Source organism: Kribbella sp. NPDC051587, from assembly GCF_044453945.1.
Taxonomy (GTDB): domain Bacteria; phylum Actinomycetota; class Actinomycetes; order Propionibacteriales; family Kribbellaceae; genus Kribbella.
On record NZ_JBITDE010000009.1, the window covers coordinates 113,315 to 223,855 of the forward strand.

Below are 110,541 nucleotides of genomic sequence, written 5' to 3' on the forward strand. Positions count from 1 at the left end.
GTGCCCGGCGCGTGGTCCAGCCACCGCCCACGGGGGCGCCGGGGTCCCAGTTGGGCGGTGAGCGCGTCCGCGGGCAGCCGCAGAATGCCCTCGAGCGCTGCCACTGCGAGAAGAGAAGCGGGGCGTTCGGGCCGGCTGCGGCCCCGGCGCCAGTACGCGAGCGTGGTCTGGCTGACCATGATTCCCTGCTCCGCGAGCCGCGCCTGGATCTCCTCCAGGCGCAGCCCACTGGCCTCGATCGCCAGATGCAAGGCGGCAGAGAACGGCCCAGTGCGCAGTACCTGGGCCAGTTCCCTGCCGACGATCCGCTCTCCCATAGGCGAGAGTATCCACCTTCGGCCGCCTGCCGTTGAGAGCTCAGGCACCGTGGGAACGTTCCTAGGAAGCGGACAGCGTCACGTCGTCGACGACGAAGCTGGTCTGCAGCGACTGGTCCTCGACCCCGTTGAACTTCAGCGTCGCGGTCTGCCCGGCGAACTGCTTCACGTCGATCACCTTCTCGACGTACCCACCGGCCTTGTCGAGGTTCGAGTACGACGCCAGTGTGCTGCTGCCCAGCGTCACCGCGACCTTGTCGTAGGCGACGTTCTCGGTCTCGGCGGTGTCGATGTGCAGCCAGAACCGCAGCGTCACCGTCGCGCAACCGGCGGGGATGGTCAGCGACTGGGACGCGTAGTCGGTGTGGCTGACGCCCTGGCCACCGAGCCACGCGTACCGGGTGCCGCCGTGCGCGGCCTGGTCCGGCCAACTGCCGATGACGTTGGTGTTCGCGGTCCACGGCGTACTGCCGTTCTCGAAGCCGGTGTTGCCGACGACCTGCGCCGCCGTGCAGCCGCCGGATCCACCGATCGTCCAGGTGAAGGTGGCCTGGCCGGTCCTGCCCGCCGAGTCGGTGACGGTCACCGTCACGTTGTAGGTGTTCTGAGTTGTCGGCGAGCCAGTGATCTTGCCCGTGCTCGAGTCGAGGGACAGCCCGGCCGGCAGGCCCGAGGCGCTCCAGCTGTACGGCGAGGTACCGCCGGACGCCTGCAACTGGAGATTCGCCGTACCGCCGACGGCCGTGGACTGGTTGCCAGGGTTGGTCACGGCCGGGCCCGACGGGGTGCCGCCACCGATGAAGGCGGTGTAGAGCAGCACGTTCGGCGAGCCGGAGTTGATACCGGTCAGCTTGCCCGTGGTGCCGTTGTTGACGAGCGCGTCGCGGACCTGTTGAGGAGTCGCGTTCGGGTTGGCTCCCAGGTAGAGGGCGATCGCGCCGGCGGTGTGCGGCGAGGCCATCGACGTACCGGTCATGGTCGCCGTACCGGTGTTGCTGCTGTAGGAGGCGGAGACGATGTTGGTGCCGGGGGCCCAGATGTCCAGGCACGAGCCGTAGTTGGACGGGCCGGTGCCGGTGTAGCGGGCATCCGCGATCGTGCTGTTGCCGACCGTGATGGCCGCCGGCACCTTCTGCGGGCTGAAGTAGCACGAGTCGTCGTTGTTGTTGCCCGCCGCCTGCACGAACTGGACGCCGGACGCGATGAGCGCCTTGACCGCGTTGTCCAGCGAGTCGCTGTTGCACCGGCCGCCGCACCCGACGCTGTAGTTGGCCACGGCCGGCTTGACCGCGTTGGCCTTGATCCAGTTCATCCCGGCCAGGATGTCGTCGTCCTCGCCGTTGCCCTGGCAGTTCAGGATCCGGACGGACACGACGTTCGCCTTCTTGGCGACGCCGTAGGTGGTGCCTACCGCCGTACCGGCGACATGGGTGCCGTGGCCGTGACAGTCGGCCGGGTTGCTGTCGTTGTCCACGAAGTCGGTGCCCTGTTTCACCCGGCCGGTGAACTCCTGGTGGTTCGCGTTGATGCCGGTGTCGAGGATGTAGACCGTGACGCCCTGCCCGGGGTTGGCCGGGTAGGTGTAGGACTTGCTCAGCGGCAGGTCGCGCTGGTCGATCCGGTCGTCACCCCAGTTCGGCGGGTTGTTCTGGGTGTCGGCGATCGTCATGGTCTGTACCTGCTCGACATAGGCGACCGACGGGTCCGCCGCCAGCCGCCGTGCCTGCGAGTCGGTCATCGTGGCCGAGTAGCCGCCGAGTACCTGGTCGTAGACGTAGCCGACGGAACCGCCGAACCTGCCGGCCAGACCGTCGGCGCGGGTCCGGACGGCCGCCGGCGCCACGATGCCCGCGGGGGCGTCCTTCAACGCCACGATGTACTTGCCCGCGACCGCGGTGGGCGAGCCCGCGTTGCGGACCACTCCCTCGGCCGCCTGGGCGGTGGGCGCCGCGACGGCGACGACGCCGATCGTCACGGCTGCTGCGACGAGCGCACGCGCTGTTGTCTTCCTCATGCCTGGTTCTCCTCTGGGGGCGGGTCTTACCAGGCCAGCAGACTAAGAACCGCACGATCCCGAACAACAGACCCGCCAACACCTCCCGGCCAACTGCTGTTCCAATACTGTTTTTTGACTATCGAAGCCAGCCGTTGTGACCCGTCACAAAAGCCTTCGGGAATCTTTGCCTCCGGCCCCAAAGCGCTCGAACGACCTCGAACGGAACAATCGGAATCGTTCCCCGCCCCACCCGAAAGGTGTCTTCGCGTGCGAAAGTTATCCCTGGTTCTGAAAGCGGCCCTGGCCGCTACTCTGCTCGGTCTGCTGGCCGCACAGCCGGCCTGGACCGCCACGGCGACCTCGTCCTCGACCCTCGCCACCCCGCGGTACTACGAGCAGACCGGCCCGCATCAGGTCACCAAGGTCGCCGGTGGCCCCGACCACACGCTGTACTACCCGTCCGACCTCGCCTCGGACCCGGCCAAGCACCCGGTGATCCTGTGGGGCAACGGCACCGGTGCGACCGTCAGCCAGTACGACGAAGTGCTGAAGCACTGGGCCTCCTGGGGTTTCGTGGTCGCCGCCGCGAACACCGGTCAATCCGGCTCCGGTCAGGAGATGCTTGCCGGAGGCAAGTTCCTGGTCGCCGAGAACAGCCGCTCCGGCAGCCTCTTCCAGGGCAAGATCGACACCGCGAACATCGGTGCGGCCGGCCATTCGCAAGGCGGCGGCGGCACGATCGCGGCCGCCGCCGACCCGATGGTCAAGGTCAGCTCGCCGGTCGAGCCGGGCCCGCAGGGTTCGGTCCCGGCGATGCGGGGGCCGAGTCTGTTCATCGCCGGCCAACTCGACTACATCGTGCCGTCGGTCTACGTTCGCGGCCGGTACGCGTCGGCGACCGCGCACCCGGCCTTCTTCGCCGAACTGAAGGGCTCGGACCACTTCTTCCCGGGCGACACCCGCAAGCGCCTGATCGGCGTCGAGACCGCGTGGTTCTGCTACTGGCTCGCGGGTGACCAGCAGGCCAAGGCCGTCTTCTTCGGCCCGCGTTCGTCGGCCGAGCTGTTCAACGACGCCGGCTGGTCGTCGGTCGACCGCAACGCCAAGGCCGACGCGGTCAGCTGAACGACGTACCACCACCGCCACCGCGCGGGCCGCACACTCACCAGAGTGCGGCCCGCGCTGGACGTTCGCACCATCCGGCCGCGACCATGTCGGTAAGGAGGCACGCGATGCGACGAGCGAGCCAAGAGGTCAGCCGGCTCCTGCGCACCGGCCCGTTCGAGGCCGCGCTCGACTCGGCGATCACCGCCAACGGAATGTCGCTGGAGGACCTGCGGCTCCGGCTGGCCGCCAAGGGCGTGACGGTCAGCCGGACGGCGCTGTCGTACTGGCGACGCGGCCGCAGCCGGCCCGAGCGTGGCGAGTCGCTCGAGGCCGTGGCCCGGATCGAGGAGATCCTGGAGCTGCCCCCGACGTCGCTGCTGGCGCTGCTGGGTGCCCGCCGTCCGCGCGGCCGCTGGATCGATCATCCGCCCGGAACCCTGGCCCGGTGGAAGCTGTGGCCGTCCTCCGAACCGTTGCTGAAGGCCCTCGACGCACCGCCCGACGGGCAGCTCGCCTTCTTGCACACCAGCGATCTGCTCGTCGTCAACGAGGGACCCGGGGCTCGGCGCCAGCGCGTCCGGCTGGTCGCCGAGGCTCGCGCCGAGCGGGTCGACCGCTGCCTGGTCTACCACGAGATGGACGACCCGCAGCACCTCGTTCCCGAGCTGACCGGCGTGACGTTCGGTCGCCGCGGGCGGGTCCGCTGCGATCTGGAGAACCGCCAGTTCGTCGCCGAGTTCCTCTTCGACCGTCCACTCGAGACCGGCGAGCACGCGGTCATCGAGTACGAACTCATGCTCCCGGTCAGCCAGCCGATGGACAACTTCTACCGCCACTTCACGCGGCCGGGCGGTCTGTACACGCTGCAACTGCGGTTCCCGGGCCGGCGACCCGCCTGGGTACGCCGCTACGATCGCGCCACGCCCAGCAGCCCCGAACGGCACATCCACGACCTCTGGCTCAGCGAAGCCGGTACGACGGCGCTCGCCGTACCGGATGTCCGTCCGGGCACCGTCGGCGTTCGCTGGGTCTGGTAATCCGCGTAAAACTGTGACCGGAAAGGCCCTCTGACCTGCCCGAACGCGGCGGCCTCCGATTGTGACCGGTCACGAAACACTTTCTCACCTCCCGGCGTCCAGGCGTCGCTAGCGTCCTCCTATTCCCGCCCCCTAGGAGGTAGCAATGCGCGCTCTGCGTAGAGCGGTACCACTGTTGGCCGCCGCGGCAGCCACTGCCTTGCTGATGCCGCACGCGTCAGCAGCCGAGCCGGAAGGCGTCGTCGACCACTCGGCCCGCCAGCCGGTGGCCGGCGTCTACCTGGTGAAGCTGAAGGACACGTCCCTCAAACAGCGCGACGAGGCAACGATCGGCTCCGCCGCCTCGACCCTCGCCAGCCGGTACGGCGGCAACGTCACCAACGTGTTCAGCACCGTCATGCACGGTTTCGTCGTCAAGAGCCTGAGCGACAAGCAGGCCCGCCGGCTCGCCGCCGACCCGGCCGTCGCGTCCGTCGTCCAGTCCGGCACCGCGCACGCCGCCGACACTCAGAACGACCCGCCCAACTGGGGTCTGGACCGCATCGACCAGCGCGATCTCCCGCTCGACAAGAAGTACACCTACCCCAACGACGGCGCCGGGGTGAACGTCTACATCGTCGACACCGGCATCCGCTACTCCCACCAGGAGTTCGAGGGCCGCGCGAAGTTCGGCGCCGACTTCGTCCAGCCCTCGACCAATGGCGAGGACTGCGACTCGGTCAAGAGTCACGGCACGCACGTCTCCGGCATCGTCGGCGGCAAGACCCGCGGCGTCGCCAAGAAGGCCACGCTGTGGGCGGTGCGGATCCTGAACTGCCAGTCCACCGGGCAGGACACCGACATCGTCACGGCCGCCGAGTGGATCGCGAAGAACGCGAAGAAGCCGGCCGTGGTCAACATGAGCGTGTACGCCGACAACCCCTCGATCGGCGTCGACGCGATCAAGAACGCGATCGCGACCTCCGGCGTCCAGTGGGCGCTGATCACTGGGAACAACGGCGGCAACGCCTGCGACTACGGTCCCGGCAGCCGCGTGGACACCGGCGTCCGGACCGCCAACGCGACCAGCTCGGACCAGCGGGCCGGTGACTCCAACGACGGGCCGTGCACCGACCTGTTCGCTCCCGGTTCGAACATCAACTCCTCGATCAACACCTCCAACTCGTCGTACGGGAACCTGTCCGGTACGTCGATGGCCGCGCCGCACGTCGCCGGGGCGATGGCGCTGCGCCTGGCCCAGGAGCCGAACGCGACGCCGGCCCAGCTGAAGTCGTGGGTGCTCGACAACGCGACCACCGGGAAGATGACCAACATCCGCTCCGGCACCCCGAACAAGCTGCTGTACATCCCCAACGGCTCGACTCCGCCGCCCACCGGCGACTTCAGCGTGACCGCCGATCCGGCCGCCGGCACGGTGCAGGCCGGGCAGTCGGTGTCAACAACCATCAAGACCGCCGCGAGGACGGCCGCGGGACCGGTCACCGGAGGGCGCGCCGGTGTGGGCTCCGGTCCCGCGGTCGTCGGCGGTACGCCGACCACCGTCGCGGCGTACCCGTTCATGATCTCGATGCGCCGCGAGGGCTCACCGTTCCCCGGACAGCAGTCCTGCAGCGCCAGCCTGATGGGTCCGCACACGGTCCTGCTCGCCGCGCACTGCCTGGTGGAGAAGCCGGGACACAAGTGGTTCGTGTACGGCGCGACCAACCTCAACGACACCGGCTTCGTCGCCGAGATCAAGTCGTCCTGGGTGCACCCCAAGCACGTCAACTACGAGGGTGGGTACGACGTCGCCGTCGTCCAACTGGATCGCGACGTACCGGTCCCGGCCGGCATGACCTACCCGACGATCGCGACCGACACGAGCAACGAGGCCGTCGGCACCAGTGGTCTGGTGCTCGGCTGGGGCAAGACCGCCCAGAACACCTACAGCGAAGTGTTGCGCAAGGCAACCATTCCGGTGGCGCCGGACAGCGGCTGCAACGAGCGCTACACCGGCACCTACAAGCCGGCCCTGATGCTCTGCACCGGCTTCTCCGACGGACACCTCGGCACCTGCCCCGGTGATTCGGGCGGACCGTTCCTCGTCGGCAACACCATCGTCGGCGTCTTCTCCTGGATGGACAACGCCTGCAACTGGTACTCGGTCTACGCCCGGGTGTCGACGTACAAGACCGAACTGCTCGAGCAGCTCGGCCAGACCGGCCCGCCGCCGGCCGGCGACATCAGTCTCTCGGCGAGCGGGCTGCCGAGCGGCGCGACCGCGAGCTTCAGCCCGGCCAAGGTGAACGTCGGCGGATCGTCGCAGCTCACCATCGCCACGTCGGCCTCCACCCCGGCCGGCGACTACACCGTGACCGTCACCGCGACCAAGGGCACGGCCACCCAGCAGGCGACGTACAAGCTGACCGTCACCGGGGGCGGTACCAGCACCCTCAAGATCGTCAACCCGAACCAGCAGACCTCCAAGAAGGGCATCGCGGTCAGTCTGCAGATCTCGGCCAGCGGCGGCTCGGGTGGTTACACCTACTCCGCCAATGGGATACCAGACGGCCTGTCCATCAACCAGTCCACCGGACTGATCAGCGGCACCCCGACCACGGCGGCGACCTACCACCCCACAGTCAAGGTCACCGACAGCAGCGGGGCCTCCACCACAGCCACCTTCTACTGGTTCGTCTTCCCGTACTGATCCACCACATCGACCCGAAAGGACACCTGATGAGCTCTCTCAACAAACGGCTGTTCCTGCTGGCCGCCGGCGCGGCCGTCGTCCTCGGCGTACAGCCTGGCGCTGCTGACGCTGCCGGGCTCGGCGACGGCACCACCGCGGGTTCGCCCGTCGCCGCGGCACGGCCCAGCGCCGGCCCGGCCGCGCACCCACGGTTCCAGGCCCCGAATTCCCGCCAGTACTACATCACAGCATCCTGCCGAGGCTGGGAAAGCCAGATCCGCGATGGTGCCTCCACCTGGATCGGCCTCACCGAAACCACCGGCAGCGGCACTCCGGTCTCCTGCCAGAACGGCTATGTCGACTCCTGCAACGCGGGCTCGCGCATCATCGGCTGCAACTGGGGCTCCGGGCAACGAATCACTCTCGCCATGAACCTCGCCCCCAATCCACCGCTGCTGGCAGCCCACGAGTTCGGCCACGACTGGTACGGCCACAGCTCGTCGGGCTGTCAAGACTGGAACAGCGTCGCCGGCATCATGAAGACGCTGAACTGCTGACCTGACACACCGCATAACGTCCCAGGCGCGGGAATCACCGTGCCTGGGACGTTACGTGTCGTTCAGGAAGACAACCGGCCATCCCCGCCACCTGCCGTACTCCGAAAGCCCACGGCTGCGACGATCGCGCCGAGAACGGCAAGGCCGGCGATGAAGGCGAAGGCACTGTGGAAGGCGTGCACGCCGTTGCTCGCCACCAGGACGGTCGAAACCGTGGCGACACCGGCGGCGCCGCCGAGCTCGCGCATGGTTTCGACCAGACCGGAGGCAAGGCCCGAGTCCGCGCTCGAAACTCCCGACAACGCGCCGATCTGCAGCGCAGGTCCACAGAACCCGAAACCAACTCCGGCGAGAAGAAAAGCCGGCAGCAGGTCGATGGCATAGGTCGAGTGGGTTGGGACTCTGGTCAGCCACAGGGCTCCGGTGGTGACGACCACGAGGCCGATGACCAGCATCGGCCGGACGCCGATCTTGGCGACCAGGCGGGCGCCGGTCATGGACGCCAGTACGACGGTGACGGTTGTCGCCAACCAGTACAGACCCGTCCTGATCGGGGTGTAGCCGAGCACCTGCTGCATCAGCAGCGAGCCGACGAAGATGAAGGCGAGCAGCACGCAGAACGCGAGGAAAGCGGTCAGGTTGGCGACCACGAGACGGCGGTTCCGCAGCGTCGAGGCAGGTACCAGAGGAGCGGCTGACCGCGCCTCGATCCGCACGAACAGCACCAGCAACAGGACCGACCCCGCAGCCATCAGCAGGCTCGATCCGGCGAACCAGCCCTGGCTCGCGGCGTGATGAAGGGCGTAGACGGCGAGCAAGAGCCCCATGGTCACCGTCGTCGCTCCCGCGAGGTCGAGCCGGGTACGGGCGCGGGCGACCTCGTCGCGGGTGAGGAACACCGCGGCGGCCACGATGCAGCCCAGACCGATCGGGACATTGATGAAGAACGACCAGCGCCAGCCCGGGCCGCCGGCCAGCAGACCTCCAGCCACGACTCCGACCGAACCGGCCGCCCCGCCGACGGCACCGAAGATACCGAGGGCGCGATCCCGCTCCGGGCCCTCGGCGAAGGTCACCGCCACCAGCGCCAGGGCCGCCGGAGCGGTCAGGGCAGCGCCGAACCCCTGAAGAGCGCGGGCCGCGATCAGGAACCCAGCCTGACCGGCAGCACCGGCCAGCGCGGAGCCGAGCGTGAAGACGGTCAGGCCGGTGAGAAACATCCGCCGGCGACCCAGGTGATCGGCCAGCCGCCCACCGACGAGCAGGAACCCGCCAAGGAGCAGTCCGTAGACGACCACGACCCACTGCACCGTACTGCGGCCGACGCCCAGGTCACGCTGGATCGACGGCAGCCCCACGTTCACGATCGCGGTGTCCAACCCGACCATCGCCATCGCGGCGCAGGCCACCGCCAGCACGAGTCGCCGTCGGATTCGGTCCACTCGCGAGGCCGTCGTACCGGCTCGATTGTCGTCCAGCTCGAGCTGCGTCATCGCTCTTCCCTTCGTCGGTCGGTTTGCCCACCGACGAACAACGGGATCCCGTGATCGACATCGCGGCGATAAATTTTTGACTGCCGGGCCGCACGGGGTGAATGCCCTGGTCAGAGCTGGGTCAGCCGGGCCGCCAGGAAGCTCCGTTCGGCCTCGGTCGGCGCGAGCCGGAGGGCCTGTTCGTACGCCGCTTTCGCCTCGGCGACCCGGCCTGCGCGGCGCAACAGATCTGCCCGCGTGGCGGGCAGCAGGTAGTACTTGTCGAGGCGACCGCTCCGGGCGAGATCGTCGACCAGGGCCAGGCCGGCCGGGACGCCATCGGCCATCGCGACCGCCACGGCACGGTTGAGGTCCACCACCGGGGATGGTGCGAGGGTCGTCAGTTCGTCGTACAGGGTGACGATGCGGCGCCAGTTGGTGCCGGCGGTGTCCGGCGCCGTGGCGTGGCAGGCGGCGATGGCGGCCTGGATCTGGTACGGCCCGACGCTTCGTTGGGCCAGCGCGCGGTCGAGCGTGGCCAGCCCATCGTCGATCAGGGCGCGATCCCAGCGGGATCGGTCCTGATGTTCCAAGGTGATCAGGACGCCGTCGTGGGTTCGGGCCGCGCGACGGGCCTCGTGCAGCAGCATCAGGGCCAGCAGGCCGTGCGGCTCTGCCTCCCGAGGCATCAGCCGGGTCAGCATCCGGCCCAGTTGGATCGCCTCGGCGGTCAACGATCGGCTCTCGTCCTGCGCCCCGAACCCTTCGTTGAAGATCAGATAGATCACGGCGAGAACGGCCGCCAGCCGCTGCGGCAGCAGGTCGGCCGACGGAACGCGGTACGGGATGCCGGCCTCGGCGATCTTGCGTTTCGCGCGGACCAGGCGCTGGGCCATCGTGGTCTCGGCGGTGATGAACCCGCGCGCGATCTCGGCCGTGCTTAGGCCGGCCAGCGTGCGCAAGGTGAGGGCGACCCGCGCCTCGAACGGCAGGGCCGGATGGCAGCAAGTGAAGATCAGCCGGAGCCGCTCATCGGCGATGCTGTCTGGTCCCTCCGGATCCTGGTCCAGCACTGCCAGTTGCCGGAGTTTCGCCCGGCCAACGGCATCTCGGCGCAAGCGGTCGGTGGCCCGGTGCCGCGCAGTGGTGGTGAGCCAGGCGCCAGGCCGGTCGGGGATGCCGTCGCGCGGCCAGGTCGTCAGGGCGGCGGCGAACGCGTCCTGGGTGCAGTCCTCGGCCAGATCCCAGTCCCCGACCAGGCCGATCAGGGTGGCGACCACCTGACCCCACTCGTTCCGGTACGCCGCGGTCACGGCGGCGTGGACGGCACTGGCCGAGGCGCTCATTCCCAGATCGGGCGAATCTCGATGCTGCCCCACCGGGAGTACGGGTGCCCGGCCGCGATCGCGATCGCCTCGTCAAGGTTGGCGCACTCCACCACCACGAGTCCGCCGACGAAGTCCTTGGTCTCGGCGAACGGCCCGTCCGACACCAGCATCTCGTCATCGCGGACCCGGACCGTGGTGGCGTCGACCACCGGTCGCAACCGGGCGCCGAACAACCGGCTGCCCTTGCGCTCCAGATTCGCCAGCCAGGCCTGGTGGACCGGGTCGGCCTCGATCTCCTCGTTGCTGGGAGAGGCCGACTCGTCGTCGCAGATGAGCAGGACGTACTTCATACGCCGGAGTCTCGCACAGGCCGTTCCCGTTCGCAGCGGAGCTGCTCGCCGTTCTGGACGAACAGCACGGCAGGGTCCTCGAACCACAGTTCGGTGCTGGTCTCCCGAGCGCCGAAGCGGTCCCCGGAGATCAGCTGGAATCGCAACGGCGGCTGTCCGGGGAAGGTCACGAGGAGCTCCGTGCCGGTCCAGGTCACGTCGAAGGTCACGCTCCCGCGCAACCGATAGGCGCCGGCCCGGCCGGCCATCACGCTGCCGCTCGGCACGACTCGCTCCTCGATCTCGAGCGGGTAGTCCTTCCACCCGTACGCCGCCGCGATGCGGCCGAACACCTTGTGGACAAGCCAGTCGCCGTTGGCGCCGTTCGTCATCACCGCCGCGCCCTGACCGGTTTCCCGGGAGGCGAGCAGGTGGCAGTTGAATCCCTCGTTCCCGCCGCTGTGCCCGAAGACGCGTCCGTCGGGCGTCAGGAAGAAGCCGAGTCCGATGGCGTGAAGTCCGCCGAGGCGTGGGGTGGAAGGCAGTTGCGGAGTGAGTGCCTCCCGCGCGAGTTCCGGCGAGAGCAGCGCGCCGGCGACTCCGTCGTACGAGTGTTTGATGGCTTGGGCGAAGGCGAGCAGGTCAGTGGGGGTTGTCCAGAGACCTGCGGCGGCCAGCTCGGGGTAGCTGTGCCAGCGGCAGGCGATGGGGCGGCCTAGATCGTCGTGCGCGACAGCCGCCTGGGCGTGACGGTCCACGGGGAGCGGATGGGCGTAGTCGCTGTCGGCCATCCCGAGCGGACCCAGGACAAGCTCCTGCAGCAGTTGGCGAAACGGTGTGCCGGTGACGTCCTCCAGGAGTTGCTGTACGACGAGGGTGCCGCCCCCGGCGTACCGGAACTGGGTGCCGGGCACCGTGTCGACCCGTACGCCGTGGGTGTTCGCCGGTGGTACGCCGTCGAGGATCTGCCGCACGGTCGGTAGCGTCACGCCGTACGGATAACCGGGGAAACTGGCCACCGTGAGCCCGGCGCTGTGGCTGACCAGTTGGCGCAGGGTGACGGTGGGCTGCCAACCACCCACAGGCGGGATCTGCCATGACTTGAGCCGGGTGTTCACGTCCTCGTCGAGACCGAGGAGACCCCGATCGACCAGCCGCAGCGCCGCTACCGCAGTGACGGGCTTGCTGATCGACGCAGCCTGGAACAAGGTCCGGTCCGTGACCGCGTCAGCACGACCAGCTTCCACCACACCAGCGGATCCACGCTCGGCGATTTCACCGCCGTCGAGCACCGCCCAGCTGATCCCGGGGACCTGGAACTGCCTGAGATCCGCCTCGAAGTCTTCCTGCACTGCGATCCCCACTCCGTTGCGCTGCGGCCGGATCATCGGAGGTTACCCCGATGACAGGTCTGGCCCGTGATCACGCTCAGGCGTGACCGCTGCCGCCCCAGGAGTTTGGTCATGATTCGTCGTCTGCTCGACCCACATCGACTTCCACGGCGACGTCTTCATGAAGGCCTCCGACTTCACCCTGAACTCCTCAGACGTCGGCGCCACTCCCAATTCCGACTACAAGAAGCTCTGGGCCAACCTGACCCTGAACTAGCAACCGCGTCCTCGACGAAACTGCCCTAGTGGCTCGGCGAGGCGCTAGCATCCGACGACATGTCGGCGGCACGGAAGCGCGCGGGGTGGGTCTTAGCGCTGGTTCTGACCGTCCTCGTGGTCGTGGTGCTGGTACGACGGCATGATCCGGGCTACGAATCGCCGGCGGGTCCGGTGAGCCGGGCCGGTGGTGAGCCGCTGGAGTTCCGGCGGGTGCTGGCGGCTGCGGACCACGCGTGCGAGCCGACGCGGCCGCCGACCGGGCCGGACGTCCGTTGCGATCTCGCGGGGACGCAGTACACGCTCGGAGCGCGGGCGGTGCCCACCAGTGCCTGGCACGGGGTGAAGGTCAGCTTCGAGGGCCCGAAGCGGTGGGTGGTCGACCTGGAGCTGAGCGACGCAGGGGTTGCGGCATTCCGGAAGCTCGCCGCCGAACTGGCCGCGACCGATCCACCACGCGACCGGCTGGCGATCCTCGTCGACGACCGGATCGTCACGGTCCGAACCGTCGGACAGCTCCTGCAGGGCGGCGACGTCTGGATCGACCGCGGTTTCACCGAGAAGCAGGCCGGGCAGTTGGTCGACGAGATCGTCAACTGAACAGCCGTCGGCCTTTGCGACGGGTTACCGAGCGACGTGCTTGTTGAGTACGTCGGTCAGTTGCCGCTCGGTGTCGTGGCCGACCTTCTCGAAGACCAGCTTCGCCAGCGGGCTCGCGACCTTGGCCGCACCGTTGAACTCGATGTGGTTGGTGTAGGTGATGCTCGACCCGCTGCCGTCGGGAGTGACGTCGATGGTCTCCGTCGAGGTGGCGGTCTCGTTGCGGCCGACCAGTACGACGCGGTCACCGGTCTGCTCCTCGAGGGTGTAGGTCAACTCGGTCGTGATGCCGGCGATCTTCGACACGTTGTGCCACGTCGACCCGACCCGCACCGGACCACTGTCCGTGCGGGTGCAGCTCTCGGTGCCGGGGTCCCACTCCTCGGCATGACCGAAGTCAGCGAGATAGGGGACGACGACATCGGGCGCCGGAACGACGGTGAACGTACGCGAGACAGTGGGCACGAGGAGCACCTTCCTGATCGGGTGAAGTCTGCCCCCGGTCCCCTCCCCGGCCACTTCCTACGCATCCGGAGGCAGCTTCGACCGGGAGGAGACCAGTCGCACGGTCAGGGCGAATCCGATGCCGATGGCAAGCATTGTGAGAACACCGCGAGGCCAGAAGATGTGGCTGTCGCGAAACGACCAGCCGGCCGCGATCAGGATGATGCCGGCTGGCGCTGCGCGGACGCCGTACCGGGTGAGGAGCGCGACGGTCATCGCGGCGGATGCGAGCAGGAAGCCGTAGACCCCGATCCGTCCGAACGCGTCGCCCCCGGCGAACAGCGGCTGGATCGCCGCACCGAAGTCGGTGAAAGCACCGTTGCGGGCGACGGTGCCTGCCGCGTAACCGGCGACGAGGTCGAGGCCGGTGTAGAAGACCGCGTAGGTGAACGCGCCGACCCAGGCCACTACGGTCGCGACACCGGCGAGGCTTCGTTCGGGTCGCCGCCACAGCGGGACGATGAACCCCAGTGCGAGCAGCGGAAAGATCGGCAGTAGGTAGACGTGCAACTGCTGCCAGGACCGCGCGGTCTCCCTGGTCAGAAAGTGAGGATGAATGAGTCCAGCGACGGCCAGGGCGACAGGTGCCGCGGTCACCAGCACGACGAGCCGCCACGATTTCATCAGGCCAAGCTATGCCCGGCGCATCGCCCTCACCAGCGTTGCTGCCTTACGGCGACGTTACCGAGAGATGCGACCTGTCCGGGCGGCCGCGGACGCCGAATTCTCGCTAGGAACTGCCCATGTTCCTGTCGCCGCCGAACCCCCAGTGCTGACCTGGATGGCGACCGGCGCGGTAGCTGTCGAAGGAGAACCAGTACGCCTGAGCCATCGACGGTCACCACGACCAGGCCAAGCCCAGCAACGGCACGGTGCTGAACTTCGCGCTGAACCTGGAGTACCTGGAAGCCGAGCTCTGCCTGCGCGGTGCGGGCTACGACCTGCCGGCGACCGAAGACCACCAAGGGCGGCTTCTTTCCGCCGGCGTCAACGGCACCATCAACACCAGCGGCGCCAACGGCCGGTCCTAGGATTCGCACCGATCTGAACCGAGGTCGGCTCCGAATCCCTGGCTGTTGCCGCTTCCTGCGACAGCGTTGCATCAGGAGGCCGCCGATGACCAGCACCGTCTCTGTCGCCGATCGTTCACGCCGCGTGGTGGCGGCGCTGTCGCGGCGCGAATGGGTGTCGATCGGCGGGATGGCGGCGTTCGTCGCCGCCCTGCACCTCATCGGCTGGGGCCTGCTGCTGCTCGTGATCGAGCCCCGGCACTACGAACTGGGGAGCGCGGGGGTGTTCGGTGTCGGGCTTGGCGTGACCGCTTACACCCTGGGGATGCGGCACGCGTTCGACGCCGACCACATCGCCGCGATCGACAACACCACCCGCAAGCTGATGGCCGACGGGCAGCGGCCGGTGTCGGTCGGTTTCTGGTTCTCTCTGGGACATTCCTCGATCGTCTTCGGGCTGTGTTTTCTGCTCGGCGCCGGAGTCAAGGCGCTGGCCGGCCAGGTCGAGAACGACTCCTCCGCGCTGCAGCAGGCGACCGGGGTGATCGGCACCGTCGTCTCGGGTGTCTTCCTCTACGTCATCGCGATCATCAATCTGGTGATCCTGGTCGGGATCGTGAAGGTGTTCCGCCGGATGCGCGGCGGTGAGCTGGACGAGGCCGCGCTCGAGGAGCAGCTGAACAAGCGCGGCTTCCTGAACCGGATCCTGGCGGGCGCCACCAAGGCGGTCCGGAAACCTTGGCAGATGTACCCGATCGGCCTGCTCTTCGGTCTCGGATTCGACACGGCGACCGAGGTCAGTCTGCTGGTGCTGGCCGGTGGCGCCGCGGCCTTCAGCCTGCCCTGGTACGCCGTCCTGACGCTGCCGATCCTGTTCGCCGCCGGGATGAGCCTGCTCGACACGATCGACGGCTGTTTCATGAACTTCGCCTACGGATGGGCGTTCTCGAAGCCGGTCCGGAAGGTGTACTACAACCTCACGATCACCGGCCTGTCCGTCGCGGTCGCGCTGGTGATCGGCACCATCGAGCTGATCTCGATCCTGACCGACAAGATCGGCATCACCACCGGACCGCTGGCCGGTATCGCCGGGGTCGATCTGAACTACGTCGGCTACGGCATCGTCGCGCTGTTCGTCGTCACCTGGCTGCTCGCGCTCGCTGTCTGGAAGTACGGCCGGATCGAGCAGAAGTGGACCGCACGTCTCGACACCACCGAGTGAGCTCGTCGCGTCAGGACTGGTCGACCTTGGTGTAGAAGGCCAGGAGGGTTTCTGCGAGGCGTTCGGGTGCTTCCATGGCGACGAAGTGGCCGATGCCGTCGAGCCGCACCGAGGTGACGTCCGCGGCGACCTGGGCGAAGGTGTTCGGAGTGAAGTCGCCCGACGAGCCCCCGACCGCGAGAACGGGCAGGTCGAGCTTGCGGGTGGCGAGTTCCTTGATCTGTTCGCCCTCCGACAGCAACGAGCGGTACAGGCCGGTGGCTCCGGCCCAGGCGGCCAGCCGCTGATAGGTACGCACGAGTTCGGCGATGTCCTCGCTGGTGAACGCATCCGGCGTGCCGTTCATGGTGGGGATCGCATAGTCGGCGAGGAAAGCGTGCTCGCGCCCGCGCAGAAGCATGTCGGCGATGCCCGGTGCGGCGAGAACGCCGAGGTGCCAGGCGCCGCCATGGGTGACGTCGCCCAGCATCTCGACTCCGAATCCGGGCAGTCCGGTCTCGATGCCGGTGAGGCTCTTGACGAGTTCGGGATGGGTCGCGGCGACGCGGTAGGTGGTGGCTCCGGCGACATCCTGGCCGCTCAGATGGACGGGGCCTACGCCGAGGGTCCGAATGAACTCGCTCACGTCCGCGGCAGCGATCGAGCTGTCGTGGGCTGGTCCCGCGGTCGCGGAGTCCCCGAAGCCACGCAGGTCGACGGCGAAGACGCGATGCGTCGGACTGAGCAAGGGGATGAGCTTGTGGAAGACCCACCAGGTCTCCGGGAAGCCGTGGACCAGGACGACGGGCGTCCCTTCAGCGCCGGCCGAGACGTAGTGCAACTGGGTTCCGTTCACGCTCATGACGCTGTGGGTGATGCCGGGCACGGTGGCGCCGGACGGTGTGACGGGCACACTGAGCTCCTCGAATGGACAACATTGTTGTCGTTCACGATAGACAACAATGTTGTCGTTGTCTAGGCTTAACGCATGTCTCGTTCCGGTGCCGATCTGGCCCTGTTGATGCTCGGCGGTTTTCGCTCCCTGGTCGACGCGGCCACGCTGGAACTGGCCGCCCGTGGCTACGAGGACGTGCGGCCACTCCACGACTTCGCGCTGCGAGCCATCGCCGCCGGCGCCGACAGCGCCTCCGAGCTGGGCCGGCGGATGGCGGTGACCAAGCAGGCGGCGGCCAGGACGGTCGCAGTGCTCGAGGAGCGGGGCTACGTCGAACGGAAGGTGGATCCGGCTGATGCCCGCCGGATGCGCCTGGAGGTCTCGGAGCGCGGGTCAACCTTGCTGCGCGAGGGTGAGCAGATTTTCGACGAGCTGCGGAACCGGTGGCAGCGGCAGATCGGCGCCGCGAAGCTCGCGGAGCTCGAGTCGCTCCTGACGGAGCTGGTCGGAGCTCAGCCCGTCCGCTTCGACACTCCGGGCTGGCTGGCGCGAGATCTCGGAGAGCGTCTCTAGGCGTCCACCCGCTGCTGCCCTTGCGGACCCGTACGGTCTTGGTCGTTCGGATCGAACGGCTCTTCTGGAGTTGACGGAGTTGGCTGGCTGCGGTCACTGGCTGATGAGCTCGAGTGGGTGACGGCGCACTCCATGCGGAAGTCGACAGCGACAATTCCTGAGGAGGCTGGGCAGACGCCGCGGCAGGTCGCGGACCAGCTCGGCCATGCCCAGACCTCCACCACGGTGGATGATTACTTCGGCCGCCGACAGCGGAACCCGGAGACCGCTCAGCACTTTGAAGCGGCGATGAGAGCCATGCACGGGCATGGCCGCGAACCAGCGGCATTCGTCGGGTGGTCCGGCGCAAAACCTTGAGTAGTGCGCGCCTATATTGCCTGATCAAAGAGCCGACGAGGGGACTCGAGCCCCTGACCACCGCCTTACCCGGACGGGTCTGGCGATGTGTTGTGTCAGTACCCGAAGCTTGCCGCTGACCTGCGCACTCTCCAACGCAGAGTGCGAGCAGGCAACACTCCGAACGCCGCCGCGATCTTCGGCGTACCGGGCTTTCAGAACCGAGCCTCTGATCGGCGTTCCGCGGGTGTTCGCAGTGGCGGCGGGTGAACCGAGTTCGGTGCTTGCGTTGGCCGAGCTCCCTTCAGTTCCGGAGGGGCACAACCCCTTGTGCGCACGGTCCGTAGGGAGTTAGCTGAGCGCCCGCGTGGGGCACTAGTTCCCCTGCCCATCCCCGCCCGGATCTCGACAGGAGAATCACCTCATGTTCGCCATCATCGCCGCAGTGATCTTCGGACTGGCCCTCATCCTCGACTGGGCCAACGCCACGGTCAGCGATGCGTTCACCCCGCAGACCCTCCTGATGGCCGGCCTGCTCTGCATCGCCCTGCACCTGGCCGGCATCGGCGCCTCCGCCAAGTGGGGACGTCGCCGGTGACCTTCAAGTAGTCGGCGCGACGACGAGGTTCGGCACACCCTCTATCACCGAGTTGAGCCAAAACTTCGGCTGCGTCACCAGCATGACGACTCCGAGGAAGACTGCTTGGCCGCCCAGCTGAGTGACCCGGGGGGTGAGGGTGATCGTGGTGCCGTGCGCCTTGATGATCGCTCGTACGATCGACAGCCCCAGCCCGGACCCGCCGCTGCTGCGGGTCCGGCTCGAGTCCAGGCTGATGCTCAAAGGCGCTCCGGACCAGTCGCGGGGATCGCCGTCGAGGTCATGTCGCGGACCTCAACTCTGCGTGCGGATGAGGCGGTGGCCGAGCGGCGATGGGATGGTGCCAAACCTATTACCGGACCGCTCCGGCTGTAGCCAGCTACGAAGCGGACAGAACTCTCCTGCCTGTGGAACACAAGCCGGCCCGTGGATCCCCGTTTTTCAGGGAAAGGGACACGGGCCGACCTTCACAGAAGACCGCTCCGCCAATCGCTCAGCAAGCCACGATCGGATCGATCCACGTCAACGGTTAAGAAAATTCTTCCCTATTTTGATCACTCGTACCAATGGCGGCGTCAGAAGCAAGACGAACGCAACCACTCCTAGTAGTACATCAGCAGCAATTACCACCCCGTTCGCACCGGATGGCAACGTGCCAAACGTGACCAGGAACGCAGCCATCAACACGACGCCTATTACCAATGAAATCTTCTCTGAGCGAGTTGGAAACCCGTCCATGCTGTCACTCAATTCTAGTGCTCCAGGATGTAGTCGACGGTCCCCGCTACGGTTCCCACAGCTTTTCCGAGCTGGCTGCCTATCGCGTACCCGATGCCCGCTCCGGCAAGCGCGCCCCCCACGGCTCCGGGTCCTGTTTCGGACAGAAGAACGCCGCCGGCGATACCACCGGGGATTGCGCCGACAAGCCCGCCGTAGTTGTCGTACAGATCGGCGTAGCGGTTGACATTATCACCAAGGTCATCTACATCGTCGTAGCCAGTCGGGTCGATAGCATTACGCGGGTTTCCGCCGACGTAGGCGTAGCGGCTGGCTGCGTCGGGGCGGAGGAATTGGCTGAGTTGGTCTTGGGCTGTCCAGTTGGCGGTGGTGGTGTCGTGGTAGCGGACGCCGTGTTTGAGCCAGCCGGTTTGCTCGTCGAGCAGGCCCTGGGCGTAGCGCAGCGGATTGGTCGCTGCGGAGGTGCCGGTGGCAGCGGTCTGCTGACCGTAAGGGTCATAGGTGTAAGTGGCGGTCACCGCACCGGAACCGTTGACCAGGCCGACGGGTGATCCTTGGTTGTCGAGGGTGTAGTAGTCGACACCGCTACCAGTCGTCAGGGCAATGGGCGCACCGGACGGGTCGGTGTCCAGGTAGCTGGTCTGGCCGTTCTTGGTGAACGACTCCATCGTCGGCACCCCGTTACGGTCACCACGTCCGTACACATACGACGTACTCGCGGTGCCGGTGGTCGTGGAAACCAGCTCGTTCTGGTCACCGCCGGCCCAGGTGTAGTTCGTCACGGTCGAGTTCTTCGTCCGGGTCACGGTCTGACCGGCGTCGTTGTAGGTCAGCGTGCCCTGGTTCGGGTCACTGGTGCGGTTACCCGACGCATCGTGGGTGTAACCGGCAGACGAGATCTCGTTGCCGGTGTTGTAGGTCAGCGTCTGGCTCGTGGCGCCGTCGACCTTCGCGGTCAACCGGTTGCTGGCCTTGTCGTAGGTGTAGGCGTAGGAGTGGCCGTTGTAGTTCGACACCGCAGTCAGCCGGTTGGAGGTGTCGTAGGTGTAGTCCGACCGGGCACTGGTCAGGTTGTTCGTCGAGTACTTGATCAGACCCGTGTCGGTCGACGCGGACGCGGACGGGCAGGCCTGGCCGGAGACGTACGGGGAGTAGCAGAAGCCGGTGTCGTAGACCTTGGTCGCGTCGTTCGATGCCCGAGACGTCCACGTCCGCGAGATGCGGCCGGACTTGTCGAAGCTTGTCTTTGTGTGGGCGGCGAAGGTCGTGTGGGCGGTGTTGGTGTTGAACCAGGTGTCGGTGCGTTTGCCGTTGTCGTCGTAGCCGAACACGGTCTTCTGGCCGTTCGGCGGGGTCATCTCGACGACCTGGTTCGCCTTGTCGTACACATAATTGGTGGTGCCGCGGGCGTCGGTCTTCGACGTCAGGTTTCCGGCCTTGTCGTACCCGTAGCCGAGCGTCCCGCCACCGGCCGACGAGGTGCGCGAGGTGACGCGGTTCTGGGCGTCGTAGGTCCAGGTCGTGGTCCCGGAGGCGTCGGTGCGGGTGGTGACGTTGCCGGCGCGGTCGTAGGTGAACGCGACGTCCGGTGTGCCGTCGGAGTACTGGATCGTCTTGACGCGGTCGGCGCGGTCGTAGGCGTAGATCGTGCGCAGACCACGCCCGTCACGCACCGAGTGCAGGCGGCCGAAGCCGTCGTAGTCGACACCGATCACGGCCAGGCCGGACGTGGTCGGTGGAGTGATGCTGGTGATCTGGTGGTCGGCGTTGCGGCCGTAACTGGTGACGTTGTTGCGCGGGTCCGTGGAGGTGTCCAGGGTCCCGTCGGGGTTGTAGGTCACCGTCGAGGTCGACGTGGCCGACGAGTTCGCCGAGGTCAGCTGGTTCCCGGCGCCGTCGTAGGTCATGAGGGAGTCGTTGCCCTGGCTGTCCTTGCCGCCCGACGGCAGGTACTTCGACGCGCCGGTGTTCGCGTAGGCCGCGGTCGACTTCGCGCCCATCGCCGACGTGACATCGGTCAGCGACTCGCCGCCGTTCACGGCACTGTTGTGCCCGAACGTCGTCACCGCACCCGCGCCGTTGGTCGACGTCGCGGTGTCGTTGAACGGCGTGAACGTCTTCGACCGCACCCGGTTCAACGGGTCCACGGCCTTCGTCACGAGTTCTTGCGCGTTCAGCGTGTAATAGGTCTGTGCGCCATCGGCGGGGTTGGTCGCGGTGTTGTTCGGGTCCGCGACATACGTCTCACCCGAGGAGTAGTAGGTGAACCGGGTCGCCGCACCACCGTCTTGGGTGACCTTCTTGACCCGGTGCGAACCGTCGTACTGAAACGCGGTCTGCTTACCCTCACCGTTGGTGACCGTGACCAGATCACCGCTGGTCGCGTCGTAGCCGAACGAGGTGGGCTTGTCGGTCGGGTCGCTGATCTTGGTCAGCTTCCCGTTCGTGTAGGTGTATTCGACATCGCGCGGGGTGCCGTCGTCACCAGCCTGAGCGATCGTGACCACGTTGCCCGACCACGTGAAGTTCGCGGTCTTCGCACCCGCACCGCCCCGCGTCGAGACCACCTGGGACAGCTTGCCCGAGGTGTAGGTGAAGGTCGCGGTCTGGCCGTTGCGGTCTTTCACCGACGACAGGGTCCCTGCCGTGTTGAACGTCGAGACCGTGTTGCTCGAGTGATCGGTCACCGTCCAGCCAGTGCTGGTTTTGACCATCGCGACCTTGAATCCGGCCGGCGGCGTGTACGTCGTCGACGTGGCCGGCTGGAACAAGCCCTCACGGCCCTCGGGCGCCAGGTATAGCACCGAGTTGTCGCTGTTCACGATCAGTTTTGTGTCCTGGCCGACGCGCATTGCCCACCCGGCGCCGGCAGCACCCGACGGCAGCGCCGCACCCGAGACCAGCCGCAGACTGTTGAACACCAGCCCCAACTGCAGATCGTTTTGAATCCCCGGCAACGACAGGTCTGACGTCGTCACCAACAGGTTCCCGGTCGCGACATCGACCGAGGCGGACACCTTGTCCGAGATCGAGAAGGGCACTCGCGTCGCCGATGGCCGCGCCCCGGTGAACTGCGCGGTCTGTACTGCAGACACCGCAGCCTGCGCCGGCGCCATCACCAACCCTGTGCACAACAACACTAACGCCGTACCCGCCGCCGTACCGGCAACGCGCAGGCGTAATCGCCCCACAGACATGCAGAACCCCCAGCAAAAGAAGACCCACTCAAAGCCTCACTGCTGAAGCCGAGCAGAGACCCCACACTCACACGACAGCCACCCACCGGTCTACCGGTCTTGACCGAAAACCAGTTGCAGCAACCTGCAACTTTGTCGATGCCACACGCTGGTCATCGTGTACTGGGCACCGCGACTCGCGGCAGAGAGTTGAAAACCATCTCGGCCAGATCTCCACGACCGAGGTCGCTTCGGATCAGGTCTCGTTGCTGCCCCGCAGCGGGCTACCGCCATCACCGACCAGAAGCGCCGTGGCCTTAACGCCGAAGACATCCAGGACCTCCTGTGGTGACGCCGACGTCCGCACCGTCATGATCTACATCGACGACGACGGCCGCAGCGAACGCGTCTCCGCCATCACCGACGACCTCGGCCGCGTCATGCGCGCCGTTCCCCGCCATCTACGGCGAGCAACTTGACCGCATCGCCCTCGCTGCATGAGATGAACGAGAACATGGAATGGTCAGCAACCTGCTCGTCACAGCCGCGCATCAGCTTGATACTCCCGACCAGTACTGATCGTCGGTGTAGTAGTGAGGCCATTGCACCGTTTGTGCTCCGTAGGAGTTCCAGGCCCTGCGGCCACGTCTTGGGCGACGTCGCGCAGCCTTGCGGTTGGTGTCTTGGGAGTAGCGCTTGAGGATGGCGAAGGCGCGGTCGCTGTCGAGGTCGAAGCGTTCCATGAGGATGCCCATGGCTTGGCCGACGATTTTGCGGGCGTCGACGGCCCGGGCCATCGTCTGCTCGTGCCGGGCGGAGGCGAGGGCGACTGAGGCGTGCCGGGCGAGGATGTGCGCGATCGCCTCGTCGTCGGTGCCGAAGCTGTCGGGTGTCTGGTTGAAGAGGGACAAGACGCCGGTGGTGCGGTTACCGATGACCATAGGTACGTGCAGAACCGTGCCTATGCCGAGTTCGAGGGCCTTGCCGCGCCAGTCCGGCCACTCTGCATCAGCCGCTGCCTCGTCGAAATCCTCACCCGCGCCCGCTGGCACATGATCCGCCAAGTCCGCGAAGAAGGCTCTAGCTGGAGCCAGGTCGGCACCGCCCTCAGCGTCAGCAAACAAGCCGCCTACGACTTCTACCAACGCAACCTTGACTAGCAAGACGCTTCCTCCGACAACAGGACCCCCCGCTCCCGAGCAGCCCAGGGCCCCAAGCAAACCGACTGGCGGAGTTCGCGGGCGGCTCGGCCGACTCGGGAATCAGATGGTGGCCGATAGCAATAAGTTCTGCTCGTCGCCGGTGCGGGGATCGGCCGGCGGAGCCTTCGCAATGGTCGGTGCCGGGGTTAGAGTGCTCGTCGAACGCGGACGGGAGGTGTGATGACGGGATCGGGATCTGTGCCGCTGGATCGTGAGTTGCGCCGGTTGTTACGGCACGGAACGTTCGCCGAGGTCCTCGACCACGCGCTCGTCGTGCGCGGGCTGAGCTTGGAGCGCGTGCAACATCACCTTGCCGATCGCGGGGTCAGCGTCAGCCGAGCGGCGCTCAGCTACTGGCGGCACGGGCGGAGCCGGCCGGAGCGGGCCGAGTCCCTGCGGGCGGTCCGCGTTCTCGAAGAGGTTTTCGGCTTGCCGCCGGAGACCCTGGTGACGATTCTCGGGTCGCCGCGCCCTCGCGGGCGGGCGGCGGAGCCGGGGGCGGTCGACCGGCGGCGGTTGTGGCCGGCGCACAGCCCGTTGATCGCAGCGATGCACGCTCCCCCGGACGGGCAGTTGACGTTCCTGGACGTGCACGAGCACGTGCTGGTGGACGAGCGGCGCCGGCTGAGCGCCGTACGGACCAGACTGGTGGTCGAGGCGACCGCCGACTGGGTCGACCGGTGCGTGGTCTATCTCTGGAGCGAGGAGCCGACCAGGACGGAGCTGACCGGAATGCGGTACTGCCGGCTCGGCCGGAGCCGCTCCGACACCGGATCCGGCGCCACGGTGGCCGAACTGATGCTCGATCAGCGGCTGGCCGCGGGCGAGCGGTCGGTGCTGGAGTACGAGGCGCTGTTTCCGTCCGGCCCGGAGCTGACGTTCTACCACCGCCGCTTCACCCGGCCGAATCGCCAGTACGTGCTGCAGATCGAGTTCGTCGGGGAGGTCCCGGCGCAGTGTGTGCCGTATCGTCAGCGCACTCTCGAAGGCCCACGACAGCTCGACCAGCCGTTGTGGATCGGGGCGTCCGACACCGCGCACCTGGTGCGGACCGACATCCAGCCCGGCATCGTCGGACTGGTCTGGGAATGGGACTGACCGGTGGGCGCCGCGGCACCCACCGGTCAGCCGGTCAGCTCACGAACCAGCTGAACTGACGCTTACCGACAACACCGTTGGTGTCGGTCGCCGTCGCGGTCGTGTTGTAGATCTGACCGGACGTGGTCGGCGTCCCGGTGACCAGGCCGGAGGTGGGGTTGATCGACAGGCCGGTCGGTAGACCGGTGGCCGTCCAGCGGTAACTACCGGTTCCGCCGCTCGCCTGCAACTGCAGGTTGACCGGCCGGCCGCGCTGCACGAACTGCCAGCCCGGGTCCTTGACCGTGACAGTGCCGCTCGGCGGACCGGACTGCACGGTCAGGGTGAAGGTGGCGTCGCGGCTGGTGGTCGCGCTCTTGCCCGTGAGCTTCACGGTGTAGGTGCCGGCCGGCGTCGAGGCGTTCGTCGCGATGGTCAGCTTGGACGAGCCGCCCGCGTTCACCGACGACGGGTCGAAGGTCGCCGTCGCACCGGACGGCAAACCGCTGGCGGACAACGCGATGTCGCCGGCCGCGGGGCCGCCCGGCAGCTGCGCCTTGACCAGATCGGCGTACGTCGTCACCCGCGAGTACACGCCGTAGGTGTTGCAGGCGTTGGACATCCAGGAGAAGAAGCCGACGATTTGGCTGCCCTCGAGGTACGGGCTGCCGCTGTCACCGACACAGACGCCCTTGTGACCGTCCGCGTACCCGGTGCAGAGCATCGAGCCGTCCGACTTCCAGGTCCCGCTCAGGTCCTGCTGCTGCGCGCACGCCGAGTCCTCGGCGACCGGGAACTCCGCCGTCCGCAAGGTGTCGGAGTACGTGCTGGAGCTGGTCTTGCCCCAGCCGATACCGCGGCCCATGGTGCCCGGCGCGTTCACGCTGGTGTCGGTCGCGATCGTTGGGTAGACCATCCCGGCCGGAACCGGTACGTCGCGGTCGAGCGTGATCACGGCGACGTCGTGGCCGGTCCGCCAGCTGGTGTAATCGGGATGTGTCCAGGTCGACTTGATGTTGGCCCGGAAGCCGTCCTCGTTGAGGTTCGTCGCTCCGTAGATGAACCACTTCTCACCGCCGTTCTCCAGCAGGCAGTGGGCTGCGCCGACCACGGTGTGCGGACCGACCAGCGCCATACTGCAGGACTGCTTGCCGGGGAAGGCGCTGCCTTCACGACGCATCGAGATCATGAACGGGTACTTGTCGACCGTTGTCGTCTCACCACCGACGACGGACGGATGCGCGCCGCTGCCGGCCCGCAGCGCGGCCGTGGTCTTCACGGTGGCCATCGTGGACTGTCCGGCCGCCACCGTGGCCGAGCTCGGGTCGACGCTCAGTGAGAAGTCACCCTGCCCGGACCCGTTGACGGTCAGCGCGACCGTCGCGGTGTGACTCGTCTCGCTGGACTTGCCGGTGACGGTCACGGAGGTGGTGCCCGGCGACGCCGTGCTCGCCGCGGTGAGAGTCAGCATCGAGGAGTTCCCGGCGGTCACCGAGCTGGGTTCGAAGCTCGCGGTCACCCCGGACGGCAGGCCACTCGCGGTCAGTGCGACAGTCTGCGCCGAACCCTTCGTCACCTTGGTGGTGATCGTGGTCGTCACCGTCTTACCCGGGTCCACGCTGACCGATGACGGGTCGGCGGCGATCGAGAAGTCGTTGGCGGCCGGCGGGGTCGCGCCGTTGATCAACGGGTCGGCGAGGTTGTCGCCCTGCGGCGTACCCCAACCGGTGCACAGGTCGTACCCGGTTCCGGCGCTGTAGGTCCCGTTGCTGCCGCTGGTCACGTCGTGGAAGGTCGACGAGTACTGCGAGGACTTGGCGATCGCGTAGATGGTCGGGTTCATCCCACCCAGGTTCGCCTTGCCGCCGGCCTTGGCCTTCTGATTGACCATCGCGACGTACCCGGCCCACAACGGCGACGACAAGCTGGTGCCGCCGACGTCCTGCCAGCCGCCGTTCATGTACACCGACAGCGCGCCGGCGCCGTAGTCGGCGTCGAGCGCGACGTCGGGCACCGACCGGTACTTGTTGGTCCCGGTCTGCCAGCCCGGCCGGTCGTAGATGATCGAGTACGCACCACCGGAGCGGGTGTTGCCGCTGCCGCCCTGGTTCCAGCACGACTCCGACTGCCAGGTACCGGCGCTGTCACTGGTCTTCAGCTGCGTACCACCGACGCCCGTGAACAGCGGGTCGCTCGGCGGGTAGTCGGCCTGGATGGTCGAGTTGTCACCGTTGTACCCACAACCGGTCGCACCCCAGTCACCCGAGGCCGACAGCATCGTGACGCCCTGCGCGGCCATCTGCGTGTACGAGTCGTGCGACGGCGCGATCGGGTCCGCCTCGCACTTCTCGCCGAGCAGCCACGAGCCGGACAGGATGGTGATCGCGTTGTCCGACGCGATCTTGGCCATCTGGTCAACCCAGGCCTTGTCGGAGTTGGGCGACTCGTAGACGATCTGGGCGGCCTTCGGGGCGGTCGCCGCGACGGCCTCGATGTCGAGCGTGACCTCCAGCTGGTTCGATCCAGGACTCGGTACGCCGCCGGAGACCGGCGCCACCGTCGGCTTGACCGCGGGCTGGCCGAAGTACTTTGTCCAGGCGTCGATGTCGGACTGCTTGAACGCGTCGAACTCGATCAGGCCGACGGTCTGTCCACTGCCGTCGTACGCGCCGGACAGGTTCTTCATGCTGTACGCCGTGCGGAACTGCGCGGGCGTGTACCCACCGGCGGGACCCGCCGGACCGGCCGGTGCGGCCGCGCGATGCGCGGTCGGGCGGCTGTCCAGCCCGACCACGCGCCGGACGACGGTCGACAGGCTCGCCGGGATCGTCGGTACGGCGTCGTTCGCGACGAACTGGTTGCCCTTGGCATCAGAGTACCTGCCGACCGTCGTACCGAACGCGGCCTTGACCTGCTTCGGTGTCCCGACTGCGTCGACGATCTGCCGGTTGCCGGACAGGCCGGTGACGCGCAGTCCTTCGGCCCGCAGGAAAGCCACGGTCGCATCCACGTCGGACTGCCGCGGACCGAACCGCTCGTTGTACTCCTGGCTGGTCAGGAAGTGCCGGTACTGCGGGGACGCCGGGTCGCTCACCGACTTGACGAAAGCATTCAGGCCGGCCTCGTCGTGCGGTCGCAGCGCGACCGCTACCTCCAACTGCCGGTCGGCCGGCACCGCACCCAGCCTGTGGGCGCCGTGCGGTGCGGGCTCGCCGAGGGGAACGCGATCGGTCCGTGCGACAGCTGGACCGGTGACCACTGTCGCGGCGGCGACCGCGGCGGTGAGCGTTGTCGCGAGAATTCTCGCGACGGGGCGGGATCGGGACATGATTCCTCCAGTGAGAAAGGATTCCATCGGCCGAAAATGTAACTCCGCGGTACGCCCCCGAAAGCGTTGAGTGAATGTTCGAAGACATCAACAGACATCGTCCCGAAATCTCTGTCCACGCAGGTCAAACGGCAAGTCCCGTCACAGTTGTCAACAGAACTAGGTGTTGATCACAGCATCGGCCGCGGACCTGTTCGCACCGGTGTTCGCCGCAGTCGGTAGACCTACTCAGATAGTTCAATTGTCAATGTGATCAGGAGTGATCACCAACCAGTGCCTAGGGAAGAGTTCAGTCAACCAGCCGCGCTGGAGCGGTCTGCCGGGACGGGCAGGTGCGGTTGTGGTCACGCAACGGCAAGGACTTCACCACGAGGTTTCCCGAGATCCAGGCCGCACTGGAGCGCCAGGTCGACATCGACCACGTGTTGGACGACGAGCTGATGGTCATGGTCAGCGGCCGATCGAGTTTCGGCGCGCTACAACTGCGCAACAGCAGCAGCGTTTGGACAGTTGGGCGTCCTCGAGCTATCAGAGCGGCTGTGCAACAAGTGTTCGTTGCAGGTTGGTGCAAAATGATGGACAGTCACCGATTTGATGTGAGGGAATCACAGTCCGTAGTTTGTCATGAAGGGGGATCTGTGAGGCGCGAAGTGTTGACGGGTGCGGTGGCGGTGAGTTTGTTGGCCGGTCTATTGCCGGTCACACCTGCTGGTGCTGCTGATGCGGCTGGTATCGGCGTGGTGAGTGGGCGTGTAGCTGCCGGGGTTGACGAGTCGGTGGTCGCGCACGGCATGGTTAAGACCACGAGTGGGAAGAGCGCGGCGAGCGTGCCTGTGGTGCTGTATGCGTGGCCGGGCAACGACGTCACGGAAAAGATGCAAGTTGGTGATGAGGCGACGCTGCAGCAGCTCTCGGAAACGACCGCGGGAGCCGATGGTTCGTTCCAGCTGAAGTTGACCGATTTGTCGGCGCTGGCGCCGGTGACGGGTCCGGACGGGATCGTGAACTTCGAGATCGTGGCAGGCGAGGGCGAGTCGGCGGTGCCGTTCGGGTTCCCTCGCAAGGTGTCGACGGTGGCGGGGAAGAAGACGCTGATTGACGCGGTGGCCGACCCGAGCGCGGCGGGTCAGCCGGAGGCGCCGCCGTTGCTGTCGATCGATCTCGCGGCCGGTAAGATTGTCGACAAGACACCGGTCGAGACCGCGGTCGTGGACGGGGAGCCGCTGGCCGAAGGCGACGAAGGTTTCGTTAAGGGCTGCACTGTGACGCTGGTTGAGAGCTACGGCGCGCGGTGGACGTTCATCGGCGTGCACTACAACGACACGACCAAGGTGACCACCGATTTCGGGTATGTGCGGGATGCGACCAGTGAACTCGGGGTTGGGTTGTCGGCCACTGGCAAGCAAGGTTCGTTCAAGGCCTCCGGCACGATGGCCCGGTCCACGAACGGCTCGATCAACTTCGACACTGTCGGGGATTTCCAGGATCGCTACCGGAAGACCCAGTTCAGGTACGGCAAGTACAGGGTGATCTGTACCCGTCCTGGGGGAATCCCGGTTCCCTACTACGAGGCCAGGGCCACGGCTTGGGTCGCCGCATCGGACTCCTGGAAACCCAAGGGATCGCCCAAGATTGACTACGCCAACAACTGTGCCAAGCAGCAGGCGAACGTCACCGTGACCATGGCGAATACGCGGGCGGTGACGTTCAGCAACGGCGTGACCATTGGTGCCGAGATCGGGATCGAGCTGTCTTCGCGCACCGGCTACTCCAGAACCTCCACCGTCGCCTACAGGTTCAACGCCTCCGGACGACAACTGTGCGGGACTACCGGTGCACCCGGAGACGAAGCCCCGACCACTCTGCTCGCTGCCATAGTCTTCTGATCCATGCCCAGAAATCTGATAGCCGTCGCCATAGCGACAGCTGCCGTCGCAGCCGGCTGTTCCGGGCACCCCAGCCCGGAACAGCCGGCCACCGATGGCCCCATGCGGTTGACCGGCGACGAGCTAATCGTCTGCATGCCACTAAAAGGCAGTAAAGGTCACTACACCTTTGCTATGACAGCACTCAACAATCGAGGCGACCGGCCGCTGCGCGTCACTGCCGTGACACCGGTCAACCCACGTAATTTACGACTCACCGATATCGATATCACTTTCAGTGAGGACGGATTGTTCGGCAACTCCACGCAGTGGCCGCCGGATTCGGCCACCAACCCGCGAAACTCCGCAAGCTGGAAAGCACGGAAGCCCGCCACCGAGGTCGACATCCCAACCGATCCGCCGGAGGGTGTTTACAACCTGCTGGTTCACGTGGTGTCGGACCCCGGCACTCGCGATGCTTCGCTCGACGCTCTCGACGTCGACTACACCGTCAACGGCAAGCGCTATCGGACCCGCACCACCATCAGCCTTCGGCTCAAACCCGCATGCTGACTACCGCGCACAGGACGAGAACACTCAGTGTGCTGAGTGTTCTCGTCGTTCTCACCCTGGCAGTGGCGTGCTGCCCAGGCGAGGTGACCAGCAGCACCGCCAGTGACCCGGTTGTCAGCACGACATCTGCCCGCGACACCGCGGCGTCACAGGACATCTCGGTAGCGCTCGCTGTGGCCGCGACTGCGGTCATCGTCAACCACTCCGCCCCGGCCGGCAGCTTGTTCGGCGCCCAATCCTGCGCCGCCACGCTGGTCAGCTCCATCGAACTGGTCACTGCCGCGCACTGCGTCCGCACCCGCCGTCCGGCCTCATTGGATGTGGTCATCGGCGCCGACAACCTGTGTAGCACCGCACCCATCACGGGCGAACGAATACAGATCTCCGCGATCCACATCGACCCCGACCCCCGGCTGGATCGAGCGACACTCACCACCCTGCACCCCGCAACCACACCCCCGATCCTGACTAAGCCGGTCCCTACTCAGCCTGCCGCGACCGGCGACCTGGTCGCGGTTGGCTGGGGCCGCGACACCCGCGTCGGGCCCTCGCCTTGCCGCAAACGCGCCGTGCCTCTCGTCTCAGCCACTCCTGCGGCATGCCGCAGGGCCCAAGTAGCCAACCCGAACCGGTGGCATCCTGCGCAACTATGCGCTACCGCCGCACCAGGCGCGACGCGTAACACCTGCACCGGCGATTCCGGTGGACCTGTCATTGCCACCAAACCCGGCACCCCGCCAGAGCTCGTTGCTATCACCATATGGGGGATAGGCTGCGCCCCCGATCAAGTCGGCTTCTACAGCCCAGCCTCGGGAAACTGAACCACTCCACCGTACTTCTCTTTCAGTTAGAAGCTTGGTTCCGAAATGGGCGGTGAGACAGGTCGGCGCCGTGCCAATTCAAAGAGTTCCAATATTCGACTGCACTATTGTTGACCACCGGCGACTCCGACCCGTGATCCGCAGCATTAAAGACACCTGGACCCTCTATACCCGGCCGAGCCAGTCACCGTCGCGCTCGACCGCGTCGAGTTGGTCGCCGCCCGTCAGCACCCCGACGTCGGCACGTTCACCTGGGACCCGGTCGCCTCCATCCGCCTGCCGCACTGACCCCTATAACCGCCGGGCAGCCATATCCGCCCGAACCTCCTGGGTACTACATGGACTCCAACGGTGGCCGCTCCCAGCACGACGCGCCTATTGCCGGTCTCCGGCGTACTCCGGTCGCTCCCCCTGTGCAGACGACTTCGAACATTCGTGCAAACGACTTCGAACATCGACAGCGCCGTCCAGACCCGGGAGATGCGGGCCCTGCCAGCCAGTGATAACGGGCAACTCAGGTGAGTGGCCCGACCGGGCGTGTCGACGGCGATTCAGGCGTGATTACGACGGCTCGATCCCGCACACCTTCTGCTTCGCTAGGGGTAATGGCGGTTATCACTGGGAGACCGCCGTTGAAGCCTGGCGTTGCCGGGACGGCCAAATCCTTGCGTAGGCCCGCACGGCTCTAATGGTCCGCGGGCCCCACGCGGTGGCGGGGCCCGCAGCTATCAGCCTTCACGAGGAAGGCTTGACTTCATCATTCAGGCAGCTCGGTTTCGCCGTAGGAAGGTGGCGACAAGAACTCCGACGCCTGCTCCGATCAACGGCAGCATGAAGTGGGCCGCTACGACATCCGTGAGTAGCAGGACCAGCCCGGTCACGATCATGACCGAACCTAGCGCGATACCCGTCATGTTCGTCTTGGTGCTCGTTACCACCGTGTGTCCTCCGTCAGTCGGTCGGCCAGTCGTACTTGTCGGGCCCGTCGTAAGGATGGGGTGATCCTCCTTCATTGCACCAATCAGTAGCCCAGATGCCGTACCAATAACCTCCGAGCGCACCGGCCCAGGGTCCTCCGACATACCCCCACGCTGCACCGGCACCCGCTCCAACCAAGCCACCGAAGTAGTCGCAGCCGGTGGCTAGTCCGGTCGGATCGATCCTGTTGATGGTGTTGCTGTCCGCGTAGGCGTAGCGACTGGCGGAGTCGGGGTTCATGATCTGGCTGAGCGGATCCTGAGCCGTCCAGTTGGCGGTTGCGGTGTCGTGGAAGCGGACGCCATGCTTGATCCAGCCCGTCTGCTCGTCGAGCAAACCTTGGGTGTAGCGCAGCGGGTTGGTGGCTGAGGAAGTTCCGGTGGCGGCGGTTTGCTGGCCGGCCGGGTCGTAGGTATAGGTGGCAGTCACGGCACCGGCGGAGTTGGTGAGGCCAACCGGGGAGCCCTGGTTATCGAGGGCGTAGTAGTCGACCCCACTACCCCGTGGTGAGCGCGATCGGTGACCCGGACGGGTCCGTATCGAGATAGCTGGTCTGGCCGTTCCTGGTAAACGACTCCATCGTCGGTACACCGTTGCGATCGGCGCGTCCGTAAACGTACGACTTGCTCGCGCTGCCGGTGCTTGTAGAGACGAGCTCGTTCTGATCACCGCCGGCCCAGACGTAGTTCGTGACGGCGGAGTTCTTGGTGCGGGTCACGGTTTGCCCGGAAGCGTTGTAGGTCAGAGCGCCCTGGTTCGGGTCGCCCACCCGGCCCCCGCCGAACCCGACGGCAACGCCGCACTCGAGACCAGCCGCAGACTGTTGAACACCAGCCCCAACTGCAGATCATTCTGAATCCCCGGCAACGACAGGTCCGACGTAGTGACCAGCAGGTTCCCGGTCGCGACATCGACCGACGCGGACACCTTGTCCGAGATCGAGAAGGGCACTCGCGTCGCCGATGGTCGCGCCCCGGTGAACTGCGCGGTCTGTACTGCAGACACCGCAGCTTGCGCTGGCGCCATCACCAACCCTGTGCACAACAACAGCAACGCCGTACCCGCCGCCGTACCGGCAACGCGCAGGCGTGATCGCCCCACAGACATGCAAAACCCCCAGCAAAAGAAGACCCGCTCAAAGCCTCACTGCTGAAGCCGAGCAGAGACCCCACACTCACACGCCAATCCTTGACGGGTCTACCGGTCCTGACCGAAAACCAGCTGCAGGAACATGCAACTTTCCGGCTCTCCTCTGCATACCCAGCGGTAACAGCCGTTATCACTGGGGCGTCGGGTCGAGGCGTAGTTCGGTCTCGTCTGTCCAGCGGGCGATGACTGAGAGGACTCCGAGCATCTCCAGTGCTTCCTGCTCAGGCCACTCTTCGTTGCTGTGGGCGGCAACGTTCCGGATGCCGGCGAATGCGCCCTGCGCAGTGAGGTGTAGCCCGTCCTGGCGCGATCGCCAGGTGTCGCTGGTGGGGTCACCGGGAAAGTGCAGGCGGGGCCGACCAGGCGCGGTCCGCGGGGCGAAGACCTCTTGGACCAGGTCGCGGTCTGCCAAAGTGCTGCCGGCCTTCTGAGCGATGTGGGCCGACAGGGAGGTTGCCGCGGCTCCAGCGGCCACACGGAAGTTTCCCGTTCCCCACAGGGGCTCAGCAGCCGACCAGACATGGGGATGGAACTGATCGGCGCCGACAGCAGGGGCGTCGGGCGCCAGGTTCTTCTTCACCAGCTTCGCATCTCGAGCAACTCCCACAGCCACTTGAGCCACCTGACGATACGCAGCGGCCTGGTAGTCCAGCCTGGTCGATACAGAGCTCGGTAGCGCCACTTCAAGCGCCTTTGCGATCTTCAGGAAGGTCGGGAGTTCGCCGTAGTACTTGCTCACCAGAGCATCGCCGGACAGCTCCGGACCCTCGGCCCACGGATCCGCGGGGACGCCCGTAACCGCGTCGCAAGTGCGGTGGAAAGCCAGGATCCGCTCGACCATCCACTCGTAGTTCATTCGGCGCACGATAGTCCGCACGCGGACACCCCGTCAGCTGGGCGCCGGCGCAACCAGGTCGCGGGCGTAAACAGTCAGCGCACGCCGGAGCGGACCCGGGGCACTGACCACTCACCGCAGAGGATCTGCCGCTCACCAGGCGAAAATCGGGCCCCCACGGGGCGTGGGTTGAATTCCAAACGGTCTGGCCCCCATATGAGAGGCGAGCACCCCGCTGCAGGGGTCCGGAACTCTCAGCAAGTGCTCAGGTTTCTTACACGCTGTCTTGCCACGCTTCGAAGGTCGAACCGACGCCAGCCAGGCGGGCGGGGTCGATGGAGGACACCGCGACTGCAGACGTGGGGTTGTTCGATGTCGTGGCCGACGGGCCACCGTGTCCGGAGTTTGTCTGGAAGAGATGTCACAGTCCGGCCTGGTCGGCACCCCTATTTGTTCATGCGCGCCGTACCGAGTCCGACACGGCCGACGTCCCACCTGGATCCAGGCCGGCGAGAAAGGTCTGGGCTCGACGCGACGTTAGCTATCGGGCCGGTGCAAGCTGCCTGTCAGTGGCTCGATCAAGCGCCGCTGGCTGTACCCGGAGCGTCGAGGAAATCTCGGAGCTCGCTGTCACAGATGGCCCGATTTTCAGGCCTTCTTGAAGTAGGACCCACTAGGTGGGGCGACCCGTTGCGACCGGGCCGCCCCGCTGAACGAACCGATTCGGATGCACACCAGAACAGGAGCGTTCCCCATGAGCGTATGCACGACAACCGCCGGCGGACCACCGCCGCGCTACGACCAGGCCGTCCTGGTCATCACCGCCCTGACGTATGCCGCGATCATCGTTCTTGCCCTGACGGGCCACGAGCTCGTCGCCGGGCTGATCGTCGCCACCTGGCGGATCACCGCCCGCGTTCTTCGGTATCGCGGCCGCAAGCGCACGTAGCCCGCCAAGCGAACGCTCTACAAAGTTTGACGATGTTCCGATCGTGGGCTAGCTGTACTGCCTAGGCAGTACAGTTAGCGCCGTGACTGCGGTGGCCTGTGTCGACGGGAATACGACGGTCGGGCCTTGCAGTGCTGGCTCATCCGACGAGGAGCACCCGGTTGCTCGAGGCATCGACGACAGCAACGACGAGAGCTGATTCGCGCAGAATCAGTCTGGTCTCTTCGAGTGTCCGATCGGTCATCCACCAGGCAGAGGCGAACAGCTTCATCAAGCCGGCCAGTTGGTGTTCATCGACCGTGTGGCGGATGTGGATGTTCGCATCGGTGTTCATGCCCACCGCGCGAGCGTACAAGCCCCCAAGCTGAACTGCGTCAGCGATTCGCGAGGCTGCGAATGAGAGGATGAGGGTGTGAGCTCATCGGATGATCCGACGGCTGTCGTGGGGCGGCGGGTCCTGCAGGGGATGCTGGACCGGGTCCTGGAGATGATCGGCGGGGTGGTCGTGGCTGTCCTGGCGGTTGTGGTGCTGCACCGGCTCGGGGCCACTCCGCGAACGACGATCCGCGGCGCCGGAGTGGGCTTGATCGCCACCATGATGGTGCTGTCGCTGGGCAACGAGCTGCTGCTCGCCCGGCGCTGCGGCGTCACTGTCGGGATGGAGGTGTTCGGCCTCCGGCTGGTCACCTTGGCCGGCGAACGTCCGTCCTGGAAGGCCGTGATCATTCGGTACCTGCTCTGGCAGGTGGACGGGTTGTTCTTCGCGGTGATCGGGATCGTCATGATGGTCTGCACGCCGCGCCACCAGCGGCTGGGGGATCTCGTCGCGGGCACCCTGGTGGTTCGTTCGCGGCGGTCACTCGACCAGGCGGTTCTCCCACGCCCAGATGGCGAGCTGGGTGCGGTTCCGCAGTCCGAGCTTGCGTTGCGCGCTGGCGAGGTGCGACTTGACGGTGGACAGCGACAGTCGTAGATCCACCGTGATCTCGCTGTTGGTGAGTCCGCGGGCGAGAGCTCGCAGTACGTCGGTCTCCCGGTCCGTCAGCGGTACGTCGGTCCGCGCCGGGCGACCTGCTCCGCGGGTGAAGTGGGCGATCAGCCGCGTCGTGACCGACGGGGAGACCAGGGACTCGCCGTCGGCGGCCGCCCGTACGGCCTCGATCAGTAGCCGCGGCCCGGCGTCCTTGACGAGAAAGCCGCAGGCGCCGGCCTGCAGCGCGGCGTACACGTTCTCGTCGACGTCGTACGTCGTCACGACCACCACCCGGAGCGGATCCGGGACTCCCGGTCCAGCCAGCAGCCTGGTGGCCTGCAGCCCGTCGATGAGCGGCATCCGGATGTCCATCAGTACGACGTCCGGGCGGAGCTCGCGGGACAGGCGGACCGCCTCCTCGCCGTCGCCGGCCTCCGCCACGATCTCCAGGCCCGGTTCGCCCTCAAGGATCAGCCGGAAGCCGGTACGCACCATCGCCTGGTCGTCGGCCAGCAGAATCCGGGTCATGGCTGCAGATCTCCCCAGCTCGACGTCGACGGCAGTGGCATCCGGGCGCTGACCAGCCAGCGGTCGCCATCCGCACGCCCGGCGACCAACGTACCGCCTACCGCCTGGACCCGCTCGGTCATCCCGACCAGGCCGTAGCCGCCTTCGCGCCGCGACCGATGCGGGGCGACGTTGCGGATCTCCAGGACGAGTGTCGCGGTGAACCCCTTGCGTTCGACGGTCGCCTCGACCTCGATCGTCGTACCGCGCGGGGCGTGCCGGCGAGCGTTGGTCACGCTCTCCAGAACGACCCGGTGCGCCACCGGTACCAACGTGGCCGGGATCTCGGCCTCGGCCACGCGGTCGCCGACCCGCAGCCGGACGTCGCCACGGTCGCCGCAGGCGTCGCGCAGCGCGTCGTGCAGTACGTCGTGGGGGTCACTCTCCCTGTCCGACGGCGTACGCAGCATGCCGACCAGACGCCGCATGGCTGTCATTGCCTCGCCACCCGCCCGCTCGATCTCCTGGAGGACCGGCGCGTCCGAACCCGGCCGGCTGCGGGCCCGGACCTGCGCACCCTGGGCGAGCACCACGATCCCGCTGATGTGGTGGGCAACGAAATCGTGCAGCTCCTGGGCGAGCGCCACCCGCTCGTGCTCGCGGACAGCCTCCAGCTCGGCGGTACGGCGGCGGTCGGTGTCGCGCAGGACCAGTCCTATCCCGACGGCGGCCCCCCACGCCACGGCCGCCCCGATCGCCGCCAGCGACCACGGTCCCTCGAGCCCGAAGCGCAGCGGGAACGCGGCGACGCAGGCGCAAGCGGCGAGCAGCGTGGCCGGCAGTGCCCGCGACAGAGAGGACCGGCGCAGCAGGCTCCCGGTGAGCAGGCAGATTCCGGTTGTCTCGGCGAACGCCGGCTGCGCCCACACCTGGGAGCCGACCCGCACGGAGACCCAGGTCATCAGGCTGACCACCAGCGACGCGACGGCGACCAGCGAGAGGATCAGGATTCCCCGCGCGAAGCGCCGCCGCAGAAGCGCCATCGTGGCGACCCCGAGCCCGAGGGCCGGCGTCAGCGGAATCAGCAAGCTGGTCCACGGGCCGGGCGCTGCCCGGGGCCGGCTCAGCAGGGCGACCAGATCGGCGACGTAGAGCAGCGCAAGAACGATGACCTCGGCAACCAGTGCCGACCGGCGGGCTCCGGTGGTTCGGGTGGTCATGGCCACCAGCATGCCCGTTGGACGTGTGCACAACCTCCACCGGCCGGCCACAAAGTGCCCCGGCCAAAAGTACGAGGCACCGGCCCGCATCGGGCCGGATGGCGGATTCGGCCCGCGTGAGCACCGCCATAGCGTCGAGACGAATCCGCCCCATCTCTGCTACGGATTCGACCCGCCCGGTCGGCAGCAGCCGGCCTCGTCCACGGAGCGAACAGTGCACTGGTACGTCGAAGTTCTCAAGAAGTACGCGGTCTTCCGGGGCCGCGCCCGCCGCAAGGAGTACTGGCTCTACACCCTCGTCAACCTCGTGGTCTCGATCGTCCTCGCGATCGTCGACCGCCTGCTCGGCACCGACGGCCGGATCGACCTGATCAGCGGTGTCTACGGCCTGCTCGTGCTGGTGCCGACGCTCGCCGTCACCGTCCGGCGGCTGCACGACACCGATCGCAGTGGTTGGTGGATCCTGCTCAACCTGTTCCCCGTCGTCGGCTGGCTCGTCGTCCTCGTCTTCAACGTCATGGACGGTACGCCGGGACCGAACCGGCACGGTGCCGACCCCAAGAGTCCGGAGCGTTCCGCTTCGGCAGTTCCCCACGTCTGACGCCCAACGAAGAGGGAAACATATGCACATCTGGAAGATCGGCACCGCGACCGCCGCCGCGGCCTCGCTGGTGGTCGCCGCCGCACCACTCGTCATGGCGGACACCGGGGCCGCCGCGCCGCCGGACACCGCGAAGTACACCGGCCAAACGCTTGCCTGGGGCAAGTGCACCTTCAAGTCGACCGGACCCGCGGTGGTCTGTGCGTCGATGACCGTTCCGCGGGACTGGGCCGACCCCGCCGCGGGCTCAGACCTTCAGGTCTACGTCAGCAAGGTCGCCGCGACCGGAGCGAAGGACGACTACCAGGGCATCATCGTGACCAATCCCGGTGGGCCGGGCGGCCAGGGAACCTCGCTGGCGGCATCGATCGCGCAGCTTGAGCCGTCGCTGAACCAGCGGTACGACGTACTCGGCATGGATCCGCGTGGAACCGGCCAGTCCGGCGCCACCGGGTCGGCCGGCACCGGGCTCACCTGTCCGGTGCCCATCGACCGGCTGCCCACCGGTCCGCTGGATGCTCGTGACCGATCGCGTGCGTCCGTCCGGGAGCACCAGAAGACGCCGCGAGCGGTCGCGGAGGCGTGCCAGAGTCTCGCGGTGACGCCGTACATCACCACCTGGCAGACCGCCCACGACATGGACCTGCTGCGCCGGCTGTCGAAGGCCGACAAGCTGAACTATCTCGGGTACTCCTACGGCACATGGCTCGGCGCGAAGTACACCTCGTTGTTCCCGGCAACCACCGGCCGAGTCGTGCTGGACTCCAGTGTCGACTGGCAGGGCAGGCTGCAGGCGGACTTCGAGGACTTCCCCCGGATGGGCCAGCGCCAGACCGACCAGGTCTTTCTGCCCTGGCTGACCAGGGTTGCCCCGGAGATCGTCGGGACCACGACCGCGGCAGCGAAGCAAGCTGTCGAACGTGCCCGGGCGAATGCCGCGGCGGCCGGTCTGGACGGTGACTCGGTCGACTCGCTGTTCGCCGGGAACGGCAGTCAGATCCGCTGGGTGCTGGTTCTGATCGTCCTGCAGACCCTGCTCGCCGACGACGAGACGGACCGCGCGCGGACAGCGGCGCACCTGTCCAAGCCCATCCGGACTCAGCTCGACGAGATCGCGAAGGACCGTTTCGGTGTCCCGGCCGCGAAGGTGACGCCGAAGCTCTTGGTCGCCAAGAAGCTCGGCCTGCCGGAGCTGGCGGTCGACTACGCCAATGCGCCGCTGACCCGGTACGCCGTCGCCTGCGGAGACCAGCCGACGAAGTCCACGAACTGGTACAAGGCGCTCAGTGATTTCCAGGGCCCGAGGTATCCGATCTTCGGATGGCAGTACGGCCTCAACGAGGTCTGCGGACCGTGGACCGACGAGCCCCGCCAGCACCTGCCCAACCTCCCGGCCTCGGTGCGGTCCAAGGTCCTGGTCGTGCAGGGCGAGTTCGACCCGCAGACGTCGTACGAACAGGCGATGTCCGCGGTCAAGAAGGCTCCTGGCGTCAACGTCCTGCGCGTCGACGACGCCGCCTTCCACGGCCAGTACGCCATCCAGGGCAACCCGTGTGTCGACGGAATCGTCAACAGCTACTTCCTGAACGGCGCCGTGCCGCGGAACTCGAACTGCTCATCGGTCCCGTTGCTGGGGGAGGACTCGGTCCATCCGGTCAAGGGTCCGGTCGACGACTACCTCGGCGGACACCGCTCCCCGGCCGCCAAGCCGTTGCTGACAACGCTCGACGACACCCTCCGCCGCCTGGTCGGCGACCAACTGTCGACCGTCAACTCCCAGCGGTAGCACCACAGCCGTCAGAGGGCGCGGACTTCCACCGTCCGCGCCCTCACGTGCTCTTGTTCCTTAGCCCGGCTCGCCAACCGGGAGGGCGCTGAGTGGTCCGCTGGTCCAGGGCAGTCGGCACGCACCCCGGGATTAACCGTCCGCCCTAACGGTCCTATATTACTGACGGGTTTGACCCATCTTGGTCGCTGAGAGCAACGAATCAGAGCTTAGAGCAACCGTTGCTCTTGGCTACCGGGCCTGGACCCCGTCAGATCAGACCGGGTGGTGTGTGGAACCTCGAAGGAGCACGTCATGGACTATCACTCGGGCCTGAACATTGTGATCGGCCTGTACGTCGAGATCAGCTCTCGGTGCAGTGGCTACGGTCATTGGGGTCACGGTCTGCTCGGTCTCTTCAACTGATCCAAGCCTGGGCCGGTCACCGAGCCCAGGCGTCGAGCGGCCAGCCGACGGTTTGAACACCCGTGGCCTGTTGAAGGCCGGACCGGTCCGGCTGGTCGGTCGCCATCCGTGGAAGACGCTCCTGAGTGCGTTCGACACGGCGTGGTGACATCCCACATTCCCCGGGCGCCCACCCGGGTTCACCGATCCGGGACCGATGTGCGGGGCCTTCGGTTCCGGGTCGGCGATGCGCGACCCGGTCAGTGCGCGAGGGTCGCCCGGGGAGTGTCCGCCCGTTTGCCCGGCTGCGGCCGACCGGCCGCGTCGTACCCTCAGAGACGGAGACGAACGTGTTCGACAAGCTGTTCATCCGGAATGCCATCGGGCGTAGTGCCGAAAGCAATGTGGACCGGCGGAAGTTCCTGCGCGCTGCAGGCGTCGTCGGTGCCGGAGCGGGACTGGCCGGAGGTGGTCTGCTCACCAGCGGACTGCTGAACCCGGACGAGGCCGAAGCCGCTGCCACTGGTGGGCCCAGCGATGGCGCAGTTCTCAACTTTGCGCTCAACCTCGAGTACCTGGAGGCTGAGTTCTATCTCCGGGCGGTGCGTGGCTACGGGCTGTCCGCGGTCGACGTGCACGGTAAGGGACGAGCCGGCGGGGTCCGCGGCGGTCGCAAGGTGCGGTTCCAGTCGAAGGTCGTGCGTTCGTACGCCGAGGAGATCGCGGCCGACGAGCTCGCGCACGTCAAGTTCCTGCGCAAGGCGCTCGGTACGGCGGCCGTGGCGCGGCCGTCGATCGACATCGACGCGGCCTTCACTGCTGCTGCCACGGCGGCGAAGCTGATCAAGCCGGGGCAGAAGTTCGATGCCTATGCCAACGAGAACAACTTCCTGCTGGCTGCCTACGTCTTCGAGGACGTCGGTGTCACGGCGTACAAGGGAGCCGCACCGTTGATCTCCAACAAGACCTATCTGGAGGCGGCGGCCGGCATTCTGGCGGTCGAGGCTTACCACGCCGCGAACATCCGTACGACGCTGGTGTCGCGCGGTCTCGAGGCGCCGTCGGTCGCGATCTCCAACGCTCGTGACAGCCTGGATGGTAAGTCGGACCTCGACCAGGGCACGTCGTACCGGGGGTGCACGAACATCGTGCCCACCGACGCCAACGGGATCGCGTTCAGCCGCGGTGCCGATCAGGTCCTCAACGTGGTCTACCTGACCCCAAAGAAGGCCACGAAGGGCGGGTTCTTCCCGGCCGGCGTGAACGGCGCGATCAACACAAGCCGCGCCAACTGAACAAGCGATAGCCCAGTACTACTTGGCAGACCTCCGGAGCGCGGAACCCGTCCGCGCTCCGGAGGGTCATGGGTGGGTGGAACAAAGTCTGCAGCACCGATCTCTTGGTGCGACAGCTCCGAAGACTGGGCATTGAGTTCGTCGATCGAAGGGCAAGAGTGTGTATGCACCGGCGCCGTTGAGGCGGCAGTTGAACCGGTCCGGGCTGTTGCTGCTCGGACCGGCGTTCGTTGCGGCGGTCGCCTACGTCGATCCGGGGAACTTCGCGACCAACATCGCGGCCGGTGCGACCTACGGCTACCTGCTGTGCTGGGTGGTCGTCGGAGCGAACCTGATGGCCGTGCTGGTGCAGTATCTGGCGGCCAAGGCGAGTATCGCGACCGGACTGACGCTGCCGCAGCTGTGCCGCGAGCACTTCAAGCGGTCCACGTCGACCGGGCTGTGGGCCCAAGCCGAACTGGTGGCGGTCGCGACCGACCTGGCCGAGGTGGTCGGCGGTGCGATCGCGCTGAACCTGCTCTTCGGTATTCCGTTGCTGCTGGGCGGTGTGATCACCGGTGTGGTCTCGTTCGGGTTGCTGATCTACCAGTCCAAGCGGGGGCAGCGGCCGTTCGAGGCTGCGATCATCGGGCTGCTGGCCGTCGTTCTGGTCGGTTTCGTGGTCTCCACGATCAACTCCGAGCCCTCGGCCTCCGGTGTGCTCGGCGGCCTGGTCCCGCGGCTGGACGGCACGCAGTCACTGGTACTGGCGGCCGGCATGCTCGGCGCCACCGTCATGCCGCATGCGATCTGGCTGCACGGCGCACTGGTCACAGACCGGCACTGGAAGTCGATTCGCTCGACCGCGGGCAAGCAGCGGGTGCTGCGCGCCACCCGCACCGACGTGGCCATCGCCATGGCACTGGCCGGCGCGGTCAACCTGGCCATGGTCGTTCTGGCCGCCGCTGCGCTCAACGGCTCGGGTGCCGACTCGCTGGACGCTGCTCACGTAGCAATCGGTGACCGGCTCGGTCACTTCTCCGCACTGCTGTTCGCACTCGCCCTGCTGGCCAGCGGCTTCGCCTCCTCATCGGTCGGCACCTACGCCGGCTCGGTCATCCTGGACGGCTTCTGGAAGCGCAAGGTCTCACTGTCACTGCGCCGCCTCATCACTCTCGTCCCGGCGCTCGCCATCCTGGCCATCGGCATCGACCCCAGCCGGGCGCTGGTGGTCTCCCAGGTCGTGCTGAGCTTCGGCATCCCGTGCGCCCTGTGGCCACTGGTCCGTCTCACGGCGTCGAAGCGGATCATGGGGGAGCTGGTGAATCGCCGGCACACCACGTTTCTGGCGTGTGTGGTGGCCGCGGCCGTGACGGGACTGAACGTCGTACTGATCTTGCTCACGCTGCGAGGCTGACGGTCCAACCTAGCTACCAACACAGCGGAGCGGCCCAGTCTCCCCAGGGAGGCCGGGCCGCTCCGCTATCAATGCAGCTTTTAGTAGGTGATGGCGGCAACTACCTTGGACGGGTCTTGCAGGAACGGTGCGACGGCCTTCAGGACGTCGGCCTTGGGGATGCCGACCTCGGTGGAGCCGGCGTAGACGCCGCCTTCGGCTTTCAGGCCGAGCAGGTTGCCGACCACGGCGGCGTGCCGGGCCTCGACGCCGAAGATGCCGGCCGCGGCCTGGAGGATCATCTTGTCCTTCACGAAACCGGCGGCACCGAGGTAGGCGCCGACGCCTTTGTTCTCGAAGACGTGCGCGGTGGTGAGGTAGCTCTTGCGTGACTCGAAGGCGCCACCGAAGTCGACGGCCGGCGCGCCGACCGGCGTACCGCCGAGCTTCTGGATGGTGGCGGTGATCGTTGCGACGTGCGACGCCTCGTCGGCACCGATCTGCATCAGGTACTGCTTCTCCTTGCCGGAGACGAGATTCGCCTTGTTGCCCTGGCGGTAGAACTCGGCCTCGAGGTACTCCAGTGTCAACGCGTAGTTCAGGACCTCGATGTCGCTGGTGAAGTCCTTGGCCGCGGCCAGGTGGAAGCCGTGGTTGAGCGCTCCGATGGCGGCGCCTGCCTCGACGTGCGAGGAGTTGCCGTGGATCAGATCGCGAATGGTGTCAGTCATGTCCTGCTCCTTACTTCGCGAGGAACGGCATGGCGGCCTTCAGGACTGGCGCCATCCCCAGGTGGGCCTCGATCGGTGCCGGGAACGGATTCCCGCCAGTGATCTGGGCGATGATCGCGGCATGCCGGGATTCCACGCCGGCGATGGACGCCGCCGCGGCCAGGATGGCGACGTCCTTCACCAGCGGCACCTGACCGTGGTAGGCCTTCACACCGAGCTCCTCGAAGACACCCGCGGTCTTCAGGAACGACGCTCGGCTGGCGAACGTGCCGTCGGGGAACTTCACCTTCGGTGCCGCGACCGGCGTACCGCCGAGGTCCTTGATCGTCGTACGGACCGCGGTGACGTGGTTCGCCTCGTGCTGCTGGATCGGGTCGACGAGTTCGAGCTCACGGCCCTTGAGCAGCTTGGCTTTCAGCCCGGCGGTGTAAAACGCGGACTCCAGGTACTCCAGGGTCAGCGCGTAGTTCAGGATGTCGAGATCGCTCTTGGCCGCCGAACCACTGACCGCGCGATCGGCGTGACCGAAGGCGATCGGATCACCGATGCGCGATGCGACGTACGTGGCTCCGACGCCGATCAGAGCCGCGTTGCGCAGGAAGCTGCGCCGGCTGTGCTCGTCGGCGAACTCGAGGACCGGGCGGCCCCCGAAAATCGACTTGATACCCATGACTCTCCTTGGTGCTTCAGTAGGGGTGCATCAGGGTCGTTCCGGATCCAGGGGATATCGCCTCCTCAACCGGCGCGCGCCTGGACGACGATGCGCTGGTAATGGGCTGTGATGGGGTTACAGGCGAACAAGGTGATCACCTTGTCGCCCGGCTGAGTGGGCCGGCGCAGCACGAACTTCACATAGTCGGCCTGCGGCACGATGGTGGTCTTGAAGACCTTGTACGTCGTGCTCTTCGCGCCGACCGTGACCTTGATCGGGTCACCGGGGCGGAGCCGGTCCAGGTACAGGAACGGCTTGTCGTTCGTACTGCGATGGCCGCTGATCACGGAGTTGCCGGGACTACCTGGCAACGGCGTACCGGGCCAATGACCGACGCCGTGCACGAGTGCTGCCTCGTCGACCCCGTTGTTCAGCTCGGCATCGAGCTTGAGCCGTGGGATCACGAGGCGGCCGAGGCGCAACTGCTCGCCAGGCTTGGCCTTGATCGCCTCGATCGGTACGCCGGCCGCCGGGCTTCCTTCACCCGGTGCGAACTGCGGTTCGACCGGCTCGCCGCTGCGCAGCTGATCCAGCATCCGATTCACGAGTGCGTCCGGCTCAGCTAGCGCCGTTTCCGGTGCATTCTCGGGCTGAGCGCTCGCGACTGGTGGCGACGTCCCGGTCGCCGTGTCCTTGCCATCGGGGCCGAAGACAACCACTCCTACCGCGACCACCGCCGCGAATCCCACACTTGCTGCCAGCCATCGATACAACGGCTTCCAGGACTTCATACCACCGACCATCTCCTCATGAGGCGGGGTAGCGCTGTGAAGAGGTTCGGAGGCACCAGCTACCCGGATGGGCGCCCCAGCACCACTGCTCGCACGTCGGTCCGACCGATCCGAAAGCCTCCGGGCACCGAATCATTGGTCGGAACCCATGGATGGGGTGAGTCATGTTCGGCATCGGGCCGCTCGAACTGGTCGTGATCGCGATCGTCGCTGTCCTCGTCTTCGGCCCTGACCGGCTGCCGGAGTTTGCCCGGACAGCGAAGCATGTGCTGAGCCAGGTCCGGAGGATGGTCAGCAATGCGCAGAGCGATCTGCGGGACGAGCTGGGCCCGGAGTTCGCCGATCTTGAGCTACAGGACCTGAACCCGCGGAATTTCGTTCGGAAGCACTTGCTTGAGACCGGCGATGACAAGCTCGAGGCGGAAGCTGCTGGCGGAGATTCGACCCCGAAGCGCCTGCCCGTCGGCCAGAAGCCGCCGGTCGATCTCGAGTCGACGTGAGCGCAATTCTTGCGCGCCGCTGGCGTGGCCGGCGCTGTACTGAACTTCGCGCTCAACCTGGAGTACCTGGAAACGGAGTTCTACCTGCGCGCGGTGCGCGCTACGGATTGTCTACGGCAAGGGCAAGCCGGGCGGTGTCCGTAGCAGTCGCAAGGCCAAGTTCCAGACCAAATCCGTCAAGGCATACGCCGATGAGATTGCCGCTGATGAACTGGCTCACATCCGCTTCCTGCGTAAGGCTCTTGGTACGGCGGCGATGGCGCGGCCGTCGGTGTCCATCTCCAACGCTCGCGACAGCCTTGACGGGAAGAGCGACCTCGACCAGGGAACGACGTACCGTGGGCGGACCAACATCGTTCCGACGGACGCGAACGGCATCGCGTTCAGCCGTGGGCCGACCAGGTCCTGAACGTCGTCTACCTGACACCGAAGAAGGCCATCAAGGGCAGCTTCTTCCCTGCTGACGTGAACGGCACGATCAACACCAGTCGCGCGAACGCCTGATCGCAGAAAAGTGGCCGGCCGCCCTCACGCGGCTGGCCACGGCGTGGTGCTGGATCCTGCCTCAATCGGCCAAGAGGGCGTCGTCCTGGCGTTTACGTCGGCGGTCGTTGATGCGGGCAATCACCTCGGCCACGAAGAACAGCAGACACATCGGGACCGCCAGCAGACACATCGTGAACGGGTCACCGGACGGCGTCGCCACCGCGGCGAAGACGAAGATGACCAGGATGATGTACGGCCGGAACTTCCCGAGCGCGGCGGCCGGGACGATGCCGAGCATGTTCAGCAGGACCACGACCAGCGGTATCAGGAACGCGATGCCGAAGACCAGCATCGTCCGGATCACGAAGTCGAGGTACTTGCTGATCTCCACCAGGTTCTGGATCGCCTCCGGGGTGAACCCGAGCAGGATCTCGATACCCTTCGGCAGCGTCCAGTACGCGACGGCCAGACCGCTGGCGAACAGCGGCGCGGCGATCGCGGCGAACAGATACGCCCACTTCTTCTCGTTGCGGTGCAGGCCGGGGGCGATGAACGCCCACAGCTGGAACAGCCACACCGGGCCGGACGCGACCAGGCCCATCATCGCCGAGACCTTGATCCGGAACGTCAGCGGATCACCGACACCCTGGAGCGTGAGCTGAGGCTTCAACGCCCGCGCCTCGGCGTACGGCCTGATCGCGGTGTTGAACGGCTTGGTGAGGAAGTTGAACGCCTCGTTGTAGAAGAACCAGGCGGCGATCGTGCACACCACAATGGCGAGCACGCTGATGAGCAACCGGTTCCGGAGCTCGACAATGTGCTCGCGCAGGGTCATCCGACCCTCTTCGTCCTTCGGGCGGCGCTCCTTCTTCTCCTCGCGCCGCCCGACCTCCGACATCGTCAACGCAGTGGAGTCGCCGTCGAAGGCGGACTGTCACTGGAGCCCTGCTCGTTGACAGCAGGCTGTGGCTTCACTTGGGGGAGAGGAGTCTGCGAGGGGTAGGCAGCGTCTTCGGTCAGCTCCTGCGCCTTGCTGCTGGGGCTGACCTCCTCCTCCCAGATCTTCTTCGACTTGCCGAGCTGCTTCACCAGGGCCGGCAGCTTGGCCGATCCGAACAGCAACACGACAATCGCGAGAATCACGAGCCACTCTGCACCTGCCGGCATGCCCAGTAAGGTCAGCATGCGAGGCCTGTCCACCGTTGATTGATCATGATGGGGATTCGAAGCCGCCATCCCTGCGGATCGGTCCCATCTGCGACCGAACGCCGTGCACAAGCCGTGTGATCAGTTGGCCGCTCTGCAAAAGCTTCTGCAGTTTGTCGTTTTGCTCTTCGGCTTCTTGATATCTCGGATGGTCGCCGTAGCGAGCGCGAAGGCGCTTCTCCACCTCGTCGGCTCGTTGCTTCCAGTCGATCGGAGTGATGTCAGGCGCAGCAGCAGAGTCACGGATCTCGAACCCAGCGTCTCTGAGCACTGCCACGAGCTCTGCTGCGGTCGGAAAGAAGTTGCCCTCCGGCTGCGGCGACGTCTCTTCGTCTGCGGCGATGAGCACAAGCAGGTCGAGTGACCCGCCAGGCCGAAGTACCCGATGGACTTCGTTCAGTAACGCCAGTTTGTCCCGTAAGGTGCACAGGACCCCGATGCACCAGACTGTGTCGATGGATCCTGCCGCGAGAGGGATCGCGGCTCCGCCCGCCGTGACCGTAGCCAATCCGAAGAGCCGAACCGCTGCGCGGCCTGCGCCGGTGATCGGATCCATCAGCAACGGATGGACACCGTAGTGTTGTTGAACCCAAGCGGCCGGTCCGTCGATACCAGCGCCGAGGTCCAGTAGTCGCGATCCCCGACGCAGACTGCAGGCCTCGGCCAGCCAAGCCAGCGCCAGCGGTCCGCCGCTACCACGACAGCCGGCCGGGATGAAGAAGTCCTCCCCAAGATGCTGCGCGGCAAGGCACGTCCACCATGCGACATCGTCGAACTCGGCTTCCATTTCGGCTGTCATCGCGCCCTTGGCACCTTCCACTGGATGGCCTTTCCGCGGTCTGGTACCCAGACGCAGCCCGTACGGCGTCGCCGACCTGCAGGCGCACGCCATCATTGCGAAGTGGTTCGGGTCCGGTTTCCCGAACGAGGTCCTCTGCGGCACCGTCGGGATGCAGGAAATGTCGAGACAGCACCCGAGCGCGAGGACTTGTTACCCCCAGAACGGCGCTCGGACCGGCGACCTGATCTGATCTACCTGAGTTCGGATCCGAGCAGTTGTCCGTGGCGAGCCCGCAATATCGCCGTCCGGTCGTGCGATCCGAACCTTGGCCGGGTACGACGAACCCTCGCCGTTCAAGAGCCGACCAGCTCCCGGACGATCGCATCCGGCGAAAATGAAGATCCCTGGACCTGCCGCGGCCTCGACGGTGTCCGCGTCACGCTCGGAGAACCTGATTCGACCGAGGCCGATGAGATCCACTAGCCGAACAGTTGATCTATGCCCGACGGGGCGATCGCGTCGACTACTAGGTCAACTACTCGATCGAGTGACTCGATCGTGGGCCCAGCGACGATGAAGTGAACATGTTCCGGGGCCCGGCGCAACTGTCGACCTTATGGCCAGGTATGTGACGGCCCTGTCCGCTAATTGCTCAACTCCGCAGGCAAACGAATCCGCGAGGTAGCGAGATCAGTCCGGCGTGCCATCGAAACCTTGAGTGGTCCCGTCCCACCAGCGCTCAGTTCCGACCGTAAATGAGGCGCCGTCACTAAGCGCCTGGTCTCAGTGACACTGGCCTAGGCCATTATGGTGGAATGACCACGATGCGAAAGTTTCTAGTTGTCGGTAGCGGTGTCGCTGTGGCGGCCGGCGCACTGTCCATTGTCGCGGCGCCGGCCTATGCCGGAGCGACCAACGAGTTCTACTACCACTGGGAAGACTGTAATCGCCGCGTACAGCAGCTCACCGACGGCCAAACGGGCGCTGAGTGCAAGTTCGAGGCCGTCGGAGGTGGCCGGTACCTGTGGCATCTCTACACGTACGGCACGTGATCGCATCTGTTGTTGAGCCTTGAGCGGCAACCAGGCTAATCGAGGTGGACCCGAGAAGCGTTGATCACGCCCACGGTGCTCCGACTTCGCTGAACAAGGCCAGATCTGTGGCTGCACGGTCTATCCAGTACTCGACGTCGCGGACGACTGGGTGTCGCTCGGGGTCCTCGCCCTCCGAGCGGACCAAGTCGTCCGGGATCGGTTTCTGCGAGGATGGTGCCGGCAAGCATGACCAGGCTGCTGACGACCAAGGTGGCGCGGAATCCGACCAAGGCGCCGAGAGTGCCGCCGAGGATGGCGCCGATCGGTTGCATTCCGTGGACCAGGAATCGCCAGGTGGCCTGCGTCCGGGGGAGAAGTTCTGGTGCGATCAGGATCTGGCGAATGGTCTGCTGGTTGATCCCGTACAGCGTGGGCGCCAACCCGCGCAGGGGCTGCGCGAGGATCACCACCGCCAGCACCAGCGCTGGCGGTCCTCCAGCGGCGGCCATCGGCCTGCGGCGACGAGGCACACCCGGCCACCAGAACAGCCGTCAGGGCTGCGGTAAGACAGGCGCTGCGCTGGTGGTGTGCCATGGATGCTCCTATGGATCGTCAAGTGTGGTGAGGGTGTAGTAGAGCTCGCGGGCGATGAGTCGTTTGAGGCAGCGGATGGTGTCGTTTTTGGAGAGGCCTTCGGTGGTTCTGCGGGTCATGTAGGCGCGGGTTCGGGGGTCCCAGCGGAGTCTGCAGATGACGATGCGGTGGATGGCTGCGTTGGCTTGGCGGTCTCCGCCGCGGTTGAGGCGGTGGCGGTGTGTTCGCCCCGACGAGGCGGGGATGGGTGCGACGCCGCAGAGCATCGCGAAGGCTGCTTCTGAGCGGATGCGATGAGGGTTTTGGCCGGCGGTGACCAGGAGTTGGCCGGCGACGTCGGCGCCGACACCGTTGAGCTCGAGCAGGCGGGGGTTGATCGCCTCGACCAGCGGGGTGATGAGGGCGTCGAGTTCGGTGATCTGTTCGGTGAGGTGATTGTGGTGGCGGGCCAGGCTGCGCAGCGCGGTTTTGGCTGCTTGGCATGGCTGGCCGATCCGGGCTGGGTCTGGGCGTAGTGCGGTGCAGGTGGCGATGAGTTCACGCGTGGGCAGGTCGCGTAGTTGATCGCGCAGTGGTTCGGGTGCGGTGACGATGAGGGTTTTGATGCGGCGGATGGAGTCGGCGCGGTGGCTGATCGCGCAGCGGCGCGCGACGCGCAGGTTGCGGAGTGCTTCGACGTTCCCGGTGCGGTTCTTGGGTGTTCCTGCACGCGTGCCGGAGGCTGCTGCGCGGGCGGCTGCTTCGGCGTCGATCGGGTCGGATTTGCCGGCTGAGCGGCGGGTTTTGCGGTCTGGGCGGTCGACTTCGATCACGGTCATGCCTTGGCCGGTGAGGTAGTTGGTGAGGCCGTTTCCGTAGGCACCGGTTCCCTCGACCCCGATCCGCTGGACCGTCCCGAACGCCTGCAGCCAGGCCAGCAGCTCCTGGTAGCCGGCCGCGGTGGCAGGGAAGGTTCGGTGGTCCAGGAGCCGGCCGACGGGATCGATCACCGCCGCGGTGTGGGTGTCGCGGTGGGTGTCGACACCGCCGATCACGCCGTACTGGAGACCGGTTCCTGTTCGTGTCATCGTGGACATTGCCGTCCTCTCGCTAGGGCTAGGGCGGCACGCACCAGCCGAGGCGAGCGGGACAGAACAGTGATGGGTGCCTGCTGGCACAGGCTCCTATGAAGTCACCAACAACCCTCTGGCCCGGTGAGTGCAGGTGAGCCCCGCAAGCAGACGACCGACGAATCCCGTTCAAGACCCTAAGTCAGTTAGGCGACGAGTCAGGACGACCGCTGCGGGGCTCACCCACATCATCCTCACTGTTAGTAGACGACCCCGTTTCCTGACGGCTTGATGAAGCTGTTGGCGAAACCGGTACTGGAGTAGATGAACTTCGCGTTCACGCCACTCCACACGGTAGTGGCCGGGTCGGCGAAATAGCTACGCGCGCCGGACTGGTCGTAGCCGTAGCCGACCAGCCAGTGGTCGATCACGTAATGAAGCGGTGGCCGGCCCACGTCACCACGACACACCAACCAGCGATACGCCTTTACACACAGGGCGAATCAGTCAAAGGCCACGATCTACAGCTGTAGTACTAGATCATCTGCTTTGCCTTCAAGGATCGGTCAGTTCGTATCCGGCCGCCGCTCCGACGTCTGCGCAGACGAGTACGGAATTCGTGCAGACTTCGAACATCGACATCCGGGACTTCACCTACGCCGGTGCCGAGTATGAGGCCGACGGGTCGGAGAGGTCGGCGACGACCGCCTGGGGACTGGTGGCGAGGCTTGGCGTAGGAGGGCGATGTTCTCGGGGTGAGGGTTCGGTTTGGGGTTCGGGGTGGGTCTCCAAGGGGTTCGGCTCGGCGTACGGGGTTGGTGGTGAGGGCGCCTTCGCGGAGGGAGAGGGCCATGATGCCGGACTGATGGCGCGGGAAGCCTCGGCCCGCTAGCCCCCTTGAGCCCTCAGCCCGCCGTACCAAATTCCCAGGTACGACGGGCTTTGGCGACTGGCGGAGACAGCACGCGTGGCTGTCTAGCGCCTGTCGAAGAACTTCCAGCCGCCCTTCATGTCGTAGAAGCAGGGCTCGGTGTTGGCGCCGCCCGGGTCGATACCTCCGCGCCAGTATTCGCAGGTTGCTCGATCCGGGTAGGGGCCGTAGTACTGACCCGTCACGGTCGCGCCGGCGGTGACTGTTGTCGCGAGCGCGAGGAAGGTTCCGGCCACCGCTGCGGCTGCGATGCGTCTGATCATGGTCGTCCTTTCGGCTGCTCTCATGGTGTTCGGGAGCCTACATAGAGTGGCCATCGCATGGACCTGCAGTTGGGGTATTGCGGTGGACCACTGACGACCGCCGGCGACGGAGAGGTATCGACGGCCCCGACGGTTACTTCAGTGCCGAAGAGTGGCTGCTTCACGGTTACGAGCACCTCTTCCGGCGCCTGCTAATGACGCAGGTCAACGACGTCGTGAAGAAGTTGGTCAGCGACCTTGACCTCGACTTGCCCGCGATGTTCACGCGCTTGCGGTCCCACTGGGAGCCATCACGTCGGCCGAGGGCTGCGATGGGCATCATCTGCTCCGTCACTGCTCCGTGGGACGCTGACAAGCGATGGTCAGTGTCGCGAACGGACGAGCGTAAAGATGCAGGTCAGAGGTCGAATTGAGAGTTCGGTCCGCTTCGAGCCGCCTGCACCTGCAAGATCCTCGACATCTACGAGGGGCGTACAAGGTTTCCGCTTGTTGGGTGGTGGGTGCTCAACCGCGGGCCACTTTCCAGCCGAGGCTTCGCTCACTGGCTTCGTGGCGGAGGCGCGCTCGGTTCGTCGATGCGCGCCCGGCGGATGGGGGGCGCCGTCGCAGTTGGCAGCATCGAAGGCTGAATCAACTGATGAGTACACGGTGTCGCCGGTTATCAAGCGGGCTTCCTGGCTGGTGAACGTGGAAAGTCTGTTGGCTCACACGTTGAACGTGCCTCTGGAGCTGAGGAGGAGGCATGGGTCGGGAACCGCTGCCGTTGGGCACTTGGGGGTCGATCTCGACGCGTGCTGTTGCGTGGGACGCGAAGGGGGAGCCTCGGAAGTACGAAGCGCGGGCGTTGTATCGGGATCTGGATGGTCGGCCTCGGCCTGTGGCCAAGTGGGGGCGGACGAAGACTCAGGCGGAGAATAATCTGCGTGCCGCGATGAAGTCGCGGCAGCGTTTGGGAGAGGCTGGCGGGCTGCGGTCGACGGAGCGTGTGTCAGTGGCTGTGGAGTTGTACTTGGCCGAGGTGCAGGATCTCATCGAGCAGGACGTTTTGGCGCCGAACACCTACCAGACCTATCGGTATCAGTACGACAAGAACCTTGCGCCTCGTGTGGCCGAGCTCCGGCTGTGGGAACTGACCACGCCGCGGGTGAAGGATGTCGTCAAGGCAATTAGGGACGAGGTTGGCGCGGCGACGGCAAAGACCTGTCGAAGCCTGTTGAGTCGGGCATGCGGGCTGGCGGTCACGCATGGCGCGCTGGCGGTCAATCCGGTGCAAGAGATCACGATCAGGCAGACGTCCAAGAAGCAGCCGCCTCGGGCGTTGGATGCCGCTGAGCGGGACCAGTGGTTTGAGCTGCTTAGTCAGGACGAGCGAGCTATTCGGGCTGACCTGATCGACATCACGAAGTTCATGTTGGCGACAGGTGAGCGGATCGGCGAGACACTCGCGGTCACTTGGCGCGACGTGAAATGGGAGACGGGCGAGATTGATTGCAGTCATCAGGTCCAGTCGATCAAGGGCAAAGGGCTTGTCCGCCGTCGGGTGAAGTCGGTCGCGGGTGATCGGATTCTTGGGCTGCCGCGTTGGGGTGTCGAGATGCTTGAGGCCAGGTGGGTGCCGGGCACTTCGCTCGATGCGCCGATCTTTCCGGACTCTAAGTGCGGCTTCCGCGATCCGCACAACGTGCAGAAGGCGTTGCGAGACGTACGTCGGCCGGTGGGCAGCGAGCGCCGCCGGCAGCTGGGGGGTGTTCTTCGCGGTCATCGTCGGGCGGCAGGAATGACACAGGCGGAGGCAGTGGCCGCGCTTGGTTGGCGTAAGACGCGAATCAGCCTGGTGGAAACGGGTCGGGTCAAGCTGACGGCGGAGGAGGCTGTTGTGCTTGCCGATGCCTACGGGATCAGCAAGAGCGATCGGGCCGCGTTGCTGGAGCTGACGGAGCTGGCCGGTCTGCAGTCGCTCGCCGACGAGCTCGCGTGGGTCACCGCGCACGTCTTCAGGAAGACGACCGCCACTGTGCTGGAACGATCCGGGCAGACTCCCGGGCAGGTCGCGGATCAGCTTGGACATGCGCAGACTTCAACGACCATCAACGACTACTTCGGCCGTCGTCGACGGAACCCTGAGGCTGCGCAGCACCTCGAAGACGCCCTGCGACACGTGCATGAACGAGATTCGGAGCCACCTGGCGTAGGCTAAGGAGGCCTCGAACACCAAATACTTACTCTCATCTCGTAGCTGACTCTTCGCCGCGCACACAACTCTCAATGTCTTGGGCCATCTGAGCGCCCACACTGAAGACTCCCTGCGGCTGACTTCAAATCTGGTATCGACAAAGCTTCTGAATCTCGTCGAGGCATCTGTCCATGCGTATGTGGCGGACGGACGCGACGATGAGGTTGTCGTGGGCCCGTTCGACATGTGCGCGTCTTTGTCGAAGGGAAACCGCGGATGTCGAAGGAACTGCTGGTCATCGGGTTCGATCTCGCGACCGGTCGTGAAGTGCACGTTGACGATCAGAGCGTCGAGTCCTGGCGGCGCAAAGGGCAGCAGGGCGATGGAAGCCTGGTGTGCCTGTTCTGCCTGCAGGGTTGGGATTGTCCTGAGCCGCGGCAGGTGCCGCTGGTCGTGAAGGGGCGGATCGGTGGTCAGCGACGGCCGCACTTCGCTCATCCGCCGAGCGAGGCACCCGTCGGTGGCCATGGGCCGGAGACGCGGTGGCACGCGGAGGCGAAGAGGTGCATCGCCCGGTGGGCTGAATCGCAACCGGATGTTGTCGGGGTTGTCGACGAGCAATGGATTCCGGGACGGGTGCGCCGTAGCGATGTGTTGGTGGAGCTGAGGTCCGGTGCGCAGGTCGCGTTCGAGCTGCAGCAACAGTCGCTGACCGACCATGCCTGGCGCGTGCGCCACCGCGACTACGTCGAGGCCGGCATCACTGATGTGTGGTTGTGGCATCCAGCGACGGGGTGCCCCGAGTTGTTTACGCAGAGGGGCACCTTGGCTGGACCTTCGACGTACAAGGAGAGGTCGTCGGCGTCATGGTGGACCGGGAGCGCCGAAACTGGCCGCCTGCGGTCGGGGATCAGGTGCGAGCAGAACCAAAGGTACTGGACACGTTCGGCCTCTCTGCAAGTGGTCTCGTACTGCCGGCCACACTGATGGTTCAACTTGATGGCTCTGCGAAGGGGCGGCGGGGCGGTGCGTCTGAGAGCCCCCGGCTGGGCGCATGGGGTCCGGCTGTCGTACCTGCCCCGTCGGGAGTACCCCGTGCTGTTTCCCCGCGGGGGGCGACCCCCTCGGTGGTCGTTTCACTACGTGGGGTCGCGAGGTGATCTGCATCAGATCTATCGGGCGGACGCAGCGCCGCCGTACGCACATACGCCCGCTCGCTACAGGTGCTCCTGTGGGCTCATCCTCGCTGCCATCGACCAGCACCCATAAGTGGGTAAGTCGTGAGTTTCCAGTGAGTTGTGGCCGCCGAAATCATCAGCGGCAACTTATCTTCGCAGGTGAGAGAGCCGACGAGGGGACTCGAACCCCTAACCACCGCTTTACAAGAGCGGTGCGCTGCCAGTTGCGCCACGTCGGCGGGTTGGTGCGGGTCCATGTTAGCGGGTGGGGGTGGCTAGGCGGTGGCGGAGGGTGTGGGCGCCGGGGAGGGCGATGAGGGGGAGCGCCGCGAGTAACAAGAAGGCTGAGCGGGGGTGGTGGACGAGGAGGCCTACGGCGGTGGCGGCTAGGAGGCCGCCGGCGTTGCCGGAGAGCCAGATGAGGCCGGCGGCGGTGCCTTCTGAGTCGGTCGTACGGCGTTCTACGAGTTCTAGGACGATGGGGAGGGCGGGGAGGAGGAGTAGGCCGATGAGGGTGATGGTGATGAGGGCGAGCCAGGTGCTGGGGGCGAAGGCGAGGAGGAGGCAGCAGAGGGTGGTGGCTGCGAGGGCGGTGACCAGGTAGGGGGATTCGGCGTGGTGGCGGGCGGCCCAGATGGGGATGAGGGCGCTACCGATGACGCCGGCGATGACGTTCAGCAGGAGGATGACGCTGGCTGTGGTGCTGGTGACGCCGGCGGGTTCCAGTAGGGGTTGGGCGAAGGTGCTGAGGGCAACGAAGACGCCGAAGGGGAAGACTGCGAGGAGGCAGAGGCGGCGGATGAGGGGGTCGGCCCAGGAGGTGCGGAGGGCAGCGAAGATTGCTTGCGGTACGGCGACAACCGCTGGCGCGTGGTGACCGGGATGGCGGAGCGCGGCGGCCAGGAGAACGGTTGCAACAACGCAGAAGGCTGCGGTGACTACGAGCATGGTGTGCAGGGAGCCGGCGGTGGGGAAGACGGCGGAGAGTAGGAAGGCCAGGACCATGCCGGCGAAGATGCTGGCGGTACCGAGGGCGATGCCGGTGGGGCGGTCCTTCTCGGACAGGTAGCGACCGGTGATGCCGGTGACGGCGTTGAGGACCAGGGGCTGGGCTACCGAGGCGATGAGTTGGCCGGCCAGGAGCCAGCCGAAGTGGTCGCCGCCGAGGCGTACGAGCGCGCCGAGTGTGGTGAGGACGGCGCCGGCCAGCAGGGCTGGGCGGAACCAGCGGTCCAGCAACAAACCGCAGGGGATGGACAGAACGACGTACAGGAGGGGGAAGACCTGGGCGAGCCAGCCGATGGCGGTTTCGGAGACGCCGTAGTGGGTGGCGGTGACGGTGGTGACGCCGGCGAAGTTGAGCCAGACGAGTTGGGTCGCGGCGCCGACCAGTGAATAGCCGACGATGGCTGACCAGCGACTCACCACGAGCTCCTCCCCACAAAAGTTTCGGGCACTGTACGACGGAATCGGCGTACAAAGGAGCAATGAAGCCGGATTGGGAGGGGCCGCTCGGCGAGGCGTACGCGCGGGCGATGAGCTACTTGAAGGACCTGCCGGTACGGCGGGTTGGACCGCGTGACACGGCGTCCGACCTCCGGGCCAAGCTGGGCGGCGCGCTACCGGAGGGCCCGAGCGACGCGACACAGGTGATCAGCAGCCTGGCCGACAACGTGGAGGACGGGCTGCTGCCCAGTGGGAGCGGCAGGTTCTTCGGGTTCGTGTTCGGCGGCGCGACGCCGACGGCGCTGGCGGCGGACTGGCTGGCGACCGCGTGGGATCAGAACGCAGGCCTGTACGCCGCTTCACCAGCCGCGGCGGTGGTCGAGGAGATCACGGCCGGGTGGCTGGTGGAACTGTTCGGCCTCCCCAAGCAGACGTCGGTCGGGTTTGTCACGGGCGCTCAGATGGCGAACTTCACCGGGCTCGCGGCCGCGCGGCACGCCGTACTGGCCAAGGCTGGGTGGGATGTCGAGGCGGACGGGCTCATCGGCGCGCCGCCGATCCAAGTGCTCGTGGGAGCTGAGCGGCACGACACGGTGGATCGGGCGCTGCGGTTCCTCGGGCTGGGGACGCGGTGCATCGTGCCGGTTGCGGTGGACGGCCAGGGGCGGATGCGGCCGGAGGCGCTCGCACAAGAGCTGGACGGAGGACCAACCATCATCTGCGCCCAGGCGGGCAACGTGAACACCGGCGCGATCGACCCGCTGGACGAGATCTGTGAGCTCAAACAAGACGCCTGGGTGCATGTGGATGGGGCGTTCGGCTTGTGGAGTGCAGTCAGTACGCCGATGCGCGGGCTAGCGAAAGCGGACTCCTGGGCGACTGACGCGCACAAGTGGCTGAACGTGCCGTACGACTCCGGCCTCGTCCTGTGCGCCCACCCGGAGGCTCACCGCGCGGCGATGTCGGTCAGAGCGTCGTACCTGATCCATGACGACGAGCAGCGGGATGCGCTCGACTACAACCCGGAGTTCTCGCGGCGGGCGCGCGGGTTCGCCGTGTACGCCGCGATCCGCGCGCTCGGTCGGCAAGGCATCGCGGAGCTGGTTGAACGGTGCAACGCGATGGCACGGCGGTTCGCGGACCAGTTGGCGCCGTACGTGCTGAACGAGGTCAACCTCAACCAGGTGCTCGTCCGGTTCGGGAACGACGACCTGACCAGGAGAGTGGTCAAGGCGGTGCAGCAGGAGGGCACCGCGTGGATGTCCGGTACGACGTGGCAGGGGCGCGCGGCGATGCGGATCTCGGTGTCGAACTGGACGACCAGCGAGGCGGATGTCGACCGATCCGTGGAAGCGATTCTGAGGTGTGTCGAAATCGAGCAGGCCCGGTCGACGCAGGGGTGAAGGCCAACCTCGAGAAAGAAGACCGACATGTCGTTCCAGGCGTACTTGGACAAGATCGAAGAGAAGACCGGCTTCACCCCGCGGGTGCTGGTGCAGCAGGCGCAGGCCCGCGGGTACGACGCCAAGGATGTGAAGGCCGGTGTCATCTGTGACTGGCTGAAGGCGGACTACGACCTCGGCCGTGGGCACGCGATGGCGCACGTGATCAAGAACGGCCCGACCATCTCCGACAAGCACGTCGGCGGCACCGGCACGCACCGCGATCCGTCGAACACCCTCTGGCTGGATGGCAAGGCCACCAACCCGCTCAAGTAAGTTAGGCGGGTGGAGTCGAAGAAGTCGCCGCGCGACAAGTGGATCACGATCTACGGGCGGAAGCCGGTGCTCGAGGCACTGGACGACCCGACCCTGTCGGTGGCGAAGGTCGTGGTGGCGGACAACGCCACCGGTGGATCGATGCACGAGATCCTGCGTGCAGCGGACCGGACCGGTACGCCGGTCGAGCGGGCGACCGCGAGCCGCGTGAAGTGGCTCGCGGGGAACGGCAAGCACGACCAGGGCGTGGTCGCGGATGTGAACGCACCGCGGATGACGCCGCTCGACGAGTTCGTCCGGGAGCGTGGCAAGCGGCCGACGAACGTCTTCCTGCTCGACGGCGTCACCAACCCGGGCAACGTCGGCATGATTCTCCGTACGGCGACCGGTGCCGGCTTCGACGGCGTGATCCTGCCCCGAGCCGGTACGCCGCACGTCGGGCCGCTCGTGATCAAGGCCTCGGCCGGGATCGCGTTCCAGGCCCCGATCGTGAACACGTCGACCGCGAAGACCGCGGTCGACACGCTCAAGACCGCGGGCTACCACGTCTACGGGCTGTCGGCGCGGTCGCGGGACTCGTTGTTCAAGACCGAGCTCGCGCCGCGCGCGGTCTATGTGCTCGGCGGCGAGACCAACGGCATCACCGTCACGACCGACTCCGACCTGCAGATCCCGCTGCATGCAGGGGTTGAATCGCTGAACGTCGCCGTCGCCGCCGCGATCGTCGCCTTCGAGGTCACCAACCGCTGAGCGTCGGCGTGATCACGGGGTGACACCCGCGGCGCGGACCGTGACCGTAACAAACGGCTGTTCGAGTAGTTGTGTGTTGTGACGGGGAGCACCATACTCGTCTGCACGACCGCTGATCCGGCGCTCGTGGGGGAAGTCTTCAGTCAATTGTGGGGGGCCACACATGCACGCCTTGAAGTCGCTTTGTGCTGCGCTGGTGACAGTCGTCGCCGGCGCTCTTCTGATCGCTCCGGGGACGGCGCTGGCCGCCGATCCGCCGAGTAGCGCGATCGAGGTCAGTGACACCTCGCTGAGCGTCGGCCAGGAGTTCACCATCACCCAGACGGTGCACAACTCCGCATCGTTCACGATCGTGGGCGCCAAGGCCGCGATCTTCGGCAAGACCGGCGTCTCGCTGCCGACCATGTTCGAGCTGCAGTCCTGCACGGGAGCGACGATCTGCTACCCGCTGGACATCGAGTACCGGGCCTCGCTCGGGGACCTGCCGAGCGGCGAGACCCGGGTCATCGTCTACACCTTCAAGGTGCTGGACACCGCGCCCGCCTCCGTGACGCTGCAGCACCAGCTGCTGGGTGACGAATACTCGTTCGATCTCTTCGAGGGTCCGACGCTGACCTTCGCCCAGACGCCGACGGCGGCCGATGTCGCGGTCGGACTGACCGGCCGGGCGTCCGGCGGGCGGATCAACTACACCGTGACAGTGAAGAACAACGGGCCGGCGACGGCGACCGGGATCAACGTCTCCGCGACGTACCCGTCCGGTCTGACGTACGTCGGGACGACCGGCTGCACCCGGGTCGGTACGACGCGGAACCTGTACTGCCCGGTGACCTCCCTGGCCAGCGGTGAGTCGGTCACGAAGACGTTCAGTGCGTCCGCCGGGCTGCTGACCACCGGCTCGTTCACGGCGACCGCACAACGGGTCGCCAGCCTGCCGACCGACCCGGCAGCGGCCAACGACAAGGCCAGCAAGACCTGCAGCATCCTGCTCGGACTGCTGGTGAGCTGCTGATCTGAGCACCACCTGACCGGCGGTCGCGGGGATATCCCCTGCGGCCGCCGGTTTGTTTTGTCTCTTGCCATCGACCGGTGACGTCGTTTACGGTCCGGGTTAACGTTTAAGTGCTCGTAAGTGAGCACTCTACTGTGGCTTGGAGCAGCAATGATCAGTCGGCGACGATTCCTGCAGGTCTCCGGTGCGGCGGTGGTCGCCGGGTCCACCCTCGCTGGGTGTGGTGACGGCGGTACGGCGGGTGGTGGCGCGAAGGCATCCGGTGAGCTGAAGCTCCCGACGTACAAGCCTTTTGCGGGTCTGCAGCCGGATCTACCGGGGGCCGAGTCCGGGCTGGAGCCTGGCTTCCTGCGGTTCCCGGCCAACGCGACCGCGAGCGTCAAGGCACCGCCGCTGAAGAACGCGGTGACCGCGCTGACCGAGACGTTCGCGACGCCTCCGCCGCCGATGGGCAGCAACCCGATGTGGCAGGCGCTCAACCAGGCGCTCGGTGCTGAGCTGAAGCTGACGATCGGCACCGACCCGGGCTACCCGGAGAAGTTCGCCACGTTGCTGGCCAGCGACTCGCTGCCGGACCTGATGTGGCTGCCGCCGAACCAGGGCATCCCGAACATCGGGCCGATGCTCGAGGCGAAGTTCCAGGACCTCACGACGTACCTGTCGGGCGATGCGGTCCTGGAGTACCCGAACCTGGCCGCGCTGAAGCCGGCCTCCTGGCGGACCGCGGTGGTGAACGGGAAGATCTGGGGAGCGCCGATCCCGTCGACGCCGTTCGGCCAGGTGATGATGGGCAACCCGCGCACCTGGGCCAAAGTGGGCGGCCTGCAGAGCACCAGTGCGGACGAGTTCTTTGCCAAGTGCAAGGAGTTGAGCAACGGCACGAACTACGCGCTCGAGCCCTCCATCATCAACATGCTGCACATGTTCGGCGAGTGGTTCGGTGCGCCGAACGGCTGGCGGGTCAACGCCGATCGCTCGCTGACGCACCTGTACGAGACCGACAACTACCGGGCGGCCGTCGAGTACGCCGCGAAGTTGTGGGCCGCGAAGGTGTTCTACCCCGACCTCAACCTGGCCGACGCGACCCCGAAGACCGTGAACGGTCAGATCGCCGCCCAGGTCACGGTCGGACCGCGGGCGACGGCCGACTTCCGGGCGCTCGACCCGTCGCTGTTCGTCGACACGCTGATCCCGTTCGGCCATGACGGTAAGGCGAAACCGGTCTACGACATGGGCTACGGGACGGTCGGGTTCACGCCGTTCAAGAAGACCGACGAGGGCCGGATCCGCGAGCTCCTCGCGCTGATGGACTACCTGTCGGCACCGTTCGGGACCAAGGAGTACCTGCAGAAGAACTTCGGCGTCGAGGGCCAGCAGTACCAGCTGGACGCGCAGAAGAACCCGGTGTTCACCAAGGCCGGCACTCAGCAGGGACCCGGCCTGGTCAGCGCGCTGCAGATCATGACCGCGCCGGAGAGCGTGATCTTCAACCCCGCCTTCCCGGACGACACCCGCAAGATCTACGCGACCGAGCAGAAGCTGCTGCAGTTCGCGATGCGGAACCCGACCGCGGGCACGTACTCCGACACCAGCAGCAAGGTCGGTCCGAAGCTCACCGCCGCCTTCCGGGACACGATCGTGGACATCGTCACCGGCCGGCAGAAGATCGACGCGTACGACGAGGCGCTCAAGCGCTGGAAGTCCGGTGGCGGTGACAAGATGCGGGGCGAGTTCGCCGCCGTACTGCCGGCGAGCGTGCCGGTCTCGTGAGGTTCGCCGAACGGTGGCGCCGCGACTGGCAGATGGTGCTGCTGATGATCCCGGGCGTCGTGTTCCTGCTGGTGTTCTTCTACCTGCCGGTGCTCGGCAACGTGGTCGCGTTCCAGGACTTCCAGCCCTACCTGGGCATCATGCACAGCACCTGGAACGGCGTCCAGAACTTCGTCAACCTGTACGACAATCCCGACTTCTGGGATGCGTTGCGGAACACGCTGATCCTGGCCGGGGTGCAGCTGCTGCTGTTCTTCCCGGTCCCGATCGGGCTCGCGTTGATCGTGGACTCGCTGGTCAGCAACCGGGTACGACGGTGGTTCCAGACGATCGCCTATCTGCCGCACTTCCTGTCGTGGGTGCTCGTGGTGACGTTGTTCCAGCAGTCGCTGGGTGGGGCCGGGTTCGTGAACAACCTGCTCCGGCAGGCGGGGCTGGACCCGATCCCGTTCATGACGAATCCGGACACCTTCCCGCTGCTGGTGGTCGCACAGCTGGTCTGGAAGGACGCGGGTTGGGCGATGATCATCTTCCTGGCCGCGCTGACCACGGTCGACGTCTCGCTCTACGAGGCGGCGGCCGCGGACGGCGCCGGCCGTTGGCGGCGGCTGTGGCACATCACCCTGCCGTCGCTGCGAACCGTCATCGTGCTGCTGCTGATCCTGCGGATCGGCGACATCCTCAGCGTCGGGTTCGAGCAGTTCATCCTGCAGCGCGACTCGGTCGGGCCGGGTGCGGCCGAAGTACTGGACACCTTCACGTACTACGCGGGCGTGGTCGGCGGCGACTGGAGTAGCGGAGCCGCGGCCGGATTGGCCAAGGGCGTGGTCGGCGCGCTGCTGCTGTGGGGTGCGAACTCGCTCGCCCACCGGCTCGGTGAGCCGGGGATCTTCCAACGAAGGGGCGGCTCATGAGGCCCATCTGGAAAGAGAATCCGTCGCCGGGTTACCAGGCGATCAAGGCGGTCGTCCTCGGCGGGTTCGCGCTGGCGATCGTCGTACCGATCCTGGTGGTGATCTCGACGTCGCTGGCCAGCGACGAGGACATCATCAAGGCCGGTGGGTATGTGTTGTGGCCGTCGCATCCGACGGTCAAGGCGTACTCGACGTTGTTCAGTGGTGGGTTGATGGGTCGCGCGATCCTGGTCAGCGTCTTCGTCACCCTCGTCGGTACGGCGATCGCTCTCGCGGTCACGATCGCGTTGGCCTACGCGACGTCGCGGCCGGTGCTGTTCGGTCGGCCGGTGTTGCTGATGGTGCTGTTCACGTTGTTGTTCGCGCCGGGGATCATCCCGATGTTCCTGGTGGTCAAGCAGCTCGGGTTGCTGGACAGCCTGTGGTCGCTGATCCTGCCGGGGGCACTGGGAGCCTTCAACTTCGTTGTCCTGCGCACCTTCTTCATGAACGTGCCGGGCGAGCTGTTGGAGAGCGCGCGGATCGACGGCGCGAGCGACTTCATGATCCTGCGGAAGATCGTGATGCCGCTGTCGAAGGCGGTGATCGCGGTGGTCGGGCTGTTCTACGCGGTCGGGTTCTGGAACGCGTTCTTCAACGCGCTGCTCTACCTGAACGACACCTCGAAGTGGCCGGTCCAGGTGATCCTGCGGACCTATGTGCTGCAGGGGAAGTCGCTGTCGGCGGATCAGCTCGGGGTTGAGCCGCTGCCGCAGCCGCAGTCCCTGCAGATGGCGGTGGTCGTGGTCGCGCTGGTCCCGATCGCGATGGTCTACCCCTTCCTGCAGCGTCACTTCACCAAGGGCGTCATCACAGGTGCGGTCAAAGGCTAGTTACTTCTGCAAGAATCATCCGTATGTCGGACCGGCCAACATTGCGCATGGTTGCGAAGGAGGCAGGGGTCTCGGTCGCGACCGTGTCCTACGTGCTGTCCGGGCGACATCGCAGCCACACCATCAAGGACTCCACCGCCGACCGGGTGCGGGAGGTGGCGAGCCGGCTCGGGTACCGGCGCAACGACGCGGCCCGGGCGATCCGGACCGGAAAGTCCGACCTGGTCCTGTTGTCGCTGAACGTGCTCGCCGACCCGTGGTCCCAGGCGGTGGCGGATGCGGTCAGCGCGGCGGTCCGTCCGCTCAACAAGACCGCGCTGATCGTTGCCGACGGCGACTGGCGTGCGGTGCTGTCCAACCGCACGCCGGACGTGATCTTCATCGACGGGGTGAGCCCGGATCCGGCGGAGGTCGCCGAGCTCGAGGCTTTCGCGGCGCAGGGGGTTCAGATCGTCGCCTTTAGCGAGACGCTGGAGCCGCGCGGGTTCGACGTGATCCGATCCGGCGCCGAGCCGCGGTGTCATCTGGCGGTCGAGCATCTGCTGGCCGGGCATGACCGGGTGGGTGCGTTGACCTCGCGGACCACTGGGTTCGCCCGGTTCGATGCTTATGTGAACACGCTGAAGGCGGCCGGGAAGCCGCTGCTGGATGACGACATCGAGGTGTTCGAGCGACACCCGGAAGGCGCCTATCGGGCCGCGATGACGCTGCTCAGCAAGCCGGACCGACCGACCGCCGTTTACTGTACGACGGACTTCGCCGCGATCGCCGTCGTACGGGCTGCGCATCGGTTGCGGATCGACGTACCGCGGGATCTGGCCGTGGTCGGGGTCGGGAACACGCCCGAGGGTGAGCATCTGGATCCGTCGCTGTCGACGGTCGGGCCAGTCGGGTTCAACGAGGCGCTCGCGCGGATCATGGTCGGCCGGCTGACCGATCGGGAGGGGGCGCCGGGGGAGGTGTTCGACTTCCCGTGGCAGCTGATCGTGCGGGAGTCGTCATGATCCCGCCGGGGGACGGCTGGGACGTGATCGACGGTGGGGAGTCCGACACGTCGGTCTATCGGCGCGGGTCGGTGATCGCCAAATGCTGTGCCGCTGATGGAGTCTCCGCGCTGGAAGGTGAGCGGGATCGGACCGCCTGGCTGGCGGGGACAGGTACGCCGAGCGCGACGGTCGTCGACTGGGTCGAGTCGGACGATGGCGCGTGTTTGCTGACGAGCGTGGTGCCCGGGGTCGCCGGGATCGACCTGCCGTCGTGGGGTTGGCTCGGCGCGATGGAGACGCTGGGGCGGACGCTGCGCGAGTTCCACGCGCTGCGGGACTGCCCGTTCGAGCGTCCGCTCGCGTCGGTGGTCGCCTCCGCGCAGGACGTCGTACGGCGGGGTGCGGTGAATCCGGAGTTCCTGACCGACGAGTGGCGTGCGGTTTCCCCGGAGTCGCTCCTAGAACAGGTGGTTGCCGAGAGCCCCTATGTCGAGTCGGCGGCCGAACCGGCTGTGTGCCATGGGGATCTGTGCCTACCGAACGTCTTCTTCGATCCGTTGACGTTGCGGGTGACGGGGTTCATCGACGTGGGCCGCCTCGGGATCGCCGATCGGTACTCCGACCTGGCGTTGACGACGATCCAGCTGTACGACGAGTGGTCGGTCGACCCGGGTCCGTTCCTGACGGCGTACGGGCTGACCGAGCCGGATCGGCGGCGGCTCGAGTTCTACCGGCTGCTGGATCCGTTGACCTGGGGATGAGTACGCCGGTGGAGATCGTCGCGCTGGTGGTGTCGCCCGTGCACGCCTTCGAGGGGCGGCCAGCGGACGGGCCGCGGCCGGACCCGGTGCCAGTCGGGCGGTCCGAGGTGGAGATCCGGGCCGGGCTCGGGATCGTCGGGGATCGGTACTTCGGTCAGAAGGTGCACCGCAATGCGGCTGTCACGGTGCTGGACGCGGCGTCGCTGGATGGGTTCGAGCCCGTGCCGGATCCGGTGCTGCCGCGGCGCAACATCGTGGTTCGTGGGTTCCCGATCGACACGCTCGCCGCCGGACGCGGGGTCGCCGGACGGCGGTTCTCGCTCGACTCCGGGGCGGGGCCGGTGGAGTTCCAGGCGTTCCGGCCCGCCAATCCGTGTGCCTGGATGAACGTGGTGATCGGAGCGGGGGCGATGAAGGCGTTGCGGGGGCATGGTGGAGTGCGGACCACGCCGTTGACGTCCGGGGTGCTGCGGGTCGGGCCCGCGGTGTTCGAGTTGCTGGACTGATTTCGACCTTCAGCCGGGTGGCGAGCGTGAGCGGACCTGCGCCACTCACCAACCTCGCGGCGGGCCCCTCCGGCGAAACTCCCTGAGCGTGGATACCGGGCCTGCACGAGAGTTGGTGAGTGGGGGCGGTCCGCTACTTGCGGCCGAACTTCCACCACTTGGGTTTGTTGGCGCGGATCTCGTCGTCGGTGAGCGGCGGCGGGACCGGCGGGCGGGACTCCTCGGTCAGGAAGTCGCCCGACTCCGTGTCGTACGGCGTCAGACCGAGCCGGCGGCTGATCTCCATCACGATCGGGATCGAGCGCGGACCGTCGTTCAGATAGAACGTGATGTCGCGAACCTGAACGCCCTTGCCGATCGTCATCTCCACGTCGTACTCGGCGCTGCGCAGCGTCAGCCACGACGGCTTGCTCGCGTCCACCCCCGGCACCACCTCGCGGACCACGTCGATCACCTCGGTAGCCATCCCCACCGAAGGCGGTTCATAGCCGTCCGGCATGTCCTCGAGACGCCGCACGCCCCCTGGTCCTCGCACCGCATAAACAGCCCAGCTCATACCCCCAGCCTACGTCCGCTGGAATATTCAGCTGTTCGGGTGCAGGAGCCGCTCGGCGATCTCCTGGGCGCGGGCCGCGGTGATGCCATCGCGCTGCTCCACCGCCAGCGGATGATCGGTGGGCTCGAGCTCGATCAGCGGGCGTTCGCCGACCGGTCTGCTGTGCAGGTTGGTCTTCAGGTTCAGGGTGCTGGGCGAGTAGTCGAGCTCCGTCGACAACCAGCCGAAGTACGGCGGGTCAGCCTCCCGGCCCTCGGCGAACCAGCGATCGGAGATGTGCTGGAAGCTCTCCTGGCTGAGTGAGACCCAGACACCCCAGACGAAGGTGTCAGCGGTGCCGATCACCGGAAGTTCGATCAGACCTCGGACGAAGAAGTGCTCACCGTCGATCACACACTGATCGGACCCCAGCTCCGAGCCCGGAGCACCGTCCAGCTCGGGCCGCCAGTACGCCGGTGCCTCGGTGTGAAACGCGGACGGGAGACCGGAGTGCTGCTCACCGCAGGAGCGGCACTGGAAGTCTGTGCTCATGGGGCGACCCTAGCGAGGCTCCTCAGGTCCCTGAAACTTAACTGTCGGTAAGTTTTAGGGAATGTCAAAAGGTGCAATTGAGTGGGTGGTTGGGCTGGTTGAGGTTTAGGATCAGCCGCCGGTCTGGGGGCGGATCGGGGAACGCGGTATGGGGAGAGAAGAGAGACATGGCTGATCAGCCGGAGCCCGGTCCGGACGGGCCCAAGGGGCCTGGGGTGGGGCACTTTTTGCCGGGCGGGGCGGGGGACAGCGGCGGGGCGGACAAGCCTGCTGAGCGTGGGGCTGCGCCGTTGCAGGCGCCGACGCCGCGGTTGAGCAAGGCGCCGGACGACGTTGCGGCGCCGCAGTTGCGGGGGTCGCGGTTGGACGGTCCGAGCTTGGCGGGGTCGCGGCTCAGGAATCCGGCGCAGGACCCGGCGGCGGCGTACCGGGCGGTGTTCCACCCGGACCCGGTTCCGTTCGACCCGAACAAGAAGCGGTCCAAGGCATTGATCGCCGGGATCGTGGCCGGGGCGTTGGTGGTGGTCGGCGGGATCGTGTTCGGCGGTGCGATGCTGCTCACCAAGAGTGACGGTCTGCTGGCGAATCCGTTGGTCACGCCGTCGGTGAAGGGCACCGAGAAGCCTCCGCGGAAGGTGACCCCGGACGCCGACGTACTGGGCAAGAACCCGATCTACACGGCGGGGAAGCTGGCCGCGGTCAGTTGCAAGGAACCGGCGTACCGGCCGGACTCCCGCGAGAACGTCGCCTCGTACTTCGAGGCGATGATCAAGTGCCTCGACAACGCCTGGAAGCCGATCGTCACCAAGGCCGGGTTCGAGTTCGGCACGCCGCGGCTGATCATCTTCGACGACGGCAACGAGACCGCCTGCGGAATCCAGAAGGAGGTCGCGTCGTACTGCGCGGACGAGCAGGGTGGCAGCGTCACCATGCCGTGGCAGGGCTTCGTGGACGACTACCCGAAGGACAAGGCCGGTACGGCGGTCGACATGCTTCAGTCGATCGCGTTCGTGTACGGCGTTCATGTGCAGAACCTGACCGGGATCCTGGACGCCTCGGACAACGTCCGGGACCGGGCCAAGAACAAGGCCGCCGAGCTGGAGCAGGACCGGCGGCAGGCGCTGCAGGGCAACTGTTTCGCCGCGGCGTTCGTCGGCGCGGCGAAAGCGAGCTACCCGCTCCAGGGGCAGTTGGCGCAGCACTGGACCTACCTGATCAACCACAGCGGCGACGAGAACGACAAGAAGCAGCCGCGCGACCACGGGTCGATCAAGAGCCACGCGTGGTGGATGGGCCAGGGCTTTGCGAAGACCGATCCGGGCACCTGCAACACTTTTGGAGCGCCAGCCGCCAAGGTCGGTTGAGTCATGACACGAACGATGGGGACGAGCGATGCCTGACGAGAAGCCCGACGCCGCTGCACCGGGGGCCGGACACTTCCTGAGCGAGGGTGAGAGCACGCCACTCCCCACGGTCAACCGGGCGCAGCCGATCGCCCTCGGCAAGGCCCGTGCGCTCACCGACCCCGGTGAGTCGGCGCTGCGTCGCAAGGCGCGTCCGCTCCCGGTGGACCCGGAAGCTGTCTCGGTCTACAGCGGACCACCCGCCGCCCCACTCCCCGGTGCGCCGACGACCCCGCTCACCGGCACCCGCCGTACCGGTGGTGCCCGTCGCGTCGGCTGGAACCGCCCGTACTCGCGGGCCGGCGCCCAGTACACGCAGATCGGCCCACCGCCCCCACCGCCGCGCCAGTACTCGAAGGCGGTCATCGCCAGCCTGTCCGCCCTCACCCTCGTCGTCACCGCCTCGGTCGGCGTCGCCTGCTTCAAGGCGATCAGCAGCTACGACAGCTCGGTCGACAGCCCCCTGTCCCGCCCCTCGGTCCACAAGTCCACCGCCCCGGTCCCGATCCCGCCCGACCCGACGGTCACCGTCACCGTGCCGTACGTCCCGAACCTCGTCAGGCTGCAGAAGAACGACATCTACAAGGCCGGCAAGCTCGCCTCGGCGAACTGCAAGGAGCCCTCGATCAAGCCGAACTCGCAGTCGGCGATCCTCAAGTACTACCAGGCGATGGTGCCGTGTCTCGACGACGTCTGGGCGCCGGCGGTCAAGAAGGCGAAGTACACGTTCCGCTCGCCGAAGGTCGTCCTGAAGAGCCCGAAACTCCCGCAGTCGTCCTGCACCGGCGACCTGGACACGACGTACTACTGCCCGGCGGACGAGACCATCGCCATCGACTGGCAGGACGATCTCAAGCGCTACAAGCAGGCGCCGCTCGAGGCCCGGCTGTGGATGATGAGCACGATGGCGCACGAGTACGGTCACCACGTCCAGCAGATGACCGAGATGCTCACCGCCTCCGACTCGGAGGAGGCAGGGGCGAAGGACGCCGCCAAGAAGCTCGAGTGGAGCCGCCGTACCGAACTGCAGGCGACCTGCTTCGGGGCCGCCTTCCTCGGCGCGAACAAGGTCTCCTTCGGCTACTCCGGCAACCGGCTGAAGATCTGGGAGTTCCAGACCAAGCACAGCGGTGACGAGTACAACCCGAAGAAGGAGCGCGACCACGGTTCCCGCGCGAGCCAGTGGTTCTGGGGAGGCCCCGCGTTCAAGTCCGCCAGCCCCGCCTCCTGCAACACGTTCACGGCATCACCCAAACGAGTCGGTTAATGCTCAAGGCGGCCGGCTTCGCCGTACTGGCTGTTGCGGTTGCTGTGGTGGCTGGGGTTGGGACGGCCGTGCGGTCGGAGGTGGTGGCGGTGTCGCAACCGGTTCCCACGCTGACGCCGACGCCTGCTCCGCGGCCTAAGCCGATACCTGTGCTCAAGCCGACGCCGATCTTTCGTGTGGAGGCGACGCGGCCGAAGGTGGTTGTGGCGAACAGGCTTTACTCGCAGGGCAAAGTGCCGGCGGTTCCGTGTGCGTTGCCGGGCAGGCCGCCGCTCAGCAAGGCTGAGCTGTTGTCGTACGCGCGGGTGATGGTCAAGTGCCTGGACCAGGCGTGGCGGCCGGTGGTCGTCGCGGCGAAGCTCAAGTTCCGGCCTGTCGCGCTGGTCGAGGTCTACGACTCGCGCAAGCCGGCCGCGACACCGCGGGCGTGCGAGGATCCGCCGAAGCGTGCCGGAGCGTTTTACAGCGACGACAAGATCTGTATCAACTGGCCGGAGTACATCGGGACGTTTCCGATCCGCGACGAGGCAACGTTCCGGGACGCGTTCGCCCACGAGTACGGCCACCACCTGCAGAACCTCGCGGGCATCCTCGACTCCTACGAGCTCGGTCACCGGAAGAAGCCGACGAAGGCCGTCCAGCTCGAGGACGAACGCCGGCTCGAGCTCCAGGCCAACTGCCTCGGCGGCGCCTTCCTCGGTGCGAACAGCGTGTCCTTCGACCTGTTCGGCCCGAAATACCTGGAGTTGCAGTACGTCGCCAAACATCAAGGCGATGAGCTCTCCGCCCCCGTCATCCGCGACCATGGGTCTGGCTCCAGCCGGGCCCGCTGGACCCTCGCCGGCCTCTATCAAGCCTCGCCCAGCGCCTGCAATACCTTCACCGCTCCACCGATCGAGGTCAGCTGATGTCCACATCCCTTGTCCGCTTGGCGAACGGCGTACTGGCCGTCGGCCTGTTGGCCGGATGTACAACTCCGGTGGTGACGGAGTCGGCGCCTTCGGTGGGGCCGCGGCCGGTGGTGACTACGGTGGCGCGGACGCCTTCGTCGTACAAGGTGTTGCTGCCGCCGAAGGATGACGGGCTGCTGAAGAACCGGTTGTACGGCGCCGGGAAGGTGGCTGGGGTCAAGTGTGTGCTGCCGACGGATCGGCAGACGTCGGAGCGGGCGATGGTTCGCTACGCGACGGCTTTCATCGTGTGCTTGAACAAGGGGTGGGAGCCGGTGGTCAAGCGTGCGGGGTACGACTTCTCGCCGCCGAGGGCCGTGTACGCCGCTCCGACGGGGCCGACCTCGTCGCAGTGTGGGGAGATGGAGAAAGACACGGGTGCCTTCTATTGCGGCGCTGAGAACGGGATCTACTTCAATTGGCCGGGTTACGCCGTGGAGGGATTCGGTCCGTCGGTGCAGTTCTTGATGGCCCACGAGTACGGGCATCATCTGCAGTCGCTGACCGGTATGGCCGACGGCTATGGCGAGCGGTACGACGCTACGGTCGGCGCGGCTGCCCAGGAACTGGTGACGGAGCGGAACGAGATGCAGGCACACTGCTTCGCGGCGGCCTTCCTGGGTGCCAACCAGAATTCCGTGCACATGAGCAGAGTGCATCGCTCCAACTACGGGCACATCGGGACCGGCAGTTCCCGGGCCTCGGGCAACTTTCGCCAGTGGCTCAAGCGTGGGTTCACCGGTAAGGGGCCGGCCGGGTGCAACACGTGGACCGCGCCGGCCGCGCAGATCAAGTGAGCTTGAGCTTGAAGCCTTCGTGGGAGTTCTCGAAGCCCAGGTTGGTGTAGAAGCGGTGGGCATCGGTGCGGGTCTTGTCCGAGGTGAGCTGGACGAGGGTGGCGCCGCGGGTGCGGGATTCCTCGATCGCCCAGCGGATGAGCGTCGTACCGAGGCCTGAGCCGCGGGCGGGGGCGGCGACGCGGACGGCTTCGATGAGGCCACGGCAGGAGCCGCGGCGGGACAGGCCGGGGATGATCGTGAGCTGGAGGGTGCCGACCAGCTCGTCCTTGCGTTCGGCAACGACCAGGAGCTGGTTCGGGTCGGCGTCGATGGCGGCGAAAGCCTGCTCGTACGGCGTCATGTCGTCGACCGACTCGCGGTTGGTACCCAGCTGGTCGTCGGCGAGCATGGTGATGATGGCGGGCAGATCGGCCGCGGTGGCGCGGCGGATCGTGAGGTCGGCGGTCATGCGCACAGTTTAGGCAACGACATTGCCTTGCAATCCAATGATTACAGGCATGTGACAACCGTTTGCCCTGAGCAACGAGGGGAACGGGTGATACTAGACACCACTGCATCCGCCCGTAGCCGGGGTCGCGTATGCGGTGTGCTGCGCGATGGCGGATGCGGGCCAATCGGAAGGAAATCCCGATGAGTCCGTTAGCGATCGACTTCACTGGGCCGTTCGAGGACGCGTTCAGCAAGCTGCTCGGGTTCGTTCCGAACCTGCTCGGCGGCCTGGTCATTCTGGTGATCGGGTATTTCGTGGCGAAAGTACTCGGCAAGCTGGTCGGGAAGCTGCTCGGCCGGGTCGGGTTCGATCAATGGATGGAGCGGGCCGGTGTCTCCGGTGTGCTGCAGCGGTCCGGCACGGGGCTGACCGCTTCGGCGGTGCTGGGCAAGGTCGTGTTCTGGTTCGTGTTCCTGATCAGCTTCACGATGTTCGCCTCCGCGCTCGGCGTTCCGGAGATCTCGAACTTCATGTCCACGATGCTCGGCTACATCCCGCGGATCTTCGCGGCGATCGTGATCCTGTGTCTGGCCGCGCTGTTCGCGAACTTCCTGGCCGCGATCATCCGCGGTGCCACCGGCAACGAAACCCTGGCCAAGGTCGGCAAGTACGCGATTCTCGTGTACGCCGCCTTCGCCGCGCTCACGCAGTTGGGGATCGCGGTCCAGCTGACCGGGAACACGCTGCTGATCGTGCTCGCCGGTGCCGCGCTCGCCCTCGGTCTTGCTTTCGGTCTCGGTGGCCGCGAGATGGCCGGCCGGGCGCTGACCAACCTGTTCGACCGCGACAACATCAAGAAGCCGATGCCCACGGACAACGGCACGACGTCGTACCAGGGACAGCCGCAGGGGCAGGCTCAGTACCAGCCGCCGGCTGACCCGCAGTACCCGGCGGCGCACGGTGCGCCGCAGAACGGCGGCTACTCCAACGGGACCCCGCCGAACGGCACCTGGCAGTAAGACCTTCGCAAGGCGGGCGGCAGCCGGATCGGGTTGCCGCCCGTTGCCATGTCCACTACTTCTTGGCCGGGTCCTCGGTGGCCTGGTCCGGGCCGGCGCTGCGGACGTCCTCGACCTTGGTGAGGGCCTCGCGGAGGTCGGCGAGCCAGGTGTCGGCGTGCTGCGACACGAGCTTCACGCACCAGCCGAGGGCGTCGCTGCGGGAGCGGGCCACGCCGGCGTCGACCAGCGTGTCGAGCACCTGCCGCTCGGGCTGCCGCAGCCGCGTCATCACGGGCGCGGACAGCGAGGTGAAGACCTTGCGGGTCTCACCGCACTCAACTCCCCAGGCGACCTTGCGCCGGGTGGCGTGCTCGAGCTCGCGGGCGATCTCGATCCGGCGCTCCCGGGTGTCCTCGCGGTACTGCTTGATCCGGCCCTCTTCGGCGGCGGACCGTTCGGCGGCGCTCACGTCGCCACTCTGCTCCGGTGCGGCCAGCCGGCCGACGATCAGGATCTCGTCCCGGTCGATGGTCAGCTCCAGGCCGCCCTCGAACCACTCCTTGGGCAGCCGGCCGGTGACCCAGCCGCGCACCCGCTCAGTCTCAGTCTGTGTACTCATGTAATCATGATTACACCCTTACCCAAACACACTTCAAGCCTGTCCGTAGAGCGAATTTCAGCACGCTGAAAAAGCTGGTGTGACCCTGAGGTCACCCCGACCCTTGGGCGCATGATCCTCCCGCGCGCACTCGTCGCAGCCGCCCTGATCGGCACCGCTTTCGTCTCCGCCCAGCCCGCGCAGGCCGCCGTACCGGACCTGCAGCTCGTCAGCCAGACCGCTGGCCCGAACTCGGACGCGTCCAAGGTCGCCACCGCCGCGTGCCCGGGCGGCAGCTCGATCCTCGGTGCCGGAGGTGAGCTCGTCGGCGCCCGCGGCCAGGCCACGCTCTCGACGTACACGCAGATCGAGCGCGAGTGGGGCTCCGCCCAGGCGACCGGTACGGCGAGCTCCTGGAGCCTCACCTCCTACGCGATCTGTACGTCGGCTCCCATCCGCCAGTCGCTCTCCCAGTTCTCGGCCAACGACTCGGCCGCCGAGAAGGCCGTCACCGTCCGCTGCCCCGCCGGTACCGTCACCACCAGCGCCGGCGCCAGCACCTCCGACGGCGGCCGCCTCGCCCTGGACGACGCCATCCCCAGCGCCGACCTCACCAGCGTCACCGTCGACGTGTTCGAGACCCAGAGCGGCCGTACCGACAGCTGGTCCGCCGTAGCCAGCGCCCGCTGCGGAGCGCCCCTCCCGGGCCTCCAGCGCGTCGCAGCCACCTCACCCACCGACTCCGCCACCAACAAGTCCGTCACCGCCACCTGCCCCGCCGGCAAGAAGGTCGTCGGCACCGGCCACGAAATCGCCAACGGCAAAGGCCAGGTCCTCCTCGACGACGTAGTCCCCAGCGCTGACCTCACCAGCGTCCGCGCCGAAGCCTTCGAAGACCAAGACGGCACCCCCAACAACTGGAGCATCACCGCCTACGCAGTCTGCGCAACGCCGTGAGGCGTACATAAGGACTGGTAATACGCGTACGCCGGAGCCTGCCCGCCAGCCTGATACCGCCCGACGACAAGGCCTCAATCCCTGCCCACCTCCAGTCCTTGTGTACGGCACAATGCCATGCTGACCTGGCTGGCGGCGCCGAGGAGGACCGATGCGAGGCATCTCGCTCGTACATGTCGAGGTGAATTGTGCGTTGCCTGACGACGTGGACTTCGCGGCGGTGGCGAGGAGCTGGCTAGAAGGCGGGGTTGCCTTCTTTCCGGAGTTGTTCGCCCGGCTCGGCTCCGGGGCGGCAAGTGGGGCGTTCGTGGATCAGCCTCGGGGCGCGCGGATGGCGCAGCGCAAGTTCTCGCAGTGCGGGTGGGAGCAGCGCCTGAATGCACTAGCAGCTCGGCCGCTCGGGCTGACCTTGGCGATGGTTGACGAGTCCGACGAACCTGTAGGAAGTGTCGAGATCACGGTCATCGACGAGCACGGCGGCGTACCGGGGCGGGTGCGGCTCACGATCAACGCGCGGACGCCGGAGTTGCTCGCCGTTGACGCGGGCGAGCGATGGATGTCGTTTCTGGAGGACTGCGTCGGGCACCTCTCCGTCGACTATGGGCAAGTGATCCTTGACGGCAACATCAACCATGCGACATCTCTCGATATGGCGCTGCACCGAGACTTCATCACCTCGATCGATGAGAGCTCGAAGTTTCTGCGCGGGTATGGCTGGATCACCTTGTGTCCGGCGGTGCTGGCTGAGCGGTTGGGGGGTGTGGCCGGGCTGGAGGCGTCAGAGGCCTTTGTGGCGGTACGGCGGCTCGAGAGTGGAGATGTGTTGTTGCAGGCGACTGCGACAGCTGAGGAGTTCGACGAGGACGCGTTGTGCCTGGTGTGGATTGCGTTGGCGCCGGTGATCAAGCCGGGTAAGCCGGAGGTGTCGCCGGGCTACGAGCACAACGAGGTGATCCTCGAGGACGCGGCGAGCCTGCAATAGAGACAGGCGGTCAGGTTCGGGCACGGGGTCCGGGCCTGACCGCCTGGTGTCGTCTACGCGGCAGGGGAGGTCGCGTAGGCGGATCTGAGGGTTAGGTGCGCTTCTGGGGGTGCTTGGGTGTGGTCGAGGCCTAGGAGGGCTGCGCCTACTACAGGCGGTACGTCGATGACGCGGGCGACTGCCTTGGGGGCGGCTGCGGTGAGGAGGCGGATGACTGTCTCCATGAGCAGCGGGTGGCCTGCGGTGAGGACTCCACCGCCGAGGATGACGTCGGTGGGCTCGTCGAGGATGTCGAGGCGGCGCATGGCTACGACGGCCATGGTGACGATCTCTTCGGCCTGGTGGTAGACGACCTCGCGGGCGATGGTGTCGCCGGCGGCTGCTACCTGGAAGAGGACGGGGCCTGCTTCCAGGCGGCGGTTGTGGGGGATGTCGCCCAGGTGCAGGGCCTCGATCAGGGCCGGGACGGACGGTACGCCGTAGTGGGCCGGGAGGGCTGTCTCCAGGGCCGAGAACGGGCCACGGCCGTCGTCGGAGCGAGCGGCGGCCGCGAAGGCTTCTTCGGCGATCTGCTGGCCGCCTCCCCAGTCGCCGGAGATGCGGCCGACGGCGGGGAAGCGGGCGGTGCGGCCGTTGGGGAGGAGACCGGCGCAGTTGATGCCTGCGCCGCAGACGACGGCTACGCCGCGGGGCTCGTCCACGCCGGACCGCAGCAGGGCGAAGGTGTCGTTGGTGACGTAGACCGACTCGGCCCAGCCGAAGCTCTCGAAGGCTGCGCTCAGCCGCTCCTCCTCGATCGGGAGGTCGGCGTTCGCGAGACAGGCGGAGATCTGCTGGACCAGGGGCCGGTCGCCGAGCGGTAGACCGGCAGCGGCGGCTGCAGCCCGCACCAGGGGCTCCAGACCGGCCACAGCGGCGTCGGCGCCGATGACGTGCGGCTCGAAGCCGCCGCCGCGTGCTGTCCCGAGCACGCGGCCGTCGGCCGACACCAGGGCGACGTCGGTCTTGCTGTTGCCGGCGTCGAAGGCCAGTACGCCGCCCGGCACCGCGGCTCCGCCTAGCGTGCCCACGGCAGGTGCTCCTTGTTGTGGGCGAGCAGCTTGTCCGTGAGCTGCTCGGCGATCGTGATCTGCCCGACCAGCGGGTGTGCCAGCAGGGCCTCGAACACTCGCTCGCGGCCGCCCTTGATGGCCGCCTGCAACGCCAGGTCCTCGTACGCCGTCACGTTGGCGACCAGACCGGCGTACAGGGGCTCCAGCGGGGAGACGGCCACCGGCATGGCGCCGTCCGCACCGACGGTGGCCGGTACCTCGATGACTGCGTCGTCGGCGAGGAACGGGAACGTGCCGTCGTTCAGCGTGTTCACCACCTGGATGTCACCGGTGTCGTTGAGCAGTGAGGACGCCAGGTCCACGGCAGCCTCGGAGTAGTACGCACCGCCGCGCTTCTCGAGCAGTGCGGGCTTCTCGTCGAGCTGTGGGTCGGCGTACATCTCCAGCAACTGGGTCTCCAACGCAGCCACCTCCGCGGCGCGCGACGGCTTGGTCAGCAGCTCCTGAACCACCTCGTCGTGCTGGTAGAAGTAGCGCAGGTAGTACGACGGTACGACACCCAGCTGCAGCAGCAACCCGGCCGGAAGGTGCAGGTCGTCGGCCAGCTCGCCCACGTGGCTCTCGAGCAGCTTCGGCAGCATGTCCTCGCCGTCGACGCGGACCGCCCGCTCCCAGGTGAGGTGGTTCAGTCCGACGTGGTCGAGCTGCACCTGCCCCGGAGTGACCCCCAGCAGCTTGGCGAAGCGCCGCTGGAACCCGATCGCCACGTTGCACAGTCCGACCGCCTTGTGGCCGTGCGACAGCAGCGCCCGGGTCACGATGCCGACCGGATTCGTGAAGTCGATGATCCACGCGTTCGGGTTGGTACGCCGTACCCGCTCGGCAATGTCCAGTACGACGGGAACCGTCCGCAGCGCCTTCGCGAGGCCGCCGGCGCCGGTCGTCTCCTGACCGACACAACCGCACTCCAGCGGCCACGTCTCGTCCTGCTGGCGCGCGGCCTGCCCGCCGACCCGCAGCTGCAGCAGTACGGCGTCCGCGCCCTCGATGCCTTCGTCGAGGTTCGACGTGGTCGTGACGCGCCCCGGATGCCCTTGTTTGGCGAAGATCCGTTGCGCCAGCCCGCCGACCAGCTCGAGCCGGTCGGCCGCCGGGTCGACCAGGACGAGCTCGGAGACCGGCAGCGTGTCACGCAGCCGGGCGAAGCCGTCGACGAGTTCGGGAGTGTAGGTGGATCCGCCGCCTACGACTGTGAGTTTCAACCTTTGACCCCTGTGAGTGTGACGCCTTCGATGAAGGCTTTCTGCGCGAAGAAGAACAAGATGATCACCGGGGCCATCACCAGCAAGGTGGCGGCCATGGTGAGGTTCCAGTTGGTGTGGTGGGCGCCCTTGAAGGACTCCAGGCCGTAGCTGAGTGTCCAGGCGGCCGGGTTCTCACTGGCGTAGATCTGCGGGCCGAAGTAGTCGTTCCAGCAGTAGAAGAACTGGAACAGCGCGACCGCCGCGATGGCCGGCTTGGCCATCGGCAGGATGACCCGGACCAGCGCCCGGAAGTCACCGCAGCCGTCGACCTTGGCCGCGTCCACGTACTCCTTCGGGATGGTCAGCAGGAACTGGCGGAGCAGGAAGATCGAGAACGCGTCCGTGAACGCCAGCGGGATGATCAACGGCCACAGGGTCCCGGACAGGTGCAGCTGCTTGGCCCAGAACAGGTACATCGGCACGATCACCACCTGGGGCGGCAGCATCATCGTGGAGATCACCAGCATCATCGCGAAGTTGCGGCCGCGGAACTTGAACCTGGCCAGGGCGTACGCGACCGGGATGCTCGAGACCAACGTCAGCACCGTGCCCAGAACGGCGTACATGAGGGTGTTCTTCCACCAGGTCAGGAACCCTGGCGTCTCCCACACGGTCTTCAGGTTCTCCCAGTGCCAGCTGTCCGGCCACAGGTTCCGGGTCAGTGCCTGCTGGTCGCTCATCAACGCGGTCAGCGCGACGAACACGAACGGCAGGACGAAGAACAACGCGGCCGCGATCGCCAACGCGTGCACGGCGACCCAGTTCAGAAATCTGGTCCGGCGTGCCTCGCGTCCCGCCGCGCTCAGGCTGGGGGTGGAGGACGCGGCCTCCACGGTCAATGTGCTCACTCAGCAGCCCCTCATTCGTCCGTGGCCAGGAAGCCACTGCCACGGCGCATCAAGATCGCCGTGAAGATCATGGCCAGTACGAACAGCACCAGTGCGATCACCGAGGCGCCGCCGGTGTCGAACCGCTGGAAGCCCAGGTTGTAGACCAGCTGCGGCAGGGTCAGCGTCGACTTGTCCGGGTAGCCGGGCTCGAACTGTTGCCCAGAGCCACCAATCACGCCACTCGCGACTTTTCCGGCGATCAACGGCTGGGTGTAGTACTGCATCGTCTGGATCACGCCGGTGATGACCGCGAACAGCACGATCGGCTGGATGTTCGGCAGCGTGACGTGGACGAACCGCTTCCACGCCCCGGCACCGTCCAGCGACGCGGCCTCGTACTGCTCCAGCGGTACGTCGAGCAGCGAGGCCATGAAGATGACCATCAGATCCCCGATACCCCAGATCGCGAGCAGCGTCAGCGCCGGCTTCGACCACGCCGGGTCGTTGAACCAGCCCGGCTGCGGCAGCCCGAGCTTGCCGAGGATGTTGTTCACCGGCCCGGTACCGGGGTTGAGCAGGAACGCGAACGCCATCGTCGCGGCCACCGGCGGTGCCAGGTAGGGCAGGTAGAACAGCGTCCGGAAGATCCCGGCGCCGGTCTTCACCTTGGTGATCAGCAGGCCGATGCCGAGCCCGAACACGACCCGGAGGGTGACCATGACGATCACCAGCCAGAGCGTGTTCCGCAGCGCCGGCCAGAAGAACGGGTAGTCGGTGAAGACGTAGGTCCAGTTCTTCAGGCCGGTCCACACCGGCGGCGTGAACCCGTCGTACTTCATGAAGCTGAAGTAGACGGTCGAGAACAGCGGGTACAGGAAGAAGACGCTGACCCCGATCAGCCACGGGGACAGGAAGGCCAGGTTGCGCAAGCGTTCCTTGCGCCGCTTCTGGCGGAGTCCTACCGAGATGGTCGCCATCACTTGGCCTGCGCGATGTCCTTGTCGATCTGGGCGTCGGTCTTGGCGAGACCAGCGGCCAGATCGGTCTGCTTACCCGCTTCGTAGGCGTAGCCGAAGTCCTGCAGCGTGAGCTGGTAGGCGCCACCGTTCGGGCTGGCCGGGGTGGTGCTGCTCTTCGGGTGCTGCGCGATCTCCAGGAAGACCTTGAAGTTCTCGTCGGCCTTCAGGTTCGGCGACTTCAGCGCGTCCAGCGTGGACGGCACGTTGTGGATCGCGTTCGCGAAGTTCACCACGGCGTCGGTGTCGGTGGTCATGAACTTGACCAGCTCCCAGGCCGCGTTCTGCTTCTGGCTGGTGTTCGCGATCCCGATGATGGTGCCGGACAGGTAGCCCTTGCCGTAGCTGTCGGCCTGGTCGTCGGGGACCGGGAACGGCGCGACGCCGATGTCGAACTTGACCCCGGCCTCCTTGGCCATCCCGAGCCGCCACTCGCCGTCGATCGACATCGCGACCTGGCCGGTGTGGAACGGGTTCTTGGAGCCGAACTCGTCACCGAAGGTGGCGCGGTACTTCTCCAGCTTGGCGAAGCCGCCGAGCTCCTTGACCAGCCCGGACTGCCAGGTCAGCATCTTGCCGAACGCCGGGTCGGCGGCCAGGTTCGACTTGCCGTCGGTGCTGAAATACGTCGGGTTCCACTGTGCGGCGAAGTGCGTGGTGGTCGACTCGAAGCCGTGGAAGTTCGGCATGAAGCCGAGCTGGGCGAACGAGTCGCCCTTGGCCTTGGTCAGCTTCTTCGCGTCGGCGTTGAACTCCGACAGCGTCTTCGGCGGCGCGGTGATGCCGGCGGCCTTGAACGCGTCCTTGTTGTAGTACAGGCCGTACGCGTCGTTCAGCAGCGGCAGCGTGCAGCGCTTGCCCTGGAACTGGGTGTAGTCCTGCAGCGGCTTCGGGAAGGTCTTGTCCAGGTCGACCCCGGACTTGTCCAGGAACGGCTTCAGGTCCGCGAACACGTTCGAGGCGCAGAACGTCCCGACGTTGTCGGTGGTGAACGACGACACCACGTCGGGCGAGTTCGGGCCGCCCGCGCGCAGGGCCTGCTTGATCTTGTCGTCGTTGATGTTGCCGACGGCTTTCACGTGGATGTTCGGATGCTTCGCCTCGAACGCCTTGATGTTGGCGTCGATCGCAGCCACTTCGCTGGGGGCGCTCCAGCCGTGCCAGAACGTGATGGTCACGTCCTTGGTGGCGTCGTCGTTGGCCTTCGGGGCTTCCGACGTACCGGTGCAGGCGGTGGCGAGCAGGGCCACCGCAGCGGTGCCGACAAGGGCACGAGACAGGCGTTGCATCCGTTTGACTCCTAGGAAATGGGTGGAGAACTAGCGGTGTCGAAGATTTCGTCGCGGGTGGCACTCAGCGCGGACTGCAGTGCCCCCGACAGCACGGGATCGAGGTGGATCGCGGTCATCAGCAACCGCGGTCTTGGGACGGCGAGATCGGCCAGCTCGTCCTGGACCAGACCGCGCAGGCGTTCGCCGCCGGCGGTGATCACGCCCCCCGCGAGCACGATCAGCTCGGGGTCGACGACGGACACGATGGCGGCCAGACCGACGGCGAGTCGGTGGGCGAATTCGGACAGGACTGCGTCGCCGGCCCCTGGGGTCGCCAGGGCGGCCGAGATCGCGGATTCCGGCGTACGGGCCTTGATGCCGTGCGCACGGGCCAGGGCCAGGACGGGTTCGCCACCGGCCAGCTCCTGGAAACCACCGGCGTTGTTCCGGCCGACGTTGCGGACCAGCGGCGTACCGGGCAGGGGGAGGAAGGCGACCTCGCCGGCGCCGCCGGTCGCGCCGCGGTGCAGGCGGCCGTTGACCACGATCGCCGCACCGATGCCTTCCTCGCCCCAGAGCAGGACGAAGTTCTCGCTGTCCTGGGCGTGCCCGACCTGGCGCTCGGCGACCGCGGCGAGGTTGACGTCGTTCTCGACCTCGAGCGGTACGGCGATCGCCGCGGCCAGCTCCTCGAGCAGGTGCGGGGCGTGCCAGCCGGGCAGGTGGGTCGCGTAGCGCAGCCGGCCGGTCGTCGGGTCGAAACCACCCGGGGTACCGATCGAGACCCGGTGCAGGTTCGCGCGGTTCAGGCCGGCCTCACCGGCGGCACCCTCGATCGCCTTGATCACCCGCTCGACCGTGCCCTTGGCGCTGCGGCCCGGCGTGGGCAGCTCGAACTGGCCGACCACCTTGCCGGTCAGGTCGGCGATCGCCGAGCGGATCCGGGTCGGGGTGACGTCGAGCCCGGCGACGTACGCGGCGTCGCCGTTGATCTCGTACAGCTGGGCGTTCGGTCCGGGGCGGCCGGCGGTGGTCCCGCTGGCGCGCACCAGGTTGGCCGCCTCCAGCCGCGCGAGCAGCTGGGAAGCGGTCGGCTTGGACAGGCCGGTCAGGTGGCCGAGCGTCGTCCGGGACAGCGGCCCTTGGGAGAGCAGCAGGTCCAGGGCGGACCGGTCGTTCATCGCGCGGAGCAGGCGAGGAGTTCCAGGTGTTGTTGCCATGGGATAACCCTGCCTCCCTCCGCCGGTCTCGTGGTGTCGGCTCGCTGCGTGGGATGCAACCGAGTCAACTGTTAGGAAAGTTTCCTATTATCGCGAGACCGTACGGTGATCGGCTTCCGCTGTCAATCGTTGACCGCATCGACTGATCAGTTAGGGTGACCTAACTATGCGGAGTGGGGAATTGTTGAGGCGCGCGGTCCGGCGGCATCGCGGCCGGATGGTCGCCGGGGTGCTGTTCATGTCGCTGCACCAGGCGAGCGAGGCAGCGGTGCCGGTGGCGATCGGCATCTTCGTTGATCGCGCGGTGTCGAGTGGAGACATTCAGCCGCTGCTGTGGTGCGTGCTGATGATGGTCGTGCTGTTCGCGGTGCTGTCGAACGCCTGGAAGATCGGCGCGCGGCAAGTGGTGCGGGCGATCGAGTACGAGACCCATCTGCTGCGGCTGGAGATCGCTCAGCGGGTTCTGGACCCACGGGGACAGCGGACCGGGCTGCGGGCGGGTGAGCTGCTGTCGATCGCGACCTCCGATGCGGAGAAGGCCGCAGTGGTCATGCGGGCGGTCGCCATCGGGTTCGCAACCTCTACCGCACTGATCGTGTCCTCGGTGTCACTGCTGGTGGTCGACGTACCGCTCGGGTTGGGCGTGCTGATCGGCGTACCGCTGCTGGTGCTGGGGATCCAGGCCTTGTCGCCGCTGCTGACCCGGCGGACGTCGAGCCAGCAGGAGGCGGTCGCCCAGACGACCGCACTGGCCACGGACCTGGTTGGTGGTCTGCGGACGCTGCGGGGGATTGGTGCGCAGCACAACGCGGCTGAGCGGTACCGACGGTCCAGCCAGGCCACCCTGCGTGCGACGCTGCGCGCAGCCTCGACGAACGGCCTGCAGGACGGCGTGACGACCGCACTGAGTGGGCTGCTGCTCGCAGCGGTCGCCGGCGTCGCGGGGTGGTTCGCACTGAACGGGCGGATCACCATCGGTGAGCTGATCACGGTGGTCGGTCTGGCGCAGTTCGTGGCGGAGCCGGTCGGAGGACTCGGTTGGGCCAGTCAGATCTACGCCATGGCGAAGGCGTCCGCCGCCCGCCTGGCGGGTGTGCTGTCGGCCGAGCCTCTTGTTGTCAGCGGTACTCGTACAGCGTTGGACCCCACCAAACCGCTGCTGGAGCTGAACGGCGTCTCCTACAAGACCTTGTCGGCAACAGATCTGACCCTCAAGACCGGTGAGTCCGTAGGCGTGCTGTGTTACGACCCGCGCGACGCGGACGCCCTGCTGGCAGTGGTGACCGGACGAGCCCCTGACCTCACCGGGACGGTGCGCATCGGCGGTACGGCGATCGATGAGCTCGACATCGACGTGGTGCGAGGGACTGTGCTGCTGGAACAGCACGACACGGACCTGTTCGAGGGGACGCTACGCAGCAACCTGCTGGTGGACTCACCTTCGCTGGACCGAGTGATGACAGCGGCTGGTGCTGCTGACCTGATTGACGAGCTGGACCGCCCTCTGGCTGACCAAGGACAGGCATTGTCTGGTGGGCAGCGTCAACGGCTCGGTCTGGCCCGCGCACTGCTCGCAGAGCCGCCGGTGCTGGTGTTGCACGATCCGGGTACGGCGGTGGACGCGGTGACCGAGGAATTACTGGCGGAAGGGTTGGCCGACGTACGGGCTGGTCTGACGACACTTGTGCTCACCAGTAGCCCGGCACTGCTCGGCAAGATGGACCGCGTGGTCGTCGTGGCCGACGGTGTGATTGTCGCCGAGGGATTGCACGCCGAGCTGGCTGCGGCCGACGCGGCCTATCAAGAGGCGGTACTGCGATGAACCTGCTGCCTGTTGCCGGACCGCGCGCGACGTGGGCCGTGCTGTGGAGTGAGATCCGTCGGCTGCCTGGGCTGTCGCTGATCGCTGCTGTGGTGATCACTGGTGGCAGTGCGGCCGGACTGGTCGCGCCGTGGGCCCTTGGTGTGCTGGTGGATGACATCTCCGCGGGTGATCGCTCGGCGATCCTCAAGGTGGTGCTGCTGATCGGTTGCGCGGCCCTGGTGTCCGGGCTGCTGACTGCATTCGGAGTGACGCTGGTAGCGCGCGTTGGCGAGACCGTGCTCGCGCGGATCCGGGAGAAGGTGCTGGACCGCGCACTGCAGCTGCCGGCACCGGTGCTGGACAAAGTGCGGATGGGCGACCTGCTCTCGCGTGTCGGGGACGACGTGAGCGCGGTGGCCTCGGCGCTGACCGAGGTGGGTCCGGCGATGCTCGGTGCGTCGCTGACGATCGTGCTGACCGCGGCTGGTCTGTTCGCTCTGGACTGGCGGCTCGGTCTGGCCGGTCTGCTCGCGTTGCCGATGTATGTGATCGCGCTGCGGTGGTACCTGCCGCGGTCCGCGCCGTACTACCGCGAGGAGCGGATCGCCATGGGCGACCGGTCCGAAGCGATCATCGCGTCGCTGCGCGGCAGTGGGACCGTCCGTGCGTACAAGCTCGAAGACCGGCAACTGGAGACGATCGGCGCGACGTCGGCCCGGGCGCGTGATCTCGCCGTCCAGGTCTTCAAGCTGTTCAGCTTCTTCTCCTCGCGGATCAACCACGCCGAGTTCACCGGGCTGACCGCGATTCTGGTCGCCGGATTCTTCCTGGTTCGCGCGGATGCCGTGACCATCGGTGCGGTCACCGCGGCTGCGTTGTACTTCCACCGGCTGTTCAACCCGGTCAACGTGTTGCTGATGCAGTTCGATCAGATCCAGACCGCAGGAGCCGGTATGGCGCGACTGGCCGGCGTACTGGAGCTTGAGCCGATCCCGGAGCCGTCTGAGGGTCCTGGGCCGCGGGACGCCTCGCTGGAGCTGGTTGGCATTGAGCACGCGTACGACGACGGCCCGCGGGTGGTGTCGGACGTGTCGCTACGGCTGGAGCCAGGCGAGCGCGTTGCTCTCGTGGGTGCGAGTGGTGCGGGTAAGACCACGCTGGCCGCTATCGCGGCCGGAGTGTTCGCACCGACCAGTGGGGTGGTCAAGCTCGGCGGTGTGGACGTCCAGGCGCTGGGTGAGGATCGCACGCGTGCACAGGTCGCTCTGCTCAGCCAGGAGGTGCACGTCTTCTCCGGAACGCTGGTGGAGGATGTGCGGCTTGCGCGGGGTGATGCTCCCGAGGCGGATGTTGAGGCTGCGCTCCAGCGGGTTGGTGCGCTGGCGTGGGTTCGTGCGTTGCCAGACGGGCTGGAAACCGTTGTGGGCGAGAGCGGTCACCAGCTGACCGGTGCGCAGGCACAGCAGCTCGCGTTTGCTCGTCTGGTGCTCGCGGACCCGCCAATCGCCGTACTGGATGAGGCGACGGCTGAGGCCGGCAGTGCGGGCGCACGCGAGTTGGAGCGAGCCAGTGTGGCTGCGACCGAGGGGCGTACGACGCTGATCGTGGCGCACCGGTTGACGCAGGCTGAGCAGGCCGACCGGATCGTGGTGCTCGACCACGGTCGCGTGGTCGAGACCGGTACGCACAAGTCGTTGCTGGAAGACGGCGGGCGGTATGCCCAGCTGTGGCACAGCTGGGTCGGGATACCTTAAGGCACTAGGCCTGCTCGGCCAGGAGCGCGAACGACACCAGCCAGTGTGTCGACATGAAGTCGCCATCGGTGACTGTCGGGAGGACGGCGTCGATCTGACGGTCGGCGCCGGCCTTCAGTACGTCGGTGACGTCGGGCAGGCTCGGTGCGATCGTGCGGAGCTGCCAGGCGCGTGAGAGCGCAAGCCCGGACAGGTGCGCGAGCTGGCCGTCGCCGGAGTCATCAGTGACCGGAACCTCCAGCAGGTGCTGGTGATTCTCCTTGCCTAGGCCTGGCAGGAACGCGTGCAGCCATTCTGCGAACTCGTTGGTGGGCAGGACGCGGCGCATCAGCTCCGCCTCGGACAGCGCCGGCGACAGGAAGTCAGTGCCGGACGGCTCGAAGCGGGTGTCGTAGTCCATGTCCTTGCCGAACCAGTCGATGGCCCGGGCCTGGATGGCGTCGACGACCTCGCCCCGGCCGAGGTCGTCGTACGCTTCCAGCAGCAGCGACAGGGCGAACGCGCTGTTCAGGTGGGCGCCGTGCCGGACCGGGTAGGCCTGGCGCGGCAGCCAGTCGAGCACGAGGTCAGCGATCACATCGCCCAACGGCTTGGTCGCCTCGGCCCACTGGGTGTTGCGGGTGGCGGCGACCAGCATCGCCGCCCACGCCCAGCCGTACGGACGCTCGTACGACGGGCGCTCCTTGAGGTACGCCGCCTCTGCTGCGATCGCTGCTGTGGTCAGCCGCTGGTCCAGTAGCTGTACCGCTCTGTCCTGGTCCGGTGCCAGGCTGAGGAGGCGGACGAGTGACCACTGCATGTGCGCGCTGGAGTGCCAGTCGTAGGAGCCGTGGAACGCCGGGTGCAGCTTCTGCGGCGTGACGTCGACATCCTCCGGATCACGTGAGGCGTGCGCGGCGCCGTACGGGTAGGGCGTCTCGAGCACCTCACAGGCGATCGCGGACCAGGCAGCGGCGTACTTCATGAGGGTTGTCTCCTTTGCTTGCGTCCGAAGGACTGCAGTACGTGGTCGGCGTGTTTTCGGACGCTAGAAGGCGAAGAAGTACATGATGGCGATGTTGCAACCCAGCAAGGGGATCGCGGTCGGGATCTGGGCCTTGATCGGGCCGTACTGATCCTTCATCTCGAGCAGCGCCGCTGGAACCAGGTTGAAGTTCGCGGCCATCGGCGTACAGAGCGTGCCGCAGAAGCCGGCCAGCATGCCGATCGCGAACACGACCGCCGGCGTACCGTCGAACTGCTGCACCAGCAGCGGCCAGCCGACCGCGGCCGTCATCACCGGGAACGCTGCGAACGCGTTGCCCATGATGATCGTGAAGACCGCCATACCGATGCAGTACAAGGCGACTGCGGCGATCAGCGAGCCCTTGGGAACCAGGTGGTCAGTGACCCGGCCGACTGCCTTGCCGACACCGGAGGCGTTGAACAGTAGGCCCAGCGTGGCCAGCATCTGCGGCAGGATGGCCGCCCAGCCGATGTGCTCGAGTAGTCGGCGCCCCTCATGCAGCGGTACGGCGGGGGAGGGTGGCCGGAGCAGTGCGACCGCAACCGCCAGTGCCAGCAGGGATGCGACGCCCAGACCGATGATCGTGGCAGAGCCGGACTGCAGCAGCAGTGTGCCGTCGCCGAGCTTCACCTTGGCCAGCCACGCTCCGAAGAGCGCAGCCACGACTGGGATGACCAGTGCGGGCAGGAACAGCTTGTTGCCGAACCTGTCGGCGAACGTCGCTCGCTCGGCCGGCGTCGTCGTACGTTCCTCGCCCTTGCCAGGGAAACCGGAGCCGGCCAGCACGGCCAGACCGATCACCGCGATGCCCAGGATCCAGGAGGGGGCGGTCTTGTTTACCACGAAGGTGCCGTAGCCGAACGAGAGCCCGAGGATGCCCCAGAAAGCCGCACTGCCGAGCCGCTTGGGGTTGGTGCGGTCGTTGAGGACCTGCAGCGCGATCAGCACGAAGAAGAGCCCGCAGAGCCAGTAGAACCACTCGACCTTGATCACTTCGCCGCCTCCTTGGCCTCGGCCCGGACTTCGCGCGCCAGGTTGTCCAGCTGACGATCGAGATAGAGCAGCCGGGCGCCGTGGATCAGGAGCGCGCAGATACCGGTCGGGATGGCCCAGACGGCGATGTCGATCGCCTCCAGGTGCAGCCCGTACGTCGTGTCGACGAATCCGGTGATCAGCAGGATCGAGCCGATCGCGACGAAGATGTCCTCGCCGAAGAACAGCCCGACCGTGTCCGCGCTGGCGGCGAAGCCCTTGATCTTCTCCTGGAGCTTGTCCGGCAGCTTGCCGTAGCGGCGTTCGGCGGCACCGGCCGCCATCGGGTGGATCAGCGGCCGCACTGCCTGCGCGGGGCCGCCGATGCTGGTCAGGCCGAGCGCCGCCGTCCCCTGCCGGATCAGCAGGTAGAGGGCGAGCAACCGGCCGGTGGTGACGACCGCGAGCTTGCCGATCAGCTTGCGGGCCTGATGCTGCAGCCCGTAGCGCTCGATCAGCCCGATCACGGGCAGTGTGACGATGAAGACGGTGACGGACCGGCTACCGGCGAACCCGTCGCCGAAGGCGTTCAGGATCTTGACCGGTGACATGCCGCCGATCAGACCGGCCACGATGCCGGCAGCGGTGACGACCAGCATCGAGTTCAGCTTGAGCGCGAAACCGACGACGACCACCGCGATGGCGAGCAGAACCCACATGGTTCCTCCCAGGGACGGACCCGCTGGATGCGATTCCCGTCACCATAGGAGATTGTTGAACGATCCTGCAATAGATCATTCGAACAAGTTACCTTGTCAGGTTTTCCAGAGGTGCCGTCGGTACGACGCCGTCGGCCTTGGCGGCGAGCACCTGGTCGACCGTGACGAGGGCGTCGGCCTGGAGCTTCGTCACCGCCAGGTACTCCGTGTCCCGGAGGTTGTCCCAGTCGTGCTCCTGGGCGATCTTCCAGGCGGTCCAGCGCGACATCCGGTCGCCGAGGACGCGGATCTTCAGCTCGGTCATCCGGGTGTGCAGCTGCCGGGCCTCAGGCTCGGTACGGCGGCCGGCCCGGACGTCGCGCAGGAGCGTGGTGAGCGCCTCCGAGCGGATCGAGCTCGGCGCGACGAGCTGGTGGTCCGGATTGACCGCCAGCTGGGAGTCGACCAGGTGGAGCAGGGTCGGTGCATCGATGGTGAATCGAGTCATGCACCTCAGCGTCTCAGAAGATCGCGACCGGATTCACCGGAATCCCCGTCAGGCCGTGGATGCGGGGTGGGGCGGCGACGAAGAGGAAGGTGTAGCGGCCGAGCTCGGCGCAGAGGGCGGCCAGTTCGTCGGCGTCGATCCCGTCCACGAGCGGCATTCCCAGCCGCGGCAGGGCGACGCCGTGCATGGCCGAAGGACGACCGGGCTGCTCGGGTGGGTACTTGTCGCCGAGATCACCGGCGTACACGGAGACTCCGCGCTCGTGCATCCAGCGCGCGGCGTCGAGGCTCATCCCAGGCATCGGATTGCCGCGGTACCGGGTCGTGACCCAGTCGAAGCGGACGACGAGCGCGTCGCCGGACTCGACCCGGACGCCGTGCCGCTGCTCGGCCGCCTCGAGGTCCGCGGCGGTGATCGCCCGGTCGGCGGCGACCGGTCCGTCGATGCCGAGGTCGAGCAGCACGCCCGGGGTGACGATGCCGGCCGCGAAGGCCGCGGTCGAACCCTTCCGGACGCCGAACGCGGTGACGGCCTCGTTCGCCGGGCGGCCGGGGTACACCATGCCGTCCTGCGGGATGTGGGACAGCGCATCCAGGTGGGTGGACAGGGTGTGGTGATTGGTCACCAGCATCGAATCCGCGTACGCGATCGCCGGACTGCCCGTGAACGCCATGATCTGCTGGACCGGCGACTCCTCGGCCGTGCGCGGCGGAAACGGACCACCGGCGATCGGCGCGGGCTGGATCGGTACGGCGAGCGAGACCGAGCGGCCGAGTCGAACCTCGCGGGCGGCGCGCTCGCGCACCTCGTCGGTGATCAGGTTCAGCGTGCCCAGCTCGTCGTCGTCGCCCCAGCGACCCCAGTTCGTCGGCAAGTCCATGGTGCGAACCCTAGGCTTCGATCCTCCAGGCCTTCTCTACGGCAGCCGCCAGTCGATCGGCTCGGCGCCCTGCTCGACGAGGAGTGCGTTGACGCGGCTGAACGGCTTGGAGCCGAAGAAGCCCCGGTCCGCCGACATCGGGCTCGGGTGCGCGCTCTCGACGTACGGGACCTTGCCGAGCATCGGCTTGAGCGTCTGCGCGTCGCGTCCCCAGAGGATCGCAACGAGCGGTCCGCCGCGGTTCACGAGCGCGTGGATCGCCTGCTCGGTGACCGACTCCCAGCCCTTGCCACGGTGCGATCCGGACTTGCCGGGCTCCACGGTGAGCACTCTGTTGAGCATCAGCACGCCCTGCTCGGCCCACGGCGTCAGGTCACCGTTGGAAGGAGCCGGTACACCGACGTCCGCCATCAGCTCGCGGTAGATGTTCTGGAGGCTCCGCGGGATCGGCCGGACGTCCGGAGCGACCGAAAAGCTCAACCCCACCGGATGACCCGGCGTCGGGTACGGGTCCTGGCCGACCACCAGCACCTTCACCTGCTCCAGCGGACTCTTGAACGCGCGCAACACGTTCTCCCCGGCCGGCAGATAAGGCCGCCCCGCGGCGATCTCACCCCGGAGGAATTCCCCCATCCGGCTGACCGTCGCCTCGACCGGCGCCAACGCTTCCGCCCAGTCGGGCGCCACCAAATCCGTCAACGTCTTCGGGCTCACCCGCCCCAGCATGTCAGCCCCCGATCCCTTCCGGCCAATCGCCCGCACCCGTGATGTCGCTCACCGTTCGCGTGTCGGCCAGCCAACGGTGTCGGCGAACGCGATACAAAAGACGCGGCCTCGCAAGGTATGAGCTTGCGAGGCCTTTGCACGCCCACTTTGTGCACGGGCCGACCGTTTGGGCGGTGCTGGAGTGGTTGATGGGTGCTCGAGGTCGTGGGGTGGGCGCTCCTTGTGCACGGTTCGACCATCGGCGGGGTGCTGCGGTGGTTGGTAGGTGCTCAAGGTGGGGTGGGTGGGGAACCTTGTGCACGGGTCCACCAGTTGGGCGGCGCTGGGGTGGTTGAGGGGTGCTCGAGGTGGGGGTGGTGATGGGCGCCACTGACAGGGGGTGGTGGGGGCCGGATGATGGCGCGCATGTGGCGTGAGTTGATGAAGTCGAAGGTTCATCGGGCGACGGTGACGCAGGCGGATCTGCACTATGTGGGGTCGTGCACGCTGGATGTGGCGTTGATGGAGGCGGCGGATCTGGTGGCCGGCGAGAAGGTGGACATCGTCGACGTCACCAACGGGGCGCGGCTGTCGACGTACCTGATCGCGGGGCCGCGGGGGTCCGGGGTGGTCGGGATCAACGGGGCGGCGGCGCATCTGATCCACCCGGGGGACGTGGTGATCCTGATCGCGTACGGAATGTTCGACTCCGCGGAGGCGCGGAGCTTCGTGCCGAGCGTAGTCTTCGTGGACGAGCAGAACGCGATCACGCGCATCGGCTCGGATCCCGCGGAAGCGCTGCCGGACAGCGGTCTGACCCGCGGTGACGAACTGCACACCCGGGGCTGACACCGAGCCCCTGCGCCGAAACGAGGACAGGTCGACGATGACCGAGAACAGCACCGCGCCGAAGACTGCGTCACACGATTCCGTGCCGAGCGAGAAGCTGGCCGCGTTCATGAACTCGGGGTGGGCCGACTCCGAGCGACAGGATGTGACGCTGAGCGATGTCGGCGGCTGGGCGGCGAAGCGGCGGGACGCGTTGTCGCAGGCGTTCCCTGGCGAGCGGCTGGTGATTCCGGCCGGGACGTACAAGGTGCGGTCCAACGACACCGACTACGTGTTCCGGCCGCACACCGACTACGTCTGGTTGGCCGGTGACCAGACGTCGGACGCCGTCCTGGTGCTCGAGCCGAACGGGACGAGCGGCCACGACTCGGTCCTGTACTTCCGGCCGCGCTCAGACCGCAGCCAGGGCTCGGAGTTCTGGCGCGACCGCACGTACGGCGAGCTGTGGGCCGGACGCCGTCCGTCGCTGGCCGAGACCGCGAGTGAGTTCGGCATCGAGACCCGGCATCTCGACCAGCTCGACGATGCGCTCAAGAACGACGTACCGACCCGGGTACGGCGTGCGGAGGACCACTCGATCGCATCCCTGCTGACCGGTGCCCGGACCGACGAGGAGCGGGACCGCGAGCTGGCCACGACGCTGTCCGAGCTGCGGTTGGTGAAGGACCCGTGGGAGATCGAGCAGCTGCGCGAGGCGGTCGCGATCACCCACCGCGGCTTCTCCGACGTCTTCGCCGAGATGGACCGCGTCCGCGAGTACGGCGAGCGCTGGATCGAGGGCACCTTCTGGCGCCGCGCCCGCGCCGAGGGCAACGACGTCGGCTACACCTCGATCGCCGCGGCCGGACCGCACGCGACCACACTGCACTGGATCGAGAACGACGGCCCGGTCGTCGACGGCACGCTGATGCTGCTCGACATGGGCGTCGAGAACCGGCAGCTCTACACCGCCGACATCACCCGGACCCTGCCGGTGAACGGCGAGTTCACACCGCGCCAGCGCGACCTCTACCAGCTCGTCCTGGACGCGCAGAACGCCGGCATCGCCGCCCTCAAGCCGGGTGTGCCCTTCCAGTCCGGTCACAACGCCGCGATGGAGGTCATCGTGCACGGGCTGGACGCGATGGAGCTGCTGCCGGTCTCGGTCGAGGAAGCGCTCGACCCGGACAGCAAGCTGCACCAGCGCTACACCCTGCACGGCACCAGCCACATGCTCGGTCTCGACGTGCACGACTGCGCCTCGGCCCGTGAAGAGACCTACCGCAAGGGCGACCTGGAGACCGGCTACGTCCTGACCGTCGAGCCCGGCCTCTACTTCCAGGCCGACGATCTGACCGTCCCGGAGGACCTGCGCGGGATCGGCATCCGGATCGAGGACGACATCCTGATCACCGAGACCGGCGCCGAGAACCTCTCCGACGCCATGCCCCGCACCATCGAAGGCCTCCAGAACTGGATGTCCTCCTAACCGCCATTTGCCTGGCTAGGCAGTCCCGTTGGGGGTTAAGCACTCTGAACCACGGTGCTTAACCCCTAATTTCGGTGGCCAGCCAGCGAAATTGGGACGCGGGGGAGGGTTACCAGGGGAGGGGGCCGTGGCGGTCTTGGTAGGTGCCGGTGGGGCCGTCGGGGGCGATCGTTGCCATCTTCACGATGATCTCGGTGCCCTCTTCGACGGTTTGGTGACCGCGGCCGCCGTTCAGATCGGTGGCGGTGTAGCCGGGTTCGACGACGTTGATCCGGAGCTTGGGCAGGGCCTTGGCGTACTGCACGGTGAGCATGATGACGGCTGCCTTCGAGGAGGCGTAGTCCAGCAACGTCAGGTTGGACTCCATCCGGGCCGGGTCGGTGACGATCGTGGTGGAGCCCAGCGAGCTGCCGATGTTCACGATCACCGGCGCATCCGATGCCTCGAGCAACGGCAGGAACGCCTGGGTGACCCGGACGAGGCCGAAGACGTTCACGTCGTACACCGTTTGCAACCGCTCGGCGGTGAGTTCGGCCGGCGATGGCATCCCGCCCTGGATGCCGGCGTTGTTCACCAGTACGTCGAGGTGTCCCTCGACCTCCTGGATGGTGTTGGCGGCGGCGTCGACCGAGGATTGGTCGGTGACGTCGAGCTGGATGAAGGTGCCGCCGACCTCCGCGGCCGCGGCCTGACCGCGTTCGGGGTCGCGGGAGCCGACGTACACGATGTGGCCGAGGGCAACTAGTTGGCGGGCGGTTTCATATCCGAGGCCCTTGTTGGCCCCGGTGATCAGCGTGATGGTCATGCGACCACCATCATCCCGGAACCGAACTCCATCCAGACAACGCCAGTACCAGGCTGAGCCGGGACGCGTCCTCGGAGCCGGGCTCGGCGGTCAGCACAGTGACATACAGCTCGCTGTCGGGGGCGGTGAGGATGTCGCTGTCGACCGCGATGGTGCCGAGCTCGTCGTGCTCGATGATCTTGCGGACCGTCCGGTGCCGCGGTACATCGCCGCTGTCCCAGGATCGCGCGAACCCGTCGAACCGCTCGCGCAGCTCCTGGCACATCGCAGCCAGCTCGTGCTCACCTGGATAGCGATCGACAGTACGGCGGAGGTCGCAGACGAGGTCGTGCTCGAACTCGGCCACCGTGTCCGGCGGAAGGGTCATCCCGCTCAGCAGTCCGGTGAAGTGTCGCCACGCGAAGTTCCGCTCCCGACCGCTCGGCGCTGCGGCCGGATCGCCGAGAAGCGCCGCCCACAAGGGATTCCAGTACACCGTTTCCCAGGAGGACGTGCAGACCGCGATCGGCACGGAATCCCCCAGCCGGTCGACCAGCCGCCGCACCCCGGGCGTGATGTGCCGCGGCATCAACCCGCTGTCCGGCGCCGAGAGCCCCGCCAACCAATACAGATGATCGAGCTCGAACGGCGACAACTCCAGCGCGCGGCCCAGTGCCGACACCACTTGTGGTGACGGGTGCGTTGTCCGCCCTTGCTCCAGCCGTACGACGTACTCCGGCGAGACGCCGGCCAACGTGGCGAGCTCCTCCCGGCGCAGACCGGGCGTCCGCCGCCGGACGGTTCCGGGCAGCCCGACCTCTTCGGGCCGAACCCGCTCGCGCCAGGCGCGCAAGTTCCGCCCGAGAGGTCCGGGATCGGCTGTCACCAGATCCGCACCCGATCTTCGGGAGCCAGCCACAGTGTGTCGCCCTCGGCGGTACCGAAGGTGTCGTGGAAGGCGTCGATGTTCCGCACGACCGCGTTGCAGCGGAACTCCGGCGGCGAGTGCGGGTCGATTGTCAGCCGGCGGGCGGCCTCCTCGGGGCGGGTCTTGGTGGCCCAGGCGTGCGCCCAGGCGCCGAAGAACCGCTCCGCGGCGGACTTGCCGTCGATCACCGGCGGCTCGGCACCGTCGAGCGAGAGCTGGTAGGCGGCGTAGGCGATGGACAGACCACCGAGGTCGCCGATGTTCTCGCCGAGGGTGAGCTTGCCGTTGACGTTCTGGTCCGGCACCTCGGTCGGCGAGAGGGCGTCGTACTGCGCGACGAGCTTGTCGGTGCGCTGCTCGAACGCGGACCGGTCCTCGTCGGTCCACCAGTCGTTCAGGTTGCCGGCGGAGTCGTAGCGAGAGCCCTGGTCGTCGAAGCCGTGGCCGATCTCGTGCCCGATCACGGCGCCGATCGCGCCGTAGTTGGTGGCGTCGTCGGCGTCCAGGTCGAAGAACGGCGGCTGCAGGATCCCGGCCGGGAAGACGATCTCGTTCTGCCGGGGGTTGTAGTAGGCGTTCACCGTCTGCGGCGTCATCCGCCACTCGTCGCGGTCCACCGGCGTCCCGAGCTTGGCCAGCTCGCGAGCGGTCTCCACCGCGACCGACCGGCGCAGGTTGCCGAACAGGTCGGCCGGGTCGATCTCGAGCGCGCTGTAGTCCTTCCACTTGTCCGGGTAGCCGATCTTCGGCACGAACGTGCCCAGCTTCTCGAGCGCGCGGCGACGGGTCTCCGGACCCATCCAGTCCAGCGCCTCGATCCGCTGCCGGTAGGCCTCGACCAGGTTGGCGACGAGCTCGACCATCCGGGACTTGGCGGTCGGCGGGAAGTGCTCGGTGACGTAGAGCTGCCCGAGCGCTTCGCCGAGGGCCGACTCGACCGTCCCGAGGCCGCGCTTCCAGCGGTCCCGCAGCTCCGGTGCTCCGGTCAGCTCCTTGCCGTAGAAGGCGAAGTTCTCGTCGACGAAGGCCTTGCTGAGAACGGGCGCGGCCGAGTGCACGATCTGCCAGCCCAGCCACTCCTTCCACTGCGCAAGGTCGATCTCCTGCAGCGCCGCGGCCGCCGCGGTCAGGAAGTCCGGCTCGCGCACGACGACGTGCTCGAAGGCGCTCTCCGGCACCCCGGCGCCGACCAGCCAGCCGGACCAGTCGAGGCCGGACGTGAGCTTCTCCAGCCCGGCCCGGTCGAGCTTGTTGTACGTCTGGGTGACATCGCGGTCCTTCACCCGGTCCCAGTGGTGCGCGGCCAGCCGCGTCTCCAGCTCCAGGATCCGCTCAGCGGCCCCGGCCGGGTCCGGCCGTCCGGCCAGCTCGAGCATCCGGGTCACGTGCGCGACGAACGCCGTCCGCTTCTCCGCGAAGCTGTCCTCGCGGTAGTACGACTCGTCAGGCAGGCTCAGGCCGCCCTGCATCAGATAGACGACGTACTGGTCGGACTGCTTCGCGTCGGAGTCGACCCAGACCCGGAAGACGCCCGCGACACCCTCGAGCTCGAGCTTGCCCAGGACGGCGACCAGCTCGGCGGCGTCGGTGACCTCGTCGACCAGCGCTAGCTGTCCGGCGATCGGCTCCGCGCCCAGCCGCTCGATGGTCTCCTCGTCCATGAAGCTGGTGAACAGGTCGGCGATCTTGCGCGGCTCACTGCCCGCGGGGTGATCGGCGGCGACGGTCTTCTCCACGATCGCGCGGACATCCTGCTCGGCGGTGTCCCAGAGCGCGTGGAAGGCGCCGTAGATGGCCTTGTCGGCCGGGATCTCGTGGTCGGCCAGCCAGCGGTCGTTGACGTAGCGGTAGAGGTCGTCCTGCGGCCGGGCCGGACCCGAGCTCTCGATGTCTGCTGTCATCCCTGCCCCAAAGTTCTCGTGTCGAGTTGCTGACAGTGAACATACCCGTTTGCCTGAGCCCGTTCTGAACTTTCCACAGGCCGGATCCGTTGATCAGTTGAGACCCCTGGACCAGGAGGACCCCGCCATGTCACACCTCGTCCGCCGGCTGGCTTTACTCGCCGGCGTACCCGCTCTGCTGTTCGGTCTGGTCAGTGCCCCGGCCGCGACGGCGACGCCCCACACCCCCAGCTTCCCCGACCGGATCGAGCTGCCGGCCGGATTCCAGCCCGAGGGCATCGCGATCGCCCGCGGTACGGCGTACTTCGGCTCCCGCGCGGATGGCGACATCTACGCCGCCGACCTGCGCACCGGCATCGGCAAGGTGATCAGCCAAGGTCCGGGCACCGGATCCCTCGGGATGAAGGTCGACAACCAGGGCCGCCTCTTCGTGGCCGGTGCGGCCGGTGGCGACGGCCGGGTCATCGACACCCGGACCGGTCGCGTGCTCGCGAGCTACAAGTTCACCACCGCGACGCCGACGTTCGTGAACGACGTCATCCTGAGCAAGGACGCAGCGTGGTTCACCGACTCGACCCAGCCGGTCTTCTACAAGGTGCCGCTCGGCCGGAACGGCAAGCTGCCTACCAAGGCCGAGACCATCGCGCTGACCGGCGACTACCAGCACCTGCCCGGCAACAACGCCAACGGCATCTCGCTGACGCCGGACGGCCGGGCGCTGATCATGGTGCAGTCCTCGACCGGCTTCCTGCTCCGCGTCGACCCGCGGACCGGTGTGGCCGCGAAGGTCGATCTGGGCGGCGCACTGATGACGAACGGTGACGGCCTGCTGCTGAGCGGCCGGACCCTGTACGTCGTTCAGAACCGGCTCAACAAGATCGCGGTGGTCGGTCTGAATGCGGCCGGGACGAAGGGGACCGTGCAGCGCGAGATCACCAGCACCGACTTCGACGTACCGACCACGGCCGCGGCCTTCGGGGACCGGCTCTATCTGCCGAACGCCCGGTTCACCACTCCGCCGACCGCGACCACGCCGTACTGGGTGACCGCGGTGCCGACGAGCGTGAAGCACTCCGCCGACGACGGTGAGTGCGACCAGATCAGGTTCTTGAAGTAGTGCTCAGGAGATCGTCCGGAGGTCGCCGCGGGCGGCGGCCTTCAGACGGCTTCCGCAGGACAGCCGGACGGAGTAGCCGGCCGGGATCGACAACGGCTCACCGGTCTGCGGGTTGCGGCCGGTCCGCGGTGCGCGCATCACGCGCTCGATGCTCAGCAGGCCGGTGAGGGAGACCTTGTCGCCCTTGTGCACGGCCTCGGTGACCACGTCACCGAGCGCGTCGAGGACCCGCTCGGCCTGGTTCCGCGGGATACCCGCCTTCTGCGCCAACCCGGCGACCAACTCGTTGCGGTTCACGGCTCTCCTCACACGACTCGACTGACTGACGGTTCGTCCGGAACCTTAACCGAAATGATTGTCGTTAGCGAGAAGCTATCCGCATTCCGGTCAAAAGCAGCCTGTCGAGCGTGCTTCAGAGCCCGTCGCGGTCGTGCCAGTGGTGCTGCCAGCGGGCGTCGATGGCGTCGTCGGCCCGCTGGTAGCGGATGTCGGTGGACAGACGCATCCCGTCCGAGACGTTGTCCAGCGCCGCATGGATGGTGTGAGCGGTGTGGATGACCACATCCCCTGCCGTGTAGTCGGTGACGAGCCAGTTGGCGTCGTATTGCTCGGCCAGAGCGGGTAGATCGGCAGTGATCGAGGCAGCGGGCCGCTTCAGAGTGCCGGCGGCCTCCTCCGCGAGCACTCGGTGGTGGCTGCGCTCCAGATAGGTCAGGCCGCCGCGGCTGACCGGGCAGTCGCCCAGCGGGATCCATGCCGACAGCACCTGATCGCTGCCGCCGCGCAGGTAGACCAGGTCGTAGTGCGCCTGGGTGGCGGTGCCGATGCCGTTCTCACCCGGTGCGGTCTGCCGGATGATCTTCCGGCGATGCAGAAACGGCTCCCCGTCCAGGAACCACCCGAACCACCCCTTCAGTAGGGCGCAGAAAGCGGCGTACTCAGGTCCCGGAACGATCTGCTCGAACAACGTGCTCCGGTACGACGCTCGGTCGGTGGCTGCGCTGGTGAGCTCGAAGTAATACCTCCTGAACTCCAGCACGTCCTGCGGATCCAGCAGCCCACGAAGCAGCAGGTAGCCGTCCTCCTGCAGCCGCTGGCGCAGTACCGGCAGGTCGGTCCGCTCCCGATCCAGTACGGCGATCAGCTCGCCGAGGCGTCGTTCGTCCAGCACGTATCCGTTGGATGTCAGCACGTCGACAATTCGACACTCCCAGCCCGTCGGGCGGAATGGACACTGCGGAGTACTTCTTGGACTCTTGTGACATGCCGAACTGGGCTACTTACCTGACACCTGGCCCTGCTGAGCACCAACTTGGACTCTTCTGCCTCGGCGTCGGTGAGCAGGTCAACCAACCCGGACCGGCACCGGAGCGTGCGCTGGGCTGTCACGCACTGGTGTGGATCAAAGAGGGACGAGGCCACCTCCTGCACGGTGCGGACCGTCAGCTGCACGAGGTGCAGGCGCCCGCGATGCTGTGGCTCTACCCGGGCGTTCTGCACGGCTACCGGCCTGCCACGCGCTGGCGACAGCTATGGGTGCTGTTCGGCGGTACGGCGACCGCCGGGCTCACCGCACTCGGGCATCTGGACCAGAGCCGCCCGGTCAGCCAGTACGCCGATGCCAGGCCGGTCGACCGTGCATTCAGCCGACTACTCCGGGTCGCCAGCGCACATAACGCCGTACAGACGGCTGGTGCGTTGTATGACCTGCTCGGGGAGGCCATGCCGGTGTCCAACCAGGGCGTGGCTGAGCGGCTCGCTGCGCTCGCCTGCATGGTGGCGTCCATCCAGGACTACGCAGCGGAGCTGGGGCTCACGGTGAAGGAGCTGCGCGAGTCTGTACGGCGTGAGGCCGGGGTGACGCCTCAGGAGCTCGTGCTGCGGACTCGACTCAGTACGGCGAAGGCTCTGCTCGCTGAAGAGGAGCTGTCGGTCGCTGCGGTGGCCAGGCGGGTCGGGTACGAGGATCCGGCCTACTTCAGCCGGCTGTTCACAGCGCGTACCGGGGAGTCACCGCGCGCGTTCCGGCGGTCTGGTTCGTTTCCAGGGCCGATTTCCTCCTTCTGAAGGAGGCGGCCGCTACTTTCAGACCGCTAGATTCGTTCACTGGAGTGACGTGTGGAGCCGTGCGCACCGATACCGTTCAGGTATGAGTCAACCGCAGCCCATGGACCAGCGCTACGCACGCCGCCCGAAGAAACGGAAGAACTGGTTTCTGCGGACCGTCGGACTGCTCGTCCTGCTGTTCGTGCTGATGCTTGTCGGCGTCCCGCTCTACGCCTGGAGCCGGATCGACAAGGTCGAAGCCATGCCCACCGGCACCAGGCCGGCCGCCACCTCCGGTACGACGTACCTGATGGTCGGTTCGGACGGTCGCGAGGACCTGAGCCGGGCCGAGCGCGCCCGTCTGCACACAGGGAAGGCATCCGGTTCGCGCACGGACTCGATCATGCTCATGCACGTCCCGGAGTCCGGTCCGACCGTGTTGGTCAGCATCCCGCGCGACAGCGTGGTCACCGTGCCGGGCTACGGCAAGCAGAAGGTGAACGCGGCCTTCGCGCTGGGCAAGGGCAATCCGGCCCTGCTGGTCAAGACGCTGGAGACCAAGACCGGCCTGCGCATCGATCACTACGTGGAGATCGGCTTCAGCGGCTTCGCCTCCGTGATCGACAGCGTCGGCGGGATCAACATGTGCTTGCCGAAGGCACTGGATGACCCCAAGGCGCACATCAACCTGAAGGCGGGCTGCCAGGACCTGAACGGTGTGACGGCGCTGGGCTACGTGCGCTCGCGGCATGCGGACGGCAAGAACGACTTCGGCCGGGTCGAGCGGCAGCGGCAGATGGTCGGTGCGGTCGGCAAGAAGGCGACCTCGCCGTCGACGTTCCTCAACCCGGTCCGCTACTTCAACGTGGCGACCAAGGGCGTGGACGCGCTCACCGTCGACAAGGACATGAGCCTGTTCGATTTCATCAAGTTCGCCCAGGGCATGCGTGCGGTCTCCGGTAGCGGTGGCATCACCCTGACCGTGCCGATCGGCGACGACAGCGTGCGGGTCGGTAGCGGGATCGGTGTCGGCTGGGACGAGGCGAAGGCCAAGGCGCTGTTCACCGCAATCAAGTCAGGCAAGACCAGCGGTCTGAAGAGCAGCTGACCGGATGCGCCTCGACGACCTGCCCCAACTGCACTTCACGTACGACGTAGTCGGTTCCACCCGGTTCGACAAGACTCCGCCCGGTTACCACCGGCTGGAGCACCGGGCCCGGCTTGGCGACGGCGATGACGTGTTCCAGCGGGCAGGTGAGTCCCTACTGGCTTGGCGGATGCACCGGCTGGCCGGAGTGCCGTTCACGGCAGACGGTACGGCGGCGATCGGTGTGAACGCGTTGGGGCGGCTCGGGCCCGGCATGGTGATCGGCCGGCTGCGGACCGCCGTACCGATTGGCCTTGTGGGGCTGGCGATTCCCTGCCGGGTGGTGTGGACTGTGGACGAGCCGGACCGGATCGGGTTCGCCTACGGGACGCTGGAAGGGCATCCGGAGTCCGGTGAGGAGTCCTTCGTGGTGACGCGGGAGTCTGACGGCATCTACTTCACCGTGACCGCCTACAGCCGTGCGGCGGCCTGGTACGCCCGTCTGGGCGGACCGGCCACGCGCACGGTGCAGGGGCTTGCTGCTAAGCGTTATTTCAACGCACTAAGGCGGCTCGCGACTTCGCGATAGGTGCCTTCAGCGCGGCCGGGGTCGGTACCGGAAGGGCATGGCCCGGTACCGAAAGGTCGCGGGGCGGGAGCTCGCCGGTGAGCAGGTACTTCGTGCCGATGGCGTTCACCGCGGGATTCACCATGGACTGTGGATTGGCGAAGACGCAGTGCGCACCGGAGTCTCGTTCGGTCACCAGAACCGAGCTACGCAAGACCTGGTGCAGCTTCAGAGCACCGGCGTATGGCGTGGCCGGGTCGCCGACGGTGTTGAACATCAGGATGCCAGGCAGCCCCCGGCCGGTGATCTTGATCGGCGCATGGCTCGGCACGGGCCAGTTACGGCAGACGCTGCCGGTGATCCACATGTTGTCCCACGCGACCGGGGAGACCTTCGCGATCCGGGCGGCATCCCGCTCGTAGGTGGCCTTGCTGTGCGACCACTTCGAGTCGCCGCAGATCACCGCGCTGAAGCTGGCGGTGAAGCGCTCGGCCTGGGCGCTGGTGCTCGGGGTGGCGAAGTCGACCAGCCCGCTGTCGTCACCACCGACCACGTAGGCGCTGAGCACCTGTGTGAAGGGGATCCAGAGCTCGTCGGAGGTCAGTACGCCAAAGGTGGCTCCGAGGAACTCATGGGCGCCGACAGCACCATGTGGCTTGGCGCGGAAGTCAGCCAGCGTCTTGTTCCAGTTGGCGCGGACCGCGCGCGTCGTGGTGCCCAGGTGGAACACCGCGTCGTACTTGGCCACCCAGCCGAGGTAGCTGTCGAGCCGCTTCGGGAACGCGAGGCTCTGGGACAGCGCCATCTTGTAGAAGAGGTCAGGCGGGGTGGGGTCGACGTTGCCGTCCAGGATCATCCGGCCGACCCGCTGCGGGAACAGCTCGGTGTACACGGCGCCGAGATAGGTGCCGTAGGAGAAGCCGAGGTAGTTGAGCTTGCGCTCGCCCAAGGAGGCCCGGAGGCGGTCCATGTCCCGAGCGACGCTCTCGGTGCTGAGGTACGGCAACAGTGCGCCGGCCTTGGCGCCGCAGCCGTCCGCGTAGCCGTCCCACAGCTTCCACATCGCGTCGCGGCTGGCCGGAGCGTCCGGATCCGGTTGCGGCACCGGGAAGTAATCCGGAGCCGCGCAGCTGATAGCCCCGCTGTGCCGGACTCCCCGCGGGTCGAAGCCGATCACGTCATACGCATCCAGTACGGCGGGCTCCAGCGGCGTGAACCCGGGTGGCGACGTAGCCGGCCATGATCACGCCGCTACCACCTGGGCCACCCGGGTTGACGACCAGCGAACCCAGGCGCTTGGAGGGGTTGTTGGCGGCGTGCTTGGTGACCAGCAACGGGATGGTCGCACCGGACGGCTGCTGGTAGTCGAGCGGTACCTGCAACGTGGCGCAGGTCAGCGTCGGGTAGTCCTGAGCGACGTCGTCCGGGCACGCCCCGAACACGAGCGGACTCGGTGGCGGCGGCCCGGCCACCGCGGGAACTGCCGGAGTGATCAGGGCCAATGCGACCACGGTGACGACGGGAAGACGAACACGCATGCGAAGTACCCCCAGGGTGTGACGCGATACCGACACACCCTGCCCGGCGACGGTCGATGCCCGCCGGGCCTGTCCGGTTCATGCCAGCGCCGACGCCTTAGCGATCGGTGCCTTCAGCGCGGCTGGAGTCGGCACTGGGAGTGCGTGACCCGGGACCGAGGTGTCACCCGCTGGCAGTTCTGGCCAATCTCAGTCGGCGCGTACGGACGCGTGCCGGGTCCGTTCGGTTCGTGCCGGGCCGGACCTTTTTGTCTGGACGAAAAGGCGAACTCTTCGGGCAGATCGGTAGTCGAAGGTGGTGCGCGGCCAGGGTGGAGGCGCAGAGGGGAACCACGAAAATGAAGCGGCACGGAATTGTGGCGGGTGCAGTCTCCGGGGTTGTGGCACTGGCCGGCGCGGGGGCGCTCTTCCTGGGCGGGGCGCTGCAGAGTGACGCGGCCGAGCAGCACGTCACGGCGGCGCAGGCGGCGCCGATCAGCTTTGTGATGCGGAACTTCGAGAAGAAGAGCGACGGCAAGTACATCTCGCACGCGAAGCTGCCGAAGACCTGGAAGGAGTCCAAGGTCGCTCCGCACGAGACGAAGTTCGACGACGCGGCCAACGCCCGGATGATCCGGTTCAACACCTGGATCGGCCCGGCCGGCACGAGGTCGCAGCTGGACAAGAAGATCGCGTCCCTGAAGGGCACGCCGGGGCTGAAGATCGTGGCCAAGGCGACCGTCAAGGGCACCTCGACCGTCGGCCAGGGCCCGGTCACCGTCAGCACCGTCGTCTACACCTACACGAGCGGCAAGACGACCCGCTGGGTCGCCACTCGCTACGTGGCTCTCAAGGGCCACACCGGTGGCGACGCCGAGATCACCGTCGGCGGTACACCGGCGCAGAGCAAGGTTCTGAGCAACGTCCTCGAGACCGCGACTCAGACGCTCAGCATCACGCCGTAGTACTCGCTTGGACGGCGAGAGCTCGCAGGGATTCGTAGCGGGGGCGCAGGGCGGCCACGCGGGCTACGTCGTCGGGGTAGGGGTCCAGGTGCTCGCCGCCTGGTTGGGGGGACAGGCCGAGGGCTACGGCGGCGGCGCCGCGGCAGCCGACCTCGGCCTCGGCGCAGACGTCGGTGGGGCGGGCGAAGGTGGCGGTGAGACATCGCCGCCACCACGCCGAGGCGTCGATGCCACCGCCGCCGAGTACGACGGACAGCTTGTGGCCGAACAGTTCGTCCAGCATGCGCAGACCGCGATCCACCTCGAGTGAGACGCCCTGCAGAGATGCAGCGAGCAGTGTTTCGGCGGAGTCGTCGAACGACAGGCCGAAGTAGACGCCAGAACCACCAGGCACGGTTGCCGGTGGCCGAGTGCCGGCTTGGAACGGTACGGCGATCACCTGGGACGCACCGATCAGCTCAGTGGTCGGTTCCGAGTGTTCGAGCCGCAGTACGTCCGTGAGCCACGCATGCATGTTTCCGGCGGCCGAGAACGCCATACCGGTCACTGCGCGCTTGTCGTCGACCCGATAACGCCAGAGGTTCCACGGGAGCTCGGGGGCGTTGTCGATCGGGTGCACGACGCGCACGGCGGCCGACGTACCGACTGTGACTGCTGCAGTGCCGGAGTCATAGGCGCCGGTGCCGACATTGGAGGCAGCTCCGTCACCGGTCGGTGGGTGCACCGGTACGCCGACCAGTCCGGGCCAGCGTCGTGCGTACTCGGTCGACAGATGACCGGTCCAGCCGGTGGGCACGATCGGGGGTAAACGCTCGGCCTTCACACCGGCGATCGCCAGGGCCTCTTCGTCGTACTCACCGGTGGCCAGGTTGAGTGTGCCCGTGCCGGAGGCGACCGAGACCGAGGTGACTCGCTCTCCGGTCAGCCGCTCGATCACCAGGTCGGGGAGACCGGCAAAGCTGGCAGGGCTGGTTTCGGCAAGCAGCCAAGGGATGCGGCGCGTCCAGTAGAGCCGGTGCAGCCAGCTGCCGGTGCGTGCATGGAAGGCCTTCTCGTCGAACGACGAGCCCAGGTCGAGGTGGACCGAGCGAGTGTCGGCCCAGGTGATCACTGGCGTCAGTGCGGCGCCGTGACTGTCCAGGGCGACGACTGAGTGCCACTGGGTCGACAGGACGATCGCCTGGATGTCTGTGAGGTGACCGTTCTGCTCCAGCTCGTCCAGACAGCCCAGCAGACCCTCGACGTACTCATGCAGGTCCAGCACCGCGGAGCCGTCATGGCCGTACGTCGGACTGATCTTGTGCCGGGCCAGTGCACCCGGCACCGGTGACGCGTCCGCGGCGGTCAGGACGAGCGCGCGGGCGGACGACGTACCGAGGTCGAGCGCGAGGATCCGGCCGTCAGTCCTCGGCATGGAGTGCCTTGAGGAAGGTCGCTGCCCACAGGTTCACGTCATGAGCGGCCAGGTGCTTGCGCATCGCCTTCATCCGGCGGCCGAGCTGGCGGTCGTCGGTGTTCATGGCGTCGACGATGGTGTCCTTCATGCCGTTGATGTCATGGGGGTTCACCAGGAACGCCTGCCGGAACTCGTCGGCCGCACCGGCGAACTCACTCAGCACCAGCGCGCCAGTGTCGTCGTACCGAGTCGCGACGTACTCCTTGGCGACCAGGTTCATGCCGTCGCGCAGTGGGGTCACCACGGCGACATCGGCGGCCCGGAACAGCGCAGCCATCTCAGTGCGCGAGTACGACGTGTGCAGGTAGTTGATGGCCGGAGTGCCGATCCGGCCGTGCTCACCGTTGATTCGGCCGACCAGCAGCTCGATCTCGTCGCGCAGCACGCGGTACTGCTCCACGCGCTCACGGGACGGCGTCGCCACCTGCACGAAGACCGCTTCGTCGACAGAGATGCGCTTCTCGTCCAGGAGCTCACCGAACGCGCGCAGGCGCTGGCGGATGCCCTTGGTGTAGTCGAGTCGGTCGACGCCCAGCAGGATGTGGGCCGGGTTGCCGACCTCGTCACGGATCTCACGGGCGCGCTGCTCGGTCTCGGGCTTGCGGGCCAGCTCCTCGAGCTCACCGACGTCGATCGAGATCGGGAACGCCTTGGCGCGCACCACGCGGTCGTCCGGGAGGTGGATGCGGTCGCCGCGGGTCCGCAGGCCCATCCGGTTGCGGGCGAGCCGGGCGAAGTTGGAGGCGGCGCCGGGACGCTGGAAACCGACCAGGTCCGCGCCCATCAGGCCGTCGAGGATCTGCCGGCGCCAGGGCATCTGGGCGAACAGCTCGGTGGGCGGGAACGGGATGTGCAGGAAGAACCCGATCCGGACGTCCGGACGCAGCCGCCGCAGCATCGCGGGCACCAGTTGCAACTGGTAGTCGTGCACCCAGACGTCAGCGCCGTCGTCGGCTGCCTCTGCGGCCGCTTCGGCGAACCGCCGGTTCACTGCGACGTAGGACTCCCACCACTCGCGGTGGAACTCCGGTGCGACGATCACATCGTGGTAGAGCGGCCAGAGCGTCGCATTCGAGAAGCCCTCGTAATAGAGCTCCACATCCTCGGCCGTGAGCATCACCGGGACCAGGTGCATCCCGTCGTTGTCGAACGGGTCCACCTTCTCGTCGGCGCTGCCCGTCCAGCCGATCCACGCGCCTTCGTGCGCCTGCATCACCGGGTGCAGCGCGGTCACCAGACCGCCTGGGCTGCGGCGCCACGCCGTACTGCCGTCGGGCATCTCGATTCGGTCGACAGGCAGCCGGTTGGCCACCACTACGAAGGAACTTCGTCCGTCGGGCATGTGTTTGCTCATCCAGTCAGGTCGTCATCGTCACCGGGGTAGCGGACCCCGATCTGGCTCCGCGTCTCGTCGAGCAGTTCGAGGATCTCAAGGGTCCCGGCGTGCGGCAGGGACGGCACTTCGAGGAGCCCCTCCCGCAGCGCGCGCATCACGTCCGCGGCTTCGTAGTGGTACCCAAGCCCATGCGCCGGTACGTCGACGCGCTCCGCTCCGGCAGCCGTGTGACGGACGTAGTACTCGGGGTGATGGAAGCGGTGCGGCAGCTGCAGGCTGCCCTCAGGACCGCTCACTGACGCCACCCACGGGTTCTGCGACTTCAGACCGCAGGTGAGGGCCGCGACCGCACCGGAGTCGTAGCGCCAGGCCATGGCGACGTTGAGGTCGATGTTGTCCTCGTTGAGGGACGCCACCGCCTTCACCTCGGCCGGGCGGCCCAGCGCCATGTAGGCGAACGTCATCGGGTAGATGCCGCCGTCCATCAGTGAGCCGCCACCCAGTGCCGGGTCCAGCAGCCGGGCGGGGAGCGAAGGCTTGTGGAACGCGAAGTCCGCGACGACCTGCTGCGGCTCACCGATGACTCCGGTGGCCAGATCCGCGAACAGAGCCTGGATGACCGGATTGGTCCGCATCCACATGGCCTCTGCGAACAGCGTCTTGTGCTCGGCGGCGACCGCGATCAGATCGTGCGCCTGGGGCGCTGTCAGCGTCACCGGCTTCTCGCACAGCACCGCGATACCGGCCTGGAGCGCCGTCCGGGCGATCGCGTAGTGCTGGGGGTGCGGAGTGCCGATGTAGATCACGTCGACAGTGCCGGAGTCGATCAGCCGGCGGTAGTCGTCGTACGCGTGCTCGATGCCGTGCTCGGCAGCGAACCGGTCGGCGCTGTCCTGGGACCGCGAGGCGACGGCGGTCGCGAACGCGTCGTCCAGCAGCTTCAGGTCGCGCGTGAACGAGGTGGAGATGTTGCCAGTAGCAACGATGCCCCATCTGACACGATCTACAGCCACTGTGTGAACTCCGGGGTCGGGAACGGTCCGTTCTCCTTGATTCTGGCGGTTTCGAAGGCGTGAGCCAAGCGAATGAGCGTGGCGTCACCTCCGCCGGTCGTGCTGAACGTGATGCCGACGGGCAACCCGCCGACAAGTCCCGAGGGGACGGAGATCAGCGGATAGCCGGCCAGCGCGGCATGTGAGGACGAACCGCCCATGACGTTGTCGCCGTTCACCAGGTCGATGCTCCAGGCCGGTGAGTACGACGGGCTGACCAGGGCGTCGAGCTGGTTGTCCCGGAGCATGTTGTCGATACCGTCGCGACCCGCGGCGAGCGCGGTGTGCCGGGAGGCGACGTACGCGGGTGCATCGAGCCCTTCGGTTGCTGCTGAGCGCTCGAAGAGCTCCTGGCCGAACCACTTGAGCTCCACGTCCGCATGGGCGCGGTTGAAGGCGATGAGGTCGTCCAGCGTCTTCGGGCCGCCTGGAACGCGAGTGGCCAGGTAGGCCGCCATGTCGATCTTCATCTCGTGGGCAAGCACGTTGAGCTGGTCCTCGTCACCACCGGGAGCCGGAAGCGAGAGGTGGTCGACCAGAGTGGCGCCACAGCGGCTGAGGAGCTCCAGTGCCTGCTCGGTGACCCGGTCCAGGCCGATCGAGTACCCCCACAGCGGACCACGCGGTACGCCGATGCGGACGTCGCTGAGGTCGTCACCGCGACAGTGCTCGGTGTAGTCGGTCCCGCCACCTGTGAGCACGGTGAGCAGGGCCGCGGACTGCATGACCGTCTTGGTCATCGGACCGGCGGTGTCCTGCGAGTGGGAGATCGGAATGATGCCCTGCTGCGGGATGAGACCCACTGTGGGCTTCAGGCCGACGATGCCGCTCAGAGCGGCCGGACAGACGATCGAGCCGTTGGTCTCGGTGCCGATGGCGAAATCGGCGAGTCCGGCGGCCACTGCGACTCCGGAGCCGCTGGAGGAGCCGCCCGGAGAGCGGTTGAGTGCATACGGGTTCCGGGTGAGGCCGCCGTACGCGCTCCAACCGGAGGAGGACGCGGAGCCGCGGAAGTTCGCCCACTCGCTGAGGTTGGTCTTGCCGAGGACCACACAGCCCGCTGCGCGCAGCCGCTGGATCAGGGGCGCGTCCTCTGGGGGCGGTGGTTGCTCAGCGAGCGCCAGTGAGCCGGCGGTGGTCGCCAGGCCGGCGGTGTCGATGTTGTCCTTCACCAGGATCGGGACGCCATGCAGCGGACCGCGGACGCGACCTTGGTCACGCTCCGTGTCGAGTCGGACGGCATCGGTGAGAGCGGCGGCGTTGGGCGTGCAGATGGCGTTGACCAGCGGGTCCACCTCACGGCTCCTGGCCTGCAGCTCTTCCACCAGCGCCTGGCTGGAAACAGTTGAGCTCACCCTCTGATCCTGCCAGAGTTGCCCCTGCCCGGCCGCCCGCGTACGACACGCTCCGTGTCGTTCCACCGGTGAATGACATTGCTGTTGTTCGGCACGTAGAGTGGAACGCGGACGGACGATCACCGACCGCACAGGAGTCAGCAGCAGATGGACAGCGCCAACGCCAGCTCTTCCGAGCCCGCCGAAGCCGCGCCAGTGGTTGCCGGGCTTTCCGAGCGTGATGGACAGATCCTCGCCTTCGAGCGGCACTGGTGGAAGTACGCCGGCGCCAAGGAGCAGGCGATCCGGGACCAGTTCCAGATGTCCGCGACGCGGTACTACCAGGTTCTGAACGCGCTGATCGACCGGCCCGAAGCCCTGATGCACGACCCGCTGCTGGTGAAGCGCCTGCGCCGCTTGCGCGCCGCCCGCCAACGCGCCCGCTCCGCACGTCGACTGGGTATCGAGGTCTGACGATGTCCCGCCCCAAGGGCGACAAGGGCCAGGTGCTCTCGTCCCTGGTCGCTGTGGTTGCCGTCGTCGCCATTGTCGGTGGCCTGCTGGTCCTGTTCGGTACGCGCGGCCATGAGAGCAGCGCGGACGAGCCGAAGACGACCAGTACGCCGAAGCCGTCCGCCAAGCCGTCTGGTGGGCCGTCGACGATCATCGCCAGCGTGCCGCCGCGCAAGCCGACTACTGCGCCGACCAGTGCGCCTACGACGACGGTGCCGCCCACCACTGAGCCGCCGGTGACACAGCCGCCGGCCACCCACCCGACGACGATTCCGACCGCTGAGCGGCCTGCTGCCGAGGTGTACAACAACACCCCGCGCAAGGGGCTGGCCGACCAAGTGGCCGGGCGGGCGCGACAGGCGGGCTGGACGGTGTCCGGTGTGGACAACTGGCATGGCAAGGTCGTGGAGAGCACGGTCTACTACCCACCAGGCATGGTGCAGGCGGCCAACCAGCTGGCCCGCGACCTGGGCGTCGGCCGGACCAAGCCGGCCCTGGACAACATGAAGATGGATCGCCTGACCGTGATCCTGACCTCGGACTACACCGGATGAGTACGCCGGTCATCCAGACCGACCTCGGTCACAGCGGCTGGCAGGCGATCGTCGCCGATCCGGCCAGCGCGGTGATCGCCTCCGATTTCGACGGCACCCTGTCCCCGCTGGTCGAGGACCCGGCCCGCGCCCGTCCCGCTGACGGCGCACTCGACGCACTGGCCCGGCTGGCGCGTTCGGTGCGTCAGGTGGCCATCGTGACCGGCCGCCCGGCCCTGGTCGCCACGGAGCTCACTGGCGTCACCGGACATCCCGGGCTCGGTGGACTCGTCGTACTGGGTCACTACGGCCTGGAGCAATGGGAAGCGTCCACTGGCAAGATCACCAGCGACCCGGTTCCGGCCGGCGTCGCAGTGGCGCGTCAGCGGCTCCCCGAGCTGCTGAGCGTCGCTGGTGTGCCAGACGCCTTCGTGGAGGACAAAGAGAGCTCTCTGGCCGTCCACACGCGTCGGCTGGCCGATCCGGCCGGTGCACTCGAGCGACTCCGTACGCCGCTC

114 protein-coding genes and 1 tRNA gene (2 of these 115 only partly in view) are annotated in these 110,541 nt (G+C 67.0%); 56 read left to right on the plus strand and 59 right to left on the minus strand.

Going from position 1 to position 110,541, the window contains the following annotated elements; translation table 11 throughout:
- Both ACIA49_RS28480 and ACIA49_RS28485 read right to left on the minus strand, forming a co-directional pair.
- On the minus strand, positions 1-317 hold the beginning of the coding sequence (locus ACIA49_RS28480; protein ID WP_396380483.1) for an XRE family transcriptional regulator. 616 nt of this gene lie to the left of the window's left edge; 317 of the gene's 933 nt are visible here — the first part of the coding sequence; the start codon lies at positions 315-317; the stop codon falls past the left edge of the window.
- A 61-nt stretch (positions 318-378) separates the two neighbouring features.
- On the minus strand, positions 379-2,331 hold the full coding sequence (locus ACIA49_RS28485) for a S8 family serine peptidase (protein ID WP_396380484.1): 1,953 nt from the start codon (positions 2,329-2,331) through the stop codon (positions 379-381).
- A 249-nt stretch (positions 2,332-2,580) separates the two neighbouring features.
- Here ACIA49_RS28485 and ACIA49_RS28490 point away from each other — a divergent pair, with 249 nt between their 5' ends.
- The 4 genes from ACIA49_RS28490 to ACIA49_RS28505 all read left to right on the plus strand — a co-directional run bounded on the left by ACIA49_RS28490 (position 2,581) and on the right by ACIA49_RS28505 (position 7,685).
- Positions 2,581-3,438 (plus strand): hypothetical protein, encoded by an 858-nt coding sequence (locus ACIA49_RS28490; protein ID WP_396380486.1) that lies wholly within the window; start codon positions 2,581-2,583, stop codon positions 3,436-3,438.
- Between the two features lie 107 nt (positions 3,439-3,545).
- On the plus strand, positions 3,546-4,457 hold the full coding sequence (locus ACIA49_RS28495; protein ID WP_396380489.1) for a helix-turn-helix domain-containing protein: 912 nt from the start codon (positions 3,546-3,548) through the stop codon (positions 4,455-4,457).
- A 145-nt stretch (positions 4,458-4,602) separates the two neighbouring features.
- On the plus strand, positions 4,603-7,146 hold the full coding sequence (locus tag ACIA49_RS28500) for a trypsin-like serine protease (RefSeq protein ID WP_396380490.1): 2,544 nt from the start codon (positions 4,603-4,605) through the stop codon (positions 7,144-7,146).
- A 29-nt stretch (positions 7,147-7,175) separates the two neighbouring features.
- The gene (locus ACIA49_RS28505; protein ID WP_396380492.1) at positions 7,176-7,685 is read left to right on the plus strand and encodes a hypothetical protein; all 510 of its coding nucleotides are present in this window, start codon (positions 7,176-7,178) and stop codon (positions 7,683-7,685) included.
- Positions 7,686-7,747: 62 nt separating this feature from the next.
- Here ACIA49_RS28505 and ACIA49_RS28510 read toward each other — a convergent pair whose 3' ends face one another.
- The 4 genes from ACIA49_RS28510 to ACIA49_RS28525 all read right to left on the minus strand — a co-directional run bounded on the left by ACIA49_RS28510 (position 7,748) and on the right by ACIA49_RS28525 (position 12,202).
- On the minus strand, positions 7,748-9,178 hold the full coding sequence (locus tag ACIA49_RS28510) for an MFS transporter (RefSeq protein WP_396380494.1): 1,431 nt from the start codon (positions 9,176-9,178) through the stop codon (positions 7,748-7,750).
- A 110-nt stretch (positions 9,179-9,288) separates the two neighbouring features.
- Positions 9,289-10,503: an RNA polymerase sigma factor gene (locus ACIA49_RS28515; RefSeq protein ID WP_396380496.1), complete on the minus strand. Its 1,215-nt coding sequence runs from the start codon at positions 10,501-10,503 to the stop codon at positions 9,289-9,291.
- Positions 10,500-10,835 carry a YciI family protein gene (locus ACIA49_RS28520; protein ID WP_396380499.1) on the minus strand — a complete coding sequence of 112 codons (336 nt, stop codon included), beginning with the start codon at positions 10,833-10,835 and terminating at the stop codon, positions 10,500-10,502. Before ACIA49_RS28520 ends, ACIA49_RS28515 begins: the two co-directional genes overlap by 4 nt.
- Complete coding sequence (locus ACIA49_RS28525) at positions 10,832-12,202, minus strand: serine hydrolase domain-containing protein (protein WP_396380500.1); 1,371 nt, start codon at positions 12,200-12,202, stop codon at positions 10,832-10,834. Before ACIA49_RS28525 ends, ACIA49_RS28520 begins: the two co-directional genes overlap by 4 nt.
- A 279-nt stretch (positions 12,203-12,481) precedes the next feature.
- On the opposite strand from ACIA49_RS28525, the gene ACIA49_RS28530 reads away from it, so the two are divergent.
- Positions 12,482-13,021, plus strand: coding sequence for a SecDF P1 head subdomain-containing protein (locus ACIA49_RS28530; RefSeq protein WP_396380502.1), 540 nt, complete (start codon positions 12,482-12,484; stop codon positions 13,019-13,021).
- 24 nt (positions 13,022-13,045) lie between these two features.
- Here the strand turns inward: ACIA49_RS28530 and ACIA49_RS28535 are convergent, their stop codons facing one another.
- Positions 13,046-13,486 (minus strand): SRPBCC family protein, encoded by a 441-nt coding sequence (locus tag ACIA49_RS28535; RefSeq protein ID WP_396380505.1) that lies wholly within the window; start codon positions 13,484-13,486, stop codon positions 13,046-13,048.
- Between the two features lie 57 nt (positions 13,487-13,543).
- The gene (locus tag ACIA49_RS28540; protein ID WP_396380508.1) at positions 13,544-14,149 is read right to left on the minus strand and encodes a hypothetical protein; all 606 of its coding nucleotides are present in this window, start codon (positions 14,147-14,149) and stop codon (positions 13,544-13,546) included.
- A 248-nt stretch (positions 14,150-14,397) separates the two neighbouring features.
- Between ACIA49_RS28540 and ACIA49_RS28545 the strand changes: the two genes are divergently transcribed.
- Positions 14,398-14,556 carry a hypothetical protein gene (locus tag ACIA49_RS28545; RefSeq protein ID WP_396380510.1) on the plus strand — a complete coding sequence of 53 codons (159 nt, stop codon included), beginning with the start codon at positions 14,398-14,400 and terminating at the stop codon, positions 14,554-14,556.
- A gap of 85 nt (positions 14,557-14,641) precedes the next feature.
- Positions 14,642-15,757 (plus strand): HoxN/HupN/NixA family nickel/cobalt transporter, encoded by a 1,116-nt coding sequence (locus ACIA49_RS28550; RefSeq protein WP_396380513.1) that lies wholly within the window; start codon positions 14,642-14,644, stop codon positions 15,755-15,757.
- A gap of 10 nt (positions 15,758-15,767) precedes the next feature.
- Here ACIA49_RS28550 and ACIA49_RS28555 read toward each other — a convergent pair whose 3' ends face one another.
- A complete protein-coding gene (locus ACIA49_RS28555; protein ID WP_396380515.1) occupies positions 15,768-16,649 on the minus strand; it encodes an alpha/beta fold hydrolase in 882 nt (293 codons plus the stop codon).
- Positions 16,650-16,724: 75 nt separating this feature from the next.
- Between ACIA49_RS28555 and ACIA49_RS28560 the strand changes: the two genes are divergently transcribed.
- Both ACIA49_RS28560 and ACIA49_RS28565 read left to right on the plus strand, forming a co-directional pair.
- Positions 16,725-17,204 carry a MarR family winged helix-turn-helix transcriptional regulator gene (locus tag ACIA49_RS28560; RefSeq protein ID WP_396380517.1) on the plus strand — a complete coding sequence of 160 codons (480 nt, stop codon included), beginning with the start codon at positions 16,725-16,727 and terminating at the stop codon, positions 17,202-17,204.
- A 760-nt stretch (positions 17,205-17,964) separates the two neighbouring features.
- Complete coding sequence (locus ACIA49_RS28565; protein ID WP_203590475.1) at positions 17,965-18,138, plus strand: hypothetical protein; 174 nt, start codon at positions 17,965-17,967, stop codon at positions 18,136-18,138.
- A gap of 3 nt (positions 18,139-18,141) precedes the next feature.
- Here ACIA49_RS28565 and ACIA49_RS28570 read toward each other — a convergent pair whose 3' ends face one another.
- Positions 18,142-18,381 (minus strand): ATP-binding protein, encoded by a 240-nt coding sequence (locus tag ACIA49_RS28570; protein ID WP_396380522.1) that lies wholly within the window; start codon positions 18,379-18,381, stop codon positions 18,142-18,144.
- Between the two features lie 509 nt (positions 18,382-18,890).
- Complete coding sequence (locus ACIA49_RS28575) at positions 18,891-22,073, minus strand: RHS repeat-associated core domain-containing protein (protein WP_396380524.1); 3,183 nt, start codon at positions 22,071-22,073, stop codon at positions 18,891-18,893.
- Between the two features lie 290 nt (positions 22,074-22,363).
- Between ACIA49_RS28575 and ACIA49_RS28580 the strand changes: the two genes are divergently transcribed.
- Positions 22,364-22,531, plus strand: a complete 168-nt coding sequence (locus ACIA49_RS28580; RefSeq protein WP_396380527.1) for a hypothetical protein — start codon at positions 22,364-22,366, stop codon at positions 22,529-22,531.
- A 72-nt stretch (positions 22,532-22,603) separates the two neighbouring features.
- Here ACIA49_RS28580 and ACIA49_RS28585 read toward each other — a convergent pair whose 3' ends face one another.
- Positions 22,604-23,215 (minus strand): ANTAR domain-containing protein, encoded by a 612-nt coding sequence (locus tag ACIA49_RS28585; protein ID WP_396380529.1) that lies wholly within the window; start codon positions 23,213-23,215, stop codon positions 22,604-22,606.
- 219 nt (positions 23,216-23,434) lie between these two features.
- Between ACIA49_RS28585 and ACIA49_RS28590 the strand changes: the two genes are divergently transcribed.
- On the plus strand, positions 23,435-24,352 hold the full coding sequence (locus ACIA49_RS28590; RefSeq protein ID WP_396380532.1) for an XRE family transcriptional regulator: 918 nt from the start codon (positions 23,435-23,437) through the stop codon (positions 24,350-24,352).
- Between the two features lie 34 nt (positions 24,353-24,386).
- Here the strand turns inward: ACIA49_RS28590 and ACIA49_RS28595 are convergent, their stop codons facing one another.
- Positions 24,387-27,659 (minus strand): trypsin-like serine protease, encoded by a 3,273-nt coding sequence (locus ACIA49_RS28595; RefSeq protein WP_396380535.1) that lies wholly within the window; start codon positions 27,657-27,659, stop codon positions 24,387-24,389.
- Positions 27,660-27,991: 332 nt separating this feature from the next.
- On the opposite strand from ACIA49_RS28595, the gene ACIA49_RS28600 reads away from it, so the two are divergent.
- Complete coding sequence (locus ACIA49_RS28600) at positions 27,992-29,545, plus strand: hypothetical protein (RefSeq protein ID WP_396380537.1); 1,554 nt, start codon at positions 27,992-27,994, stop codon at positions 29,543-29,545.
- Positions 29,546-29,548: 3 nt separating this feature from the next.
- Positions 29,549-30,097, plus strand: a complete 549-nt coding sequence (locus ACIA49_RS28605; protein ID WP_396380539.1) for a hypothetical protein — start codon at positions 29,549-29,551, stop codon at positions 30,095-30,097.
- On the opposite strand, the gene ACIA49_RS28610 is transcribed toward ACIA49_RS28605, so the two are convergent.
- Positions 30,081-30,425, minus strand: a complete 345-nt coding sequence (locus ACIA49_RS28610; protein WP_396380828.1) for a hypothetical protein — start codon at positions 30,423-30,425, stop codon at positions 30,081-30,083. The two genes, ACIA49_RS28605 and ACIA49_RS28610, sit on opposite strands and share 17 nt — an antisense overlap.
- Here ACIA49_RS28610 and ACIA49_RS28615 point away from each other — a divergent pair.
- Complete coding sequence (locus tag ACIA49_RS28615) at positions 30,319-30,918, plus strand: trypsin-like serine protease (protein ID WP_396380820.1); 600 nt, start codon at positions 30,319-30,321, stop codon at positions 30,916-30,918. The genes ACIA49_RS28610 and ACIA49_RS28615 overlap by 107 nt on opposite strands.
- 951 nt (positions 30,919-31,869) lie before the next feature.
- Here the strand turns inward: ACIA49_RS28615 and ACIA49_RS28620 are convergent.
- The 4 genes from ACIA49_RS28620 to ACIA49_RS28635 form a co-directional block, all read right to left on the minus strand.
- On the minus strand, positions 31,870-32,325 hold the full coding sequence (locus ACIA49_RS28620; RefSeq protein WP_396380541.1) for an RHS repeat-associated core domain-containing protein: 456 nt from the start codon (positions 32,323-32,325) through the stop codon (positions 31,870-31,872).
- Positions 32,326-32,392: 67 nt separating this feature from the next.
- The gene (locus ACIA49_RS28625; RefSeq protein WP_396380543.1) at positions 32,393-32,665 is read right to left on the minus strand and encodes a hypothetical protein; all 273 of its coding nucleotides are present in this window, start codon (positions 32,663-32,665) and stop codon (positions 32,393-32,395) included.
- The gene (locus ACIA49_RS28630; RefSeq protein ID WP_396380545.1) at positions 32,638-33,003 is read right to left on the minus strand and encodes a DUF6531 domain-containing protein; all 366 of its coding nucleotides are present in this window, start codon (positions 33,001-33,003) and stop codon (positions 32,638-32,640) included. The genes ACIA49_RS28625 and ACIA49_RS28630 overlap by 28 nt, the downstream gene beginning before the upstream one ends.
- 172 nt (positions 33,004-33,175) lie before the next feature.
- A complete protein-coding gene (locus ACIA49_RS28635; protein ID WP_396380548.1) occupies positions 33,176-33,901 on the minus strand; it encodes a TIGR02391 family protein in 726 nt (241 codons plus the stop codon).
- 733 nt (positions 33,902-34,634) lie between these two features.
- Between ACIA49_RS28635 and ACIA49_RS28640 the strand changes: the two genes are divergently transcribed.
- Positions 34,635-34,829, plus strand: coding sequence for a hypothetical protein (locus ACIA49_RS28640; protein ID WP_396380550.1), 195 nt, complete (start codon positions 34,635-34,637; stop codon positions 34,827-34,829).
- 139 nt (positions 34,830-34,968) lie between these two features.
- On the opposite strand, the gene ACIA49_RS28645 is transcribed toward ACIA49_RS28640, so the two are convergent.
- Positions 34,969-35,169: a hypothetical protein gene (locus ACIA49_RS28645; protein ID WP_396380553.1), complete on the minus strand. Its 201-nt coding sequence runs from the start codon at positions 35,167-35,169 to the stop codon at positions 34,969-34,971.
- 72 nt (positions 35,170-35,241) lie between these two features.
- On the opposite strand from ACIA49_RS28645, the gene ACIA49_RS28650 reads away from it, so the two are divergent.
- Positions 35,242-35,802 (plus strand): RDD family protein, encoded by a 561-nt coding sequence (locus ACIA49_RS28650; RefSeq protein WP_396380556.1) that lies wholly within the window; start codon positions 35,242-35,244, stop codon positions 35,800-35,802.
- Here ACIA49_RS28650 and ACIA49_RS28655 read toward each other — a convergent pair.
- Together ACIA49_RS28655 and ACIA49_RS28660 are read right to left on the minus strand one after the other, a co-directional pair.
- Positions 35,686-36,330 carry a response regulator gene (locus ACIA49_RS28655; RefSeq protein WP_396380559.1) on the minus strand — a complete coding sequence of 215 codons (645 nt, stop codon included), beginning with the start codon at positions 36,328-36,330 and terminating at the stop codon, positions 35,686-35,688. The two genes, ACIA49_RS28650 and ACIA49_RS28655, sit on opposite strands and share 117 nt — an antisense overlap.
- On the minus strand, positions 36,327-37,529 hold the full coding sequence (locus ACIA49_RS28660) for a sensor histidine kinase (protein ID WP_396380562.1): 1,203 nt from the start codon (positions 37,527-37,529) through the stop codon (positions 36,327-36,329). Before ACIA49_RS28660 ends, ACIA49_RS28655 begins: the two co-directional genes overlap by 4 nt.
- Before the next feature lie 214 nt (positions 37,530-37,743).
- Here ACIA49_RS28660 and ACIA49_RS28665 point away from each other — a divergent pair, with 214 nt between their 5' ends.
- The 4 genes from ACIA49_RS28665 to ACIA49_RS28680 all read left to right on the plus strand — a co-directional run bounded on the left by ACIA49_RS28665 (position 37,744) and on the right by ACIA49_RS28680 (position 42,991).
- Entirely contained in the window at positions 37,744-38,130 is a 387-nt protein-coding gene (locus tag ACIA49_RS28665; protein WP_396380564.1) for a DUF805 domain-containing protein, read from the plus strand.
- Between the two features lie 22 nt (positions 38,131-38,152).
- Positions 38,153-39,916 (plus strand): alpha/beta fold hydrolase, encoded by a 1,764-nt coding sequence (locus tag ACIA49_RS28670; RefSeq protein ID WP_396380565.1) that lies wholly within the window; start codon positions 38,153-38,155, stop codon positions 39,914-39,916.
- Positions 39,917-40,650: 734 nt separating this feature from the next.
- Complete coding sequence (locus ACIA49_RS28675; RefSeq protein ID WP_396380568.1) at positions 40,651-41,595, plus strand: ferritin-like domain-containing protein; 945 nt, start codon at positions 40,651-40,653, stop codon at positions 41,593-41,595.
- Positions 41,596-41,773: 178 nt separating this feature from the next.
- Positions 41,774-42,991 carry an Nramp family divalent metal transporter gene (locus ACIA49_RS28680; protein WP_396380571.1) on the plus strand — a complete coding sequence of 406 codons (1,218 nt, stop codon included), beginning with the start codon at positions 41,774-41,776 and terminating at the stop codon, positions 42,989-42,991.
- Positions 42,992-43,071: 80 nt separating this feature from the next.
- Here ACIA49_RS28680 and ACIA49_RS28685 read toward each other — a convergent pair whose 3' ends face one another.
- From ACIA49_RS28685 to ACIA49_RS28695, 3 genes are all read right to left on the minus strand, one after another.
- Positions 43,072-43,701 carry a ferritin-like domain-containing protein gene (locus ACIA49_RS28685; RefSeq protein WP_396380574.1) on the minus strand — a complete coding sequence of 210 codons (630 nt, stop codon included), beginning with the start codon at positions 43,699-43,701 and terminating at the stop codon, positions 43,072-43,074.
- A gap of 10 nt (positions 43,702-43,711) precedes the next feature.
- Complete coding sequence (locus tag ACIA49_RS28690; RefSeq protein WP_396380576.1) at positions 43,712-44,371, minus strand: ferritin-like domain-containing protein; 660 nt, start codon at positions 44,369-44,371, stop codon at positions 43,712-43,714.
- Positions 44,372-44,436: 65 nt separating this feature from the next.
- A complete protein-coding gene (locus ACIA49_RS28695) occupies positions 44,437-45,144 on the minus strand; it encodes a class E sortase (RefSeq protein ID WP_396380579.1) in 708 nt (235 codons plus the stop codon).
- Positions 45,145-45,308: 164 nt separating this feature from the next.
- Here ACIA49_RS28695 and ACIA49_RS28700 point away from each other — a divergent pair, with 164 nt between their 5' ends.
- From ACIA49_RS28700 to ACIA49_RS28710, 3 genes are all read left to right on the plus strand, one after another.
- Positions 45,309-45,644, plus strand: coding sequence for a sec-independent translocase (locus ACIA49_RS28700; RefSeq protein WP_396380581.1), 336 nt, complete (start codon positions 45,309-45,311; stop codon positions 45,642-45,644).
- A 24-nt stretch (positions 45,645-45,668) separates the two neighbouring features.
- The gene (locus tag ACIA49_RS28705; RefSeq protein ID WP_396380822.1) at positions 45,669-45,788 is read left to right on the plus strand and encodes a ferritin-like domain-containing protein; all 120 of its coding nucleotides are present in this window, start codon (positions 45,669-45,671) and stop codon (positions 45,786-45,788) included.
- 112 nt (positions 45,789-45,900) lie between these two features.
- Entirely contained in the window at positions 45,901-46,053 is a 153-nt protein-coding gene (locus ACIA49_RS28710) for a hypothetical protein (RefSeq protein WP_396380584.1), read from the plus strand.
- Between the two features lie 156 nt (positions 46,054-46,209).
- Here ACIA49_RS28710 and tatC read toward each other — a convergent pair whose 3' ends face one another.
- Genes tatC through ACIA49_RS28725 form a run of 3 tightly spaced genes read right to left on the minus strand, consistent with a single transcriptional unit; the run spans position 46,210 to position 48,135 of the window.
- A complete protein-coding gene (gene tatC, locus ACIA49_RS28715) occupies positions 46,210-47,028 on the minus strand; it encodes a twin-arginine translocase subunit TatC (RefSeq protein WP_396380586.1) in 819 nt (272 codons plus the stop codon).
- Between the two features lie 2 nt (positions 47,029-47,030).
- On the minus strand, positions 47,031-47,315 hold the full coding sequence (locus ACIA49_RS28720; RefSeq protein ID WP_396380588.1) for a twin-arginine translocase TatA/TatE family subunit: 285 nt from the start codon (positions 47,313-47,315) through the stop codon (positions 47,031-47,033).
- A gap of 25 nt (positions 47,316-47,340) precedes the next feature.
- Entirely contained in the window at positions 47,341-48,135 is a 795-nt protein-coding gene (locus tag ACIA49_RS28725; RefSeq protein ID WP_396380590.1) for a class I SAM-dependent methyltransferase, read from the minus strand.
- A gap of 797 nt (positions 48,136-48,932) precedes the next feature.
- Between ACIA49_RS28725 and ACIA49_RS28730 the strand changes: the two genes are divergently transcribed.
- Positions 48,933-49,169 carry a hypothetical protein gene (locus ACIA49_RS28730; protein ID WP_396380592.1) on the plus strand — a complete coding sequence of 79 codons (237 nt, stop codon included), beginning with the start codon at positions 48,933-48,935 and terminating at the stop codon, positions 49,167-49,169.
- Positions 49,170-49,753: 584 nt separating this feature from the next.
- Here the strand turns inward: ACIA49_RS28730 and ACIA49_RS28735 are convergent.
- Both ACIA49_RS28735 and ACIA49_RS28740 read right to left on the minus strand, forming a co-directional pair.
- Positions 49,754-50,812, minus strand: a complete 1,059-nt coding sequence (locus ACIA49_RS28735) for an IS110 family transposase (protein WP_396380594.1) — start codon at positions 50,810-50,812, stop codon at positions 49,754-49,756.
- A 242-nt stretch (positions 50,813-51,054) separates the two neighbouring features.
- Entirely contained in the window at positions 51,055-51,225 is a 171-nt protein-coding gene (locus ACIA49_RS28740; protein WP_396380595.1) for a hypothetical protein, read from the minus strand.
- Between the two features lie 188 nt (positions 51,226-51,413).
- Between ACIA49_RS28740 and ACIA49_RS28745 the strand changes: the two genes are divergently transcribed.
- On the plus strand, positions 51,414-51,686 hold the full coding sequence (locus ACIA49_RS28745) for a hypothetical protein (protein WP_396380596.1): 273 nt from the start codon (positions 51,414-51,416) through the stop codon (positions 51,684-51,686).
- 83 nt (positions 51,687-51,769) lie between these two features.
- On the opposite strand, the gene ACIA49_RS28750 is transcribed toward ACIA49_RS28745, so the two are convergent.
- The gene (locus ACIA49_RS28750; protein WP_396380598.1) at positions 51,770-51,988 is read right to left on the minus strand and encodes a hypothetical protein; all 219 of its coding nucleotides are present in this window, start codon (positions 51,986-51,988) and stop codon (positions 51,770-51,772) included.
- A 1,018-nt stretch (positions 51,989-53,006) separates the two neighbouring features.
- On the opposite strand from ACIA49_RS28750, the gene ACIA49_RS28755 reads away from it, so the two are divergent.
- A complete protein-coding gene (locus ACIA49_RS28755) occupies positions 53,007-54,185 on the plus strand; it encodes a helix-turn-helix domain-containing protein (RefSeq protein WP_396380823.1) in 1,179 nt (392 codons plus the stop codon).
- A 252-nt stretch (positions 54,186-54,437) separates the two neighbouring features.
- Positions 54,438-55,148 carry a competence protein CoiA family protein gene (locus ACIA49_RS28760; RefSeq protein WP_396380599.1) on the plus strand — a complete coding sequence of 237 codons (711 nt, stop codon included), beginning with the start codon at positions 54,438-54,440 and terminating at the stop codon, positions 55,146-55,148.
- Between the two features lie 357 nt (positions 55,149-55,505).
- Here the strand turns inward: ACIA49_RS28760 and ACIA49_RS28765 are convergent.
- Positions 55,506-55,578, minus strand: a tRNA-Thr gene (locus tag ACIA49_RS28765).
- Between the two features lie 19 nt (positions 55,579-55,597).
- The gene (locus ACIA49_RS28770; protein ID WP_396380601.1) at positions 55,598-56,764 is read right to left on the minus strand and encodes an MFS transporter; all 1,167 of its coding nucleotides are present in this window, start codon (positions 56,762-56,764) and stop codon (positions 55,598-55,600) included.
- Between the two features lie 62 nt (positions 56,765-56,826).
- Between ACIA49_RS28770 and ACIA49_RS28775 the strand changes: the two genes are divergently transcribed.
- From ACIA49_RS28775 to ACIA49_RS28820, 10 genes are all read left to right on the plus strand, one after another.
- Entirely contained in the window at positions 56,827-58,188 is a 1,362-nt protein-coding gene (locus ACIA49_RS28775) for a pyridoxal phosphate-dependent decarboxylase family protein (RefSeq protein WP_396380603.1), read from the plus strand.
- 27 nt (positions 58,189-58,215) lie between these two features.
- Complete coding sequence (locus ACIA49_RS28780; RefSeq protein ID WP_396380605.1) at positions 58,216-58,503, plus strand: DUF4287 domain-containing protein; 288 nt, start codon at positions 58,216-58,218, stop codon at positions 58,501-58,503.
- Positions 58,504-58,512: 9 nt separating this feature from the next.
- Positions 58,513-59,253: a TrmH family RNA methyltransferase gene (locus ACIA49_RS28785; RefSeq protein WP_396380607.1), complete on the plus strand. Its 741-nt coding sequence runs from the start codon at positions 58,513-58,515 to the stop codon at positions 59,251-59,253.
- A gap of 196 nt (positions 59,254-59,449) precedes the next feature.
- On the plus strand, positions 59,450-60,265 hold the full coding sequence (locus ACIA49_RS28790) for a DUF11 domain-containing protein (protein ID WP_396380609.1): 816 nt from the start codon (positions 59,450-59,452) through the stop codon (positions 60,263-60,265).
- Positions 60,266-60,415: 150 nt separating this feature from the next.
- The gene (locus ACIA49_RS28795) at positions 60,416-62,035 is read left to right on the plus strand and encodes a sugar ABC transporter substrate-binding protein (protein WP_396380611.1); all 1,620 of its coding nucleotides are present in this window, start codon (positions 60,416-60,418) and stop codon (positions 62,033-62,035) included.
- The gene (locus tag ACIA49_RS28800) at positions 62,032-62,949 is read left to right on the plus strand and encodes an ABC transporter permease (RefSeq protein ID WP_396380613.1); all 918 of its coding nucleotides are present in this window, start codon (positions 62,032-62,034) and stop codon (positions 62,947-62,949) included. Before ACIA49_RS28795 ends, ACIA49_RS28800 begins: the two co-directional genes overlap by 4 nt.
- A complete protein-coding gene (locus ACIA49_RS28805) occupies positions 62,946-63,821 on the plus strand; it encodes a carbohydrate ABC transporter permease (RefSeq protein ID WP_396380615.1) in 876 nt (291 codons plus the stop codon). Before ACIA49_RS28800 ends, ACIA49_RS28805 begins: the two co-directional genes overlap by 4 nt.
- Before the next feature lie 47 nt (positions 63,822-63,868).
- Positions 63,869-64,825, plus strand: coding sequence for a LacI family DNA-binding transcriptional regulator (locus ACIA49_RS28810; RefSeq protein ID WP_396380617.1), 957 nt, complete (start codon positions 63,869-63,871; stop codon positions 64,823-64,825).
- Positions 64,822-65,568, plus strand: coding sequence for a phosphotransferase (locus tag ACIA49_RS28815; RefSeq protein ID WP_396380619.1), 747 nt, complete (start codon positions 64,822-64,824; stop codon positions 65,566-65,568). Before ACIA49_RS28810 ends, ACIA49_RS28815 begins: the two co-directional genes overlap by 4 nt.
- On the plus strand, positions 65,565-66,074 hold the full coding sequence (locus ACIA49_RS28820) for a molybdenum cofactor biosysynthesis protein (protein ID WP_396380621.1): 510 nt from the start codon (positions 65,565-65,567) through the stop codon (positions 66,072-66,074). Before ACIA49_RS28815 ends, ACIA49_RS28820 begins: the two co-directional genes overlap by 4 nt.
- A 133-nt stretch (positions 66,075-66,207) precedes the next feature.
- Here the strand turns inward: ACIA49_RS28820 and ACIA49_RS28825 are convergent, their stop codons facing one another.
- Together ACIA49_RS28825 and ACIA49_RS28830 are read right to left on the minus strand one after the other, a co-directional pair.
- Positions 66,208-66,591 carry a hypothetical protein gene (locus tag ACIA49_RS28825; RefSeq protein WP_396380623.1) on the minus strand — a complete coding sequence of 128 codons (384 nt, stop codon included), beginning with the start codon at positions 66,589-66,591 and terminating at the stop codon, positions 66,208-66,210.
- Positions 66,592-66,657: 66 nt separating this feature from the next.
- The gene (locus ACIA49_RS28830; protein ID WP_396380624.1) at positions 66,658-67,161 is read right to left on the minus strand and encodes a DUF2199 domain-containing protein; all 504 of its coding nucleotides are present in this window, start codon (positions 67,159-67,161) and stop codon (positions 66,658-66,660) included.
- Positions 67,162-67,328: 167 nt separating this feature from the next.
- Here ACIA49_RS28830 and ACIA49_RS28835 point away from each other — a divergent pair, with 167 nt between their 5' ends.
- Genes ACIA49_RS28835 through ACIA49_RS28850 form a run of 4 tightly spaced genes read left to right on the plus strand, consistent with a single transcriptional unit; the run spans position 67,329 to position 71,578 of the window.
- The gene (locus ACIA49_RS28835) at positions 67,329-68,525 is read left to right on the plus strand and encodes a neutral zinc metallopeptidase (protein WP_396380626.1); all 1,197 of its coding nucleotides are present in this window, start codon (positions 67,329-67,331) and stop codon (positions 68,523-68,525) included.
- Between the two features lie 28 nt (positions 68,526-68,553).
- A complete protein-coding gene (locus ACIA49_RS28840; RefSeq protein ID WP_396380627.1) occupies positions 68,554-69,831 on the plus strand; it encodes a neutral zinc metallopeptidase in 1,278 nt (425 codons plus the stop codon).
- Positions 69,831-70,739, plus strand: a complete 909-nt coding sequence (locus tag ACIA49_RS28845; protein ID WP_396380628.1) for a neutral zinc metallopeptidase — start codon at positions 69,831-69,833, stop codon at positions 70,737-70,739. Before ACIA49_RS28840 ends, ACIA49_RS28845 begins: the two co-directional genes overlap by 1 nt.
- Positions 70,739-71,578 (plus strand): neutral zinc metallopeptidase, encoded by an 840-nt coding sequence (locus ACIA49_RS28850; protein WP_396380630.1) that lies wholly within the window; start codon positions 70,739-70,741, stop codon positions 71,576-71,578. The genes ACIA49_RS28845 and ACIA49_RS28850 overlap by 1 nt, the downstream gene beginning before the upstream one ends.
- On the opposite strand, the gene ACIA49_RS28855 is transcribed toward ACIA49_RS28850, so the two are convergent.
- Positions 71,571-72,029, minus strand: coding sequence for a GNAT family N-acetyltransferase (locus ACIA49_RS28855; protein WP_396380631.1), 459 nt, complete (start codon positions 72,027-72,029; stop codon positions 71,571-71,573). The genes ACIA49_RS28850 and ACIA49_RS28855 overlap by 8 nt on opposite strands.
- A 182-nt stretch (positions 72,030-72,211) precedes the next feature.
- Between ACIA49_RS28855 and ACIA49_RS28860 the strand changes: the two genes are divergently transcribed.
- Positions 72,212-73,030, plus strand: coding sequence for a hypothetical protein (locus ACIA49_RS28860; protein WP_396380633.1), 819 nt, complete (start codon positions 72,212-72,214; stop codon positions 73,028-73,030).
- A gap of 55 nt (positions 73,031-73,085) precedes the next feature.
- Here ACIA49_RS28860 and ACIA49_RS28865 read toward each other — a convergent pair whose 3' ends face one another.
- Positions 73,086-73,631 (minus strand): hypothetical protein, encoded by a 546-nt coding sequence (locus tag ACIA49_RS28865; RefSeq protein WP_396380635.1) that lies wholly within the window; start codon positions 73,629-73,631, stop codon positions 73,086-73,088.
- Positions 73,632-73,742: 111 nt separating this feature from the next.
- On the opposite strand from ACIA49_RS28865, the gene ACIA49_RS28870 reads away from it, so the two are divergent.
- Both ACIA49_RS28870 and ACIA49_RS28875 read left to right on the plus strand, forming a co-directional pair.
- A complete protein-coding gene (locus ACIA49_RS28870; RefSeq protein WP_396380637.1) occupies positions 73,743-74,567 on the plus strand; it encodes a hypothetical protein in 825 nt (274 codons plus the stop codon).
- Between the two features lie 151 nt (positions 74,568-74,718).
- Positions 74,719-75,549: a hypothetical protein gene (locus ACIA49_RS28875; protein ID WP_396380639.1), complete on the plus strand. Its 831-nt coding sequence runs from the start codon at positions 74,719-74,721 to the stop codon at positions 75,547-75,549.
- Positions 75,550-75,602: 53 nt separating this feature from the next.
- On the opposite strand, the gene ACIA49_RS28880 is transcribed toward ACIA49_RS28875, so the two are convergent.
- Genes ACIA49_RS28880 through ACIA49_RS28905 form a run of 6 tightly spaced genes read right to left on the minus strand, consistent with a single transcriptional unit; the run spans position 75,603 to position 82,242 of the window.
- Positions 75,603-76,619, minus strand: coding sequence for an N-acetylglucosamine kinase (locus ACIA49_RS28880; RefSeq protein ID WP_396380640.1), 1,017 nt, complete (start codon positions 76,617-76,619; stop codon positions 75,603-75,605).
- Positions 76,607-77,863 carry a 6-phospho-beta-glucosidase gene (locus ACIA49_RS28885; protein ID WP_396380641.1) on the minus strand — a complete coding sequence of 419 codons (1,257 nt, stop codon included), beginning with the start codon at positions 77,861-77,863 and terminating at the stop codon, positions 76,607-76,609. The genes ACIA49_RS28880 and ACIA49_RS28885 overlap by 13 nt, the downstream gene beginning before the upstream one ends.
- On the minus strand, positions 77,860-78,753 hold the full coding sequence (locus tag ACIA49_RS28890; protein WP_396380642.1) for a carbohydrate ABC transporter permease: 894 nt from the start codon (positions 78,751-78,753) through the stop codon (positions 77,860-77,862). Before ACIA49_RS28890 ends, ACIA49_RS28885 begins: the two co-directional genes overlap by 4 nt.
- An 11-nt stretch (positions 78,754-78,764) precedes the next feature.
- Positions 78,765-79,712 (minus strand): carbohydrate ABC transporter permease, encoded by a 948-nt coding sequence (locus ACIA49_RS28895; protein WP_396380644.1) that lies wholly within the window; start codon positions 79,710-79,712, stop codon positions 78,765-78,767.
- Positions 79,712-81,040, minus strand: a complete 1,329-nt coding sequence (locus ACIA49_RS28900) for an ABC transporter substrate-binding protein (RefSeq protein WP_396380646.1) — start codon at positions 81,038-81,040, stop codon at positions 79,712-79,714. The genes ACIA49_RS28895 and ACIA49_RS28900 overlap by 1 nt, the downstream gene beginning before the upstream one ends.
- Positions 81,041-81,051: 11 nt before the next feature.
- The gene (locus ACIA49_RS28905) at positions 81,052-82,242 is read right to left on the minus strand and encodes an ROK family transcriptional regulator (protein WP_396380647.1); all 1,191 of its coding nucleotides are present in this window, start codon (positions 82,240-82,242) and stop codon (positions 81,052-81,054) included.
- Positions 82,243-82,408: 166 nt separating this feature from the next.
- Here ACIA49_RS28905 and ACIA49_RS28910 point away from each other — a divergent pair, with 166 nt between their 5' ends.
- Together ACIA49_RS28910 and ACIA49_RS28915 are read left to right on the plus strand one after the other, a co-directional pair.
- Positions 82,409-84,064, plus strand: a complete 1,656-nt coding sequence (locus ACIA49_RS28910; RefSeq protein WP_396380649.1) for an ABC transporter ATP-binding protein — start codon at positions 82,409-82,411, stop codon at positions 84,062-84,064.
- Positions 84,061-85,800, plus strand: a complete 1,740-nt coding sequence (locus tag ACIA49_RS28915) for an ABC transporter ATP-binding protein (RefSeq protein ID WP_396380651.1) — start codon at positions 84,061-84,063, stop codon at positions 85,798-85,800. The genes ACIA49_RS28910 and ACIA49_RS28915 overlap by 4 nt, the downstream gene beginning before the upstream one ends.
- Before the next feature lie 4 nt (positions 85,801-85,804).
- Here ACIA49_RS28915 and ACIA49_RS28920 read toward each other — a convergent pair whose 3' ends face one another.
- The 6 genes from ACIA49_RS28920 to ACIA49_RS28945 form a co-directional block, all read right to left on the minus strand.
- Positions 85,805-86,764 (minus strand): DUF2891 family protein, encoded by a 960-nt coding sequence (locus ACIA49_RS28920; protein ID WP_396380653.1) that lies wholly within the window; start codon positions 86,762-86,764, stop codon positions 85,805-85,807.
- 63 nt (positions 86,765-86,827) lie between these two features.
- Positions 86,828-87,799, minus strand: a complete 972-nt coding sequence (locus ACIA49_RS28925; RefSeq protein ID WP_396380655.1) for a DUF979 domain-containing protein — start codon at positions 87,797-87,799, stop codon at positions 86,828-86,830.
- Positions 87,796-88,497, minus strand: coding sequence for a DUF969 domain-containing protein (locus tag ACIA49_RS28930; RefSeq protein WP_396380657.1), 702 nt, complete (start codon positions 88,495-88,497; stop codon positions 87,796-87,798). The genes ACIA49_RS28925 and ACIA49_RS28930 overlap by 4 nt, the downstream gene beginning before the upstream one ends.
- Before the next feature lie 88 nt (positions 88,498-88,585).
- Positions 88,586-88,984, minus strand: a complete 399-nt coding sequence (locus ACIA49_RS28935; RefSeq protein WP_396380659.1) for a type II toxin-antitoxin system VapC family toxin — start codon at positions 88,982-88,984, stop codon at positions 88,586-88,588.
- A 13-nt stretch (positions 88,985-88,997) separates the two neighbouring features.
- The gene (locus tag ACIA49_RS28940) at positions 88,998-89,864 is read right to left on the minus strand and encodes a cyclase family protein (RefSeq protein ID WP_396380660.1); all 867 of its coding nucleotides are present in this window, start codon (positions 89,862-89,864) and stop codon (positions 88,998-89,000) included.
- Positions 89,865-89,900: 36 nt separating this feature from the next.
- Positions 89,901-90,590, minus strand: coding sequence for a uracil-DNA glycosylase (locus tag ACIA49_RS28945; protein WP_396380662.1), 690 nt, complete (start codon positions 90,588-90,590; stop codon positions 89,901-89,903).
- A 405-nt stretch (positions 90,591-90,995) separates the two neighbouring features.
- On the opposite strand from ACIA49_RS28945, the gene panD reads away from it, so the two are divergent.
- On the plus strand, positions 90,996-91,418 hold the full coding sequence (gene panD, locus ACIA49_RS28950) for an aspartate 1-decarboxylase (protein WP_396380664.1): 423 nt from the start codon (positions 90,996-90,998) through the stop codon (positions 91,416-91,418).
- 37 nt (positions 91,419-91,455) lie between these two features.
- Complete coding sequence (locus tag ACIA49_RS28955) at positions 91,456-92,886, plus strand: aminopeptidase P family protein (RefSeq protein ID WP_396380666.1); 1,431 nt, start codon at positions 91,456-91,458, stop codon at positions 92,884-92,886.
- A gap of 109 nt (positions 92,887-92,995) precedes the next feature.
- Here ACIA49_RS28955 and ACIA49_RS28960 read toward each other — a convergent pair whose 3' ends face one another.
- The 3 genes from ACIA49_RS28960 to ACIA49_RS28970 are packed head-to-tail and all read right to left on the minus strand — an operon-like array spanning position 92,996 to position 96,499.
- Positions 92,996-93,691: an SDR family NAD(P)-dependent oxidoreductase gene (locus tag ACIA49_RS28960; RefSeq protein ID WP_396380668.1), complete on the minus strand. Its 696-nt coding sequence runs from the start codon at positions 93,689-93,691 to the stop codon at positions 92,996-92,998.
- A gap of 10 nt (positions 93,692-93,701) precedes the next feature.
- On the minus strand, positions 93,702-94,556 hold the full coding sequence (locus ACIA49_RS28965; protein WP_396380669.1) for a helix-turn-helix domain-containing protein: 855 nt from the start codon (positions 94,554-94,556) through the stop codon (positions 93,702-93,704).
- Positions 94,553-96,499, minus strand: a complete 1,947-nt coding sequence (locus ACIA49_RS28970; protein WP_396380670.1) for a M13 family metallopeptidase — start codon at positions 96,497-96,499, stop codon at positions 94,553-94,555. The genes ACIA49_RS28965 and ACIA49_RS28970 overlap by 4 nt, the downstream gene beginning before the upstream one ends.
- Positions 96,500-96,626: 127 nt before the next feature.
- Here ACIA49_RS28970 and ACIA49_RS28975 point away from each other — a divergent pair, with 127 nt between their 5' ends.
- Complete coding sequence (locus ACIA49_RS28975; RefSeq protein ID WP_396380671.1) at positions 96,627-97,616, plus strand: SMP-30/gluconolactonase/LRE family protein; 990 nt, start codon at positions 96,627-96,629, stop codon at positions 97,614-97,616.
- Positions 97,617-97,619: 3 nt separating this feature from the next.
- Here ACIA49_RS28975 and ACIA49_RS28980 read toward each other — a convergent pair whose 3' ends face one another.
- Positions 97,620-97,913 carry an HU family DNA-binding protein gene (locus tag ACIA49_RS28980; RefSeq protein WP_132168503.1) on the minus strand — a complete coding sequence of 98 codons (294 nt, stop codon included), beginning with the start codon at positions 97,911-97,913 and terminating at the stop codon, positions 97,620-97,622.
- A 115-nt stretch (positions 97,914-98,028) separates the two neighbouring features.
- The gene (locus ACIA49_RS28985; RefSeq protein ID WP_396380674.1) at positions 98,029-98,808 is read right to left on the minus strand and encodes a phytanoyl-CoA dioxygenase family protein; all 780 of its coding nucleotides are present in this window, start codon (positions 98,806-98,808) and stop codon (positions 98,029-98,031) included.
- A gap of 71 nt (positions 98,809-98,879) precedes the next feature.
- On the opposite strand from ACIA49_RS28985, the gene ACIA49_RS28990 reads away from it, so the two are divergent.
- The 3 genes from ACIA49_RS28990 (at position 98,880) to ACIA49_RS29000 (ending at position 101,338) form a co-directional block, all read left to right on the plus strand.
- Positions 98,880-99,683 carry a helix-turn-helix domain-containing protein gene (locus tag ACIA49_RS28990; protein ID WP_396380675.1) on the plus strand — a complete coding sequence of 268 codons (804 nt, stop codon included), beginning with the start codon at positions 98,880-98,882 and terminating at the stop codon, positions 99,681-99,683.
- An 82-nt stretch (positions 99,684-99,765) separates the two neighbouring features.
- Positions 99,766-100,770: an LCP family protein gene (locus tag ACIA49_RS28995; protein WP_396380677.1), complete on the plus strand. Its 1,005-nt coding sequence runs from the start codon at positions 99,766-99,768 to the stop codon at positions 100,768-100,770.
- A 4-nt stretch (positions 100,771-100,774) separates the two neighbouring features.
- Positions 100,775-101,338, plus strand: coding sequence for a DUF1990 family protein (locus ACIA49_RS29000; protein ID WP_396380678.1), 564 nt, complete (start codon positions 100,775-100,777; stop codon positions 101,336-101,338).
- Here ACIA49_RS29000 and ACIA49_RS29005 read toward each other — a convergent pair.
- Entirely contained in the window at positions 101,304-102,494 is a 1,191-nt protein-coding gene (locus tag ACIA49_RS29005) for an alpha/beta hydrolase (protein ID WP_396380679.1), read from the minus strand. The genes ACIA49_RS29000 and ACIA49_RS29005 overlap by 35 nt on opposite strands.
- Position 102,495: 1 nt before the next feature.
- Complete coding sequence (locus ACIA49_RS29010; protein WP_396380681.1) at positions 102,496-102,855, minus strand: hypothetical protein; 360 nt, start codon at positions 102,853-102,855, stop codon at positions 102,496-102,498.
- Positions 102,856-103,193: 338 nt separating this feature from the next.
- On the opposite strand from ACIA49_RS29010, the gene ACIA49_RS29015 reads away from it, so the two are divergent.
- A complete protein-coding gene (locus ACIA49_RS29015) occupies positions 103,194-103,799 on the plus strand; it encodes a hypothetical protein (protein ID WP_396380683.1) in 606 nt (201 codons plus the stop codon).
- Here ACIA49_RS29015 and ACIA49_RS29020 read toward each other — a convergent pair.
- The 4 genes from ACIA49_RS29020 to ACIA49_RS29035 are packed head-to-tail and all read right to left on the minus strand — an operon-like array spanning position 103,789 to position 108,998.
- Complete coding sequence (locus ACIA49_RS29020; protein ID WP_396380685.1) at positions 103,789-105,213, minus strand: FGGY family carbohydrate kinase; 1,425 nt, start codon at positions 105,211-105,213, stop codon at positions 103,789-103,791. The two genes, ACIA49_RS29015 and ACIA49_RS29020, sit on opposite strands and share 11 nt — an antisense overlap.
- Positions 105,200-106,597 carry a trehalose-6-phosphate synthase gene (locus tag ACIA49_RS29025; RefSeq protein WP_396380824.1) on the minus strand — a complete coding sequence of 466 codons (1,398 nt, stop codon included), beginning with the start codon at positions 106,595-106,597 and terminating at the stop codon, positions 105,200-105,202. Before ACIA49_RS29025 ends, ACIA49_RS29020 begins: the two co-directional genes overlap by 14 nt.
- Positions 106,598-106,605: 8 nt before the next feature.
- A complete protein-coding gene (locus ACIA49_RS29030) occupies positions 106,606-107,604 on the minus strand; it encodes a Gfo/Idh/MocA family protein (protein ID WP_396380687.1) in 999 nt (332 codons plus the stop codon).
- Positions 107,595-108,998 carry an amidase gene (locus tag ACIA49_RS29035; RefSeq protein ID WP_396380689.1) on the minus strand — a complete coding sequence of 468 codons (1,404 nt, stop codon included), beginning with the start codon at positions 108,996-108,998 and terminating at the stop codon, positions 107,595-107,597. The genes ACIA49_RS29030 and ACIA49_RS29035 overlap by 10 nt, the downstream gene beginning before the upstream one ends.
- A 147-nt stretch (positions 108,999-109,145) precedes the next feature.
- Here ACIA49_RS29035 and ACIA49_RS29040 point away from each other — a divergent pair, with 147 nt between their 5' ends.
- The 3 genes in view from ACIA49_RS29040 to otsB are tightly spaced (at most 2 nt apart) and all read left to right on the plus strand, a layout consistent with a single transcriptional unit that may run on beyond the window.
- Positions 109,146-109,451 carry a DUF3263 domain-containing protein gene (locus ACIA49_RS29040; RefSeq protein WP_391543486.1) on the plus strand — a complete coding sequence of 102 codons (306 nt, stop codon included), beginning with the start codon at positions 109,146-109,148 and terminating at the stop codon, positions 109,449-109,451.
- Positions 109,452-109,453: 2 nt separating this feature from the next.
- A complete protein-coding gene (locus tag ACIA49_RS29045; RefSeq protein ID WP_396380691.1) occupies positions 109,454-110,044 on the plus strand; it encodes a LytR C-terminal domain-containing protein in 591 nt (196 codons plus the stop codon).
- On the plus strand, positions 110,041-110,541 hold the 5' portion of the coding sequence (gene otsB, locus ACIA49_RS29050; RefSeq protein WP_396380693.1) for a trehalose-phosphatase. It continues 333 nt past the right edge of the window; the window shows 501 of its 834 coding nt (coding positions 1-501); it begins with the start codon at positions 110,041-110,043; its stop codon lies off the right edge, out of view. The genes ACIA49_RS29045 and otsB overlap by 4 nt, the downstream gene beginning before the upstream one ends.

What these genes read in the sequence shown, in the direction of transcription:
- ACIA49_RS28485 (WP_396380484.1), bottom strand. Translation starts at nt 2,331, where the DNA reads ATGAGGAAGACAACAGCGCGTGCGCTCGTCGCAGCAGCCGTGACGATC.
- ACIA49_RS28495 (WP_396380489.1), top strand. Translation starts at nt 3,546, where the DNA reads ATGCGACGAGCGAGCCAAGAGGTCAGCCGGCTCCTGCGCACCGGCCCG.
- ACIA49_RS28500 (WP_396380490.1), top strand. Translation starts at nt 4,603, where the DNA reads ATGCGCGCTCTGCGTAGAGCGGTACCACTGTTGGCCGCCGCGGCAGCC.
- ACIA49_RS28505 (WP_396380492.1), top strand. Translation starts at nt 7,176, where the DNA reads ATGAGCTCTCTCAACAAACGGCTGTTCCTGCTGGCCGCCGGCGCGGCC.
- ACIA49_RS28510 (WP_396380494.1), bottom strand. Translation starts at nt 9,178, where the DNA reads ATGACGCAGCTCGAGCTGGACGACAATCGAGCCGGTACGACGGCCTCG.
- ACIA49_RS28515 (WP_396380496.1), bottom strand. Translation starts at nt 10,503, where the DNA reads ATGAGCGCCTCGGCCAGTGCCGTCCACGCCGCCGTGACCGCGGCGTAC.
- ACIA49_RS28520 (WP_396380499.1), bottom strand. Translation starts at nt 10,835, where the DNA reads ATGAAGTACGTCCTGCTCATCTGCGACGACGAGTCGGCCTCTCCCAGC.
- ACIA49_RS28525 (WP_396380500.1), bottom strand. Translation starts at nt 12,202, where the DNA reads ATGATCCGGCCGCAGCGCAACGGAGTGGGGATCGCAGTGCAGGAAGAC.
- ACIA49_RS28530 (WP_396380502.1), top strand. Translation starts at nt 12,482, where the DNA reads ATGTCGGCGGCACGGAAGCGCGCGGGGTGGGTCTTAGCGCTGGTTCTG.
- ACIA49_RS28540 (WP_396380508.1), bottom strand. Translation starts at nt 14,149, where the DNA reads ATGAAATCGTGGCGGCTCGTCGTGCTGGTGACCGCGGCACCTGTCGCC.
- ACIA49_RS28550 (WP_396380513.1), top strand. Translation starts at nt 14,642, where the DNA reads ATGACCAGCACCGTCTCTGTCGCCGATCGTTCACGCCGCGTGGTGGCG.
- ACIA49_RS28560 (WP_396380517.1), top strand. Translation starts at nt 16,725, where the DNA reads ATGTCTCGTTCCGGTGCCGATCTGGCCCTGTTGATGCTCGGCGGTTTT.
- ACIA49_RS28565 (WP_203590475.1), top strand. Translation starts at nt 17,965, where the DNA reads ATGTTCGCCATCATCGCCGCAGTGATCTTCGGACTGGCCCTCATCCTC.
- ACIA49_RS28575 (WP_396380524.1), bottom strand. Translation starts at nt 22,073, where the DNA reads ATGTCTGTGGGGCGATTACGCCTGCGCGTTGCCGGTACGGCGGCGGGT.
- ACIA49_RS28590 (WP_396380532.1), top strand. Translation starts at nt 23,435, where the DNA reads ATGACGGGATCGGGATCTGTGCCGCTGGATCGTGAGTTGCGCCGGTTG.
- ACIA49_RS28595 (WP_396380535.1), bottom strand. Translation starts at nt 27,659, where the DNA reads ATGTCCCGATCCCGCCCCGTCGCGAGAATTCTCGCGACAACGCTCACC.
- ACIA49_RS28605 (WP_396380539.1), top strand. Translation starts at nt 29,549, where the DNA reads ATGCCCAGAAATCTGATAGCCGTCGCCATAGCGACAGCTGCCGTCGCA.
- ACIA49_RS28610 (WP_396380828.1), bottom strand. Translation starts at nt 30,425, where the DNA reads ATGACCACATCCAATGAGGCCGGACGGCGGGTGCGGACGCAGTGCGCG.
- ACIA49_RS28630 (WP_396380545.1), bottom strand. Translation starts at nt 33,003, where the DNA reads ATGTCTGTGGGGCGATCACGCCTGCGCGTTGCCGGTACGGCGGCGGGT.
- ACIA49_RS28635 (WP_396380548.1), bottom strand. Translation starts at nt 33,901, where the DNA reads ATGAACTACGAGTGGATGGTCGAGCGGATCCTGGCTTTCCACCGCACT.
- ACIA49_RS28640 (WP_396380550.1), top strand. Translation starts at nt 34,635, where the DNA reads ATGAGCGTATGCACGACAACCGCCGGCGGACCACCGCCGCGCTACGAC.
- ACIA49_RS28655 (WP_396380559.1), bottom strand. Translation starts at nt 36,330, where the DNA reads ATGACCCGGATTCTGCTGGCCGACGACCAGGCGATGGTGCGTACCGGC.
- ACIA49_RS28660 (WP_396380562.1), bottom strand. Translation starts at nt 37,529, where the DNA reads ATGACCACCCGAACCACCGGAGCCCGCCGGTCGGCACTGGTTGCCGAG.
- ACIA49_RS28670 (WP_396380565.1), top strand. Translation starts at nt 38,153, where the DNA reads ATGCACATCTGGAAGATCGGCACCGCGACCGCCGCCGCGGCCTCGCTG.
- ACIA49_RS28685 (WP_396380574.1), bottom strand. Translation starts at nt 43,701, where the DNA reads ATGACTGACACCATTCGCGATCTGATCCACGGCAACTCCTCGCACGTC.
- ACIA49_RS28690 (WP_396380576.1), bottom strand. Translation starts at nt 44,371, where the DNA reads ATGGGTATCAAGTCGATTTTCGGGGGCCGCCCGGTCCTCGAGTTCGCC.
- ACIA49_RS28695 (WP_396380579.1), bottom strand. Translation starts at nt 45,144, where the DNA reads ATGAAGTCCTGGAAGCCGTTGTATCGATGGCTGGCAGCAAGTGTGGGA.
- ACIA49_RS28700 (WP_396380581.1), top strand. Translation starts at nt 45,309, where the DNA reads ATGTTCGGCATCGGGCCGCTCGAACTGGTCGTGATCGCGATCGTCGCT.
- ACIA49_RS28710 (WP_396380584.1), top strand. Translation starts at nt 45,901, where the DNA reads ATGGCGCGGCCGTCGGTGTCCATCTCCAACGCTCGCGACAGCCTTGAC.
- tatC (WP_396380586.1), bottom strand. Translation starts at nt 47,028, where the DNA reads ATGTCGGAGGTCGGGCGGCGCGAGGAGAAGAAGGAGCGCCGCCCGAAG.
- ACIA49_RS28720 (WP_396380588.1), bottom strand. Translation starts at nt 47,315, where the DNA reads ATGCTGACCTTACTGGGCATGCCGGCAGGTGCAGAGTGGCTCGTGATT.
- ACIA49_RS28725 (WP_396380590.1), bottom strand. Translation starts at nt 48,135, where the DNA reads ATGACAGCCGAAATGGAAGCCGAGTTCGACGATGTCGCATGGTGGACG.
- ACIA49_RS28730 (WP_396380592.1), top strand. Translation starts at nt 48,933, where the DNA reads ATGACCACGATGCGAAAGTTTCTAGTTGTCGGTAGCGGTGTCGCTGTG.
- ACIA49_RS28735 (WP_396380594.1), bottom strand. Translation starts at nt 50,812, where the DNA reads ATGACACGAACAGGAACCGGTCTCCAGTACGGCGTGATCGGCGGTGTC.
- ACIA49_RS28750 (WP_396380598.1), bottom strand. Translation starts at nt 51,988, where the DNA reads ATGATCAGACGCATCGCAGCCGCAGCGGTGGCCGGAACCTTCCTCGCG.
- ACIA49_RS28760 (WP_396380599.1), top strand. Translation starts at nt 54,438, where the DNA reads ATGTCGAAGGAACTGCTGGTCATCGGGTTCGATCTCGCGACCGGTCGT.
- ACIA49_RS28775 (WP_396380603.1), top strand. Translation starts at nt 56,827, where the DNA reads ATGAAGCCGGATTGGGAGGGGCCGCTCGGCGAGGCGTACGCGCGGGCG.
- ACIA49_RS28780 (WP_396380605.1), top strand. Translation starts at nt 58,216, where the DNA reads ATGTCGTTCCAGGCGTACTTGGACAAGATCGAAGAGAAGACCGGCTTC.
- ACIA49_RS28795 (WP_396380611.1), top strand. Translation starts at nt 60,416, where the DNA reads ATGATCAGTCGGCGACGATTCCTGCAGGTCTCCGGTGCGGCGGTGGTC.
- ACIA49_RS28805 (WP_396380615.1), top strand. Translation starts at nt 62,946, where the DNA reads ATGAGGCCCATCTGGAAAGAGAATCCGTCGCCGGGTTACCAGGCGATC.
- ACIA49_RS28810 (WP_396380617.1), top strand. Translation starts at nt 63,869, where the DNA reads ATGGTTGCGAAGGAGGCAGGGGTCTCGGTCGCGACCGTGTCCTACGTG.
- ACIA49_RS28815 (WP_396380619.1), top strand. Translation starts at nt 64,822, where the DNA reads ATGATCCCGCCGGGGGACGGCTGGGACGTGATCGACGGTGGGGAGTCC.
- ACIA49_RS28820 (WP_396380621.1), top strand. Translation starts at nt 65,565, where the DNA reads ATGAGTACGCCGGTGGAGATCGTCGCGCTGGTGGTGTCGCCCGTGCAC.
- ACIA49_RS28830 (WP_396380624.1), bottom strand. Translation starts at nt 67,161, where the DNA reads ATGAGCACAGACTTCCAGTGCCGCTCCTGCGGTGAGCAGCACTCCGGT.
- ACIA49_RS28835 (WP_396380626.1), top strand. Translation starts at nt 67,329, where the DNA reads ATGGCTGATCAGCCGGAGCCCGGTCCGGACGGGCCCAAGGGGCCTGGG.
- ACIA49_RS28840 (WP_396380627.1), top strand. Translation starts at nt 68,554, where the DNA reads ATGCCTGACGAGAAGCCCGACGCCGCTGCACCGGGGGCCGGACACTTC.
- ACIA49_RS28845 (WP_396380628.1), top strand. Translation starts at nt 69,831, where the DNA reads ATGCTCAAGGCGGCCGGCTTCGCCGTACTGGCTGTTGCGGTTGCTGTG.
- ACIA49_RS28850 (WP_396380630.1), top strand. Translation starts at nt 70,739, where the DNA reads ATGTCCACATCCCTTGTCCGCTTGGCGAACGGCGTACTGGCCGTCGGC.
- ACIA49_RS28855 (WP_396380631.1), bottom strand. Translation starts at nt 72,029, where the DNA reads ATGACCGCCGACCTCACGATCCGCCGCGCCACCGCGGCCGATCTGCCC.
- ACIA49_RS28860 (WP_396380633.1), top strand. Translation starts at nt 72,212, where the DNA reads ATGAGTCCGTTAGCGATCGACTTCACTGGGCCGTTCGAGGACGCGTTC.
- ACIA49_RS28865 (WP_396380635.1), bottom strand. Translation starts at nt 73,631, where the DNA reads ATGAGTACACAGACTGAGACTGAGCGGGTGCGCGGCTGGGTCACCGGC.
- ACIA49_RS28870 (WP_396380637.1), top strand. Translation starts at nt 73,743, where the DNA reads ATGATCCTCCCGCGCGCACTCGTCGCAGCCGCCCTGATCGGCACCGCT.
- ACIA49_RS28875 (WP_396380639.1), top strand. Translation starts at nt 74,719, where the DNA reads ATGCGAGGCATCTCGCTCGTACATGTCGAGGTGAATTGTGCGTTGCCT.
- ACIA49_RS28895 (WP_396380644.1), bottom strand. Translation starts at nt 79,712, where the DNA reads ATGGCGACCATCTCGGTAGGACTCCGCCAGAAGCGGCGCAAGGAACGC.
- ACIA49_RS28900 (WP_396380646.1), bottom strand. Translation starts at nt 81,040, where the DNA reads ATGCAACGCCTGTCTCGTGCCCTTGTCGGCACCGCTGCGGTGGCCCTG.
- ACIA49_RS28905 (WP_396380647.1), bottom strand. Translation starts at nt 82,242, where the DNA reads ATGGCAACAACACCTGGAACTCCTCGCCTGCTCCGCGCGATGAACGAC.
- ACIA49_RS28910 (WP_396380649.1), top strand. Translation starts at nt 82,409, where the DNA reads ATGCGGAGTGGGGAATTGTTGAGGCGCGCGGTCCGGCGGCATCGCGGC.
- ACIA49_RS28915 (WP_396380651.1), top strand. Translation starts at nt 84,061, where the DNA reads ATGAACCTGCTGCCTGTTGCCGGACCGCGCGCGACGTGGGCCGTGCTG.
- ACIA49_RS28920 (WP_396380653.1), bottom strand. Translation starts at nt 86,764, where the DNA reads ATGAAGTACGCCGCTGCCTGGTCCGCGATCGCCTGTGAGGTGCTCGAG.
- ACIA49_RS28930 (WP_396380657.1), bottom strand. Translation starts at nt 88,497, where the DNA reads ATGTGGGTTCTGCTCGCCATCGCGGTGGTCGTCGTCGGTTTCGCGCTC.
- ACIA49_RS28935 (WP_396380659.1), bottom strand. Translation starts at nt 88,984, where the DNA reads ATGACTCGATTCACCATCGATGCACCGACCCTGCTCCACCTGGTCGAC.
- ACIA49_RS28940 (WP_396380660.1), bottom strand. Translation starts at nt 89,864, where the DNA reads ATGGACTTGCCGACGAACTGGGGTCGCTGGGGCGACGACGACGAGCTG.
- ACIA49_RS28945 (WP_396380662.1), bottom strand. Translation starts at nt 90,590, where the DNA reads ATGCTGGGGCGGGTGAGCCCGAAGACGTTGACGGATTTGGTGGCGCCC.
- panD (WP_396380664.1), top strand. Translation starts at nt 90,996, where the DNA reads ATGTGGCGTGAGTTGATGAAGTCGAAGGTTCATCGGGCGACGGTGACG.
- ACIA49_RS28955 (WP_396380666.1), top strand. Translation starts at nt 91,456, where the DNA reads ATGACCGAGAACAGCACCGCGCCGAAGACTGCGTCACACGATTCCGTG.
- ACIA49_RS28960 (WP_396380668.1), bottom strand. Translation starts at nt 93,691, where the DNA reads ATGACCATCACGCTGATCACCGGGGCCAACAAGGGCCTCGGATATGAA.
- ACIA49_RS28970 (WP_396380670.1), bottom strand. Translation starts at nt 96,499, where the DNA reads ATGACAGCAGACATCGAGAGCTCGGGTCCGGCCCGGCCGCAGGACGAC.
- ACIA49_RS28975 (WP_396380671.1), top strand. Translation starts at nt 96,627, where the DNA reads ATGTCACACCTCGTCCGCCGGCTGGCTTTACTCGCCGGCGTACCCGCT.
- ACIA49_RS28990 (WP_396380675.1), top strand. Translation starts at nt 98,880, where the DNA reads ATGCCGAACTGGGCTACTTACCTGACACCTGGCCCTGCTGAGCACCAA.
- ACIA49_RS28995 (WP_396380677.1), top strand. Translation starts at nt 99,766, where the DNA reads ATGAGTCAACCGCAGCCCATGGACCAGCGCTACGCACGCCGCCCGAAG.
- ACIA49_RS29000 (WP_396380678.1), top strand. Translation starts at nt 100,775, where the DNA reads ATGCGCCTCGACGACCTGCCCCAACTGCACTTCACGTACGACGTAGTC.
- ACIA49_RS29010 (WP_396380681.1), bottom strand. Translation starts at nt 102,855, where the DNA reads ATGCGTGTTCGTCTTCCCGTCGTCACCGTGGTCGCATTGGCCCTGATC.
- ACIA49_RS29015 (WP_396380683.1), top strand. Translation starts at nt 103,194, where the DNA reads ATGAAGCGGCACGGAATTGTGGCGGGTGCAGTCTCCGGGGTTGTGGCA.
- ACIA49_RS29020 (WP_396380685.1), bottom strand. Translation starts at nt 105,213, where the DNA reads ATGCCGAGGACTGACGGCCGGATCCTCGCGCTCGACCTCGGTACGTCG.
- ACIA49_RS29025 (WP_396380824.1), bottom strand. Translation starts at nt 106,597, where the DNA reads ATGCCCGACGGACGAAGTTCCTTCGTAGTGGTGGCCAACCGGCTGCCT.
- ACIA49_RS29040 (WP_391543486.1), top strand. Translation starts at nt 109,146, where the DNA reads ATGGACAGCGCCAACGCCAGCTCTTCCGAGCCCGCCGAAGCCGCGCCA.
- ACIA49_RS29045 (WP_396380691.1), top strand. Translation starts at nt 109,454, where the DNA reads ATGTCCCGCCCCAAGGGCGACAAGGGCCAGGTGCTCTCGTCCCTGGTC.